This window comes from Effusibacillus sp. SKA8, assembly GCF_058273125.1.
The window spans coordinates 1-115,343 of record NZ_JBZCSF010000005.1; the positions used below are offsets into that span (position 1 = coordinate 1).

Sequence of the window (115,343 nt, forward strand, 5' to 3'; positions counted from 1 at the left end):
CATTGCCGTTCATAAGATTTTCCTCCCGCAACTCCTTGTTTTGGATTTTCTTCGCTGCGACCGTACAGCATATGCCGTAATGTTTGCCGACATTACACTATCTAGTATATGAACTGAAAAAAATATGGAAAGCAGAATTTTACGACAACAATTTGCATTTTTTGATCTCGTCGGATGTTCTTACCTACCGCGGCAAAACGCAATATTTAGCGCCACTGTTGACTTTTTCCGGTTCCGCAAGTAAAAAAGCCCATAAAAAATCTGTCGAACCCTTTCCCATATCGACAAATCCTTAACAGACTTTTCACAAACGGAGTCCAGCTGCCGGAACGCCGAAGCGTTATCGGGAAGCTGGCGCCGTTCCCCCGAAAGACGCCTGGCGGGCCAGGACACTGATACCCGCCCAAGACTTCAGGGATGATATCGTCAGAGATAAGGCCGAATGAAAAAATCCTCTTGCGGAAATTCCCGCAAGAGGATTTCTGCAACTGCAGCCCAACCTCCGCCATCCGGTTGATTAGTTGACTTTTCGCCGGGACTGTCCCCAAAACCGTTCCCGCAAATGGACCTTTTGAATTTTGCCGGACGCGGTTTTCGGCAGGGCATCCACAAACTGCACCGATTTTGGGGCTTTAAAATGGGCCATGCGTTCCCGGCAGAAATTGATAATCTCTTCCTCAGTCGCGCTGTGCCCCGGCCGGAGCACGATGACGGCATGCGGCAGCTCCCCCCATTTTTCGTGCGGCACCGCAATTACGGCCGCCTCCAATACGGCGGGATGTTCATAGATGATCCCTTCTACTTCGATCGAGGAAATGTTTTCGCCGCCGCTGATGATAATGTCCTTTTTGCGGTCGACAATATCGATGTAGCCTTCCGCGTCAACCGTCGCCATATCGCCGGTGTAATACCAGCCGTCACGGATCGCGACGGCCGACTCCTCCGGCTGGTTCCAGTACCCTTTCATCACCACGTTTCCGCGGGCGATCACTTCCCCAATCTGTTTTCCGTCAGGCGCAACGTCCCGCCCCTGGCCATCCACGACGCGCAATTCGATGCCAAGCATCGGAAAGCCGGCTTTCGCTTTGTAGCGGTACCGATCTTCCAATGTGATGCCGTCCATCGTCGATTTCGGATGGGATACGGTTAAAAACGGCGAACATTCCGTCATGCCGTACACCTGGATAAACTCCCAGCCCATTTCCTCTTCCACAATTTTGACAAAAGACGGCGGCGGGGCCGAACCGGCGATTACCACCCGCATGTCGGCGGTTTTTGTATAGGTTTCCCGCTCCGGCGAGTTAATCAACATGTTCAAAACGGTTGGAGCCATGCAGGCGATGGTGACGCCTTCCCGTTCGATCAGCCGGTAGATCATAGCCGGGTCGATTTTCCGCAGGCAGACGTGAGTGCCGCCCATCGCCGTTACGCTAAACGGATTTCCCCACCCGTTCACGTGGAACAGCGGTAGGGTATGCAGCATCACGTCGCGGTCGTTCATCCTCAGATGAAGCATCGAGTTGATCGCATTAAAGTACAGGTTCCGATGCGTGCTCATGACGCCCTTGGGTTTGCCGGTGGTTCCGCTTGTGTACAGGATCGTCGCGACATCGTTTTCGTCCATCCCGGGCAAACCGGCCATTTCAGCCGGCTGGCTTTCCAACAGCGGTTCGTATGCAAGCCACCCCGGGCGTTCCGATGTTGTCAGGTCGGACAGCAACACAAACTGTTCAACAGTCGCCAACTCCTCCCGCACTTCCTCGATCGGGCCGGTCAGCTCCGCATCGGCGCACAGCACCTTCGCTCCGGAGTGGTTCAAAATGTAGAGATAATCGCTCCCGATCAGCCGGGTGTTCAACGGAACCAGAATCGCGCCGATTTGCGTGACTCCGTAAAAAGCTTCCAACATTCTGTGGGTGTTGGGCGACAAATACGCCACCCTGTCCCCCTTGCCGACGCCAAGCTCCCGGAGCGCATTGGCCAATTTGTTGACACGTGCCTGAAAGTCGTTGTAGGTCAGCCGGGACCCGTCCTCGCAGACAATGGCCGTCTTCTTGCCATACAAGGCAACCGCCCGTCGCAAAAAATCGTTGACCAACATCGGAACCAACATGCAAAATCCCCCTTTTCCAAATCAGTGTACTCTCCCACCATTCCGACCGAACGATCAGTCAGTCGGAAACCGCCGAAAAAACCTTGCTTTCTATCAAAAAATATATAACCGTCAAAAGAGTCAGTCAATAAAATCCTCCATTACTCCCCGGCAATCTTTTGTCATTTATTGTCGAAAAATATTCTTTCGAGACGGCGATTTGTTGAAGGAATTTCCGAAGCGGTTATCGAATATATATATTGTCAGATGCGTCTGAATTTTTAAACACTTTCGCCGAACGACCGTTCAGGAGGGGGAAATGTATGCAAATTCAATCGACGAAGAGAAAAATCCAAAAGGGGATCGCCGCCGCGACCCTGTTGGCGGGCATGCTGCTGACCGCCTGCGGCGGAAACACCGCAACGCAGGGAAATACCGGGGGGAATGCGGCAAAAGACGCCAAGCCGATCAAAATCGGGGTGCTGGTGGACAAGACCGGCAAAGGCGCGGACTGGGGCAAGAAACAGGAGATCGCCGCCAACATCGCCGCCGACGAGATCAATGCGGCCGGCGGCATCAACGGGTCGAAGCTGGAACTGGTCTTCAAGGACACCGGCGGCAAAAACGAGTCCGCCGTGAAATTGACCCGCGATCTGGAGCAGGAAAAAGTGGCCGCCATCGCCGGACCCTTTTTCAGCGGGGAATGTGAAGTGGCGTTCCCGGTGGCAAACCAGTTGAAGGTGCCCATCATCTCCGCTTCGTCGGCGAAACCGGGCGTATCCGCCAACAATCGCCCGTGGGCGTTCCGCAACTCGATGACAGACGACAAACTGCTGGACAACGCCATTCCAAAGTTTATCAAACATTTTAACGTTCAAAAAATCGCCATCATCCACGACGAGCAGGACGCCTGGTCCAAGTCGGTGGGAACGACGCTGTTCCCGCAAATCCTCAAGAAAAACAACGTGCAGATCGTCAATGAAAACGATCTCATCACATTCAAGACCGGAACTACCGACTTCAGCGCGGCCGTCACCAAGCTGAAAGCCCTCAATCCGGACGCGATCGCCTTTGGCGGGCTGTACGGGGAAGCGGCGAGCTTTGCCAAGGAAATGGAGCGACAGGGCTTCAAGAAACCGGTGATCGGCGGTGTCGGCATGTATTCCGCCGCCCTTATCCAACAAGGCGGAAAAGCGGTGGAAAACTTCGTCGCCACGGCCGACTGGAACCCCGACAAACCGGACCCGAAAGTAAAAGCGTTCGTTGAGAAGTTCATACCGCTGGCGCAAAAAATCACTCCGGCCGATCCGACCCCCGGACATTTTGAAGCGAATATGTACGAGACCATTCACGTTACGGCCGACATCCTGAAAAAAGCCAACAAGAACGGTTCTTCCGATCTGGCGGACTTGCGCGAGACCGTCAAGCAGGGCTGGACCAGCCTCAAAGGATACCCGGGCATCACCGGAACGTTCGGGATGGATGCGTCGGGCGACGGGGACAAGGAAAACTATCCTTTGATCATCCGAAACGGCAAATACGAAATGCTGAACTGACGACATTGAGGCGAACCATCTTGCTGTCAATCGGGGTGTCCGGTCGGGGCACCCCGTTTTTACCTTCGAAGGGAGGCATCCTATGGAACTGACTCAGCAATTGATCAACGGTCTCATGCTCGGCAGCATGTACGCACTTATCGCGATCGGTTATACCCTCGTGTTTGGGATTCTCAATTTGCTGAACCTCGCCCACGGCGAAGTGTTTATGTTCAGCGGATTTTTTGCCGCGTATGCGATGAATTCGTTCGGGTTCCCGCTGTATCTGGCCCTTCCCGCGTCCATTCTGCTGGCTGCCACGCTTGGCGTTTTGATTGAAAGAATCTGTTTCCGTCCCGTGAAACCACAGTATCATCTGGCTCCGCTGGTCAGCACGATTGCCGCGGGAACGGTGTTGACCAACCTGGCGGTCAAACTGGGCGGATCGGAACCGCAAGTGTTTCGCGCCACCCTCCAATTCCCCGACTGGAAAGTGGGCGGCCTTTTGATCAGCAGCACCCAGCTTTTGATTCTCGGCATTGCGTTGGCCCTGATGGTCGCCATCGCCTATCTGTTGGAGCGCACCCGCACGGGCCGCGCGATGCGGACGCTGTCCGAAAACCCGCTGGCGGCCAAACTGCTCGGCGTCAACGTCAACCGGATCGTGCTCGCGACCTTTGCCATCTCCGCCCTGCTGGCGGGAGTGGCCGGCGTATTGATCGGGCTCCGCTTTGAAAAAATCAGCCCTTTTATTGGCACGACCATGGGGCTAAAAGGGTTGGCCGTGATGGTCATCGGCGGTCTGGGCAACGTATACGGGGCGATGCTCGGGGGAATTTTGATCGGCCTGCTGGAAGTCCTCGTCGTGGCGCTTCCCTTCGGAACCGCCCCGTTCATGGACGCGGTCGTCTGGGGATTTTTGGTATTTGTGCTGCTCCTCAAGCCCTCCGGGCTGTTCGGAGCGAGAATTCAGGCGGAAAGGGTGTGAGGGTATGGAAACGGTTCTCATCTTCGCCGGCATCCATATCATCCTGGCGTTAAGCCTCTACATCACCCTGTCCACCGGCCAAATCTCCCTCGGCCACGGCGCTTTTATGGCGGTCGGCGCCTATGTGGCGGGGATCTTCACCACAAAAATGGGGACTCCGCTGATCGCCGCCCTGGTCATCGGAGCGGTGGCAGCAGCCGTCGTGGGGCTCTTGATCGGCTTTCCCGCCCTGCGGGTCCGCGGCATCTATCTGGCGATCGGAACGCTCGGCCTTGGCGAAGTCCTGCAAGTAATCCTGCAAAATATCGAGTATATCGGAGCAGCTTCCGGAATGGGCGGCATGCATGGCACCACCCTCCTCATGGTGTGGGTTGCCGTGACGCTTTGTCTCCTCTTCTGCCACAGGCTGAACCGCTCCCGGCTCGGGGCGGCGTTCAAAGCGGTTCAGCAGGATGAAGTCGCCGCTCTCAGCATGGGCATCAACAACACCTACATGAAACTGCTCGCCTTTACGATCAGCGCCGCAATGGCAGGCATCGGCGGCGGCCTGTACGCCCATTACATGTTTTTTATCGATCCCCACGCATTCGGGTTCCATATGTCCTTGCTGATTTTGTTCTTCGTGATCTTTGGCGGTGTGGAAACGTTCTGGGGAGCGGCTCTCGGCGCCCTGATCCTGACGGTGCTGCCCGAATTGATCCGCCCCCTGGCCGACTGGCGCATGATTGTCTATGGGGCGATGATTATCGTCATGATGATGATCCGCCCGCAAGGTCTGCTTTCAGCCGCAACGGTCGCAAAAATCGGAAAATGGATGTCGTTTCGGCGAAAAGTCACTTCCGCCCCCGCCGCCATCGGCCTGAGTGAATTGAGAGGAGGCGAAGCGAGTGTTAACGATTGAAGGAATCAGCAAACGGTTTGGCGGATTGCAGGTGATCAAGGACCTCAACCTGACCGTCCGGGAGGGGACGATTACGGGCGTGATCGGCCCGAACGGCGCGGGAAAAACGACCTTGTTCAACATGATCACCGGCATCTATCCCGTCGACCGAGGCAGAATCTCATTCCGGGGACGGACCGTCTCCGGTCTCCCGCCGGTCGAGATTGTAAGGCTTGGGATCGGCCGGACGTTTCAAAACATCCGTTTGTTTCCCCACATGTCGGTTCGGGAAAACATCCGCATCGCGCAATGCGCTCAACTGCGTGTCGGAATAGCCAGTTTATGGCCTTTCTTTCAAAGGGAGAAAGAAAAAGAGCTAGCCGCGGAAATCGCATGTCTGCTTGCGCTGCTGGGGTTGGATGACAAAGCGGACATCCCCGCTTCCGCCCTGTCTTACGGCGATCAGCGCCGCCTCGAAATCGCGCGGGCGATGGCGACAGGCGCCAAGTTTCTGCTGCTGGACGAACCGGCGGCCGGCATGAACCCGGAAGAAAGCCGCAGGCTCTCGGAAACCCTGGTTCACCTCAAACAGCAAGGCTACACGTTTCTGTTGATCGAACACGACATGTCGGTGATTATGGAGATTTGCGATCATATCGCCGTCCTCAACTTCGGGGAAAAAATCGCGGAAGGAAGCCCCGCCGAGATTCAAGACCACCCAGCCGTGCTCGAGGCTTACCTCGGAAAGGAGGAGTCCGCTTGACGGTTTTGTCCGTGCGGAATCTGCATGTCAATTACGGCCAGATTGCGGCGTTAAAAGGCGTCGATCTGGAAGTGAAGCAAGGAGAAATCGTAACGATCATCGGCGCGAACGGCGCGGGAAAATCAACGCTTTTGAAAACGCTCTCCGGCCTTCTGCAGCCGCGGCTGGGCGACATTTTCTACGAAGGCATGCCGATTTCAAACATGAAGCCGCACCAGCGGGTGGAAAAACATCTGATCCACGTGCCGGAAGGCCGTGCCATCGTAAACCGGCTGACTGTTGAAGAGAATCTGCTGATGGGAGCTTACCATGAAAAAGACCGTAAGCGGCTGGAAGAGGGTTTGCAACGTTCCTACGAGCTGTTTCCGATCCTGGCGGAAAAGCGCAAACTGCCCGCCGGCACCCTGTCCGGCGGACAACAGCAAATGCTCGCCATCGCCCGTGGCATGATGGCGCGCCCGAAAATTCTCATGCTCGACGAACCCTCGCTCGGACTGGCTCCGATCGTGATTCAAGAAATTTTTGCGATCATTCGCAGGCTCAATCAGGAAGGTATCACGATCCTGCTTGTCGAACAAAACGCCAAGAAAGCTTTGTCCATCGCAGACCGCGGATATGTGATGGAAATCGGACGGATCACGCTGACAGGCTCCGGACGGGAGCTTCTGAACAGCCCGGCTGTCATCGCAGCCTATCTTGGCGGCCATAAAGCGGGGTAGTCTTCTGCCAGAAAAAAGGGGGTTTGCAGATGAGCACGCAACAATTAAACGAGGCGATCCAAAAGCACATCCGGCCCGACACGTTCCCGGTCGGCATCAGAATCGTGAAAAACTCCGCGGATCTGCCACCGAGAGCGAAGCGACCGAAAAAAGACCTGGGAGTCGGGATCACGATCTGTCAGGCCGTCAGCTTTGCCCGCCGTTACGGATGGACGATCGCGATGAACGGCGAAGACCTGTCCTGTCCCATCGCGCAAGTCGCCTTCGGTTACGAACCCGAACTGCCCTACTATACGGAAGGCAACCTGGTCTGCGGCATGTATACGGAAACCCTGGAAGCGGGAGCCTTGACCGAACAGGATGTGCCGAAGCTTTCACTGGAAGAAAGCGGATATTACGTGGCGTTTCCACTGGACCGCGCACCCTTTGATCCGGATGTCGTGGTGGTTTACGGCAATTCGGCGCAAGTGATGCGGCTGACAGCCGGCATGCTGTACAAAAGGGGCGGCTCCATCCCGTCGACCTTCTCCAGCCGCGCCGACTGCGCGGACATCGCAATCAAACCGCTGCAGACCGGACAACCGCAGGTGATCCTCCCCTGCTACGGGGACCGCTTGTTCGCCCAGACGCAGGACACCGAAATGGCGTTCAGCTTCCTGTTCTCCGACGCGGACGAATTGATTTACGGATTGGAGGGTACCCACAAAGGCGGCGTGCGCTACCCGATCCCGGCATTCCTGCGGTATGAAGCTGAATTCCCAAAGACCTACCAGCAACTGACGCAACTGTTTGGGGAAGCGAAGACGGTTGATTCGAAGTAACTCGAAAAGAAAGCCGCCTCTTTTTTTAAGGGGCGGCTTTTCCGCTATAACAAAAAAACGGCGCATCGTTCTCGGAAATCGGAACGAAACACCGTCTGTCAATCACTCCACATGAGCATTCATGCATCGCTCGCATTCGTACAACACTGTTCCACTCTGTTCATTCATCTCGGTTCCGCACGCCGTGCATTCCGCCGTCATCCGGTTGGAACCGGTCTGCTGCTGGTACGTCCACCCGTAAAATTCCGCAATCGACATCGCCGCCTCCTCCTTTTGACTGGTTTTCTGTTCTTGTTGACTTTATTGTACTATAACAGTATGCAATTGTAAACATCTGTGTTACTACATTTTATTTTTTCAAGCTGTAACTCTGACACGCGCAAATTAAGAAAGCATCTTTCAGACCCTTTAAAGGCTCGAAAGATGCTTGTTTCCCGCCGTTTTGCCCGACATAAGCCGGCAAAGTGGGCTTCGTCCAAAGAACAGGCCGTCCGGGCTCATTTTTGCCCATTGGATATTGTTGGGTTCTCTCAGAACCGTAGACAAAAGCAAGCTAGGATTGTTTCGCCTCAAACAAAAGCCAGCAAGGTAAGTCTTCGAACAGGAAAAAAGGGTTGGGAGCCGATCCCACCCCTGTGATTCCAGTCACTTGCCCGCTTTACCGGGTCTAAGCCTCCAACCTCACTACAGTCCGCCCGCGAACTTCACCTTTCAAAATCTTGCCGACTGTATCAGGAAGTTCCTCAAGCGAGATCTCATACCCGATTTGATCCAACAGGTTCGCCGGTTTCAGATCGCTCGCCAGGCGTTCCCACAGCTTCTTCCGGACATCCATCGGGCAGTACACGGAATCGATTCCCAACAGATTGACTCCACGCAGGATGAACGGAAATACTGTGGTAACGAGATCAGATCCGCCTGTCAGCCCGCTGACTGCCACCGAACCGCCGTACTTCGTGGTGCTGAGCAGATAAGCCAGCGTTTTGCCGCCAACCGGATCGACGGCACCCGCCCAACGCTCTTTTTGCAAAGGACGGCTTGTATCTGTCACCTCGTCGCGGCCAAGGATTTCTTTCGCCCCCAGCGTATGTAAGTACTCGTGCTCCGCTCTTTTGCCGGTGCTTGCCACGACGTGATACCCAAGCTTCGACAGCATTGAGACTGCGGTGCTGCCGACTCCTCCCGTGGCGCCCGTTACGATCACCGGCCCCCGGTCCGGCCGCAAACCGTTTTCTTCCAGACGCTGAATCGACAATGCCGCCGTGAAACCCGCGGTCCCGATCGCCATCGCTTCTTTCAGACTCAGCCCCTGCGGCAGAGGAACAACCCAACTTGCAGGTACACACGCATACTCGCTAAATCCTCCAAAATGGGACACTCCCAACTCGTAACCGGTGACGATCACCTCATCCCCCTCGCGAAAACGGGGATTGCGCGATTCAGCGACAGTTCCCGCCAGATCGATGCCGGGGACAAACGGATAGGACTTGACGATGCGGCCGTTTGGAATGCAAGCGAGCCCGTCTTTATAATTGACGCTCGAATACGCCACCCGGATGGTAATCTCTCCTTCCGGCAGATCCTGCAGCGTCAACTCTTTGACGTCCAAAGAAAAAGAATCTTCTGTCTTATCAACCACCAATGCGCGAAACCGTGTGTCCACAACCGAACCCTCCCTAGTTTTGATGCAACCCCTGCATCCCCATTCTACCAAAAGAAAAAGTTCCCGTCAGTTTCACGGGAACTTTTTGCTTGTTTGACCGAATTTCATTTATTTCGCCAGTTGACGGAGCACTTTTTGCAGAATACCGCCGTTGCGGTAGTAATCGATATCGACCACGCTGTCGAGGCGAACGATCACATCGAATTCGAACGAGCTTCCATCCGGACGCGTTGCGCGGACTTTTGCCTTCTGGCCCGGCTGGATTCCGTCGTTCAGGCCCACGATGTCGAACGTTTCCTGACCCGTGATGCCAAGCGACTTCCAGCTTGTGCCTTCCGTGAACTGCAGCGGCAATACGCCCATGCCCACCAGGTTGCTGCGGTGAATCCGCTCGAAGCTTTCCGCGATGACCGCTTTGACTCCCAACAGGAACGTACCTTTCGCCGCCCAGTCGCGGGAGCTTCCGGTTCCGTATTCCTTGCCGGCGATGACCACGAGCGGGATGTTTTGCTCCTGGTAGAGCATCGAAGCGTCGTAAACGGACATCACTTCGCCCGTCGGCAGGTAGGTCGTTACGCCACCTTCCGTACCCGGAGCGACTTGGTTGCGGATGCGGATGTTCGCGAACGTTCCGCGCATCATCACTTCATGGTTGCCGCGGCGGGAACCGTAAGAGTTGAAGTCGACCGGAGCCACTCCACGCTCTTGCAGGTAGCGTCCTGCCGGGCTGTCCGGCTTGATGCTGCCCGCCGGCGAAATATGGTCGGTGGTGACGGAATCGCCCAGCAGCAGGAGTGTTTTTGCGCCTTTGATTTCTTGGATCGCGTTGAAGTCTTCGCTGAGATCCTTGAAGAAGGTCGGCTCCTGAATGTAGGTGGAATTCGGATCCCAATTGTAAAGCGTTCCAGTCGGAGCGTCGATTTGGTTCCAGACCTCGTTGCCGGTGAATACGTTTTCGTAGCGTTTGCGGAACAGTTCGGGACGTACCGCTTTGTTGATCGCTTCTTTGATTTCTTCGGAAGACGGCCAGATGTCTTTCAAGAAGACCGGCTCGTTGTTGTTTCCGTAGCCGACCGGCTCGGTTGTCAGATCAATGTCGACGGTTCCGGCCAGTGCGTACGCGACGACAAGCGGCGGCGAAGCCAGATAGTTCGCTTTCACCTGCGGATGAATCCGCCCTTCAAAGTTGCGGTTACCGGACAATACGGCCGCAACCGTCAGGTCGTTGTCGGCGATCGCTTTGCTGATTTCATCGGGCAGCGGACCAGAGTTTCCGATACAGGTCGCGCAACCGTAACCGGCAACGTGGAAACCGACCGCTTCCAGCGCATCCATCAGGCCGGCTTCGATCAGGTAGTCAGTGACGACGCGGGAACCCGGTGTCAAGCTGCTTTTTACGTAAGCTGGCTTCTTGAGGCCTTTTTCGACCGCTTTTTTCGCAAGCAGACCCGCTGCGATTAACACGCTCGGGTTGGAGGTGTTGGTGCAGCTTGTGATGGCGGTGATGACAACCGCGCCGTTGCGCAGCGTCGAAGTCTCGCCGTTCGGATGCTGAACTTTCACTTCTTTCTTCAGATCTTCCTCGGATAGCCCAAAACCGCCTTTTTCAATCGGGGTGCGAACCGCTTGGTTAAAGCCTTCTTTCATCGCGGTCAGCTCAATGCGGTCCTGCGGACGCTTCGGACCGGCCAGAGAAGGCACGACAGTCGACAGGTCGAGTTCCACCACATCGGAGAACACAGGATCCGGCGTGTCGTCTGTGCGGAACATGCCTTGCGCTTTGTAATAAGCTTCGACAAGCGCAATTTGCTCTTCGCTGCGGCCCGTCAGACGCAGGTAGTTGAGGGTTTCTTCGTCAACCGGGAAGAAGCCCATCGTTGCGCCGTATTCAGGCGCCATGTTGGCGACGGTGGCACGGTCGGCAAGGCTCATCTTGCTGACGCCGGGTCCGAAGAACTCGACAAATTTGCCGACAACGCCTTTTTTGCGCAGAATGTTCGTGACAGTCAAAGCGAGGTCGGTAGCGGTTGCTCCTTCCGCCAGGGTTCCGGTCAGTTTAAATCCGACAACTTCCGGAGTCACAAAATAAAGGGGTTGTCCCAACATCCCCGCTTCCGCTTCGATACCGCCGACACCCCAACCGACAACGCCAAGGCCGTTGATCATGGTGGTGTGAGAGTCGGTGCCTACAAGCGAATCGGGGAATACATAGGTTTCTCCATCCACTTCGCTGGTCATCGCGACCGATGCGAGGTATTCGAGGTTCACCTGGTGCACGATCCCGGTAGCCGGAGGAACGGCGCGGAAGTTGTTGAACGCGGTTTGTGCCCAGCGCAGGAAACGATAACGTTCCTGGTTGCGTTCGAACTCCAGTTGCATGTTTTTATCCAGCGCGTCTTTGGTGCCGGAATAGTCAACCATGACAGAGTGGTCGATCACGAGATCGACAGGCACCAGCGGATTGATCTTCTCAGGGTCTTTCCCCATGCGCTGCATCGCCGAACGCATCGCCGCAAGGTCAACAACCGCCGGAACACCGGTGAAGTCTTGCAGTACGATGCGAGCCATTTTGAACGGGATCTCCTGATTGAGATCGCGTTCTTCTGTCCAGTTGGCGATTTTCTTCACATGCTCTTCCGTGATGGCGACGCCGTCAAATTGGCGGACAGCCGCTTCCAGCAGAACTTTGATCGAAAACGGCAGTTTCGATACGGGGCCCAGTTTGTTCTCTTCAAGGGCAGGCAAAGAATAGTAGGTGTAGGTTTTGCCGCTGACTTGCAATTGGCGACGGGCAGAAAATTTGTCTTGGTTTGCCATAGAATGACCTCCTCCGCAATGCAACAAATTTGTTTCATCTGTTAAAACAACGTTTCATTAAATGATCCATTTGTATTATAGATTATTTTTTCCCATATTACGATAGCCTTTTTTAAAAAAAAATAAGACCCGTGCGCAACATCCCCGGATCGCCCGGCGATCCACAGCGATGACAAGCGGTCTTACAACAGCAAATCGGTCCAGATTTTAATTGTGGTCCCCAAGATCAGCACCGCCAAAATCGCATGCAAAACCTTTGCATTCGTCCGTTTGCTGATTTTGGCACCGAGCGGGGCCGCAATGACGCTTGCGATCACAATCAGGAGAGACGGCCAGAACAGAACGTCTCCGGAAACGATTTTCCCGATGCCGGAACCGACAGCGGAGAGAAAAGTGATCGCCAGAGAAGAGGCAATCGCGATGCGCGTAGGGACTTTTAAGATTTGAAGCATGACCGGAACCAACAGAAAAGCCCCGCCCGCTCCCACGATCCCGGAAGCAATCCCTACAAGCAAGGCGGCGACAACCGCGACCGTCCGGTTAAACTGCACTTGTTCCAACGGAATGTCATCGTCCGCTTGTGTCGGGATCAACATCATGGCAGTCGCAATGGTGGCCAGAATCGCATACACAAGATTTATGGCCATTCCCGATAAGAACCGCCCGCCGTAGCCTCCGGTAAAACTTCCCGCCATAACCGAGATCCCCATGTAGGCAACCAGTTTATGATGGATCAGTTTCTCCTTCCGGAGGGCCAAAACGCCAGACAGCGTTGCAAAGAATACCTGCATGGCCATCATCCCCGAAACTTGATGGGCTGTATAAGAAGCGACCCGAAGCGCTGACGGCACATACAAAAGCAGAGGATAATTAATGACTGCGCCGCCGATCCCCAACATCCCGGAGATCAACGAACCGGTAAACCCGATCCACAGCAGAGTGAGGATTAACTCCGGACTCATTCGCCTTCCCCCTCCAATACCAGCTGTATCGAGATTCTAACGATCATATGTCAAACATTTTCCGAACGGCAAAACCGCACCGACCGGGGCGGTTTCCCGTGCGTATTCGATTCCCGGGCCGCTAAGTGCCAAACTGCCAGCAACTCAGGCTGAGCGATCCGTACTGGAATTCGCGATACAGCAGGGATGCACTGCGGCTGTCGTCAGCGGCGCCCATGGCGATCAACAGCGGAACGAAATGCTCGCTGCGCGGCACCGCTTCAAGACCGTGGGGCGCTTTGTTTTCATAGTCGAACAACTCTTCCAGATCCCATCGCTCCAGCCGCTCTTTGATCCAGTCGTCGAAACGGACCGCCCAGTCGGCCGCTTCCGTGCCGTCCCAAGCCAGCCTGCGCAGATTGTGGACCGTGCCACCGCTGCCAAGGATCAGCACATTTTGCCGCCGCAGTTGGCCAAGAGCTTTCCCAATCCGGTATTGTTCGGCCGGCGGCAGCGCGGGATTTACGGATAAAGCGACAACGGGGATATCGGCAGCAGGATAAAGCAATTTGAGGATCACCCATGCGCCGTGATCGAGCCCTCTGGTGGAATCGATGTCGCAGCGGATTCCTTGTTCGGCGAACAGTTCCCGGACTTCCCCGACAATTTGCCCGTCCCCTTTCGCCGGATAACGGATTTGGTACAACTCGGGCGGAAACCCGTAAAAATCGTAAATCGTTTCATAATCCGCAGCGCCGCTCACCTGTTGGACCTCATGTTCCCAATGGGCGGAAAACACCGCCACCGCCCGGGGCCGGGGAAGCTGTCCGGCGAGCCGGTGCAGGAACCTGGTGTAGCCGTTTTGTTCAATCGCAAGCGTGGGAGCCCCATGGGCAATAAAAAAAGATGGAATCATTTCGGCGCCTCCTTGCCACACAGGTTTTTCCAATTCCGCAACAAGATGTAGAAAGGGATGGAGAGATTGATGGAGAACGACTTCATAAAAAGCTCAATAGAGATCGTACCGCTGATCCTGCAACACGGGGATCCTTTTGCGGATTTCGTCCACTTTCGCGAGATCGATTGCAATGTGGTAAATCCGCTCGGCGGAGTCGCCTTCGAGCAGGATCTCCCCCCAGGGGTCCACAACCAGCGAGTTGCCTGGGAATGCGGTATCGCGGCTGGTGCCGCAGCGGTTGACGGCAATCATGTAGGACTGATTTTCGATCGCTCTCGCGATCACGAGGGTTCTCCAGTGATCGAGCCGCGCCGTGGGCCATTGGGCGGTGTTGAGCAAAACTTTGGCGCCCAAACTTACGAGTTTTCGAAACAGCAGCGGGAATCGGAGATCGTAACAGATCATGGTGCCAACGGTGGTGCCGCGATAATCGAACAGCCCGAAAGAATTGCCGGCCGTCAGATACCGGTCTTCATCCATCAAGCGGAAAAGATGGATTTTGTCGTACCGGAGCACTTCCCTCCCGGTTTCGTCAAATACAAGCATGGTGTTTGTCACGTCGCCTGTTTTGGAATCTTTGTAAAGAACGCTTCCGCCGACAATCGTCACGTTATGTTCTTGGGCGAACGAGGAAAAGATCTCCCGCGTTCTCCGGCCGTCAACATCGGCAATCTCATCCGCCCGCTCCAGGGCATACCCGGTGTTCCACATTTCCGGAAAAATGATGATATCCGGTTTTTGGGCCACCGCCTGTTCCAAAAACCGCTGCACTTTTTGATAATTCAGTTCCGGTTCGCCGATTTGGACATCCATTTGCACAAGCGCCAGTTTCATATCAAACCCCCTCCGTCGGCCAACACTCTTTGTCAGTCAAAGTTTATGTTTCTTTCTCCGAATACTCGCATAACGACCGCCAGAGCGCCGACTGCCTTGGGAAATCCGGCATAGAGAGCGCAATGCAAAACGATTTCCAGAATTTCCCGCGGTGTCAGGCCGACGTTTAACGCGGCGTGGACATGAAACGGGAGCTGACCTTCCGCCCCTTGCGTGATCAGGGAAGAGAGGGTCAACAGTTCCCGCTGTTTCAAATCCAGCGCAGGCCGGGAATAGATATCCCCAAACCCGAATTCGACGATCGCGTTGTACAAATCGGGGAAAACCCGCCGAACCTCCTCCAAAGCGGCAATGCCTTCTTGACCGACCATTTTCGCGATCGTTTCCAGACCTTTTTCATGGCGTTCGCTGCTCATTGCACATCCCTCCTCATTCACAAAAAACGGGCCACGAACAGGATCGTAGGCCCATTCTTTCAAAGCCCCAAAACTTTCGCCGCTGAACAGTCGGATTTTAAAATGCCTACAATTTAAATGTTACCATATCTTCCATCCGACTTGATAGTCACATTTTAATTCGGCACCAAACGGACTTTTAGCGAGAAGTCGCGCCTCGGGGTGATAAAACATAAGACGGGAATTGCAGACTGCGCCATTGTTGCGGGAATAGCCTGAATGCAGAGGTTCCTCACAAAAACCTGCGCTGCGGCTTCTTCCCGTCAAAGGTGAACAGCACGAGCCGGTTTTCCAGGACGGTTTCCAAATGGACCGGGCGGCCCCACAAGCGGTAGACGTAGGGGAGCGTTTTTTCCAGATATTTGACGTCGAGTTCCACCCCTTCATACTCATGCCGGATATAGAGTTCCCCGTTGCGAAGATAATCCCCGTCCTGCACCAATAGCACCGGGAACCCGCCGTTCACGCGGGATGCGCACAGCTGATCCCGTACCTTTTCCCAGTCCTTCTCGACGATCTTCCACTCGTTCCCGACTTTCTGGTACAGGTAGAGATCCATTTCTTCAACCAGTTCCTTTGTCAGGTAGTTCCGAAGGAAAGAAATGTCCGATTCGATTTCGCGCACCTCAAACATTTTGTCCCGCCCCTGCCCGGGTTTCCGGCCCCCACGCTCCCGTTCTTCCTTCGTCGGATTGTTCCATCGCTTTTCGATGTCTTCCCATAGTTTGAGCCCGACATGATAAGGGTTGAGGCTGGTACGGGAAGGCAGGATCACCCCGGCGTTCATCCGGGCGAATTCGATCGTCTCGTCTTCCGTCAAGTCCATCTCCCGCATGATCCGTAAATGCCAATAGGTCGCCCAGCCTTCGTTCATGATTTTCGTTTCCAGTTGCGGCCAGAAATACAGCATTTCATCGCGGATCATCGACAGGATGTCGCGCTGCCAGTCGGTCAGAACCTTGCTGTGCTCCATGATGAACAAGACGAGGTCTTTCTCCGGCCGGGGGGGTATTTTTTGCACCACCGTCGCCGACTCCTTGGGTTTCCCCTTTTGCTCCCGGGAGTCCAGTTTCCACAAATCTTCGTAAGGGGATTCCGGTTCGTGTTTCGGCTCTTCAACTTTGATTTCGCGCGGCCGTTTCCTTGCCGCGTAAGAAGGGTCGATATGCTCCTGGATGGCGAGTGCCGCATCCAACAACTCTTCCACTGCCTCTTTGCCGTACTGGATTTCGTAGGCCCGGATACGGTCGGCGGACACGGCCATACTCTCCACCATGTACCGGGAGGTATGGGCGAACCGGGCGTTGTTTTTGAAAAAATCGCAGTGTGCCAACACATGTGCCGACACCAGCTTGTTCTGGATCAACGTGTTGCCGTCGAGCAAAAACGCGTAACACGGATCCGAATTGATCACCAGTTCGTAAATCCGGCTCAGACCGAAATCGTACTGCATTTTCATCCGGTGAAAGGCTTTGCCGAAACTCCAATGGGAAAAGCGGGTCGGCATCCCATACGCGCCAAACGTGTAAATGATATCCGCCGGACAGATCTCAAACCGCATTTCATAAAAATCAAGCCCGTATGACCGGGCGATGTCCATCATCTGTTCGATTGACTTCTCCAGTTCGCGAATTTCCTGCCGATTCATGCCGGGACCCCCAAAATATTCTCGAAAGGTTGCTCGCACATTCTAAGAAACGAGCTGCGCGTCGCGCGCAAAGAAGGTTGTCAGCGCTTTGTAGACTTCGCTCTTTTCGCGAATCACGACCGCTTTGAACTTCGGATCGTGAATGTGCTTAAAAGCGTTCATCAGAGTGCTCGAACGGTTGTACTGGTTGACTTCGCCATACCCGAAAATGTTGCACAGCGCAATCAGTTCGCGGATGATGCGCACGCATTTTTCGTTGTCGGACGACAGATTGTCGCCGTCGGAAAAATGGAACGGGTACACATTGTAGCGGTCCGGATGGTATCGTTTGTTGACGAGATCCAACGCCAGTTGATAGGCCGACGAACAGATCGTTCCCCCGCTCTCCCCTTTTGTAAAAAATTCGTCTTCCGTGACAATCTTGGCCTCCGTATGGTGGGCGATGAACTGGATGTCCACGTGTTCGTACTTGGTGCGCAGAAACCGGACCATCCAGAAAAAGAAGCTGCGTGCAATATACTTCTCAAACGATCCCATCGAACCCGAGGTGTCCATCATTGCCAGAACAACCGCATTGCTCCGCGGAATCCGAACGTCTTCCCACGTTTTGTAACGCAAATCGTCGGGACTGATCCCGTGAAGGCCGGGCTTTCCCTGGAGAGCGTTGCGTTTCAGGGTTTCCATGATGGTGCGCTTTTTGTCGATGTTGCCCGTTAAGCCTTTTTTCCGGATATCGTTAAACCGAATGTTGGTGACGGTGATTTCGTCCTGTGCCTTCTGCCGCAAATTCGGCAGCTCCAGGTTCTCGAACAGGATATTCTGCAGTTCTTCGACGGTGACCTCCGCTTCGTAGTAATCGATGCCGGGTTGGTCGCCGGCGCCTTCGCCTTGCCCGGACGCCTGCCTCGGATCTCCGTCGCGCCCGAGGACATCGCCTTCTTTTGACGATCCGTCCCCCTGTCCGGCATGCTGTTGTTTGTTATGGTTAAACCGGAAACGGTACTCATCCAGGGAACGGATGGGGACTTTCAATATCTGTTTACCATCTGATAGAATGATGCTTTCTTCGCTGATCAAATCGGCGAGATTCTTCTTGATGGCTTCCCGAACTTTCTCCTGGTGACGCAGTTGGTCCTGATAGCCTTTGCGATGGAGAGACCAATCCTCCCGCGAAAGGGTAAAACTTGGCCTTGTCATACGCGTTCCCTCCTTCCGTTCGATGCGTTTGACATGCGGCTTGCAACACGCGCGATGCGTGTGACCTTATTACCCTATTCTATTCAGCATGCCGCCAACTCGTCCCTCAAATTCCGTCCGGTTACAGGAAACCCCAACAAAGTGAACCACTTTGCTGGGGACCTCCAAAAAGAACCCCACTCTGATCCGTTACCGGTTGAGCAAGCTTCCTGTGTACCGCAAAAGTTCGTTGGCGCAAACGGGGCAGTAGCCGTGCTCCTCGATCAAACGCTTGGTGACCTCATTGATTTTCTTGAGTTGCGTCGCATCCGGCGTCTTCGTCGATGTCGTGATCTTGACCACATCTTTCAGATCGGCGAACAGTTTGCGCTCGATCGCTTCCCGCAGGCGTTCATGCGAGTTGTAATCGAATTTTTTGCCTCTGCGTGCATAGGTGGAAATCCGGATCAAAATCTCTTCGCGGAACGCTTTTTTGGCGTTTTCGGAAATGCCGATCTGTTCCTCGATCGACCGCATCAATTTTTCGTCCGGATCGATTTCTTCACCGGTGATGGGGTCTTTGATCTTCTGCCAGTTGCAGTAAGCCTCCACGTTGTCAAGATAGTTTTCCAACAGCGTCTTGGCCGATTCCTCGTAGGAATAGACAAACGCTTTCTGCACCTCTTTTTTCGCTTCGTCGTCATATTCCTTGCGGGCGATGGAAATAAAGTTCAGCAGCCGCTCGCGGTCTTCTTTGGTGATCGACGGATGCTGGTCCAACCCTTCCTTGATGGCCCGCAGCACATCGAGAGCGTTGATGCAGGACGTATCCCTGCGGATCAAAGCGCTGGAGATGCGGTTGATCACATAGCGGGGGTCGATGCCACTCATGCCCTCGTCGGGCGCTTCCACGCGCAGTTCCTGCACGTCTTTTTCCTTGAATCCTTCCACCGAGCTCCCGTCGTACAGGTACATCTTTTTGACGAGATCCATCCCCTGCTTTTTCGACTCTTTCAAGCGCGTCAGAATCGAGAAAATCGCGGCTGTCCGCAGGGCGTGCGGAGCGATGTGCACATGATTCAGGTCGCTTTGTTTGACGAGCTTTTCGTAGATCTTCACTTCATCCGAAACGCGCAGGTTGTAGGGGATCGGCATGACGATCATGCGCGACTGCAGCGCCTCGTTTTTTTTGTTGGCGATAAACGCTTTGTACTCGGTTTCGTTGGTATGGGCGATGATCATTTCATCGGCGGAAATCAAGGCAAACCGGCCCGCTTTAAAATTGCCCTCCTGCGTCAGCGACAGCAGATGCCAGAGAAACTTCTCATCGCATTTCAGCATCTCCTGAAACTCCATCAATCCCCGATTGGCTTTGTTCAACTCGCCGTCAAACCGGTACGCGCGGGGGTCCGATTCCGACCCGTAAATCGAGATCGTCGAGAAGTCGATGCTTCCCGTCAAGTCCGCAATGTCCTGGGATTTGGGGTCAGACGGGGAAAACGTGCCGATGCCGACCCGTTCGTCCTCCGAAAAGAGGATTCGTTCCACAAGCACGTCTTCCACCCGGTTGTGGTAATCGTTTTGCAGCCGCATCCGGCAGGACGGACACAGGTTCCCTTCGATCCGGACGCCGAGCTCCTTTTCGAATTCGGGGCGCAATTCAGACGGAATCAAATGGAGCGGTTCTTCATGCATCGGACATCCCTTGATGGCATACACCGCTCCTTCAGGCGTACGGGTATATTGTTCCAGCCCCCGTTTCAGCAGGGTCACGATCGTCGATTTTCCGCCGCTGACAGGCCCCATCAGCAGCAGGATCCTTTTCCGAACGTCCAAGCGGCGTGCCGCCGAGTGAAAATATTCCTCCACAAGCCTTTCCAGAGCGGCATCCAGTCCAAAAATCTCTTTCTCGAAAAAACGGTAATGTTTGCGCCCCTGTTCGTCTGTGTCTATTCCCGCCGCTTCAATCATATGGTATATACGGGAATGTGCGGTTTCAGCGATTTTCGGGTTGTTCCTGACAAGTTCCAGATAATCGACAAACGTCCCTTCCCAGGCAAGTTGTTGCTCTTGAGCCCTGTACGTTTGCAACCGGTTTAGAATGTCCATTCTCACTCCCCCTAACAAATTCCCCGCAAGCGGTGATAAAGAAATCCCACGAAATCAATCCTTTCGTGGGGACCCGAAACCCGTCGGACCCGATGCTTGATTGGGGACCCGATAAAACCGGGAAATGCGCCCCGGGATCGTCTCGTTTTTTATTCAATATATCGAGTGAAAACCGTTCGTATAACTATTTGTATGCAAGTCTCACTTGTCCGTTTCCTCGGGAGGGGGGATTTTCTGACGTTTGCGAATATTGGACAAATGTGGTAGGGTGAGACTGATAGCGACAGATAGGTGTGGTGAGACGGTTTGCGCAGGGATAAAACCAGCCTGATTTTTCAGGCGGCAATCGACGTATTTTCGGAGCGCGGGTTTGACAGGGCGACAGTGGACGACATTGCGGCCCGCGCCAACGTGGCAAAAGGGACGATCTATTATCACTTCAAAAGCAAAGAGGATCTGTTTGTGTTTCTTGTCGAAGAAGGAATCGAGTTGCTGCGAAAATCGGTGAACGAACAGGTTCGCCCCGACATGAAGGGAAAGGAAAAACTGGAGACGGCGCTCCGCCAGCAGATTCGCTTCTTCGGGCAATACAGCGATTTTTGCATCATCCTGCTGCGGGAGGCCTGGGGAGGGGAGCAGCGGCAAAAAGAGTTCCGCAAAATGCTGAGCGGATATACGAAACTCCTTGAGCAGTTCATTGTGCAGGCGATGGAGGAAGGCGATTTCGTGCGGACCGATTCCGAATCGGCCGCCTGGACCGTGTTTGGCGGGACTTCGATTGCGTCTCTCCACTTGTTGTTAAGCAAGCGGGAATATAAAGCAGACGAGCTGTCCGGTCAGGTAACGGCGATTTTGCTGGAAGGCCTGCAGGCGAAATGAAGTTTAGTGTGCCCAAGAGCATATTGAACGGCTGGCTGCCCGGTCGGACAAAAAAATCCCTGGCGCAAGGCCAGGCATAAAAAGGGGAAATGTTACTTCCGTTTCATTCTACCCAAAATTTGTGGAATAATTATGAAAAAACTTCTTTACCATCAGGTATGCGAACCGGTCAGTCCCGCACGACCACTTTCGTTTTCACCGGGATGTTGTCATAGATCCATTTTGCATCGGGAATGGTGAGTCGGAAGCAACCGTGGGACGCTTTTTGCCCCAGCTTCTTCGCTTCCTCTTCAATCACCTGCTGATTTTTGTCCATGGCAACGCTATGGAAAAGAAATTCTCCGTGATTTTTCCAGGACACCCAATACTTTGCTCCCTGTTGGTACTGCGGCGCAAAGAACCATTCGCCCCGCTCCGGCTCGACATAAAAAGTCCCCCTCGGCGTCGACGTCCCCGGCTCCGTATCAAGCCCGGACGATGTGACCATCGTGTAAATCGTCTGATCCTCCTTCTTAATGTAGATTCGCTGTTCCTTGATCGACACGTCGATCCAGATCGGATCTCCTTTCTGGATTTTCGGGTAGTCCCCGCCGGACGGTTTTGTCCAGTCCAAAGGCATGACAGGCACTCCGGCCCCATTTTGGGCCGTACCTGAAGCTTCCTGATTTGTGGCGAACGGTTCTCCCGGTTTCTGATTGCCGGTTGACGATGCGGGAGAAGCAGCCTGTGCGGACGAAGCCGGATTCATTTGTACGGGCCCTTCCGCTTTTTGCCCACACCCGGCAATGCCCACGGCCAGTGTGAGAAATGTTATAGAGGTGATGGCTTGTACCGGTCGTTTCATACCAAAAGCTCCTTAAAACATGGATGTTTTACTCCGCTGTTGCGGCGGCCACAGATGGCCTGGTGCCGGATCCGCCGCACGGATGCGGCGGTTGTATCCGACGACGCATGGACGACGACGCTCTTAGCGGAGTTTCCTTAAATATAGCTTTTTCAAAAGGAGCTCGTCCAGTGATGAAAGACCGATTATAACACGATCCCCCGTTCTCTCAGGTTGGTTTCCAGTGCGGTTCGCATATTTTCAAGGGCTTGCAGCGCTCCTGGAAGATCTCCCTTTGCCTTGTAAAGTTCGCCAAGCAGTGAATAGGAGTCAGCCAGGTCGCGGGGCAGATTGATTTGCGAGAAAAAATCGACCGACTTGCGGGCGGCTTCCATCGCTTCCTCGATTTGCCCCTGTTCTTTGGCGGTCTTTGCCCAAGTTCGATAAAAAGCGGCCCGCTGTGCGTCGTCCGCCGCTTTCTCCAAAGCGAGTTGACAATGATGTTTGGCCAGGTCCAATTTCCGCTCTTTCAAATAGGTGGTGGACAAGGCGCCGTGAACGGAAGCCACAATCTCGCCAAAACCGAATTTTTCGCATTCCGCCAGGCATTCCTGCAGAATTGCAACCGCCTCCGCAGTCTGTCCCGCTTCCGCCTTTAATGCCGCAGAGGTTTCCCGAATCTGAATCGACAGCTTCAGGTTGTTCAGGCTTTTGTTGATGCTTAACGCATGCTCGGCAAAATCGGACGCTTTCTCATACTCTCCCATTTCCCGGTACAAACGGCTCAGATTGAGGTAAACGCCGGCGATGCCTTTCAAATCGGACGAGCCGGACAAGAGGGTCATCGCTTTTTCATAAGCGGCTTTCGCCGCTGCCAACTCCCCGAGGTAGTGATGCAAATCGCCAAGATCCCGCAGCAGCTCCGCCCATTCATGCGGGTTCGGGTGATCCGCCTCTTCCAACAAGTGGTTTGCGCGGTTCCAATGGTAGACAGCCAACGGATAGTTGTGGCGCTCCCGTTCAATACGCCCCAGTTCTTTCAGAATTTGTACCATCGCGGATGTATCGCGCTTCGCCAAGGCCTGGGAGAAAATTTCTTCCAGCAGACGGGACGCTTCTTCCAACCGTCCCACACTGCGGTAGCATATGGCCAAATCGCGTTGGATTTCCTGCTGGTGCATCGGCAGCGATTGCCCGTCGGCCAATTGTTCCAGAATCGGAATCGCCTGTCCCGGTTCCCCCGCTTCCAGTAGCGCTTTCGCGAAGCGAACGGAGCTGATTTTCTCGCTTTGCAGCTGCATATCCGTCAAAAAATATTCGATCGGCGTTTCCAACTGGTCGGAAATCCATTTCAGCAACCGGTGGGACGGATTCGCTTTGTCGGCCTCGATCTGCGAGATCATGCTGGGCGTCACTTTTCCGCCACCCAGGTCGCCTTGGGTGAGCCCCTTTTGCAAACGGAGCTCGCGGATTTTTTGTCCGAGTGTTTTGGTCATCAAGATCCCCGCTTTCATAAACTGAACTTTATTTGGCAGTATTAACGGGGTTAATTGATTTTATACAGCTTGACTCCCAAACAAAAAAGCTTGCATTGACGCCGCTATTCCGGTTGTTTCAACAGCGTGTCTTTGCGCAGTTCACTGCAGCCGCAGTCTTCCTGCACCGGAGTTTCCCGCATCGCTTCGAGTAGTATCCTGCCGATCGCCTTCGATTCGGAATAAAAAATCTCTTTCAACTCGGTGTGCTCCCAGTCTTTGACGACCCCTTCGGCGTAATTGACGACCAGATCGAGCCGCGCGTAGCAGGCTCCAATCTCGCGGGCCAGATAGACTTCCGGACACATGCTTTGTCCGACGACGTCGGCGCCGGCGATTTTCAACGCCTGGACTTCCGCCACCGATTCAAAGTGCCGCCCGTCTGTGTTCGCATAAATCGCCCGGTCGAACACGCGCCCAAGCTTTCCATTTTCCGCCACCCGCACCAACCGCCGCCGCCCGTGCGGACAAGTCGGTTGCCGCATGATCAGGAGATACGGCCCGCCAAGACTCACATCGACCCGCATCGAGTGATCGATATAATCTGTCGGGACAACGATGTCACGGGGCCGTAGGAGATGGTTGATCGCTCCCACTCCACCTTCCGCGTAAATCTTTTTCACTCCGGCCTGCTGCAGGACCCAAAACAGTTGCTGGGAAGCAACGCCACGGGTGACGACGTTGGGCCGCCACCCGTGCATTTTCAGAGTCAGAACCTCTTTATCCCCCAGGCGAAACAGTTTAAAAACGGGACTTGTCCCGTAAGGTGTTTCAAATTCCAGGCCGTCCGCCAGCACTTCGCAATCTTCCAGTTCCAGGTCCTCCGGGAACCGGATCGAAAACGTGCCGGATCCGCCTATGATCGCATAGGGGGTTTGCGGTATTTCTTTCACTGCCATGACCGTCTCTCCCGTTATTTTAAATTCGGAAATTCCAGTTGCCGCAGCGCTTCGTACACGACGATCGCCACCGCGTTGGACAAGTTTAACGACCGGGCCCCTTCGATGAGCGGAATCCGGATGCAGGTGTCGAGATTCGCCTGAATCAGATCGTCCGGCAGGCCCTTCGTCTCTTTGCCAAAGACAAAAAAGTCATCCTTCCGGTATGTAAAATCGGTGTACCGTTTTCTGCCTTTTGTCGACGCGTAAAAAAAGCGCCCCTGCGGGTACTTGGCCTGCAGTTCCGCAAAACTGTCATGATAATGCAATTCAAGCAAATGCCAATAATCAAGCCCCGCCCGCTTCAATTGCCGGTCATCCGTCGAGAAGCCGAGCGGACGGACAAGATGCAGAGTAATCCCTGTGGCGGCGCATGTCCGCGAGATATTTCCCGTATTGGCCGGAATTTCGGGTTCAACAAGTACGATGTGCATAGTCCGGACCTCCTTTTCCAAGAGTACCGAATCCCGGAAAAGGATGCAAGATAAAGAAAAATACCCCCTCGGATCTAATTGCCCGAAAGAAATTTATCCGTTTCGCTCAACAATTGGTCGCGGTGTTTTTCGTACAGCACCCAGTGCGTCGCGTCCCGGATGACAACTTCTTTTTTGTTTGCGGTCCCGGTCAATTTGTTCAGAAAACCGGATTCGGCAAAAAAATCTCCGTCGCCGCGAATAACAAGCACGGGCACCTGAATCCTGGCGGCATCGTAAATAGGCTTGTTGCTCCAGATATAGTACAAGTCAACAAGCGGTCCCATCGGACGGCGAACCGCTTCCATAGCCTCATTGGACACGAGATCCCGGCAGTTGAGCATCAAATGCCAATGATGCATCCCCTTGTCGAAATCGATGATCTGATACGCGGGCATGTTGGGGTTGATCTGTCCCGGTTTGTCTTTCGCTACGCGTCTTAAAGAAAGCACAGTTCACTTTGGAACTGTGCGCAGCATTTCATTTTCCCATTGTTCAATCCCGGGGGTAAAGTAAAGAAGGCGCTGTTTCTTGTATTGTTTTACGGAATAAAGCACATCCCGGTCCGTGATGCCGGTCTCTTTCCCGATCCCTTTTAAAATCTCCTCGCATTCCTCCCGGCTTCTTGCATGCACCATCGTAAAGATGTTATAGGGCCAGTCGCCATAAACGGGCCTTAAATAGCAATGGGTTACCGCCTTAAAAGAGGCCATCAGCGTTCCGGTCTCTTCAGCTTTTTCCGCCGGTACGCTCCATACGCCCATGCCATTTGCGACAAATCCCGCTTTGCGATGGTGCAACACAGCGGCAAAGCGGCGCATCCGGCCCGTCTGTCGAAGGCGTTCCGCCGTTTCCAGCAGTTCGTCGACCGTCACGCCCGCTTGCTGCGCCAACCGGTCAAACGGCCTGGATTCTACACTCAAATCCTTTTGCAGTTCCCGAATGACGCGAATGTCGCACTCGGTAAGCTCCTTTTCGCCGGAGCGCCTGTTTTTTTCGCTGTAGACTGGCACTTCTTTCGTCAGGTCCACCGGCTTTTCCATATCGAAGAAAACGCCGATTTTAAACATTTTGAGCGTGGGAAGCGGCAAAACGGACTCCACGCCGGGCGCCTTTTCCCCGATCAATTCGATTGTCTTTTTGAGACCCAGTTTGCTGTCAGGGGGCACGGCGATCGTGAACCACAGGTTATAATCGTGATTCCGTACATAGTTGTGCGTGATCCCGGGATGTGTGTTAATCAGACGGGCGGCCTCGTCCAGAGATTCCGGCCTGACTTTTGCCGCCACCAAACTGGACGAATATCCCAGCGAAATCGTGTCAAATATGGCCGAGATCTGGCGAATGATCCCTCCTTTCATCCGCCGTATCCGGCGCAAAACCTCATCTTCACCGAGGCCCAGTTGGCGGGCAACCGCCTGATAGGGCCGTTCCACCAGCGGTATATTTCTTTGCAGAATGTTGAGCAGTTGTTTGTCTACAAAATCCAAAGTTTCTGCAAGCATCGGGCTTCCCCCTGTTTCACGGCAATCTGCTTACCGGCTGATCACTTCAAAGATTTCCGTTACGCCGTCCGCAAGAGGTGCTCTGTGCGGACGATGGACCTTCGCGTGTTCCAGGCTTTCCACCCAGTTTTTGTGATCCTCTTCCGATTCCCATTCCGTCATGAGAACGTATTCCGGAATCTCTCCGGTGACGGACTTCAACAGTCTGAAGGAGACGAAACCCCGCGCCTGATCCACCAATTTCGGACGTTGCAGGAAACTTTTTTCAAAAACGGACGCCCGTTCTTTCGGTACCCGGATGCGAAAAGTTGCAACGATCATCCGCCCGTCCCCCCAGGTTCATTGATGTGAAAGTCGCCCGTCAGGCTGATTTCCTCGTCCGTCAAGTAGCAGCGGGGATCGGGCGCCCACAAATCGTTGTAATAAGCATCGGCTCTCGCTCTGGAATTTCCGCCGCACACGGAAAGCCATCTGCAGCGGCTGCAGCGGCCGGTCACGTGGGCTTCGGGATAGCTCAGCCGGGCGAACAGTTCCGACTCCGCCAAAATCCCGGCAAGGGGCTGCTCTTTGACGTTGCCGAAACTGTACTGCGGCAAAAACATGCTCGGATGAACGTTTCCCGCGTGGTCAATGCTGACGAGTTTCGGTCCGCCGTCGCCCATCTTTACGACCCTGCCTGCATCCTTCGCAAACAGCAAACGATAGGCTTCCGGCGCCCAAGCGGGGTTGTCGCGTGCGATTTTGAAGTAAAAATACGGAGCGTCGCAATAATTGCCGGCGGTCAAAACCTGAAAATGAGGGTGTGTTTTTGCAAGCTGTTTCGTTTTTTCGTAGATATAATCAAGCGCTTTTTTGGTTTGTTCAAAGGGCAGGTCTTCGCCGGACAGGTCTTTTCCCCGACCGGAGTAAATCAAATGGAAAATATTGATGCGACTGACTCCTTCCGCGATCGCCAAATCGAATATTTTCGGCAAATCGCCGATCGTGTGCCTGGTCATGGTGAAACGCAAGCCTACCGGCATTCCCTCGGCCACAAGATTGCGAATTCCCTTTAACGCGTTGTCAAAGGCGGTTTTGCCGCCCCGGAAAAAATTGTCCGTCTCGCCAATCCCGTCCAGACTGACACCGACGTACCTGAATCCGGCGGCTTTTGCTTCCCGTGCTTTTTCGGCGGAAAACAGCGTGCCGTTTGAACTGATCACCGGCCGGATTCCCTTCCGGTTGGCGTACTCACCAAGCGCAAACAAATCTTTCCGCAATAGCGGCTCGCCGCCGGAAAACACCAGCACCGGGATTCCCATTTCCGCCAGATGATCGATCAAATCCCTGGCCTGTTGATGCGTAAGTTCTCCGGACAGCGGTTCCTTGACCGCCCCGTAGTAGCAATGCATGCAAGCAAGATTGCATTGACCGGTTGTATTCCATTCCACCAGCGGAACCAGGTCAGGTTTTCCGGCGGGATGGGGTTTGCGTGCCTTCCGGTTCGCAGCGGTTTCGTATTTCAGTTCGGGGGGTCTGTTATCGATTCCAGCCACCAATCTCGTCACGTCGATCATAAGAGGTACCCCCTGTAACTGAAAAAGTTGCCCGACGGTTTGACACCCACATTTTCAATCGTGGTCCGGATGAAAACTCCGTCCGGATCGCGGTCGTACAAAGCCCGGATGTCAAGTGCAGTCACTGTGCCTTCCCCCATGCCGGCGACAAAACACTTTGCCCCGTCATGGGTCACCTGCGGATGCATCGGCTTATTGCCGACCGCAATGCGGCGGACCGCCTTTCGGGTTTTCGTATCCACTATCGTGACAAAATCGGTTTTATAAGCGTCGACAATGACATAGCGGCCGTCTTTCGTCGCATCGACAAACCCTTGCGGCGTGCCGATATCGATCATGGCGAGCAAGGCTTGTTCCACCGGTTTCCCGCTTTCCCTTCCCGCGAGTAGTTTCCCCACATCGATCACAGCCAACGTGTTTTCCTTGCGGGAAGGGATGAAGCACTGGACGGAACCGTCGGTCAGTACAAATTTACCGCCGTGGGGGTTGAATCCGCACGGGACGTTTCCAATCACACGGTTGCCGAGTGTGTCGATGAAAGTCGCGTACCGTTCAGCCGCATTGTTAACCTGAAGGACTTGCAGTTCTTTGCTGTACACGAGATCGTGCGGTTCCCTGCCTGTCGGAATCTCCTGTTTGACCGTAAAAGGGGGGCGGCATTCGATCCTCGCGATTTTATGTTCGCCGGTAACCGCCACCCAGAGATCGTTTTTGGCATCCACAACAAGCCCGCCGCATTTTCCGAGAGGGACTTCTGCGATCCGTTTCAGTTGCGGGGTCTCTCCCCACCCGGTGTCGAACACTGTGATGCCGGCCATTTTTTTGCCGGGCAACTCCCCGTAACTCCCTGCAAACAGGTATCTCCCGTCCCGGCTTAACGCGACGCCGACGCTTCCTTTCGGCAAGCCCCTTTCCGTATAAACCGTCTCAAGTGTTTCCATGTCCACCACTTCCATTGAGGAACTGGCGATAAACGACAAGTAAGCCCAGCGCCCATTGGGATGAAAAGTCGCTTTATGCGGATAATCTCCCGTTCCGACCCGCTTGATCAAGGTTTCCCGTGTTGTATCGATCACGGCAAAGCCGGTATCGCCGGCGTTTTTGACAAACATCAGGGGGCCGACCCGGCCTGCAACGGTGATGGCAGATCTGGACATCTCTCATGACCTCCGGTTTCACATTCCCTTGCCGCCATGTAATTTTTAAACGCCCGGCTCTTCCAGTCGGACACCGACGTTAAAGATGCCGGTCGGCGTTTCGGTTCCGGTGATGGTGGTGATTTCCTCCAGCGTTTTTGCATCGTATACCTTGACGGCTTTGCCTTCCCACAGGGAAACATAAACTGCGGAGCCGTCGCGGTTGAATTCCGGGTGAACCGAGACGGGTCCCGCTTTGATGATTCCGTCTTTTGCGGCGCCTTTCGTCACCGGTTCCAAAGTGTCCTTGTCAAAAACCACAACATCCTCCCGGTTGTCGGAACCGTCTTTCCCTTTAAACACAACGTCTGCCCAGACGTATTGACTGTTCGGATGCGAGCGGATAAACAAGCCGGGACCCGGGGTCTTGATTTCTTTTACAACCTTCCAAGTCTTTGTATCCCAGATCGTAATCACGCCGTCGCCGATAGACGGGGTTGCGGCAAGCCAGCGTCCGTCTTTGGTTTTCCAGATTGCGCCGGGACCCGGATGCGGTTTTTCTCCCGTCGGAATCTTGGCCGTCAGCTTGCCCTCCGTGATGTCGATGACGGCAACATGGTTGTCCGCTTGGGAAGCGATCATGAAATATTTGCCGTCTTCCGTCTCGAACCCATCGTGCAGGATGCGTCCCACATTGGGAATGTCCGCCACAATCGGGAACGTGTTATTTCCGTTCTTATCGGTTGCCGACCAGTCGATCAGCCAAACGTGTCCGGCTTCTTTCAACGCGGCGACAAAGTACGGCTTTGCCGGCGTATCGAGCAGCGCCGCCGCCCTGGAATTCACCATATTTCCGTCCGGATCGACCCCGTAAGTCGGAATTACTTTGGCGGGTTCCAAAGTATCCGCGTTTAAAATCATGATACTCCCCGGCAAATAATTGCTTACAGCCACCCATTTGCCGTCGTCCGAAACCGCCACACCGCGGGAATCAAGGCCTACCCGCACTTTGCGAACGACTTTCAGGCTGTACAAATCGTCTTTGTATAACCATCCGTCCCGGCCGATCCCGTACATGTAGCGGGGGTTTTTCGGGTTAAAGCTGACGGTGTGCGTTCTGTAGGAAGCGGGGATGTGACCGATCGCCTTGTGGTTTTTGCCGTCCATGACAAAATATTTTTGGGTTTCGCGCTCCATGGCGACCATCAGTTCTTTCGGATCGACATCGTATTTCTCCGGTTTTTCGGGCAGGGTTTTTTCATCGTTTTCGACCGTCAGGCTTTTCTTGGCGTCTTCAAGGGTCCACTTCACTCCCGAATTGTCGACGGGAGCCTTGAGGTATTCCGCCAGTGAACTGATTATCTCCGGGCTTAATTGGTTTTTGTAACCTATCATGGAGGTTCCTGGCCGGCCGTCGCTAATGGTTTTGATCAGGTCCTCTTTGGAGAGTTTTTCCAGCTTGTCAGGGGTCAAGGCCGGCCCCAAAGCGCCTTGACGGGTCGGGCCGTGACAACCGCTGCACGTGTCCATAAAGACTTTTGCCACTTGCTGTTCGACAGACCCGCTGCCATTGGCTGCCGGCTGCGGTTTCGGACTGGATGACGGAACTGACGCGGAATTCGTGCATCCACCCAAAAGGGCGACCGCTGTCAGAAGCGACACAGCCAGCAGACACGCTTTTTTCTTCCGAAAAAAGGCCATCTCGCATTCTCCTTTCCCGTATTGAATTTTTTGGACCTTCCCGTTTTCCTGATGGGCGGCGATTGTTTTTCTGCGGACTTCACCTCCTTGTCTTGGCTGGAAATCGATTTTTTGAAAACAATTGCTGGAGATCAATCGGCGTTTCCTGGACGTGTTTGAGAAAGATTGCCAGTTCTACCTCCTTTTTATGACAGGGGCAAGATCAGCACTGTGACAAAATTCACTGGATTGGAAACGTTCATAAAGCTGCCACTTCGTTTGGATTGACAGACATTTTGCGAATCGATCCCATTTCCAAATAAATAAATTCTTATTTTTCTTCGTTTTCAAAAAAATAACGGGGCAACCGTCTAATCCGGTGCCCCGCAAAGTGAGGATATTTTTAATTGCGCCTCCCGCACGCCTTGCAGCTTCCGCCGCCATCGCTTTCTGTCTGTTTGTGGACTTTTTCCATCGCTTCGGCAAACGACAGCACGGCCCCGCCAAAGCCCCTGACAAATCCTTCCGCATAGTCCTTTCTTTCAAAGATGAGAACCTGCGGTTGACAACAATGGATATCGACTTTTGTGTCCATGACAAACCACGCCAGTGGCGCGCTGACGGTTGTGTGAGAAAAGAAATCGTAACAAATCGCCTGGATCACCCGGTCCTTCAACTGCCGGTGACGCAGCAGGCCGCAATGGCCGCAGCAGGCGCACTCGACCCTGTTGTTGGGCAGGATCAGCCGGTACGCCAGTCTGTCATCGATTTTGCGATAACAAAATACGCACACATTGCTGTCCGCCCCGTTTACAGGCTCCTTCCGCACAAGAGCGATTCCGCCAAAAGTCTTCATCACAATCCCTTTTTCCACCAATGGCCTGATATCCCGATGGATGGTCATCTCCGATACACCGAGCAATTCGCTCAGTTCGGAAATTTTCAGGTTGTGCCGGGACTGAATCAACTCTTTTATTCTTTCCTGCCGTTCCTGGGGAAGCATATTTTTTCACCCGTCCGTTATTTTCGGCGCATTGCGGCAAACCGCAATCACTCCACCCGATGACAGTTTATATTTTTTCCGCCGCAGGTTCAATAGTTTCCGCCGCCTGTGTTTTCGCCGCCTGATAGGGTTTAAGATAGGCATCCCGCACCTCGTGCCGGAGCCAGCCCATAGCCCCCGCCACCAGGATCAACAACGCCAAGGCGCCGCGCAGCAGGGATACCGATTCCTTTTTCTTGTACAGGTACAGGGTGACGATCAGCCCGATCGCCAGCAAAAGCGCAACAGACAGCAGAACAGTCTGCAAAGCGGACCCTCCCAGGAATCCCTGCCGCACCTGCCCCTTTAAGCTGAAAAACAGAATCGGCCCGGCAACAACCTGCAAAGTGGTAAAAAGAAACGCCACCTGTTTCCCGAAATCGATCAGCATTCTCGAATCTTCGGCATTGTGATCCGCCCGTTTGCTCCGTCTGTTCCCCAACAATACCAGATATAACCCCATGATTGCCAGAGTGGCAAACAGAAAATGCAGATACCTTTGCCATACGGTGGGATAATGGAAGGAGGCGGCAAAAATGCTTTGCCCTTCCACCCAGAGTTCAGGCTGCAGCATCGCGGAGATATTGGTCAGAAACACCAGGGGAACGTAGAGCAAAAGCAGTGTCCCGCTCACGCCAAAAAACAGGTGCAATCCTTTTTTCCCCATCCAGCGATCCCAAGTAAATTTATAGACATAAAGCAGCAGGAACGCGATTGTGATAATCACAATCAGCATCAGCCACGCTTTCCCCACCAGGATCGTGGACACGTAGAAAAATCTTGTATAGATTACGCTTACAATCAACAGGGGCGCCACCCCGAGAACAACAGCCAGACTTTTGTGGGTGGAGGTCTGTACGGACAATTCCCTGGCCAGACGATCATACTGTTCTTTCCCCGTCCGCATTCCCCGCCACTCGTTGAAAACAGCCAATATTCCGCCGGCCACGGTCAAATTGACAAATACAATATGCAGGATGAAACTGACAACGAGCAGAACTTTAAAAAATCCAACATCGCCCGGAATGGCAAGCTCCAACTCCCCGGGAACCGGTATCGACTGCGCTGTTATCACGTTCAATCACTTCCCCTCTCCTGCCAGTTCGCCTTGTGAACCTTTTGACGCTTTTGCAAGGTATTCGGCCAATGCTTTGCGCTCTTCATCCGTACCGGCAAAAGGCGGCATGAAATAACGCGCGTCATGAAGGTTTTTGATATAACTGTCCAACTGTTCCGCGTTCCAGTTTTGAATCCGGTTGGCAAAAGCCCGTTTGCTTCTCCATCCGTCAATGGTGTGGCAAGCCGTACACTGCGCTTTAAACAGAGCTTTCCCCGCCTCGTCCATGTTTTCGGCCGTCACTTCCTTTACGCCCAGCCATTTGGAGTTGGCCAGAAACCCTTCTTTTTGGAATTGTTCCACTTGATTGACCCGGATTCCGTTTGCATACATGTAATCGTAAATTACATACGGTTTGCGGATCGTTTCCCGCACCATTTCAAATTCTCCGATCAGTCCGATTGAAACGAACGCCACGAGAGCGCTTGCCACAAACGGGATTTTTTGCGGCCGGCTAACCAGCCAGATCGCCATGATCAGCATGATGACAAGAGCCGAGAAATTGATGACCTGGAACCAGAGTTCTTTGCCCTGCAGACCGGAAGCCCAGACAATGAGGTTCAACGCTTTTTCCGGCAGGTTCGACACATACCAGGCGCCAAACGGCAGCATAAAGCAAATCGAAACGAGCATCCACTTGCCGAAATCTTTCAAAACGGCGGATTTTACAGATTCATCCACGGCAAATTTTTTGATGAACGGAGTAAACAACGCTACCGCCAGTGCAATTGCCACAAAGGTACGGAACAAGAGCGACGGCAGCCACGTCGGATTTGCCACTGCATCCCAGAAGGAACGGGTTTCAATCCATTGTCCGGGCGTCAACATGGCGGCCAATACGGCCGTGATGATGGCCATCGTCAACCAAGAGGCGACCGACAAGGCAATCCCTGTCCGGATATGCCATATTTTCTTGCGCCCCGTCCATTTGTCCCATGTATAAAAATACAGCAACAACAAAGACACTTCCGTGACAAACACGATCCATTCCGTAAACCAGGCCCAGAAAAAGACGCGAAGCAGCGACCCGATCGCATAGGGCTGGATCACAGTGGTCGAAAACCAGATCCCCACCCCTGTCAACGCTCCGGCAGTAGTGGTGATGATTAAAATCCACTTGCTCATTTTGCGGGCAACCTGATCCAAGCCCGGTTTATTGCGTTTCCAGCCTTTGTATTCCAATGCTACCATCAGGACCGATCCGCCGATGGCAAATGCATGGTTGATTACCACATGAAGTATGGCAATGATTGCAACCACGGTTCCCGAACCCAGCCAGGGGAATTCCACGCTTGGAAATTCCATAAGTTTCTCCTCCTATTCCGTTACTCTTGTTGCGGATAGAATCGATTTTTCCACTCACTCCAACTGGTTATTGGGCCATCAAGAACCCCCACCTCCCGAATGATGGATTTTGATTGAATATAACAAACAAAAACACCAAATACACCTTTATGATAAACGAATTCTTGCAAATTCAATGTTACAAATTAACGATTTGGATTTTACAAATCGCTGAAATTAAAGTTGCAAATTCCTGATCGCTCCGTTGCAAGCCGGTGACAACGGTGTGGCAAAATATTGAACAAAACGATAAAAATCGACAAAAAAGGAGCCGTTTTAAACGGCCCCTCACCTGAACCGGAGTTTACCTCCACCAGATTCTGTCTCCCCTTTTTTGCTGCTGTACCATCGTTCCGAGTTGTTCCGCCACGTCCATGACGAGTTCGATCTCTTCATTCCGAAAAAAACGGGTATATCGACAGCCGACCAGCAAGACTCCCATAACCTCGTTATGATTCATAACGGGAACGGCAACGACCGATTTTAAACTTTCCGACAAGACAATCGGGTCTTTCTGCAGGTCTTCCCCCGTTTGGGGCGAAAAGAAATCCAATACCACCGGCCGCCCGGAATCCACCACCCGGCCGGCAATCCCTTCGCCCAAGCGCAAGACAATCCGCTTATGCCGGTTGTTCAAATTGCCGGAAACATATTTCCAGCGAATCAGAGGTTCGCCGCATCCGACTAAAGCCAAGGCGCAGTAGTCGGCGATAATCAAACGCCTGAGTTCGCTCAGGCTCACCTCGATATTTACATGCAGAGCTTCCATCGGTTATGCCCCCATGCCGGTCAAGTGCTTGAACCCAAAAGATGCAAAAAGGCCTACCGAAATTGGAGGATGACGGGTAAGCCTTTTTGCGGTGTATATTCAAAAAACCACACACGCTCACTATATCAGGGAAGCCGGCAGCAGGGAATGCCCCATCCGGGCTATTTTGGATTTTATTTTTTCTGAATCCACCCCTGTTCGTACGCATAGCTTGTCAGTTGAACGCGGTTCTCCAGGTGAAGCTTTTGCATGATGTTTTTCAAATGGTTTTTCACGGTGTTTTCCGAAATATTGAGTCCTTCCGCAATTTCCCGGTTCGTATGTCCCGTGGCCACCCACTCTAAGATTTCCTGTTCGCGGGCGGACAGCGGGGTCTTTTTCTGGACGGCGCGTTCCCGCTGGCTGAATTCGTTCAGCAGGCGCACCGCCAATTCCCGCGACATCGGCGCCTCATCGACAGCCACCGCTTTCAGGTAGTCGATCCAGGCGGAGGGGTCGAGGTTTTTCAGCAAATACCCCTGCGCGCCTTTTTTCAACGCTTCAAACAAGTCGGCAATGTCGTCCGAAACTGTGATCATCACAATCTTGACATACGGGTACCGCTCTTTGATCAACTTTGTCGCTTCCAGTCCGTTCATGACCGGCATGTTAATGTCCATCAAAATCAGATCCGGCATCAATTGTTCCGTCAGTTCGTACGCCTGCAGCCCGTTCTGCGCTTCCCCGACGATCTCGAATTCCGGATCGCTGTCTACAATTTCGCGGATTCCCTCTCTGGCATGCGTGTGATCATCCGCGATCAACACCCGAAAAGGCCCTTTCATCGGCGATTCTCCTTCCTGATTGTAATCCGTGTCAACCCGCCGCTCCGCTCAATTTGGAAATGCCAGCCCATTTCTTCCGCGCGTTCCCGCATCATGCGAAGACCAAACCGGTCGGGATGGCGAAAAGGGTCCCCGTCAAATCCCCGGCCGTTGTCTTCCACCGTCAGACGCCAGCCGTTTTTTTCCGGAACCAAACGGATGCTTACATGCTGCGCCTGCGCGTGTTTGCGGACGTTCATCAGAGCTTCCCGCAGACAGGCGAAGATCTCGATTTTATCCTTCGGGGACAGCGCCTTTTCCTCCAGTTCCCACCACGACGAGACCTTTACGCCGGTATCCTTCTCAAACTCGGAGAGCAACCCCTTCACCGTTTCGCTCCAAGCGGAGGAAGCCGCCGGCGAAGGAGGATAGCGCAAATTGGAAATCGCCTGCCTCACGTCGTCGTGAACGCGCCGGATCGTCTCCTTCAGCCCTTGGAAACTCTCGTTTTTTAAAGCGGGGTTTTCTCCTTCCATTTTGTGCATTTTGACCGACAGCAAAAAAAGGGACTGCGCGATTCCGTCATGCAGTTGACGGGCGATTCTCTCCCTTTCCAGCAGGATTGCCTTGTCGGCCCGCTCCCGGTTGAGTTCCTCTTGCATCGTTTCCATCCGCGCAAACAATCTCATCGTCAGCAATAAAGTAACGGCCAACACAACGAAAGCCGACAAATAGTTGCCCGCCTCCATCGACAGATACGGATACAAATATTCATGCCGGATAAATTCCCACAATTCGATCGTCAACATCGGGACAATGATGATCAACCACTTGATCTGCCTGTAGGACATGCCTTCACCCCCCTTTGTCTACTCCTATCATAGCCCATAGTTTCACGCGAAAAATAGCCCCGGAGACAAAAATGGCCCTTGTGGGCCATTCAAAAAAACCTATAATCCCGATACATTTATTTATATTATCGTGCGACAAATATAAACCACCACGCACTCAAAAGGAGGACACTTCCGTGGAACTGAAAAAAACAGCAGCCGTACTTCTGACTGCCGGATCGTTATTGGTCTTTGCCGGCACCGCCAGCGCGCACGTCACCATCTGGCCGAAAGAAACGAAAGCGGACTCTTATGAACGATATACCGTTCGTGTGCCCGTTGAAAAAGAAATCAATACGACCAAAGTCCGTTTGGAATTCCCAGCGGGCGTTAAAGTCGGAAACGTGCTTCCCGTACCCGGCTGGAACTACGAATTTGAAAAAGATGCGGACGGCCGCTTGAAAGCGATTACCTGGATCGCAACCAACGGCGGCATTCGGCCAAACGAATTTATCGAATTCGGCCTTTCCGCCAAAAATCCGAAAGATCCCGGCACGCTTGTCTGGAAAGCTTACCAGACCTATACGGACGGTTCGGTCGTGGAATGGACGGGCGATCCTCAATCCAACACCCCGGCTCCCGTCATTACGGTGAAAGAGGCCTCCAGCGCCGACACCGGCAACAACCACAACCACGGGCAAGACGAAAAGAAAGAAACCACGGCGGAACCCAAGAAAGTAGCAAACTCTCCCGCCGCCAACAATACATGGTCCCTGATCCTCTCCGGAGCGGCTTTGTTGCTGGCTTTGATCAGTCTGTTTCGGAAGAAAGCGCAATAAACCAGCTAAGACAGATGGATCTCGCCCCGTAAATAGGGCGAGATCCACTTCCCTTCTATCCGGTCGAACCGATCTTCGTCGCCGCTTCATACCGGCCGAAGGTTTTTCCGGCTTTGATCATCGCTTCCACCACTTCGAATTTTACGTCATAGGGAATTTCCGGTCCCTGGGCAGACAAAATGTAACCGTAACCGTCGGCCGCTTTTTCGATCGCTTTCTTCACTTCCAGTTGGGCTTTCAACGGACTCCAGTAAAGCATCTCGATGTTGTTGAAGTTCCCCATCAGCGCAATCTTTCCGCTGGCAATCTGCTTACACGCCTTCAGGTCGTCCTTGTAATCAAGGATCGCCACCAGCGCGCCTGACGTGGCAATCAGATCCAGGATGCCCTGGGCGCTGCCGACCGCTTCATAGACCACCGGCACCGGGATTTCCTTGACGGTTTCCTTGATGATGGGAAGCGCGAATCGCTCAAACAAACTGCGGGTGATCACCGTCTGCGAGGCCATGCCGTCCGCCAACACGATAATGTCCGCCCCGGCGTTGACCTGCTGCCTCGCCCAGTTAACCGCATACCGCTTGCATTTTTGCAACAGGAGATCCAGATACTTGGCGCGGATGTCCGGGTCATCCAGCAGGAGGCTCATCCATTTGCCGGTGCCCATCAGCATGCTCGGCAGGCTGAAAGGGGCGATCACGGCACCGATCACCGGGGTATGGCTGCCCACTTGCTTGGCAAGCTCCGAAATCGCCTTTAACGTCTCCCTCGTTTCTTTCGAATCGGTTGGATCGGGAACCTGAATCTCCGGAATCTGGTCAAACCGGGTGATAACCATCTTCGACAAAGTGGGGGAACCGTTCTCGTAATAAGTCAACGGACTTCCCCACGGCACCAGATCCTCCACAACGTGCGGAACGCCCACTACAGCGTCGTGCTGCCACATTTCGAGCAGCCGCAATTGCCCCTCCGCCAGCAGATGTCCGTCTTGTTGATATTCAGGCAAACGCCGCTTCAAAACGATCGATCCCTGCATCAAAGCGACCGGGATGATCGGGACGCGGTCGACGGGTTGGAACGTAACCGCTTTCACCACACGCTCTTTGGAATTCATTGCGCTCCCGCCTTTCCGAGAATCCCCAACATTTCTTTCGCCACTTTAATTGCCTCGACCCCGTTGCCCGCCATCGCGTCCGCTTTGACTTCTTCCACCAGACGCGGCTCGAAGTTAAACGGCGCTCCGCCAACCAGGATCTTCACGTGCCGCAATCCGTTTTGGTCGAGCAACTCCCGCAATTTTTCGATCTCCCTGGCCGTATGAATAATCAGCGCCGAGACGCAGACCAACTGGGCCTTCTCCTTTTTCACCGCGTCGACAAAAGTCTGGTTCGGCACGGATAGACCGAGGTCGATCACGTCGAATCCCGCCATTTTTAAAAATGTGGCGACGATTTTCCGACCGAGGGCGTGATAATCGCCAAAGGCGTTTCCGATCACGATTTTGCCGAGGCTTTCCTTTTCCCCTGCATCGGAAATGGCGGGCAGCAGAAGATTGAGACTTTCTTCGATAATTCTCCCGTTCAGATAGATTTCGCTCAACGGCACGTCCCGCTCGATCTGCTCCTTGCCGATTTTTTCGACAGTGCGTTCCAGCACGTTTCGCAGGAGATAGGCCGGGTCCTCCCCCTGTTGCAGCGCGTCTTCCAAAATTCCGATACATTGGGCCACGTTTTCGTTTTTAAAGCTTTCGTAAAATTCGCCGTACCAATTCCGGGCGGTTCTTCTGTCGTAAATCTCCCTCGCACCATTCGCCTCCCCGATTTCGGCGAGCGTCGCTTCGATTTCCTTTGCCTGTTGCAGCAGCGTTTTCTTGATGTTGGAATAGGAAATCCGGTTGTATTCCACCATTATGTACGCTTTTTCGATCAACTGAAACACTTCGTGAAAAACGTCGTCAAACGTGATCGATTCGTTGACGATCGTTTGCAGTTCCTTGTTCATGGAGTCGAAACCGCTGCGGACGTTTGTCAGCTCGGACACGGACTCATCGAGAATCCGTTGGTTTTCGTTCAGAACCGACACCATTTCCTGCGACTGGTTCATGATCTTTTGGGTGGTTCCCGTCATGTCCTTCGTCGACAGGCCCGTCACGTCGGACAATTTCTGGACTTCGCCGGCAACGACTTTAAAAGCGGCTCCCTGCGCCCCCAAACGGGCCGCTTCGATATTGGCGTTGATGGCCAGGATCTTCGTTTTTCCCGATACGCTTTCCAGCAGTTTAAACGCTTTTTCCAGTTCGGACGCGATCGTTTGGTTTTCCCTATTGATGTCGTTCATCCGCTGGGTTGCCAAATGCGACGAATCCTGAACCTTCGAAATCTTGTCCATACTTTTGAAGAAAAGCTCCACTTGCTGTTCGATCTGCTGTTTGGTCTGTTCGGCGATCAATGTGACATAATTATCTTTCGACGTATAAGACAGATAGATTTGCTTCGCTTTTTTCAGGTAGTCGGACAAAGCGTACGACGATGTCTCCAAATCTTCGCAATAGTTCACTTGCGACCAGATGATCCGCAACTGATTCTCTAATTTCTTGCGGATTCCGCCCAAAAGTTCGCCTGCCGCTCCCGGCACGCTGGTTACTGCAGCCCCCATACGCTACACCCCTTCCCGGACTTGCCTGCAACGGTGCAAGCATCCGTCCGAGTCAAACTGACACGATTCGCGTTATAGTTTCTATTATATTGATTTTCTTCTCAAAATCACGTAATTTTTATTATAATTTTCAGAGTTTTATAGGTGACATATGGGGGCAAAGGCCTGGTTGTTAAAATACATCGTGAATATGGAAAAATCTGTATTTTGTTTTCTCCGTCCATGCGTAACTGTCCTTGTAATCCCAATAGCGGCGGTGGCTTGCCACCGTATGGGCATCAACGAGCGGCATGCCGTTCCGGTCGTAATCGACGACGAACGTATTGTGCTGCCACCTGCCATCCCCGTCCCAGTCGTAACAGATCACATCTCCGACCATCAGTTGCTCAGGGCGGGAAACGGCCGTCGCACGGCCCGCCCCCTCCAGATACCACCGCAAAGCGTGGGCGACCGCCCAACTGTGGCTCCAGACCGCTTTTCCTCCAAGGTTTCGGTACCACCATCCGCGGTCTTTTTTCGGGCTGTACGCCATCGGCATCCCGCCTGCGTACAGACACTGCGAAACGTAATTGGTGCAGTCGACGTCAAACCTCTTGTACTGCGGGTTGTAGCCGTTCCACCACAGTTCGGCATACCGCTGGGCCTGCCGCCGGTCATACTGGATTTGCCGCATGCCGGGCGGTCCGTCAGGCGAACGAAAATCCAGCTGCCCCTTCACCAGATTCCGCTCCTCTTTTTCCCCGATCCGCTCGTACCGCTCAATCTTCCACCCGCCTTCCGCATGGACAAGCGTGACCCGAACCGGTTGCAGCCTCGCCTGGTGTTCCAACTCCTCCCCGTCTTTATAGATCCAGATCAGATGTTCCAGCAGGTCGACGCGAATCTTCCCGCTTCTCTGGGAAACAGAGCTCACGACTTTTAAATTGGTTCGGCTCTTCTCATAATGAACGCCCCGGTCAGCGGCGGAACGGCGCAAGGCCCGGATGTCTTCCAGACATGTTTGCACACCGCCCGGCCAGCTCGCAAATTGCGTGATTTCCTCCCCATCGCCGGACAGCCAGGCCCGATTTTTCGCATCGAAAAATTGCCGGATGACTTGCCGCCACTCTGAGTTCACGAACATGCCCCCCTTCATCGGAATTACCACAACATATGCAACCGCCTGGGGCGGAGTGAACAAAATTGACAAAAAGCCCATTTATCATTTCTCGCCTCTGTGATATGCTATTGTATGAAACAAAGTTTCGCATAATGAAACATGAAAAAAGGGGGTGTGTGTCACGGACAAAGAAAAAGGGACTGTGCGGGCAGTCGAAAGGGCTCTGGACATCCTGCTCTGTTTCTCGGGGACAGAGATGGAACTCGGGCTCAGCGATATCGCCAAAAAGGTGGGACTGCACAAAAGCACGGTGCATCGCTTGTTAGCCTCCCTTGAAAGCAAGGGGTTTATCCGTCGCCACCCGCAAACCGACAAGTACCGGTTGGGTTGGACCATACTCGAACTCGTAAGCAATGTCTACCAGTCCGACGATTTGGCTTCGATTGTCGTGCCCGAAATGACCCGTCTGCGGGACGAAGTGGGGGAGACGATTTCGCTGTACATTCGGATCGGCAAAGAACGGATTCGCACACAAGCGGTGGAAAGCAACCAACCGGTCCGCCGCGTGGCCAATATCGGACAGCGGCTGCCGCTTTATGTGGGCGCATCGGGCAAAGTACTGCTTGCCTGGTCGGATCCGACCATTGTGCAAGACGTGATGAACGATCCGGCATGGCCGAAAGATCTGTCCAAACGGGATTTTCAAGCGGCACTTTCCAAAACCAGGGAAAACGGGTTTGCGGTTTCGATCGAGGAGCGGGAACCCGGAGCGGCCGCCGTTGCGGTTCCGATCTTCGGACGCGACAAACAGATCGTGGCGGCCTTGTCCGTGTCCGGCCCCGTTGACCGTTTTTCCAAGGAAGCGGTGGAACGGTTCGTCCCGGCGGCACAGCGCACCGCCAGGTTGATTAGCAAGATGTTGACAAGGTAGCTGCTTGCCGCCGCGGACCGTGGCGCAAGTTCCATTCGGGAATTGTAAACACTAGCGCGTGTCGGCAATAATCCTTTCTGGCGGGACGTGAACTCTAGGATCTATTCTGAGGTGAAACCAAATGGACAAAAAAACGGTTGTGGTCATGGAAGGCGATCAAACAGGTCAGGAGCTGCTGGAAGAGGCGCTGCGGGTGCTCGAACCGTCCGTGATCGGCTTCGGCATTGATTTTAAACGCTTCGACCTGTCTCTGGAAAATCGCCGGGCCACCAGCAATCGGGTGGTGCATGAAGCGGCAGCCGCCATGAAAGAATCCGGCTTCGGCATCAAAGCGGCGACGATCACACCGGAAGCGCCAGAGGATGTGGGGTCTCCCAACGCCATTTTGCGCAAGGGAATCGACGGTACGGTGATCATTCGCACGGGCCGCCGGATTCCCGGCGTCAACCCGTTACCCGGCATCCACGCCCCGATTTCCGTCGTGCGGATGGCGGTGGACGGCGCGTACGGTGCCAAGGAATGGCGGGAAGGTGAAGGACTTGAGGAGATCGCCTACCGGACGGAAAAAATCTCACGCCGCGTCTGTCGTGGGGTTGCCGAGTTTGCGTTCATTCAAGCACGCAAGATGAAGGCAAAAGTCTTCGGCGGGCCGAAATACACCGTTTCGCCCGTATATGAAGGCATGTTGAAAGAAGAGATGGACCGCGCCGCCGCCAAGAACAAAGATATCCGCTACGAACCTCAGTTGATCGACGCCACATACGCGCTGCTGTTGAACAGCTTCGGCGAACCGCTGGTGATTCCCGCCCTCAACCGCGACGGGGACTGCCTATCCGACCTGGTGCTGCAAATGTTCGGGTCAATCGCCGGGGCCGAATCGCTTTTGATTTCCTTTGACGAAGATTACAAGCCGCGCACGATTATGGTGGAAGCCCCGCACGGAACCGCTCCTTCCCTCTTCGGGAAAAACGTCGCCAACCCGATGGCGATGATTCTTGCAGGCGCTGCGCTGTTGTCCTTCTTCCAAACCGAAGAAGCGGACCGCGCATCCCGCGCGATCTATGAATCCACTCTGGAAGCGATCGTCGACGGGATTCGCACATCCGACCTCGGCGGTTCCACCGGAACCCGGGAATTCACCGACGAAGTCATCCGGCGGGTAAAAACCAAGCTGGAAGTGTGGAGCACGTTGGCACAGTAAGGATACACCCGTCTTAAAAAAATGGACGGATCACTTACGGCACTTGTCCGTGACGACAACCGGCCGACCTGAATTAACTGTAAATGTAGCAAACGACAAGGAGGGAAGCCATGATGGATGGAATCGGAGTATTCGGAGGCTTTACCCGTTGGGCGGTCGTATTCCTGATCATCTTCGTCCTGTTCATTCTCTTGATTCCCGTTACAACCACTGTGTGCAAGACGGTTCCGGTCTATTAGCGTTTCGGCATCTTCGGCAGAGTAAAGGAGGGAGCATCATGTGCGGAGTATTTGGCGGATTTACCCGTTGGGCAGTCGTATTCCTGATTATCTTTGTGCTGTTTATTCTGCTCATTCCTGGAACCTATTGATCGCTGGTGAAAAGGAAGGACCGGAGAAAATTCCGGTCCTCGCTTTTTGTTAAAGCTTTTCATTTCTGTGCCACAAGCTACCACTTTCCAGGCCTGTCATGATTTATATTCAATCGTTTGAAGTGCTTGTCCCAAGTGACGACATCCTCGGGGGGATTCAATTTGGCATGTGCTACGAGATAGGCATCAATGAAATCAACGTTTTTTTCGGCATAATCCCGAAGCGCTTGTTGAACAACCGATTTTTCTTCCGTTTCTACTCCGATACTATTCGTGAATTTAAGCAAAACATCGGAAATATCGCCCGGTTGTGCCTCATAAAAAGATGCCAACACCCAGCAACATTCGGCCACAACAAGTGGAGTTAAGCGCAAAATCAATTCTCCGGCCTCTACTTTTTGAATCATTTCTTCCGCTTCTTCCACTAAAACTTTGGGGTCGCCTATAATAATCCGGATGATCACATTTGTATCGATCCAAAGTTTCCGTACCAATTAATCTTCCTCCCCGTCCTTTAATTCCTTCTCCGCCATATCCCGTTGCACTTCTTTCCGGATTTTATCAACGGGCTGAAACGGTTTATTTGTTTTTAGAACACCAAAGAGTTCCGATAAGCGTTGCTTCTTTACGACTTCAACCTTAATTTCGCCATCTTCATTGACAATGAATGTTACATCGTCCCCCTCTTTGAGACCTAGAATTTTCCGTATTTCAATCGGAATGACGATTTGTCCACGGCTAGATACCCGGCTTGTTGCCTTAATTACCCCATTCGGTTGGTGATCTGCAAAACCCATCGCACTCATCAACATGTCTCCTTCCATTTTTGCGTTCCAAAACATGCTTATTCCCCTTTTGTTCTTATTGTATATTTTATACTTACATTAACATTCAGTCAAATTGATATAAATTTCTTATCTAAATAAAAATCTTATTCTAACCAGATCAGAAACTCACTCCGCTCCGCTCTTTTATGAATCCCCCCATCCTATGCTACAATAGGATCAAAAACTTGCAGGAGGGTTCCATGGAAGTCACGCTTGAAATCATCGTCCGTTCGACGGAAATCGACGTCAACGGACACGTCAACAACGCCAAATATCTCGAATATCTGGAATGGGGCCGGGAAGAATGGTACGAGCAAAACGATCTGCATTATGACCGGCTCCTCGCGATGGGCGTGCAGACCGTAACGGTCAACATCAATATCAATTATCGCAAAGAGTGCCGCCAGGGGGACGTCTTGCTGGTCAAGACCCGCCCGGAGAAGCTGGGACGCACCAGTTTCGTGCTCAAACAGGAAATCTTCAAGAAAAACGGCGAGCTCGCGGCAGACGCCACCGTCACCTCCGTGACGATCGACACGGAATCGCGCAAAAGCCGCCCCGTTCCCGAAGAGCTTGCCAAACTGTTCCCGTCGTAATCGCCGGTTCCATCCAGCCGGATCGCGTTTGAAAATCGCTTGACCGTCTGGGAGAGCGCCGTGTCACTTCTTTCCCCTCTCCGTACAATGTAGTAACAATCCGCTCCGGGGAGGGGTGAACCGATGAAATTTTCCCACTTTGTCAAACTGGGGGGCCATACGTTTAATTTGCTGCAAAACAAAGATTTGCTCGAACTCTTCGGCTTGGTCAAACCAGGAGTTCAGAACTATCTGAAAAAAATGAAAGAACCCCCCGCCCACTCGCAGAAATCGCCGGTCGTCATCCACCACTGGGTTCCCACACATTACCCGGTCCCCATCGACTCGCCTCATTGGACCGGCCATTGGATGCCGCAGCACGGGCACCCGACGTACGGAGCAAGACCGCCATACGGGCTGCCGACCGCGCCCTGGCATCCGGGATCAGCCAAAAAATAAGACCTTCCGCAGCATGCAGACAGGCTTCGGCAAGGTCTTTTTTTGCGTTTCGGCTATTCGGAAGGCGCGTTTTGCGAATAATCTTTCGTATCCGGAGCAAACCATTTCACTCCGATACTCGGGCGTCCCGTTTCATCCGGCGGATTGAGCTGAATCTCGTTTTTCGGCACCGTTTTGCGGTTGATCACGATCGCGGCTTGGGCAGGGTCGTCGACGTAAAAGGTCAATCCGCGAACTTTCTCAATCGTCACCTCTTGTTTGCCGAAAATCGGATCCTGAATGGAGTTGAGAATCACCAGTGTCTTGCCGTTTTTCTTCACCATCTTGTAGTCCACAAACTGCTGCGCGACGCTGTAATTCAACAACCTGGAAGTGCGGGCGACCAGAATTTTGCCGCGTTCGTGATAATCGGCAAGCAATCGGAGCGCTTCCACGTCTTTCGCGTAATAAAACGGAAATTTGGTGGTGGTCCCGCCGAAATGCTGGGCGTAAATACAGTACTGTTTTTTCGCGATCAACTGCTCGAGGCGCTCCTTCGTCAACGCGCGATAGAGCGCACCGTCCGCATTCCAAGCCCAGACGATCTGCCCTTTCGCGACATCATAGGTGTAGCGGTGGAACCCCCAGATTTTTTGCCCGTCCCGCAGTTGAATGGGAAAAATGGGGCTATCCTGCCCGAATTCTTTCTCGCCGACCGAGTTCCACACGAAGCGCACCCCGTTCCGAATCGTGAGATCCGTGTGGTAATAGGGGGATTTCGGATCGTCTCCAGCCTGATAGCGCAGGAAACCAAAGGCGGAATAACCCCCGAAGTTCTGCTTGTTCGCTTCATTTCCGTGATTGATCCAATACTCGGGACGAATGCCGAGCTTTAACAAGTTGTCCCAGGCGGCGATCGCCAACTGCCTGGTAAAGACGACATCATCCTTATTCTTCCGGGAAAAATCGCCAAACGAATGCAATCCGTCAATCCAGCCCGCCTCGAAATAGTGCTTCAGCAGTTTGGCGTTTTTAAACGTCGTGGGATCGAGTCCTTTGTTTAAGGTCATGACCGCTTCCACCGACTCCCCGTCGTAGTCCACCTTCGGATGCTGGTTGTTTGCCATATACACCCACATCGTGTCCCCAACGTCAAGACCCAACCCGGGACCGGCGGGCGTCATTTCTTTGGTGTTCAGGAAACGGTGATATACCGCGAACTCGCGAGGAGTCGTCTCGTCGATGTCGTTGGCGAACGCAAACATCGCTCCGTAAGGATAGGGGAACTTCCGGATGTCCCGGACGCGGTCGGGCGAAAGCAGAAATTCCTCTTTTTGCCAATAGATAATCTTTTGAAACCCAGCGCCCTTTTCATCGTCTCCTGATGCACTGCGATCTTCGGCGTGAACCGTTGCCATTGCCGGCGTCGCCCGGCCGACCGGCAACATGGAGACAGGAGCAAGCAACAACAAGCTTAAAATGATGCCCAAAATACGCAAAACCACACTCAAACGCTCCCAGCCTCCGCATGAAGTTTCAGAAGTATTATAAAATGATTATAACACAACCAAGTCAATCAATGACCCGCACCCCGATCCGCTTTGCCCGTCCGGTACGAAAACTATTTCTCGCGGCTTTCGTGTTCCTCCGCCATACCGGGTTCCGGATCGAAATCCTGGTTGACCCGGGACCAAATTTGCAAATCGTTGATGATGCTTGCCAACGAGTAAATCTCTTCATACAGCCGGCAGATCTTGTCCCAATCTTCTTCCTCCGCCACCCGACGCTGTCTCTCCTCGATCTCCCGCTCCATTTCCTTGATCCGGTCGGGGATTTTCGCTTTGATTTTCTCCCATTCCAAAATCATGTGGTCCCGTTCCTCCGGGCTTAATTCTTCCCATTCCACGTTGAGGTGCGGCAAGCAAATCCCAAGGCGTGCGTCATGTTCGAAACGATACTTCATCGATCCCCCATCCCTGTCCCTTTCTCCCTTTATCCTACACTCCGGTCCCCGACATCGCAATCGAAAATTTGCCGGCCTGGAGCGATTTGTTGCACCCGATCGTGCAGCAAAATCACCATGGCGACCGCCCAAGCCAGCGGCGTGTTCCCGTTGGGACGGTTTGTGCCGCCTATATAAAGTTCCGGGACCTGTCCGTTTTCCGGCAAAATCCGTTCCGTTTTCCGCCAGTATTCCGCTGCTTTGGCATGTTCCCCCAGCACCGAGTAACACAGCCCGAGCCACGGGAACCCAAAACACCATTCCGCTTCCCGGCCTTCGTTGTAATACCGGTCGCCCGGGTAGCGGATACAACCGTACGTTCGTTCCAGCCCGGCCGTTATATTGTCGAGAATGCGGAACGCCATCTCCCGGGTGACCGCCTGATAAGGATAAATCAGCGACAATAGCGCCAGATCCGTTTCTTTCGTGTCACTCTCACGGGGAAGCAATTTTGTGAGCGTCCTTTCGCCATTTTCAATCAGATCCGGCGGGACATCCGCCAGCATGCGGACCGATTTCAGACCCGCCACACAAGCACCGACACTGGAAGCGTGCACTTCAACGTTTTCTTCCCACATCCCGTTGTCCGGCTCCTGCCAGTATTGCAAACACTGGAGATAGCCAACCAATTTTTGCAGGATTCGGCGGTCCGCCGCGTCCCTGAGGACCGGTTTGCCCCGGCGAACCCCTTCCCCGACTCCCCACAGAAACAATCCGATCGCATCGTTTTGGGCATGTCCCCAAGTTTGCGGCAATTCCCGCAGGTCTTTCGAATAACGGGCATGGATATACTCATAGGGTAAAACCGGTTTTTGCCAGGTATGGATGTCAATTTTCCACTCGTAGTGCAGAAACATATCGAACAGGGCGTGATATGCCTTTTCATAGCGGTCGCAACTGGAACAGAGGTAGGGCAATACCGTATATCCGACATCGCGAATCCATACGTATGAGTAGTCGGCGGAGGGACTGGCGATATAAGCGCCGTTTTGCAGCCGCATCGAATCGAGCACCTCATGAAGCGCTTTCATGGAATCTCCTCCTTCCACGACTAGTATCGGCATTTTTTCCGATGGATTACCTTCTTACTTCTTTATACGTTCTCGTCTGAAAAAAGGTCCCGGAAGTGTGCGGAGAAGGCGTCCGGTACGGTTTTGCAATCCGCAGGGAACTTCCTAAGCAGGGAACTTTAAGCAGGGAGTTTCCCTTTGAAATCCATTTGAATTTTATTTAAAATTTAAAGAAGGGCTATTTCTGCACCGGCTTGCAAAACAACCGCCAAAAGACGAGGAGGGGAACCGGATGATTTTTACCGGAAGGAAGGAAAAAGCGGAGGGGAACGGGAAAAGGATTTCCAGCGAGGAAATCAATGAACTAAAGGCGCTCCTGAATGCGGCTATCCAGGGCAATCTGAAAGTGCGAACCAATCTGCCGCAGACACACCCGCTCCACGAACTGGGAACAACTGTCGACCGGTTGTTGGGCAAGTACGAAGAGGTCATTATCAAGCTGACGGAAACCTTGAACCGGATGGTCTCCACCACGATTCACGAAAATATGTTTATCAACCGGGTTTCGGAAGATACCCTTCGGTTAAACCACAGCATGGGACAAGTTGCGGCGGCGACGGAAGAACTCTCGTCAACGATGGCGGAGATCTCCGGAAATACCGCATCGGCCACCGAAAACGCCCAGCAGGCGATCACCGCGGCGCACGAGGGGAAAAACAAAGTGGCGGCTTCCTACAGTACCATTGAAGAAGTCGGGGAAGGCGTACGATTTTTAAACCAACAAGTTCAAAATCTGAACGATAATGTCGGTTCGATTACGCAACTTGTGACGTTAATCAACAGCATTGCAGAACAAACCAACCTTCTGGCCCTGAATGCCGCCATTGAAGCGGCCCGCGCCGGAGAGTACGGAAGGGGATTTGGCGTCGTGGCCGGCGAGGTCCGCAAGCTGGCGGAACACACAAAGGGGGCCGTTCATGAGATTGCAGGCAAGGTGAAGGGCATTCAACAGGATATGGCCACCGCTTTTCGGCAAATCAACCATTTGACGGAACAGATGAACCGTACGCTTGATTTAAGTATCGAAACGAGTCGGGCAATCGAATCGTCCCTGGCCCTGGTGGACAAAACCATTCGGGAAATCAGCGCAATCGCGCCCGCAATCGAGGAACAATCCGCAGTTTTTGAGGAAATCACCGCAACCATAGCGGACATGACGGGCATTACTCATCAAACAGCGGAGGATGTAAAAGGCAGTGCGTCCAATCTGTACCATATCGGAGTGCTGGCGGAAACACTCCGGCAGGAAGTCAGCCGGTTCCACGTCAATTTTATGATTGATCACATCCTTGATTTGGCAAAGACCGATCATTTGCTTTGGCTTTGGCGTCTTCAAAGCATGCTGAACGGATTGGTTACCCTCGACAGCGACTCGGCAGGAAATCATCGAATTTGCCGTCTGGGAAAATGGTATTACAGCGAAGGAATGAAACTGTTCGGTTACAACGACACGTTCCGGCAGATTGAAGAACCGCACAGCAAGATGCACAGAATCTGCAGCGAAGCGATTCGATTTTACAACCAGGGGAATATCGAAAAAGCCAGACAGTTATATGACGAAGTGGAGCGGCAATCCCGAAAAATCATTGCGGGACTGGATCAGTTAAAAGCCTGCAAAACTTCGTGACCGCTACCTGCGAAGAATCGAAAAGCCAGCCACCAACAGGCATGGGCCATTGGTGGCTGCTGTCCTTGTCAATCCCTCTTTTTGTCCGCCTTGTCGTTTTGTTATCCCTTTTGGTAGTAAGCGATTTTGTTCTTGTACGCTTCCGCCAATTCATCCGCTTTGACCCGTGAGCTGCTTTGCGCCACGACCTTGAACAACGCTTTTTCGGAATCGGGCAGAATCAATGCCCATCCGTCCTCCGTAAAAACTTTGATGCCATCGATCAGTTCCAGCGGTTGCCCCCTCATCTCTTCCATCAGACGCCGCATCACCCGCCCCTTCGCCTCGGCCGGGCAGAGGACTTCTTCTGTGCTCATGTGAAATCTCGGCAGTCTTTCCACCACGGAGTGCAAGCTCTGAGCGCTCTTCGCCATATGATCGACAATCGCCGCCAGAGTATAGAACCCGTCAGAATGAACTTGCAGATGATTCTGTTTGTTCACTTCCAGCAAGGAACGGGCAGACGCTCGGGTCCGAACGACCGGTTTTTCCGCTTGGGCCATCATTTCTTCCGCCATCGACGGAGCGGTGACAGGCAGGGCGATTCGGCTTTGCTCTTTTGCGGCGACCAGCGTTTGCAGCAACACCGTTTCCTCTTCCGTCAGCCGATGCCCTTTTTCCGTGCAGATCCGGAACGACTGACCGCTTGCGTCCAACTGTATCCCCAGGTCTGCCTTGTTATCGAAGACGATGTCTTCAAGCGGCATCTCGCCGTTAAATACCGTGATCACCCTGCAGCCGAGCCGCTGCAACAGCAGGTGCATCACCGCGATCGCCAGCGGGCTTTCACAGTGGAAGGCGACTTTTAAACCGCGGGAACGGATCGCGTCCGCATCCACTCTCGCCAGAATCTCACTCACATAAGGCTCGGCAATGTCGGAAACCTGTTCGACAACCCCCAACCCTTTTGTGTCCGGACGCGGAAAATCTTCCTGCAGCAAAGCGTTTTCAATCTTCCGTTCCATTCCCTTGTCGACCGGCAGCCCCTCCCGGTCGAAAAACTGCAGGATGACCCGTTCCTCGCCCAAGCGGCTCGCTTTGCGGATATGAATTCCGCCGTTGCCGTTTGCACGTCGGCATTCGTAACGGGCCATCGGAGTGAGCGCGGTTCCGATGTCTCTCACCCGAACCCCGATTGCAAGAAGGCTGGCGATCACCGCATGTTTCAGAATCCCGCTAAACGGATGTTCGTCACAGCTGACCGACACAACCGCTCCTCGCCGCAGGCAGGAACCGTAAGCGGAAGCGATTTTTCCGGCCCACTCCGGTGTTGCTTCCAGGTTGGGGATGCCGCTGATTCCTTCGGCTCCGAACAGCCTGCGGTCCGCGAACTTCCCCCAGATCAGCGACGATTTCTGAACGGTGCCGGCCCCGACCGCCTTTTGCGGCCAAATTTTGACGCCTTGCCGAACCTCCGCTTGCTCTCCGATCCAACTCTGCTCCCCAATGACGGCATCCTCTTCGACAACCGCTCCTTTTCCAATTTGAACCCCGCTGCAAAGGGTCGCGCCGGACACATTTGCAAAACCCCCGATATAACTGCGATTCCACATGACGGACCGTTCCACGTCCGCTTTGGGGTCGACCCAATTCCATCTGCCCAACACGGAATAAGGGCCGATTTTGGCACCCGCTTCCACTACGGTTCCGTCGCCGACAAACGCCGGCGCCGCAATCTGTGCGCCCTGCCGGATCGTAACGCCTTCCCCTATCCAAACTCCCGGAAAAGCTTCGATCCCGCGGATATTTACGGCAACCGCGCCATCCAGCATGTCGAACTGCGTCTGGCGATATTGAGCGAGAGTTCCAATATCCGACCAGTACCCTTCCGCTACGTATCCGTACAACGGGAGTCCATTGCGAAGCGCCAGCGGAAACAAATCCTTGCTGAAGTCAAACTCCCGTCCTTTGTCAAACAGGTTTAAGATCTCCGGTTCCAATACGTAAATTCCCGTATTGACCGTATCGCTGAAGACCTCGCTCCAGCTCGGTTTCTCCAGGAAGCGAAGGATTCTTCCGTCCTGCCGGGTCATCACCACTCCGTATTCAAGCGGTATTTCAACTTGCGTCAACACCAGAGTCCCGATCGCCCGTTTCGCTTTATGGAACGCAACGGCTTGCGTCAAATCGAAATCGGTCAAACCGTCGCCGCTGATCACCAAAAACGTCTCATCCAGGAACGCTTCCGCATTTTTTACGCTTCCGGCGGTGCCAAGCGGCACCGTTTCTTCAAAGTACTGCAACCGCACCCCAAAGTCCGAGCCGTCCCCAAAATGATCCTTGATCACATGCGGCAAATATTGAACGGTGACCGCAATGTCTGTGATCCCGTGCCGCTTTAACAATTCGATGATATATTCCATGCACGGCCGCCCCAACAGCGGGACCATCGGCTTTGGCAGACGGCACGTCAGCGGGCGCAAACGGGTTCCTTTTCCTCCGGCCATGATCACAGCTTTCATTCCGAACTTCCCCTTTTCCTTTGTACTTTCTTTTGTATTTCTTTCATTCATTGCACTTGTGAAATCATCGCGGCAGCCGGCTCTTGGCCTCCGGGTTTGGCGTCACTTTGCCGGGAATTTGCCCAGCGCTTTCCCGTAGACCGCGATCGTCTGCCGGGCAATCCGGTTCCAATCGTACTTCGCAAGCCCTTCCAATGCCGCCTCCGCCAGCGCGGCGGCGAATTGCGGATCCTGCAGCAGATCTTTCACTTGCAATGCCAGAGAGTGAATGTCACCCGGGTACATTTTTAAACCGTTGCATCGATGTACCACAACATCCGCCAATCCCCCGACATCGGAGACGACAACCGGAGTGCCGGCCGCCATCGCTTCCAGCGCGACAATGCCAAACGGCTCATACAAACTGGGGAAGACCGCAACGTCCGCCATCCGGAACAGGCGGTTACGCTCCTCATCCGGGACAAATCCGGCAAACAGGACCTTGCCGCCGAGACCCAGCCGTTCCGCCAACCCTTCCAGTTCCTTCCGGCAAGGACCGTTTCCGGCGATCACAAACTTGACATCCGGATCTTCGGCCAAAATGGCCGGGGCGGCTTCCAACAACGTGTGAACCCCTTTTTCATGGACAAGACGCCCTACAAACAGCACGATCCTTTCCGATTCCAACGCATACGGCTCTTTGCCGGCAAAACGATGGTTTGCGCACCCCAGCAATGCCGGATCGACGCCGTTGGGCAGCACGTCCAGCTTGTCGGCGGGCAATTGAAAAATCGTCTCGACTTCCCTTTGCATATAAGTGCTGCAGACAATGACCCGCTGCGCCTCGTACGTCAGCCTCCACTCCAAACTGCTGATATAGCGCTGCAGATCGGTGTGAATTCCCTGATTGCGCCCGTGTTCCGTCGCATGGATCGTCGCGACAAGCGGCAAATGATACGATTGCTTGATTGTTTTTGCCGCGTAGCAAACAAGCCAGTCGTGAGCGTGAATCAGGTCGAACGTCAGTCCGGAATCGATCAATGCCCGGCAGGTGTCGATCATCATCAGGTTCAGTTGAAACGCCCAGTGGACAAATTCTCCTCCATCCGGTTTCATCACATGGACGCGGTGCACATGCACCCCTTCCACCACTTCGTCATGCGGGCAGTTGCCGCTTTCGGTCGTTACCACATGCACCTCCCAACCGTTTCGCGCCAAATGGCGGGAAAGATCGTAAACATGCCGGGAAAGTCCGCCCACCGTCAGCGGCGGAAACTCCCACGTGAGCATTAAAACGCGGAACTTCACCGGTTCGCCGGCAACGCGAACCGCCCTGTCCCGGGATTGATACATCTTGTAATCAAGATCGGGAAACAAATTGTCGATCCGCTCAAGGCAGGCGATCGATTGTTCGTCAAGCAGTCCGGATTTCAACATGCGGTACAGCCGGGTAAAGCGGTTGATATGCCATTTGGTCCGCTTCACCGCATAATCCACCATCGTCTTGGCGTCCATGATGAACGCCCAATCGCTGCTTTGCGCCAGCATCAATTCCCGCGCCGCCTGGTTAAGAGCCCGCCGCTCCAGCGGCTGCGGCTCGTCAAAGCGGTTCGCGAGTTCCACCATCCGTTGTTCGGCCGTATGCAAAGCGGGATAAATCCAATCATTCTCCCCCCGCAGCCAGACATCCGCGTAGCCGTGCCGCCCCCAGGACGACATCGGAAGCCGGCATATCTGGTAATCGTCATACAGCCTCAGGTATTCGGAAGGGGTGATGGTTTTGACCGTATCTTGATCAAAATGGATCTTTCTGAGCAGCATGTCGATCCAAATCGGCCCCTCGTACCACCAGTGGCCGAACAATTCCGCATCGTACGGAGCGACAACGATCGGTTTCCGCCCCATGTGCCAGGACCAGTGCTCCACCTGTTGCTGCCGGTTGAACAAAAAATGGCCGGCGTGCAAAGCGGCTTTTTCCCTGGCCCATTCCGGATTGTAGGGCTCCTTGAAATCACCTTTTCCCGTAATCCGGAAGTACTTAATGCCCGTGTTGACCCGTATGCCGGTCGGATGGACATAGGGCTTGACGATGTCGAGATCCAAATCGTACCCGATGTCCCGGTAATATTCCCGGTAATCAAAATCGCCCGGATATCCCTCGTGAGAACTCCATACCTGCTTGGAAGATTCCTCGTCCCGCGCAAACGCCGCCACGCCGCAAGGCGTGAGCACAGGCGACAGAGTGCCGAATACGGGGGCGGGGTCTGCCGTTTCCACGCCATGGGAATCGGTAAAGAAATATTCAATGCCAAATTCCTGCAAAATCTGGTCCAGTTCGGGCGCAAATCCGCATTCCGGCAGCCAAATTCCCCTGGGGCGACGGCCAAAATGCTTTTCATGAAGGTCAATCGCCGTTTTGATCTGGGCACGCTTCGCCTCTTCCGTCAGCACCAGCGGCAAAAACGCGTGGGTCGCAGCAGACGTGACAACTTCCAGCTTGCCAAGCTCCTGCAACTCGGCAAACTCGGAGATCAGATTGCCGCCGCATGCAAGATAAAAATCTCGGATTGCGTTGAATTTCTCCGCATACCCTACGGCCAAGCGGTTGAATGCGTCCGATCCCGCCGTCCGCACAACCTCTTTTTCAGCCAATTCAATCAGGCGCTCCAAATGCTTCAGATAACGCGTCTGCAGCAATTCGTCGGCCAGCATCGACAAAAGGGAGGGAGAGATGGACAGCGTGACGCGAAAATCCACGCGATCCCGAACCAGACCGCGCCATATTTGCAGAAGGGGAATGTACGTCTCCGTAATGGCTTCGAATAACCAGCGTTCCTCCAGAAACTTCTCGCTTTCGGGGTGCCGGACAAACGGCAGATGAGCGTGCAAGACAAGCGCCAAGTATCCTTGTGCCACTACTTGTTCCTCCCTCTTGGCCCGGACAGGGAATATCCGTCAAACTGCACCAGCCATGGGGGATTCGGTTCCAAAGTCCGGAGCGGATCCTTCCGGCCGCCAAAAACCCCGGACGCAAGCGGACGGTCTTCCGTAGCAGGGACAGTTCTCCTTGTGCAATGAGGCTTCCCGAAGCGGACTGACGGTTTGTTTGCCCGGTTGAGCGGCAGCGGCGGCGTCTCCACCATGTTGGAGCGCAAAATCGTAAAAAACTCTCCCTGCAAAGTGACGGTTCCGAAGTCCACCTGATAATGGCGCCCCGATTCCGTGCCGTGGATATACCAATTGTCTGACAGGGGATGGACCGGTATCCGGCGGGTGAAATGGGCGTTGTAACCGTTGAAACGGATGTGGGTGATATCGTACAACTGCAGAAAAAACGGAAGTGACATCCAATCGGCCTGGAAGTGCTCACCGATCAAAGTTTTTCGAAGGTCGGTGACTTCCCAGTACACAAACAGCGTGACAGGTTCTTTTACCATGGCGACCAGTCGGTTGGTCTGCCAGGTTCTTGTCCACGACTCATCAAACAACGACGGATCCTTACATTCACTGCCAAGAATTTCTGTCTGCCTTCCCATATTCCCCTCCCTTAAATAATTCCCTTGTTTTTCAGCTAATCTCTTATTTATGCGGCATCCAAGCCGCATATTCCAAGAAAATCCGCCGAATGCGGGCACCGCACATTGCCTCGGGCCGGCGTTGAGCCGGATCGGTTTGTACGAACCAAAGAACGCAAAAAAGCACGGGTTTCCCCGTGCTGTGCCAGACGATCCGGTGTCTATTCCAGTTCCAAATGCAAATCCTTGCTTTCCAGCAACCGTTCCAACGCCTCATAACTTTGCACCCCGAACGCCCTGCGGTTGCCCCCGACAAAACAGGGAACACCCGTCACGCCGTACTGCGCCGCCAGTTCGGTGTCCGCCAACACTTGCGGTTGATATTTCCGCGTCTCCAACGCTTGCCGGAACGCGACCCGGTCAAGCCCGATCCGTCCCGCAATTTCCACCAGTGTATCGAGATCGTCGATATTCCTGTCCTCTTGAAACTGCGCGCGAAACACCGCATCGTGATATTCGTTGCCTTTGCCGTTTTCGATCGCGAATTTCGCGCCTTCATGCGCTTTTCTCGAATGGCGGGCACTTCGATTCCTTTGTCCTTGATCAACCGATCAAGCAGGACTTTCCCGATCATGCAAAAGGGTCATAGGTAATCGGAGAAAACCGTGATTTTCTTGGTTTCGGCCACACTCGTCACTTCCTTTAAGGTCGATTTGCTCTTCGTACTCTTTCGGCATGCAAAAGGACAATTCGTGCAAAACGAAATCTCGCCGCTCGTTCACAAAATTGTTATATAGTACGATTCCGATACTGTTGACTGAGCGCTCATTCATTATATATAATTTTCAGAAAAAGGGGAGGGAATTTGGGTGGAAACCTTGATCGTAAGCGGTCCGTCGGATGAAACATCGGAGCCCCCGGAAGTAGAAGCTATTGTAGAACAGATCAACGAGTACTATCGGTTTTTGAACCGGTAAATATTGTGTTGTATAATACAGGTGAATAACTATTGACTGGACTATAACACGGCGCGTATAATTAGACACAAGAAATACCAGGGAGGCGCTGGAGATGGAGACCAGAATCACGGACACGCAGACGGAAGAATTCCAGCTGCAAGAAGATACCACGATTCTTGACATGATCAACGATTATTACAGCAGAATGGACGGATAAATCCAGATGAGAAACAGAACTCGCAAGAAACACCAGTGTGCTCAAGACTGATTTTCGGAGAGCACACTGGTTATTTTTTTATGCGGTTACAACCGGTCCCGGCGCCGGTTTTCGAGAAGCCCCACCAGTTCCGCCGGATCGGTTACCGGGTTCTGACAAGCATAATTCTGGCATACATAGGCGGTTGCCTTGCCTTCTTTCGCTGTCTTGCCTGCGGTGAACGGAAAAAGCCCCTTCACTTCGTCTTCCTTGCCCACCGGATTGAGCACCACGACCGCATGTGGCAGGAACGCGGACCGAACGGTTTTAAGCATCGCCTGTGTGTCGGCGGCGCCGGGGTCCCCCGCGATGACAATCTCCTGACTGCCGTAAACGGCAAACTGCAGCGCCATCAGCATATGGGTGAATCCCGGCGGATAGGCCCTGACATTGCCGGAGAACGCTCTGAATTGGCGCTCGGCGATTTTTTCATAGTCCCGATTCCCGGTCAAACGTGCCAACCGCAGCAGATTGAGGGTCATGACCGAGTTGCCGGAGGGAATCGCCCCGTCATAAATTTCTTTCGGCCGGGCAATCAACTGCTCACCGTCGCCACCGTAGAAAAAGAAGCCGCCGTTGTCCGTATCCCAGAACAAACGGATGACATCGTCCGTCAATCCAATGGCGGTCCGGACGTGTTCCAAGTCAAAATCGGCCTCATACAGTTCAAGCAATCCCCAGATGAGGAATGCGTAATCGTCCAAATAAGCGGGGTAGGCCGCTTCCCCTTCCCGGTAGCGGGCCAGCAGGCGTCCGTCTTCCCGCTGCAGTCTGGTCATGACGAACCCGACCGCTTTGCGGGCAGCTTCCAAATACCGGGTATCGTCGAGCACACGGGCTCCTTTTGCCAGCGCCGCGATCATCAAACCGTTCCAAGCCGTCAGGACTTTGTCGTCTTTTCCCGGGTGAACCCTTTTTTCCCGGGTGTCAAACAGTTTCTGCCGAGCCTCTTCCAGGAGCTTCGTCAATTCCTCCCCGTTCAGGCCAAGCTGCTTCGCAACAGCCTGGTGATCGGTGTCGATCAGATTGAGGTGGCTGGTCCCGTCCTCGAAATTCCCTGCTTCCGTCACGCCGTAGTACTTGCAGAAAATCCCGCCGATCCGTTCCCCGAGCGCCGCTTTGATCTCTTCCGGCCGCCAGACGTAAAACTTGCCCTCTTCGCCCTCCGAATCGGCGTCTTCCGCCGAATAAAACCCGCCTTCCGGACTTGTCATGTCGCGCAGGACATAGGTGAACACATCCCGCGCCACATTTTTGAAAAACGGATTTCCCGTCGCCTGGTAGGCCTCGAGATAGGCGTTGGCCAACAGCGCGTTGTCATACAGCATTTTCTCAAAGTGCGGAATCCGCCACATCGGATCGACCGAATACCGGGCAAATCCGAATCCGATATGGTCGTAGATTCCCCCGCGGTACATCGATTCCAGCGTATGTTCCACCATGGACAGCGCCCGGCTGCGGCCCGTTTTTTTCCAATACCGCAGCAGGAACCCGAAATTGTGCGGGGACGGAAACTTCGGAGCGGAACCGAATCCGCCGTATTCGGGGTCATAGCTCCTGACAAAGCGGTTGTAAGCCTCCTCCAGCACTTCTTCCGTCAGTTCGTCGCCTCCGGCGCCTTGAAACCGCGGCTGCAGCGCTTGCGTAATCTGTTCTCCCGCCCGCAGAATCTGCTCCCGTTCCGTTTGCCATTTTTCAACGATCCGGGACAGGATGTCCAGCAGCCCCAGCCGGCCGTACTTGCGTTCTTTCGGGAAATAAGTGCCTGCAAAAAACGGCTTTTTGTCCGGCGTCATGACGATCGTCAGCGGCCATCCCCCGTGCTGCGTCATCTCCTGGCAGACGGTCATGTAGATATGATCCACGTCCGGACGTTCTTCCCGGTCCACCTTGACCGAAACGAAATGTTCGTTGAGATACTTCGCGACTTCCTCGTCTTCAAACGACTCGCGCTCCATAACGTGGCACCAGTGGCAGGTGCTGTAGCCGATGCTGAGGAAGATAGGCTTGTTCTCCTGCTTCGCCTTTGCAAACGCTTCATCCCCCCATGGATACCAGTCGACGGGGTTGTAGGCGTGTTGGAGTAAGTAAGGTGATTTCTCATTTATGAGTCGGTTGGGGATTCTGTCCATATTTGGTGCTTCCATCATATTTCTCCTTCCATAATTTTTCCGTTAGTTTACACGTTCCCGTTAGTATACTCGAAAAGGAAATCCTGTATGAAGAGAGTCGTTCGTTTCGATTGGGATGCGTCCTCAATCTTTCAGATAATCGGGTCTTCGTTGAAACGGAAGATGTAGGCGAGTGCGCCGCTCATCTCGCAAACTTTCAGTCCCCTTGATAATCGGGTCTTCGTTGAAACCGTCTGTAATCTCGTCAATAATTCGCTCTTCCTCGCGCTTTCAGTCCCCTTGATAATCGGGTCTTCGTTGAAACCGTCCGTAAACCAACGCATCGAGGAAACCTTGTGATTCCTTTCAGTCCCCTTGATAATCGGGTCTTCGTTGAAACTGGCAAATGTTTTGTTAGACGCAATCAAGCGATAGGCTTTCAGTCCCCTTGATAATCGGGTCTTCGTTGAAACCCGATCACAGACCGGGTGCAATTATTCCACCCCCCTCTTTCAGTCCCCTTGATAATCGGGTCTTCGTTGAAACGGAAATGTCGCTTGGGGCACGAATCCGGTCGCGGATCTTTCAGTCCCCTTGATAATCGGGTCTTCGTTGAAACACGCAGTACGGTCAGCGCCTCGTCGAAAACTTTATCGACTTTCAGTCCCCTTGATAATCGGGTCTTCGTTGAAACATCGCGCTGAAAGGAAATCACGAAGAAATGTTTTTGGAGCTTTCAGTCCCCTTGATAATCGGGTCTTCGTTGAAACGGCTGGTAGACAAGCTCTTGGAAGGTCTGAAAAACTCTTTCAGTCCCCTTGATAATCGGGTCTTCGTTGAAACAGGGAAAAGCGCGTTCGCCACCTCGATGGTGCCAAACTTTCAGTCCCCTTGATAATCGGGTCTTCGTTGAAACCGCTGGGCATTTGTGCTGATCGCATGAATCTCTCGCCTTTCAGTCCCCTTGATAATCGGGTCTTCGTTGAAACACCGAGGCAGCGTGGTGATCGGGTACAAGAAAACGCCTTTCAGTCCCCTTGATAATCGGGTCTTCGTTGAAACCGTCTGCCGGTCTCGCGTTGAATCGGGCAATCTTCGAGCCTTTCAGTCCCCTTGATAATCGGGTCTTCGTTGAAACAAGATTTGGCCGTAAAAGCCCAGCAGGTGATCGGGGCTTTCAGTCCCCTTGATAATCGGGTCTTCGTTGAAACGGTTTGACCACGAGACCAACTCATTGACGTTTCCGGCTTTCAGTCCCCTTGATAATCGGGTCTTCGTTGAAACTAGCAGACGTAAATTTGGACCTTATGTCCTCGCTTGTCTACTTTCAGTCCCCTTGATAATCGGGTCTTCGTTGAAACCATGCTAATCCCTCCTGGTTGTTATTATGTACAGAACTTTCAGTCCCCTTGATAATCGGGTCTTCGTTGAAACCAGTTTGTAATCTTCTACGGCCTGATTCACATTCTCTTCTTTCAGTCCCCTTGATAATCGGGTCTTCGTTGAAACTTTTGCAGATGATCCCCGCCGCCTGCGTAGAAAGGTGGTCTTTCAGTCCCCTTGATAATCGGGTCTTCGTTGAAACCCACCGTTGATGCTGGTGAGGATCACTATGTAGCCGTCTCTTTCAGTCCCCTTGATAATCGGGTCTTCGTTGAAACCCAATCATGGCAACGCAAATGGTTGGGTCGAAGAAGCTTTCAGTCCCCTTGATAATCGGGTCTTCGTTGAAACTAACTAGTTCCAGGCGAAATTCTTGTGTATTAGAGATCTTTCAGTCCCCTTGATAATCGGGTCTTCGTTGAAACAAGACGCTGCCCAACTATTCCACGACCGCCGCACAATTACTTTCAGTCCCCTTGATAATCGGGTCTTCGTTGAAACAGTAGAAATCAATCTCGCTGATCTTGATCTTGCGACGCCTTTCAGTCCCCTTGATAATCGGGTCTTCGTTGAAACAGGCGGGCCGGATGAATTTGTCGGGCTTAAATTTTTACCTTTCAGTCCCCTTGATAATCGGGTCTTCGTTGAAACCGACCGCAGTGGACATTAAAAAATCCAGTTGCGGTGCGGGTCTGCGCGTTTTCTAATACTGCCAATTCCTGCACTTTTTTCGAGGATTGATTTCTTGCTGAAAAATGGCCGCTATCCTCGAAACCAATAATATCCCATGCCATTAAGGATAGCATTCCCTACTTGCGCATAAGTCATGTTACAAGGGAGCCTAGATTCCATCATCATTTTCACCCATTTTATCATTCAAACCAAGCGCCCACAAATAAGCGTCCAACATCCGTTCGACCGCTTCCGAAACTAGTAATACAAGCGGTGTCATCATCCCTGTCTCGTCCGCTTCACGTAAAGCACTATAGTATTTCGTGCGATCTTCTTGACGAATAATTGCTGGCGGATAGTGCTCCCGCATCAAAATCAGATTCATGAGAAGTCGTGCAGTACGTCCGTTACCGTCCACAAATGGGTGGATATGTACAAACCGGTGATGAAAAGTGGCTGCTCTCTCAATTGGATGCAGTGTTTGTCCTTCACCTTCAAGCCATTCAAGCAAATCCCTCATCAAACCGGGAACCAGCGAATTCATGGGCGGAACATGAGGACTCCCTTGAATGAACACATTAATGTTTCTATAACTCCCTGCGTCCTGATCCCGGATATTTTTTAATATCAACTGATGGATTTGCTTGATCACAAATTCGGTAATTGGAGCATTCTTACTTACAAGGTCTTCCACCAAGCCAATAGCTTCCGCATGATTAATGACTTCAAAATGCTCGCGCAGAGATCGCCCTCCGACAGTAATCCCTTCCAGCACAACTTTGGTTTCCGATAAAGTCAGGGTGTTTCCTTCAATTGCATTGGAATGATAAGTCCACTCCACCAAAAGGCGCTCCTTGAGGTTCTTTACAACAACCTCAGGAAGTGGTCGTTTTAAATCCAACAATTCCTTTTTTTCATCGATACGCTTGAAGTCCATTTTTTCACCTTCTTTCTACCGCTATGATTTCAGGCATCCAATTAAGGTTGGCGCTAAAGCCTGCGGTTAAGGGAGGTCTTAGGGCTTTTAAAAATAGGTTAACTTGATTCGCGTTTAAACCAGGTATAGCCACGGCTTGATGCCATTTGGCGATACGGTAGAAAAACGGATTTCATAACCCGATCCCGTCCAAGACGGGCACCCGTATCATCAAAGGTATTAACACTTTCAAAGGTGGTCTTGGGTCCCATGTCATCAAGATATTGCATGACCACTTGGCTGCTGAATTCACCGCTTTCCCCCAGAAAATAACTGAACGAACTTCCCAGTTGATCAAGAACCTCTTGCGAAATCATCTGCAGAAAGCTTCCTCTTTTGCCAAAATAATTAATGTGCGTCAGCAACCTTCTTAATAGATCAGTTTGCTCCTGCGTTAAGCCCTCGATTCGCATCGCAATCTTGAGATTCCCATCAAAATACACATATTCGCGGAACCCCACCGAAGAAATAAACGCCAGTCCCGTTTTTTTATCTTTTGGCTCCGTGAGAATTTTGATAAAGCTGTTATTTACAATCGCCTGTTCAGGAGGTTCAAACCGGATCTCCAAATCCCGCACCCAGGAAAATATGGACGGAACCTCGATCCCCATTCGAAACGCCGCATCCAATAGAGCCATTTTTACACTGTACATCGTGGGAACAAGGTTGGTCTTCCCTCCGGAACTGGTGGAAGCCGAGGCTCGCAATGAAAAAAGGGACGTGTGCTGATACGTTGTCACCAGCCACATTGGACTATCTCACCTGCTCGATCAGATCCGCCAAAATTTTCGTGAACTCAGACTGGGAGTTAAACTCATAGACTGTAATGGCATCCGGGAATAGTCTGTTCAGATTTGCCTGGATGCCTCGAACTTCCTCACGATATTTTCCTTTTAAAGGACTGACAGTTGGTGCAGGCACGGTTAAACTGGAAGTCGCGACAACACCCTGAAAATTCACGATATGAGGAAACTGCGTATTCCGATGAGCACCAAGCGGCTTTACAAATGTCAGCAGGATACTTTCAAGCAGTGCCTGCACCCGTTTTTTGCGATCTTCATCGGAAATTTGGTACTCACGTTCCACATCGTTAAAACCGACTCTGGACAATTCTGCATTCATGACTAATGCATATTCCCCTGAACTGGCCGGACGATAAAAAATGTTTTGTCCAAGGTTAGCTCCTGACTCGTCTCCCGACCCCTGTCCTCGACTGGTGTCAAACTTTACATGAAAGTAAGATTCGGTTCTCGTTTTTTCCGGAACCCCAACCAGCCAACCAAATTCCACAGTCGACTTCCGGGGGGTGGAACGTCCGCCCTGAGTGATCAAAACACCTTCAAGATCGTCCACAGCACAGTGCTGAAGTACTCTTTTCAACGTATCGCCAATTGCATTTTTGTCTCCAAGAGTCTTGAAAAATTCGGTATCCGCATTGATTCGGTTGGAATTAAACTTCATGCATCCGGCACAAAGGGGAAGTTCTTTGTCCAAAGCCAGGCCATGCAGATGTTCCGCCTGAATATGCTTCAGCATATCCCCGGAAATTGCGTTGACAACGGTTGGTTCCCCATTCTCGTCGACAATATGTACCATTCGGGTCTGTAGTTGGTTTCCTTCCGCCCCTTCGTTATTCAGGGAATGCATATCGAGAGTCAGGAGTCCCGAGATGGAAAGAGATTGAAACGGAATGTTCATACTTCAATTTCCTCCTCTGCATAATCGTGGTCTTCTTGAACCTTTTCATCTTTTGCGGACGCAAAGGCGATTAAAAGCATCGCAATCGTCTCTGTTTCTTTCTGTCCGGGGTAGCGATCCAGCAACTCTCCAAACTGTTCAAGATCCTGTATGGATACACGTTTACGCCTACGCCCCGGCTTGTCCTTGAGTTGTTCTTCCCTGCGAGCGTTCTCATAATTGAATTCATTGACAAATTCTGCAATCACACTCAATAATTCTTCCCGAAACTTTGCCTTCCGTTTGATCTCCTGAAACAGTCCGTACTTGATGTCAAAGATCTGCTGCCCTTTGGACTTTAAGTATTGCTCGCTAACCGTGGCTTGTTTGATCGCCCTTGCAATGTTTCGAAAACCTTGATTATTCAGGACTTCTTTAATAGGTAAACCAGTTTTGGACACTCTAAACAACTCCTCCAAGTTTGTCAGCAGAAAAGAACGGATAGGACGGTTCCCTTCTCTTCGACTCATAACCAGACAGCCGTATCCCCCCAAGAACCTAAGGAATGCAAGCCAATCGGACGCTGAAAGAAAGTCTCTGTAGAGGTGAAGAAGCGCTGCTTCTTCACTTTTATCCTCATCGAGCAGTTGGAGAACCTTTTTGTGTTCCTCAATTATGGTTTTCCATCGGTTAATATCTTTCTCTTCATAGACGGGAAACCAGTTTGGCAACCCCACACTGGATATGTTGGATACCGGTTTTGCCGATCCGAGCGACTTAAAATAACTTGTTTGGATGCAAGAGATTACTTCCCGTGGGGTGACCCCTCGCGGAACCGGGTATTCCCAACCGCTCGCTGTTTTCATGTCCGACTTGCTGGTAAGGAATCCAATCAGATCAAACACCGCAAAGAGATCTGCTTTCCGGGACGTCCAAGCGGATGTTGTCTTCAAGGGTTTCAAGTTTTCCAGATGGAACAGGCTGATATTCGCGGGTACCGGAACACTCATCTTGATATCGTCCCCGATTCCATAACCCCACAACACATATTCGGAACCGATGAACCTCAACCACTCTTCAAACCAGTCAACAAAAGACGCAGGCAGAGAAGCACGCGCGACACTGTCCGGCTTTGGCCGGTTGATTCCTTTTCCGACTGCCGGATTGAAGACCTGAACGGCCGGAACTTTCGGGCTAAACTTGGAATTAACATCTCCTGACAATTGTCCTTGCCCAAGAGCTGTCAGCTTCTTCTTGACACTTTCAGCCAATTCTTCCGGATTTGCGTTCCATATTTCTCCGAAGAGCTTATTCCTGGCGTTAATACCTTGCAAGATGTTCACTTTCTGATAAGCATAGAAAACCCTCGGCGGTTCCGGTATTTCCGACAGATCCTGACCGGCCTTCTTTCGTTTCCTGGCATCCTTTAGTGTGTCTGCCATCGCTTTATATGCAACATAATCGAACGGCCGTGCTCCGGGTGGAGGATATTCTTCCGGTTTTGTCCGAATAAATTCAAACAAGGGGTCTCGCTGCAAACCCGCATAGTCAGCTTCATCCAAATCGATAGGAGTTGACGCTCTGACAGAATAACTGCCTGTCCCCTCAATGACCTCGGTTTCAATCCCTCTGGAGATAGCCCAAATCAGCTTGGACAGTCCTACCGCCGCCAATGCATCCGCGTATGTGCCTGTGCGTTTTTGTATGAAAAATTGGCTGAATTTCGTCACGTGATCCCTCCCTCTTCCCCTGTGGCTTCTTCGTTCCGCTGAGACCTGCGATCCGAAAGGCGCAATCTTCTGACCAGATACCAGTAGAAGGCCAATACATCCTGATTGGCCAACCACCTCACAAGCGATTCAAGGTGACAGGATTCCTTTTGCGGTTTCAAGAACGGCTCATAAGGCAACCCCTCCAGGCTCCGGATGACCGTCTCTTTTGCACCTTTGGCAAACACGATGGGCTCAGACCTCTCGCTGAACGCATGATGATGACGCATAATCGCCAGGAGAATGGGAACCGCTGTCTTTTTGTCACGCAATTCCTTGCCCAGCCATTCCTGCAACGCGACAGCCCCTTCAGCCGCATGACGGGGTCTTTTGTATACTCTTTTACGGCTGGCTTCCCGATCAAGCGAATTGTCTTCATCAAAATCAGTATGAGCGAGGAAATCCTGCTCCGGTTTCCGCTTGATTTCCTGTTGCCAAAGGCGGACCTTTCGCTGGTATTCCACTCCCAGTTTGCCCGTGTCATGCAACGCTGCGGTAAGTTCCGACAGTTCTTCCACTTTGCTCGGACTGAGACGAAAAGCTTCTGCAATGTATTTCGATGCAATTCGATAATTTTCCTTTTCTTTCCTGTGCTCCTCCCGAATTTTTTTTACATGATCCAGATAAGTTTCCCGTCTGTAACTGAAACGTTCATATTCGATTCCGTATCCATCAGATAGATAGCAGGACCACCTGTCCCCTTTTTTTCCAAGAATCAGCCCGACAATCGTATGATACATCGCAATCTCTGGGGACAACACCAAGAGAGTAGCCACCTCTGCTTCTTCAATACGCTTAATGGGACGCCATATAACAACATCATCTAGATCCTGGCTGTCAGGAAAATCCGGAACAAAGACCACTTTCCTTTCTTCCCATTTGTCTTTCTCGATACCCGAATTGTTTTTCAAAAAATAACGCAATGTGCCCCGGCTGACAGAGACCATCTGCGGCTTCTTCCGCAAATCCAATTTTGACGGGTTCGGGTGGAGAATCACGGATATACTGCCAATGCTTCTGACCAAACCGCCCATATCCGCATTGCCGGCAATCAGGGCGTTGGTAATCTCTCTGCTCCTTATAAACAGGTCCCGTATGGTTTCCGTTATTCTCTTCTTGTCGATCGGTTCATGAACCTGGGCAATCCAGTCTTCTTCCATCTCTCGCGTGAGTTCCGTATTCGACGGAATCTTTTGCAAGAGTTCTTCCGTGTTCATCATGATCTGCCAATCATCCTGGTTACCCCTTTTGGAGGCATAGGGAAGGAAGTTGTATTCGTCTCCTTCTTTAACCGAATAAACATAAACTTGCCCTTTTTCACCCGGAAACCTGGCGCATCTTCCAATCCGCTGCAGCAGGGCGTTGGCTGGACACAGGTCGGTCAACAGCACATCAGCAGAAATGTCCAGTCCAGCTTCGACAACCTGTGTGGCGATGAGGATTCCTTTCTGAGTTGAACCCTTGGCAAAAGTTTGAAGCACCCATTTCTCAACTTCCTCACGATGGTCCTGAAACATTCTGGAGTGCAATACTTTCACTTCAAGCTTTTGTTCTCTTTGTAAGAGTATATTTTCTAGTTGGAAAAAAAGCTGTTGTGCTTTATCAACCCTATTGACCACTACAAGGGTTCTTCCGTCCTGATGTCTCTTGATAATTTCTTCTGCAGTCAACGGGGAATCTTGCCAAGAGATATGGCGTGTCCGTTTGGGAAGCAAGTCATGCTCTTCTTTTGTAAGTGATACTGCTTGTCCCTGCATGTGTCGTTCCAAAGTTGCAATGACTGATTGGGGGGCAGTTGCTGTCATAATCAGAAAACGCACATAGGGAGACAGACGTTGCATCATGTCCAAAAATGTGGGCAAAGCCTCCTGATAAGACAGCAAATGAAACTCATCAATGACGATGTAAGACCCGATGATCGCTCCGGGAGGGATGTTGGCGGATGTCTTTGAAGTTCCATAAGGTAAACCAATATAAGCGCTTAACAGTTGGTCAATTGTAGTAAATACAACATCTCCCTCAAAAAAAGGGTCGTTTGGCTGGTTACCCATTTGGATGGTCGGTTTCAAACAAAATTCCTTTTCGATTACCCCCTTCGTCGACTCGTACAGGGAAGAGGCTAGTGTTCTTAAAGGTAGAGCATAGATGAGACGATCAGCAAACTCCAACCCTTTGCGGCGGGCATACAAGAAAGGAAACAGAGCCGTCCATGTCTTGCCGGATCCGGTTGGTGCAGTTAATACTACATTGCGGCCTTTATGCAAGAGAGCCGCGACTCGCAATTGGAAGTCATATGGCTCATTAGGTTCACCATTAGTTTTTTTGGGGAGCAAATCAGAAAAAATTTCCTTCACGATTCCTCTCCTCCCTACAGTTGTCGTCCCCTTGCAACGGGTCACAAAAAAATGATGTCCTAGAACAACCGAAAGTAACTTTCAGTCCCCTTGAAACTCGGGTCTATGTTAGACTCATTTTTGATGATTTATGAAATTAAAAACATCTTTCAGCCAGAAAACTAGTACTAGGTTATAACTTTTGAGCGTTTTGCAGAATTAGCAATTCTACAAAAAGCTAAAAGAAAGAGCCGTTTGTAATGGATAGTGTCGCTTTCGTTCTTTAAAGGGTGACAGTCAAAAGGGCATACCTACAGAATTTTTGATTTTGGATGTTTGTTTCTGGTTTAAGCAGCTTGATTTTTAGTTTTTGCCTTAGCAATGGCTAACCCCGTTGCCAGCAAAACAATCGCATTGAGATACACATGGGTTTTCACTTTCTCAATGCCTCCAACATGCACATCGTTCGCTGTGAGATACTCTTTCAACCGTGAATTGCAACGCTCTACAGCGGTTCGTTCATTGTAAAGAAGTTTCCAATTCGTTGTATCCCGGTGAGGATTGCAAAACCTACGGATATTCTCCTTAACGTTGACCTTCAAGACCATTCCGTAGTTGGAAGGTGAGCACCAAGTAGTGCCGTGCGGACAGTCGACTTTACCGACCGCATGCGGACAACGGAATTTCAACCCATCACCGTGTGCTCCCCAATAGGTCATCTCGTATCCCATGGAACAACGGGGAGTTCCGTTTGAGGAGAAACCGGCTGGCGGTTCCTTCTCATTCCGAAGATTCAGTGGAATGACCGCTTGAGCTTTATGCTTACGAGCGGCTTCATAATTCTTGAGTTGGTCATACCCGGCATCCATGATGAAGTATTTGACCGTTTTGCCTACCTGGGCAACCACTTTGCTCATCAGCGACGGTGCCATATCTCCGTCATTGACATGGGCGGGCGTCACTTCCAATGCGATGGGCAATTCACTTTTCGTGTCCACGGCAAGATGAATTTTATAGCCAAACCAAGTGATCTTATTGCCAAATGAGTCAAATTTGGCACCCCATGAAGCATTTCCGGTGAGTTGACATCGGGATTTCGGCTGTTTTCGTTCAAACGCTCCGATGCCAGCCGCATCGATGGCCGTATGATTCCCGTCAATGATTCCTACCACTCGACACTGTTGAACAAGATCGTTGAACAGTTTTTCTGCGAGTCCTTTTTGAACAATCCGCAGAAACACACGGCTAAGTGTCGAGACAGAGGGGGCTTCCTGATCCAAGCGAAAACCACATTGGTAACGGAATCGTAGGTCAGAAACAAGCCGGTTCCGAAGGGCCGTAAAGGTCGAAATGCCTTCTAGCGGAGCCACCAAGAGGGCCCGTAATATCGCTTCTCGGTTACAACCTTTGGCTCCTCGGGGTGATGGACTTCTCAAATCCTTGGCATAAGGTCGGAGATCTAAAAGTCCGGTGATTTAGGTCGGTTGTAGCCGTCTAATCGGCAAGTAAAAGGAGGCAAACCACCCAACCAACGCCGATATCAGCAGGCCTGACACCGCCTCCGTCATCGCGGGTTCCGGTTTTAGGCAGGCCGAAACACCGGTTTGAGGTCGCTTTTTCTGAAACCGGCATAGTCTTTTCAAGTTTTGGACGATGGCCGTCAGCAGCGCCTGCTCCTGCATGCAGTCCAGCCCGCGGCTCCGTGCGCGATCCAGTCCATGCGCGACTTTGCTTTCGGCAAACACATGCTCGCACCGCGTCCGCAACTTTTGCAGATGACGGTAGGAACCCTGGAGTTGAATGTGTTTGGCTTTGTTTCGGATTTGGATTCCCCGGATTTTGGCCAGCCGTTTGCGTTGTCTCTCCGGATCGTTGGTTTGACGTTTCCAAGTCGGTATCTCTTCCAGTGTCAGGTTGCGAAGCGAAATCAGGGGAACAATCCCTTGCTCAAACAACGCGTGCAGATACTCGGTCGTGCCGTAGGCTTTGTCGGCAGAAAGCGTTCGAATCCGGATTTGCGGATGGGCAAAGCGAATCGCCGCCAGTTGCTGTAAACTCGTCTCGCGCTCAGCCGTCCCGGACGCGATACTCGCTTGCGTGGACAGAATGACGCCGGATTGGACATCTGTCACATGATGCACCAAATACCGCAAATGCGCTTCCTGACCGTTCGACTTTTTGTACAAGCGGGCATCCGGATCCGTCACGCTGCGGTGGGTCTTGTTTGAGAACGTTTTGCCATGAAAGTCTTCCTGTGTCGCCTCGTCTTCCACCCGTTGCTCCTTTCGTGCAGGCGGTGCGGGCGGCTGGCTGTCATCATCGGAATCATGGGTGCCACCATCAGTCTGCTCGTCTTGCCGGGCCATGCGAGCCAGGTAATCCTCAAGCGACTCCACCGGAGCCAGGGCGATTTCTCTCAAGCTGTGGATGGACGCGTTGGCGCGCACTTGGGTGCCGTCGACGCTAGCGTGCACATCGGGTTGGACCAATCCGGCAGCGATGCACTGATCGACGACATGTTTCATCAGCTTCTCAAAAATGCCGTGTTTTCGCCATAATTTCCGGGTCTTGACCAGAGTCGTCCGATCCGGCAAAGTCGGCCGGGATGGATTCGGTCGCAGGACGGATTCGAAGTCCAGTCCGCAAAACCACAAATAGCCCGCATGCATGGGCAGCAGTTGATACAATTCCCGTTCGGAGTGGTTGAACAGGTACGAAAGCAGCATCAATCGAACCATCCGCTCCGGGTCAGCCGCCGGGCGGCCGGTACGTTGTGTGTACAGCGGCGCCACCCAGTCATGGACAACGGAAAAATCAATCGCTTCGTTCAGTTGGCGCAGAATGTGCTTTTGGGGCACGAGTTCATCCATGTCCACAAATTGGAACATCTGAGGCTGGATGGCCGATGACTTACGAGCTTTCATGTTCAATCACTCTTTCGATGGTTTGTTACAGTATCAATTCGGCAAACCCGTGGTAAAAGCCTGCATACGCGGACTTTTTCACCGGACTTCTAAAGCAGCAAAGAATAGGCTTAATCGCTCATGTGACTCAAGTTTTAACCAATCCTCGAAGGAAAATAAGGATTCTTGGAGAATATACAAGTGACTTCCCTCCATGGTGAAAGTGGATGTTTTCGGCACTTTAAACTTTCTCCAATTTGGGGTGAAGTCCTTTTTTATTCCTCTGAAAACCTTGTGTCACAAGGACTTAGAATTATGCAAAACTCTCACTTTTAAAAAGTTGGCATATAAATTAATGGATCATGGGGAGGGGATGTTCCAGATCCCCTCCAGAAAGATTTTACTATTTTTTTACAACAATTATTTGGACCAAAGTCAAGAATGAAAATTTCATTATGTACACCTCCCACTATAATTGATACTGTGGAAGGTCTTCTTTTAGAACTTAAAAATGTTAGTGCATAAACTAACGATAATAAGGGATCTTAAATTGTTCGAACTCTGATTCTGCCGAAGTCAAAAACCGTATTTTTACCCAAATGTACAATTTCCGCTGCCTTCAGCCACGGCAGAAATTCCCATACATTGCCCTCGTATAGCGCCCAACCTACTATCCCGCCCATCTTCATCTTGGAATCCTGACGGCCTGAATAGCGGTCATATTCCACCCACTTGATCTCTTTGCGAACAAGTTGAATATTTTCCGCTTTTGCCAACAATTCTTTAATATTCCAGTCAGGGGTGACACCATGGTGGAACTGGAGAAGTCCAGTCATTCGGCGTAGGATGTTCCGAACAAGCAAAGAGAATTTAGGTTCGCTGGTGTATACACCTTGCGATTTGAGTCGTAACGGAGTGTCAAAAAAAACCATCAGTCTTTCCTGCCTCTCGTCATGGACATTTGCTCGCTCCCATATGTCACTTCCCGTCAAAACAACGGGTGAATGGACGGTCACATTTCCACCATCCAGATATACCGTTCGGTGGAACCCCATTTTCTCGTCCCGGTTATCAATATGCACCACCCGATAAGTCTTCCTTCCCTTGCCGATTCCTTGCTCTCCAAGTTCTTTAAAAGTACTGACGAAGAGTGGAGCATAATGAATGGCTTTGCCAAAAAGGAGTACATTGACCGAAAGCATGTCTCCAGCCTCGTATATTGTTTGCTTGTCGATTGGCACTTCCAAAATATATGGCCGTGGCACCTGTTCATAACTTCCCATAAATACATCATCCTGAGCAGGGCGGGTTTCAAAAATATACGGGTAGGCACAATAAGACAAGGCACTGCATGTTTTACAATCCTGACCGGGATGAATGCAAGAAAGTCTTTTGAAAACATGTCCGAACCCGCCACGAAATGTGGATGCCTTCCAGGCAGGCAATTCCAATCCCTGTTCTCCGGCCTGCAAGGTAAAAGAATACTTTGCAACTCTTAGCTCCTCGAACAAATTTGCTTCCTCCCTGAAATCCCCTTGCAACGGGCCAAATTTTACCTTGGATCAAAGCAGTACCTTCGCATTTCTTCCTTAATTTTAGGCAATGCTGCCAATAATTTTTCCCCAAAGTGCCCTGCCGGCTTTGGATTTTTTCGCCAACCGGCATGGTTGAGATCGTTTCTGTAATCATGCAAAACATGAATGCTATTGAGAAAATCTTTATATTGGCTCAACCGGTCCGCCAATTCCGGACTAACCTCGCTTGCATGTCCGGGTTGCTCCTTTCCCTGCATTCTCTTAATGGCAACCCTGAGTGTGGAATTTACCATTTCCCTTTGTCTAATCTTGTCGATTCCTTCCGCCTCGCAAATGGTAGTGAGAATTAACTCATCCAGAAGAGTATAGGCTTGCTGAACCAAACCGTGGCGTACGCACCATTCCACAGCGGCAAAACCTGATTCGATGACATCCGGTTGAACAAGCGGCCGGATAGCCTCTTCAATTTGCGCTATCAGGTCGCCTAACAGGGCAAATTGGGGGCGCAACTCTGCGGATTTAAGTTTTTCAATGGCAAAAATCACGTTTTGCGCTTCGTCCGATATGGAAGGTCCCCGGTTGGTCTGCAGGGCAGCGGTCAGTCTGTCCAACTTGTCTGAAAGAACCTGCGCTTTTTTTAGATCCGGGGGTGTAGCTCGTTCCGCCAGCGTAATCTCCCTCTTGGTGGAGCGAATCCATTCGCCGAGCGGCTGCCACCGGCCCGCTTTCAGGAAAATATCCACGTTGTTTATCCAATCCTGAAAATCGACAAAAGGGGTCAGATCCAGTACGGGAGCTATTTGTTCGGTTGCGGGAGAGCCTGAATTTGACCTGGCTTCATAGTTGCCATAATAAATCCCGATCACCTGCACATTTTTGGCCACCCTTGCAAAATGCAGCACCAACAAAGTCAGCATCGGCTGGAAACGAAAGGAGTGCGTAATGTCAAACACAACTTGATCGTCTGGCTTTAACAGATCAAACATTTTCCGAAACAACTCCCACAGGGAGTCCTCGCCTTTTGTATCCGGGATGTCTGTTTCATGCACCACCATCTCGCGATTCCGGCGGAATTTTTCCAGTTCTGCGGCCAATCCCGGTGATCCGCCCGAGCGGGTTTCCCAGTTTGCTTTCCGGGCCCCCTCCGTCAGAAAGATGTAAGCGTCCGAAAAGGAAAGGCCGGCCTCTCCGAGAAGTTCCAGCAACGCATATTGAATATAGGGGGTATTTGAGGATACCCTTTCTTGAAGCGTGTATCGGCATGAAGTGTAAGGCCCCGTTCCCAGAAACGATAAAAATTTGATCCCCATACGAATCCCTCTCTTTTTCTCATTTCAGTCTTCCATAGCCGGAACTCGTTTTGCCGCCTATCCCACGGTTGGCCAGAGCTTCCTTCAACAGGGCAAACGCGAGTTTCGTCCACTTTCTTCCGTCCTCATTCTCCACATCACAGCTCACCGCCACAAAGAATCTCCCCCTGACACTCAGGAAAGGAACCGGGGTGGGGTCATCAAAATCAGTGGGGGCCCCTTCTCCCTCATAGTAATCACGGTGATGAACCGTCGTGACATCCAGTTCGAGGGAATTCCCCAATGTTGCAGGGTCTGGATACGCGTCATGAAAGATGATGTGTCCGGCGCATTCCGCGCTTCCAAACAGAACTTGATAATAGACGCCGCCTGGAGCAAAACCGGGGTCTGCGCCCCAAATCTCCTGTGAGTACTGAGCCGCCAGGCCTTTCAGTGCGGAGCCCGGAATGAAGGGAACCCCATACGTGTGGTGCAAATAAATCCCTGTTTCCAACACGGAAGCGGTTCCCAGGCCAATAATCATTCGCCCGTCCACTTCCATCATTTGCGATTCACTGTCCCGCAACCTTTCCTGATAGCGGGAAAATACAGCCGGGTAAAATTCCTTTACGTTGACCAGTGAAGCCCTTGCCTCTTCAAGCAAATTCCTTTTGTGTTCCCCCGATTCCTGATAGCTTTGAAGAAACCTTTGCAGAATCAGTCCGGGATGGGACGCTTTTTGCTTCTCGGTCTGTTGCAATGTACCGATTACGTTACGGCAGGCTTGTTCCAATGTGACTCACCTTCTTTCCCGCATTATTCTCAACTTTGAGAAGCGCTTCTGCGTACCGTTTATACAAATCCGCAGCCAGCTTGGCTTGTCGGGAAATCCACATGTACTCCACCAATTCAGCCTCCCGGACAATCGACCAATTTTCCGGCTCGCCCACCCCCAGTGTTTCGGCCAGATGTTCAAGATACAACCTGTAAGCCGACTGCTTGCCCGCTTTTGATTGATAGAAGGAAATCGCCTGGCAAAGGCCGCAGCCGTGCAACAAGGCCGGGAAGTGAAGGCAAAGGCGGCCGTATTCTTCCGCATTTGCCTCCACCGTTTTTTCCTGAACCTGTTTGACATGCTGATAGATGGTCTGAGCCATCAACTGTTGACTGGAAATCATGATCCTCCGTCCTTCCTTATGCGAATATACACCGAACCTTCCCTTTCCCGACTGTTGTCTTGCCGCCAATCTGTATCTGGAGTTCCTGTTGTCCGAATAAATCCAACAGATTGACAGGGCTGTCCGTTTTTGTAGACACCTGGTCACACCATACGACTCCTGCAAGGATACTTTCCGCAGGCAAATTTTCTTCATACCAGAGCGCCCCCGGCGCAACCGTGCCCGTTTTTTCCTGAATCCTTACTCGGGCGTTCACCTCGGTGGCAAATTCGCAAAGAAAATTAAAAAGATCATCATGAACAACCGCAAACCGTTCCCGGAAGATCTTGTCCCAAGTGGGATCGCCGCCAAAAATGATGTTCGCCAGAAAAGCAGCCCATTTATCCGCTGTCTCATCTTCCTCTGCTTTCAGGTCATACTCTTCCAGAAATACCTTCCCATTGTTGGACAGCTTGCTTTCCTTGGTCTTGACCAGAACGTTTACCGGTGGCTCCGAAGGGTCGGGGAGTTCATCCATTCCGACGGACTGCATGTCTCTTTTTAACCTTTTGAGTACCAATGGTGAGGTAACGTAAGCGTAGGTGCCATAATAACTCCTGACCGGCAACAGCACAATCCGGGCATCGGTAAAAACGATCGCTCCCGCACTCTCATATCCCGTATCCTGCCTGCCAAACGCCAGATGAATCCGTTCTTCGTCCAGACCGTTTTTCCGGAAATGCTGTTTGAGGACCCCTTTTACAGCGGTTCCAGGCACAAGGGGCCATTGTGTCAATTTCTCACGCATAATCGGCAAATCAATAAAGCCTGTCCCTTGCCCCACTCCCACATGGAGGGGAGTAATCGCATGAAGCCAGTACATTTTTGCTGTTTCCGACATTTCTTAGTCCTCCCAATACCCGATTCAGATTCTATCTACAGATTCCAGACGCCCCACAAGGCTGAACCAAAGCCATCGCGTCGATCCTGCTCGTCATCGCTGACCGGTTGCAACCACAAATCCGAAAGGTAAGCGGCCGGGTTCCCTTGAACCACCTCAAAGAAATAGACGCTTCCGGCAGCAACCAACCTCCTCACCGGCTTGGGTCTTTTTCTTTCGAAGCTCCATCCTGAGACCGGCTTCCAGCGGTCAATGCAAGCTCCCCGAAGTCTCAGGCAGAGTCCTTTTCCTCCCGGCGGTTCTCCTTCCAATGTCTTGCTGCAAATCCAACCGGGCAACCACCCATTTTTAAAAAGGGCGGGAGTTGCCAGTACCATACGCACACCAGTAGAATTGGCCAAAGCAGTTTCCAATTTTCCAGAGGGAGCCCAATCCACGTTATTCTCCACCTGAAAATGGGACAATCGACGTTCACCGCCCAAGGGCTGCCAAGTCTCCAAACTGCGGACAAGCGTTTGCACCTCAGGAGTGGGACAGTGGGTTACCCTGACAGCCAACCCCGTTTCCGGCTCTGCCGAAAACACCAGTCCAGAGGTGGCAAACAGGTGCTCATCCTTGGCTGTCATCGTATCATGTTCCATTGCAATTTGAATTCGGGTCTCCTTTACTAGGGGGAACAGGAAGTCCTGTTCATTTTCCCACTGCGTGGTAAACTGGGGAAACAACCCATTCGGTAGCCCGTCTTCCGATAACCAATCGTTCATCTTCGTTATTGACCAGAAAGAAGGAGCCGAAATCGGCTTGACATCTTCTGTGACCTCTATCGGCCATAATTCGGGAATCGGAAGATTGCATCCCATCCCTTCCGGCAAAGGCTTTGGTCGCAGGATCATCTGACCTAAAATACCATCTTTGGTTTCGTAGAACACCACATCTCGAGGGGCGGGAAAGTAAAGGCGGTTCTGTTGCAACGGAAAAGGACCACAGAAAGCGATAGACCTCAAGATTGCCAGATTATCTGAAGAGAAAGGGTTCTGGGAGGACATTCTTTTTCCAATAAGGGTCCGCAACGATCCTGCGGTAACCGATGGGTAAGGCCAATCCAGGCAATAGATCTGATTCCCGCTATCAATCCCAAACGGTCGTCCATCCCTTGCGATCAACATGTCATGAGGAACAATTTTAAGAGTGGTCATTTGCTTGCTTTATCCCCCGCTTCTGTTAGACCGGGAATCTCTTCTTTGGATTGGCGGAAACTATCCGCGAAACGCCCGGCCAACAACAAAGTGTCCGTCAATCTGGACAAATCGGCAAGACTCTCAACTTTCTTTGTCAATTTTTCTAGCGTTTCTTCCTTGAGAGACTCCTGTTTGGGACGCTTCTTCTTGAGTATCCGAAGAATTTCCGCTTGCAGCAAACTGTTCGGAAGCGCTTCCTGAGGCCATCCTTCATAGAAACGGACTAGCCCCCGCAAATCATACGCTGACTTGGAAGATATTCCTTCCATCTGTAGCAAGTACACCAAATGAAGAATCTCCTCATCCAGTCGGTTTTTCCAAAGGGCTTTGACTCGTATGGCATCCCCTGCACGAGTGTGGAAATGAATTGCAAGCCCATCCCGGTCAGGATGTTTGGCCTCCTTTTCAGCTTTGCGAGCATAATCCAGAAGTATGTCAAGTGGTTCCAGATGATGCCCCACTGAAATTCCAACCGAAAGAGTGGGAGGGCTTCCGTCACACAAAGGAAATTCCCTCGTTAATTCACCGAATTTGTCGTGAAGCTCGCGCGCTGCCTGCAAACAATGGTCAATCGGCAAGAATGCCAATACGTCATCTCCGCCACTATACACCAGAACCCCATGGTGCTTGTGGACAATTTCTCCCGCCCTCGCAGCAAACTGTGACAATCTCCGGAAGAAATGCCGATGGCCGTCTATGCTGTCCAGACTTGAAATGACGGCCCCCATACGGTCTCCATCCGCTAAAAGGATTGCAAAGTAAGGGGAAGGTTCCTTGTGCATACTGTGCAATTCTTTTAGTAGAATGTCGATCCTGTTTCTGATCGGTTGCTCAACGGAGTGTTCTTGAGCCAGCACTTCCCAGCGGTTTGGATAAAAAACGGCTCCATCGTAAGCAAACAGTTTGGCGTCTGGAACCTTTAGCAACTTCAACAAGGGATGCTCCGAAAAAATACGTTCCAATTTAGTCAGAATATCCCTCCCCTTTTCGTTTCTTGCAACTCCCCGTAGCCAAGGATCGATTGCCAGTTGGGTTACCGAGGGAAAGCTCCTTTTTCTGGCTAATCGCTTAATGACTCCGATTGCATCCAGGTGCTCACTCTTTTTAATTCCTGTCCTGATTCGCAATTCATGCGACAACGCCCCTGCATTTCTAAGGACAGATTCCCTCGCCCCGTCAAGGGAAGATTTAGGGATTTCAAACCCCTTTGCGGGTTGAAATTCACGAAGTGATTTGCGTCCTGCCAACAACCGCTCGACCTGCAACCGGGACTGCTGGTAACTCTTATCATCCATAGGAACCCAAGCTGCATAAAACTCAATAACATCGCCAATCTGTGAATGCCATACCTCTTGATCAATCGCATCTGATGCCAACGCAAAAGCTTCAGCAGCAAACTCTCCCCATCTGGCCTGAACCGCTTCTTCAGCCTTTCTTGCTACCGTCGTTGCATCTACATCGGATGGGATCACAGCCAGGATTTTGTTAGCCACACTCAAAGAGGAGTCCGGAGCCAGATCCTCGGATCTTTCGGGTGTAGGAAATATGAGATGGATGCCCGGATCAAAGTCATGGAGGGCTTTGGCGGCCGCCTTGCTCAGTTCAGACAAGACCAGAGAACCAAACCAGAGATCGCGGGTTTTTCTGGCAGCGGCAATAAAGTCTTGAACAGGACCTATGGAAAGGGCCAAAAGCTGATTGCTCATCTGTAGCCTCCTTCTTCCGCGTATCGCAAGAAAGCATCCAAAGCGGATGAAGATCCATAGCGCTTTAAAGGGACATTCGGAAATTGGTCAATGTTGACTTCTCTCATCTGTTCAACGCTGATTTTGTCCCCGGGAAATTTCAACTCTACATCCCCGGTGCCTGAAGTGGTTAGTTTCATGATCAGTGAAACGGCTCGGTTAGCGGAAAGAGACAGCGGTTTCAGGATCAGAGGGCTGGCCATTCGCCGCTTACCCTTAGGCAACAATTCGGCCACGCCTTTTTTTAGGGTCCGTTGGAACACGATTGGCATACCGAATTCAGCCCGCGGAAACCATAATTTCTTGGAGTCAGGAGTTTGAGGTCTATTCTTTAACTCCCTCTCCAAATAGCGAATAGCATTGGCTTCCGGCCAGTTGGATTTGCCCGCCCTACCTTGGTTTTGTGTTCTTCCAGGACCTGGACCCTGACGAAATTTTTTAAACAAGAATATAGCATCTTGCCAGGAAGCGATTGGATCTTTTTTCTGGTACTTGACGAAAAGCCGGCTGGGAAGAGTCGGCCATTCACGGGCACCTTCCAAGCAAATTTGATATTTTTGCAGATTGTTCCGGTACCAATCCTGAATTCGGTTCTCCTCACCGGGAGAAAATTTCGAGCAAAACAAAGCACCGCACCCTCTCCGACTTCGGGATCCCACTCCGCCAAAGTTGATCCAGGCCCAAAGAGCCGCTTCCACATCCAATTTGAACGCTTCGGGGAACTCCAATTTCAATTGGAACCGAGTCCCATGAAGAGCGGGTTGCTCCCGGCCGAATGGGAACAATACATATCCCAATTGTCTATAATCAATTCCCGGTTTGACACCCTTGTCCACGATGCAGATGGCAAGGGTAACAGGACTTCTTTGCTCTGTGGTGCCCCAAATTTTTCCTTCTTCCTTCCTCAGCTCATCCGCCGATTGGAACCGGGCTCCTCGCGTGGCTCTCCACCAGAAGCGGAGCTGGCCGCGAACCGACGTCCCACGTATCGGAGTCAGTGAATCAACCTTTCCGGCCTTCACTCCACCCCCGAACATAGGGGTTACTACCTGAATTTCACACTCCAATTTTTCCCTCCCGGAAGGTAATTGTGGCTCCGGCGGTTCATGAAAACTGATAATTGATCGTGTCATAATTGGCCCTCCTTTCAAATTTTCAAAAAGATTTGGATAAATGTATGTACGGAGGTTCTGCACCATACGGATGGATATGTTAACTAGTACCTGAGTAGTCCGAACGTTTGTTAAATCTCAGTTTATGTATCAATTTTATTGTTCATTTTACTTTCGATATAACCCAACCCTATCCATAAATTTTCTTTAAAATTTTCCCACACAATCACTCTCCTATTCCCATATTATAGCAGAAAAGACCCCCCATAGGACAATCCATCTTCATTGGATTCATTGGAGCTTCTTGCGATGTATCCTTTTTTTGTGGTCGATGGTCATGCCGCGAATCGTGTGCACTTCCAAGCCAAAGGATACGTCCAGTCGGCTGTTCACCCGCTCCACCGCCGTTTTCAAGATTTCCGGCTGTCTTTCCTACATCTGGTCGAATAAAGTATGTCCTTCTATGTCCTTCGGTAATATCCGAAGCAGACGTCTTTTTAGGGTAAAAATATTTTGGGCTTACTTCTGAATATCGATCATCAACCTCCGTAAGCCTGTCGGCATATTCCATGCAGCTTTTAACGCCTTCCGCACACTCTAGGCATGAAAAAACCGCCCCTGCTTTTCGCGAAAGGCGGCTTCTACTCAACTAATTCAAAAGTTGAGTTAATCATTTTGAATCAACTGAGTTTAGGTATTTTTTAACCTTCCAGTCCACTTTCCCAATATTTTTTCCCTGATACCAATGTATATCGGGTCTATGTTGAGACTCGAGTGGACGTGGTTGGCGCAAAGAAAGGGGAAAAAGCTTTCAGTCCCCTTGAAAATCGGGTCTATGTTGAGACCAATCTCCGCCGCGCGCCGGGTGAGATACTCGCCGCCTTTCAGTCCCCTTGAAAATCGGGTCTATGTTGAGACGGCGTATAAGGCTTTGGCGCGTGGCGTTTCGTAGTCCTTTCAGTCCCCTTGAAAATCGGGTCTATGTTGAGACTTTGTATTTATGTTTGATCGTGCTATGCTTGGTGGCTTTCAGTCCCCTTGAAAATCGGGTCTATGTTGAGACTGGGCAATCAGGGGAGGAACAAGAATCATTTAATCCCTTTCAGTCCCCTTGAAAATCGGGTCTATGTTGAGACTGATGATGGTTCATATCGCGGGCGTACGATCTATTTCTTTCAGTCCCCTTGAAAATCGGGTCTATGTTGAGACATTTTGGGGGAGTGACAGCCAGACTGCTCTGATACCCTTTCAGTCCCCTTGAAAATCGGGTCTATGTTGAGACGGCGGCGGCCGATCCCCACCCGCAGTACATTCTCGACGCTTTCAGTCCCCTTGAAAATCGGGTCTATGTTGAGACCTTGGAACACTGCCGTCTGGCTGCCGAGTTCGGCGATCTTTCAGTCCCCTTGAAAATCGGGTCTATGTTGAGACACAGCATAACGGCGGGTTTTATATATATTTACTGGTCACCTTTCAGTCCCCTTGAAAATCGGGTCTATGTTGAGACATATCTCGCAGAACAACCGGATGGTACGCTTCGCAACCTTTCAGTCCCCTTGAAAATCGGGTCTATGTTGAGACGCGGAGGCTCCCCTCCCTGATGGCCGAAGTTTGTTGCTCTTTCAGTCCCCTTGAAAATCGGGTCTATGTTGAGACTCGAAAGAGTTGGTCCTCGTATTCTTGGTGTGGACTCTTTCAGTCCCCTTGAAAATCGGGTCTATGTTGAGACAAAACCAAGTACCCAGCGTTCGACGTGACCCTTCGGGCTTTCAGTCCCCTTGAAAATCGGGTCTATGTTGAGACTTTCCGCACGTTATCTTTGGATACAATCGAAATTTCCTTTCAGTCCCCTTGAAAATCGGGTCTATGTTGAGACAGAAATATAGCGGGCTTGGAAAGAGCCACCGTCTGACTTTCAGTCCCCTTGAAAATCGGGTCTATGTTGAGACTTTCTCGCGTTGAGATGACGGACTTCGTATTCAGCTTTCAGTCCCCTTGAAAATCGGGTCTATGTTGAGACTTTGGGCATGAATCTAGGTGCCTACTAATCTTGGACGCTTTCAGTCCCCTTGAAAATCGGGTCTATGTTGAGACTGGGTATTCACTAGTAGACCTGACGTTGAAGCCTTGGCCGGCTTTCAGTCCCCTTGAAAATCGGGTCTATGTTGAGACCGACCGCGATGGGCATCCTAAAATCCAGCTGTGGTGCGGGTTTGGGAAACTTCTTACACAACAAATTTCTGCAATTTTTTCGAGGATTGATTTCTTGTTGAAAAACGGGCCTCATCCTCGAAATAATTCTTATCCCCCTTTCACAAAGATAGTATTCCCCACTCCGAATCAGCCTAAAAAAGCAATTATCAATGATCTACACTTCTCCCTTACATGGATAATATATCATAATTTTGTTAGTGCTTAGAAAAAAAGATCACCTAAATTCATGAAGGCGATCTAATCTTGGGCAACCCGTTGGCTGATCCCCGTCCAAATTCGATACATCCTCTCCAACAACCTTTCCCACGCTTCCAGGTCACAAGGCACTTCAACAAAAGTGCCCTTTACCGTAAGATATAAACCTGACCGGTCTTCGATCCATCCGAGGATCTTCTCCACCTCATGAGCGTACAACTGGACTTTGGGCATATACCGTTGCCAGAGAAACGATTGGCGTTCCTGTATTAGCCCTCTCTGCCTCCATTCCCCCCCCAACATCCGGGTCGCACACGGAACTTCACTGTAAACAGTCTGGGCATTTCGACACTCACGATGAATATCACTCTTGAGATAAACTTCCACCTGAATCCGATGTTACCGCCGGTAACATGGAGGAGTTGCCGTTTCCGTTGTTGAATTAGCAAATGGTGACTTCTGATGAATAAGGCTTGCTTTTGTTCCCAGGCCACTTTTGCAAGTACCCACATACTCTCATCATCACTACCGAATGTCATTACAGTACCTCCTGTATTCACAATCCGTGCAACGGGAACGTGACCATGGTTCAGGGAACGTCTCCTCTACCATCATTCTTCGAATGGCAGACAACGAATCTTTTACGTACTTTCTCATTGGATCGGTGATCTTGATGATATTGTAAGTCTTTGTGGGGATTTGATACACGATTCCTTCGCAAACCGGCACCTGGAAATGCTCTTCCAACAGCATTGCGTAGGCAGCCAATTGATACTTGGCATTCGCAAAAACACCTTTTTCCGTGTGTTTGAACTCTACCGGAAGATACTGGGTAACCCCCTTTTTCTCGTATGCAATAACCAGATCCAGCTTTCCGTATAACCCAAGGGTTTCGCTCTTCAATTGCAGATGAAACAGCCTTTTTCCTTCGGTCAGTCCGTAAGAGCGATATCCCCGCCGCCTCTCAAGTCGGTCCAACTCAACATGTTCTTGGACACCATGCTGCATCTTATAAGTGACCGGCCTGGGGACTGGCATGACGTAGAAATAATAAGGAATGCGGGGACAATACAAATATTGTTTTAAATCGGTCACATTCAATTCAATAGGGTGAATTTGTTGGAGATTGTCACTTGCATGAAACATTTTCGATTTCCCTCGCCTGTTTGAGATCTTTCTCGCACATGGGGTACATTTGGATGTTCCCCGCATCCACACCCAAAATTTTTTTTAGCCGAAAAAATAATTCTTCCATTCGGTTGTACGACAGTTCGCCTTTAAACGCACTGTATTGTACTCGCTGCAGACCGTAATCTTTACAGGCGTTAGCCACTTTTGTCCGCACACGATCATCTTCGACGTCATAAATGACCAATAGTTGCAACGCTTACCAACTCCACACAAACGGTTTGTATTCTCTTCCCTCACGCAAAAAAGTGGCCAAGTGATAGGCTTGCCGTTGGATTACCGTTTTCAACTGATATTTTTTCCCTTCATATCTGTCTTTGCTTTCCAACCGTTCCGTAATCGCCAAAGCAATGGTTCGCCGACTTTCCCGACTCAGCCCCTCCTCCTCCATTTTTGGAGAAAACCCTTTTGTAAAAAGGGACAAAACCGCTCGATCCACGATTGGCTGCCTGAATTCTTCCATGAAATCAAGGACAAAGGACGCTCTGCCCGACCGGTCCACATGCAGAAACCCCGCGCACTCTTCAAGACCGGCAAGCAAAACCGCTTTGCTGATTTCATTCTGCAGACAACCATATCCGTAATTCAGCACCATGTTGACCGGGTCGGAAGCCCCCCGATGATCTCGTCCCGGAAAACCAAGTTCCGGTTTCAGCAGTTTCTTAACCACTTCCCAATACAGGTAAGCCGAACGACCTTCAAGGGACAAAAGAACTCCCCGAATATCATCGATTGCGCTTCCGTCAATCTGACTGAGGTTCTCCAGATTCCTTTCCAAATGCAGGATCGTTTCTTCAAAAAGGGAATGGGTGTCGTTCCCGTTTCTTTTCCTGTTTTTCGCCCAATATTTGATCAAGTTCAGCTGGGCCCTGATTTTGGCACCGACAAAATGCTTGCTGATGATAACACTCCGCTTGTCGTTGTAAGCCTCCAATTGAGCCCGCCGTGTCGCTACGGTTGCTTGCAGGCTTGGGGATACAAGTTTGGCAAACGGGTCTCCTTTGTAGGACAGAAAATGGATAGGAATTCCTTGTTCCGCACAGTACTCAACCACGTCAGACGAAATCGACACGCCGCGGGATGCGATGATCACGTCATCAATATCAAAGAACGGGGTTTCTTGGACAATTTTCCGATCTTGATCCCGGATGACCAATCTCTCGCTGACTTTGCGGATCCCATATCCGTATTGATCCACAATAATCTGCACTTGCTATCACCTCCAGAATTCGGCAATTGTTTCCAGTATTCTCTTGGAACGACACTAATAAACACGTTATAAGACGAACTCATGCTATTTCCCGAGTCTGGATCGAAGTACTTTGGAGCATTCCATCAAACAAGGATATATCTGTGTGAGATTTTAAGACGAAAAAATCGTACGGGATCAGGCTTTATAAACCATCAACACGTACGATTGACTTGCTGTGGACCCGAAAGGATTCTATAAACTCAACATACCCTCCAATGACGACTCTTTATCCGGCTAAAACATGCGCTTGACCGCTGATATGTGTCTGTACCAATATGATCCCGGTTTTAAGGGAAGATACGTGCATTTTCCCGTTCCGCCGCCCATTTGAATCATTTGACCATTTCCCATATAAATGCCAACATGGCCTCCATTGTTAAAGCAAACCAAATCGCCCGCTTGCATTTGGCTTACCGGTACCGGCTCCCCCACCTGTTGGTACTGCTTTCGGCTGGACGTCGTAAACAGATACCCCAGAGCATGGTGATACACATATGCCACGTAGTTTGAACAGTCGAATCCTACCTGTCCCCTGTCTTCGTTATGGCCCCACGCATATTTGACTCCCAGCTTGGATTCTCCGACCCGGCGCAACGCGGCCACTTTATCCGCGCGGCTGGCGTTTATTGGGGCCAGCGGCGTAATTTGGGGGTCCATCCTAACGCCCCTTGGCGGTATCTTAATACCGGTTGCTTGGATTGAACTGGAATGGAGCGCAGAGTTATCCGAAACGGGATCGGCTGTACTTTCCCGATCCGTTTGGGCGGGAGCGGAAAGCAAGGTGGTATCGCCGTTTTTTACCGTAATTTTTTCGGCTCTTGTGTTGGGATGAACATATTGCACAAAATCACGAACCGCATCATTGTCCTTAATGTTTATCACATATTCGTCGCCGGTTCCTTTAACATCAGACTCCGGAATCGGCTTTGCATGCAAAATGATCTCGTTGCCGTTCACATACTCGGTTTTCTCCACCCTGACAAGATTGGAACTTTTTTGAACTTCCTGACTCTGTGTCTTCGGTGACGGCTGCTGTTTCGGTTCTCCCAACCGAACCCCTTGACAACCCGTGACAGTTAGCAAACATAAAAAAACAATGGGCCATTTGCGCATAAACTTCCTCCTTCCACGGATTCTGAATATACGTTGGCCCATTCTTCAAAATTTATGCGCCTCTGCCAAATTCAATCCGCATCGATTCTTCCCTCTGCCCAGTCTTTCACCAACAATTCGAGTAGATGCTCCTGAAAAACCTTTCTTCCCGTCTCTCTCATGGTTGGCAAAAGCCGGTCATCCCACGGAACTTTCATTCGCTCAAGGGCTCTGATCTCCCCCTCGGAGAAAGAAGGGTGGTGGGCTTGGACGGCCGACCGGTAAGTCTTGGCATCAAATCTCCAGGGGACAAACCGGTTTCCGTATCTTTGCAACAACCCCATTGCCATGGCCAATCCCTTCACGTCAAAATCCCCGCTATAATAAATCCGTGACCCTTCATGTGTCATCCTGTCAAGCAGCCTTAGGGCGGCCAAAGATGGCTGACCGCTTGTACAGATGAGGGGAAACGGGAACGAGTTTGCTTGTTTTACCCCGAAATCCACCAATGATCCAAAAATGGACGGGTTCTCCACAACAAACAGTTGCGATACGGAGGGGCAGGCAGTTGCAGCGAGCCGTTCGACAGTCAGCAGCGGCAATGCCACCGCATCTTTCGCATACTCTCCCACTCCCGCAACCCAAACCATCGAACTGACATCATCCAAAACAATCCCCGCCTGTGAATACCGCTCCCGGATGAATTCGGCCTGAGACACACTTTCCATATCGTCCCCGACAAACAGACAGGATTCTTCCGACGGTCCTTCCGATGGAATGAATTCTCCGAGCCGCTCCCCCTCCATGAGCTCCGCACAACGGTTTGGAGACTCCGGATCCTGGGTGTCTTGATTTAGCAAAGCCAGCATGCCCCAATAAAAAACTCTTCCCGACAGGGTCGACCGGTCAAGGCGGTGCGGGTCGCCCACAGTCCGTGCCGCAAAGACAGGTAACCGTTCATTTTGGGCCGGTAACTGTTCCAAAGCTGCTAAAGCATATGTCCAATCCGCGCTGTGACCCGTTTCGCGAAACTCCTTGTAACATTCGAGAAACGCCCTGTACCCAAGCCCGCCTCTTGCACTTAACGTTTCGATCCAGCGCTTCAATTCTTCTTTTTTTGCAAAGCCGGCCGCCCAGCGGCAAAACCGTTCCCATGACCGCCTTTCCGTTTCGCGTTGTTCCTGCCGGGTCATCCACTCCTCTCCGTACAGCAAACGCAAACAGTCCGCCACTGAAAGTCTGAATCTTGTTTCCTGCAGTGCATTGTCCAGTTCCGCAAGACGAAACCGGAATTCGGAACGCCCCAGCATGTTCACCGCAAACAATCCTTCGAGCGCTTCCCGTTCTTCCTCCCGCAAGTCGGAGAGGCGGACCGAACCTGCGACCCGCCCGTAGCTTTCATACTTCTTCCGAACCAGCGGCCACATCCTCTGCAGACCCGGCTGTCTTAAAAAATCCAGACATTCCGTGTAAATGCTCGGTGGTTTCGACATCCGTTTCGCCTCCATCGGAAGCTTTCGCAAAATCTCATCCGTCAAATCGGGCGGCAGCCACTTCTTTGACGGATTCCCAGTCACCGTCCTCCATCAGCCGCCGTTGCACCCCATTCCAGTAGTAAGGGATCAGGGTGACAAAATCGACATCCTGCGGCCGGTAGATTTCGTAGATGGACAAGGAAGGAACCGTGTCATAGCAACCCCAGAGCACTTGACTTGTCATCATGTAATCAAACCTCATTTCGGTCAGCAACTGAAACATGTCCCGCATGTTCTCATCGTCGACGCCGGCAAACGCCTCATCAAGCGTGATGATGCGGGGGGCATCGGGACGGGAATCCTTGTACCGCGAGTCGGTTGCGGCAAAAAGCGGGATGTACATGGCCATCGCCTTTTCGCCGCCGCTCATTACGTTAAAGCGGGAATCGGTCAACTCGCGCCAGGGCTGGCTTCCCTTGCGGTAATACAGGGTGAAAGCGAACCAGCTCCGGTAATCCAGCAGCTCCTGAATCCACTTGCGCAACCCTTCCCCCTCCGCCGCATCCTCCTTCGCCCAGCGGATTCGGGAACGGAAATGCCCTATCATTTGTTCAACCTCTTCCGCAAGCAGCGTATTCGGATTTTTCCTCAGTAACCGGACCAACTTTTCCGTATCCAGTTCCCTTTCGTTGCGTGCGGCTTTCGGTTTCCACTCAAGCGACAGCACCAAGCCGCTCGAGGTCTTCCGGTTCTCCATAAATCGGTTCATCTCCCGAACCCATTGCTCGGCCCGGTTGATCTTGTCCTTGATCGCCCGCCCCACACTGTGAATCAGAATTTGCTCATACAATTCCCGGTCCTTCTCATCGATCAGCAATCGTTGTTCTTCTTCCATGCGCAACAATTCATTCAAAAGCATGCGGGGTGTCCACGGCTGGGCACGATCCCGCAACGACTCGATGAAGATTCGCTCTCCCGTTTCCTCGTAACGCTGTTCCAGTTGATAATCGAGCAAGGCGTTTTTTGCCAAGGCGAACGCTTCCTGCAAATGGTTTAGCAATTGCTCTTTCCGCCGGGTTTCATAGCGGGGACGGAGCATGCTGCGGAGTGCTTGGGCGGTTTTGAGAATCCTGTCCGGTGTGTTAGCCACGACCGACTGCAGCGGGTGGCCCGTTTCAAACTCGATAAGGTTGAGATTCCATTCATACTGCCAACTTTGAATAGACTTCTGCAGTTGTTTTTCGCTCTCTTCGAGTTCCGCCCGTCTTTGCCGCAACCGCTCTTCCCCGGCTCCCAATTCTCCTTTCAACCGGCGCAATTCTCTCCCGCATCGGTCTATGGTTTCTTTCAGGCGGGAACGTTGGTCTTGGAGCTCTTGCAGACGCCGGAACACATCGTACAGTCCCAACTCCTGAACCAATTGGGTCAAAGATTGAACCGCCGCCTGAAACTGTTTTTCCCGCATCTCAAGTTTCTCCAAATGCTCCTGTTCGAAAGCGATCCGGTCCGTTACAGCCTGGAGTTCCTCCTCCAATTGGCGGGCTTCATGCCGGATTCTTCCCAGTACGACCAGCACCGATTTCAGGGTCAAGCCTTGGCGTTCGTAATCTTGCACAATCTCCAAAGCTTCCCGGAAATCTTTTTCCTTTTTCAGACGGGACCATTTGGCCGTTCGCTCCAAAACAACCCGTTGCTGTTCCCGCCACTTGCGGCTTGCATCCTTGTACTTCTCGCTGTACTCCGCTTCGACCTTTTTTGCGTGTTCCCAATCGGCTTTCGCATCCTGCAGCTCTCGGTTTGCCGCCCGCAACTTCTCGTCCGACGGCAATGCAAGCAGTTCCTGCCGCATCTGTTCCGATTGATCCGAGAGGCTCAGGATGATCTCCCTTATCTCGTCCACCTCCCCTTGAACAAGAGCAATCCGTTCTTCCAGGCGTTTCATTTCAGCAAGCCTTGTTTGCCTTCGGGCTTCCGCGCCGATCCATTCGGCCCGTTCCTTGCTTGCGGTTTGTCCGGTCAACGGGCCTAATACGAACCGGCCGGTTTCGGTAATGAAGGCACCGTTTCCTTCGCCTTCCCCAATTTGAATTGTACGCAACGCATCTTCCACCTGTTCGGCGGTCAAACCGCTTCCGACACCGGGAGTCGGCTCGAGATAATCGGCCAGTGTATGTCCCATCCAAACGGGGGCAGGTTTTATCCAAACTTCTTCTTCTTCTTCCAGAACTTCGATCGCTTCCGGTGAAATCCATGCATCCAACAGGCCCGAACGGTGCAGTACGGTTTCCAGAACAGCCCTGGTTCGCTCGTCGACATACGGACGAAATTCGCAGAGAGCATACAGCGGCCCTCCTATGCTGCTTCCCGTTTCCAGCCTGCGCTTTCGGGAACGGATTCTTGCCTCGGCCCGTTCCGGTTCCGGCTCGCGACGGTCGCGCCAAGCTTCCAGTTCCTCACGCAATTGTTCAAGCAATTGTTCTTTCAGATTTAAATCATGTTCTGCCTGCAGCTTTCTGGCTGTAATCGCTGCCTGCGCCTGCTCGGCCGCTGTCTTGCAAGGTTCGACAATTTCCTCGTAAGAAAGTTCAGGATAGCTCTGGAGCCGTTGCAGCACTTTCCGAAATGCGTCTTCCGACACAGGCAGCATTTTAAGTTCCTTGTACCAGACAAGCAAAGCGTCTTCTTGCCGGACGATCGCCTCCCGCAGTTCGTCCTCCTTTGCCCGCAAGAACCGTTCCGCTGCATCCTTCCTTTCGCGTGCCACACTCATGCTTTTCTCCGCTTCGTCCGCCTTCGCCGCCAAATCACGCTCGGTCACGCAAAGTCCGTGAACTTCTTTTAGCTCTTCCCTGCAGGCTGCCACATCCCGTTTCCAGCCGGCCCATAACCTTTCGTCCGCCGATTGGTCTTCAATTCCCCATTGTCTTTCGTAAAAATCGTGATCGGAAAATTCGATCTCCCTTGCCAGGGAATCCATCTCATCCCGCAGGTCCCGCTGCTCTTCCAACTGCTTGGAAAGCTGCTGCCGAACCTCTTTTGCCCGTTCCTCTTTCTTCCGCTTGTCCCGTTCCGCTTCCCGAATCCGTTGACGTGTTCTCCCGATCTCATCCTTCGTCTCGTTCAACCGTTCTTGCATGGTCTGCAATTCAACCTGTTTTTCCATCGCCTCCGAACGGTTTAAGTAGTCAATTTCCGTCTCCGTTTGCAGCAGGTGCAGTTCGGAGGTTTCCAACAAAGATTGGGTCCGCTCCTCTTCCTCTCGCAACCCGTTCCAAATCCGTTCCTGCTCCTTGACCGCTTCCTCTTTTTGTTTCCTGTCCGCTTCATCTTGCAAAACTTTGGAGGATAATTCAAACAGGCGCATTTCGTTATACTGATCGTAAACGGCAACCAGTTTCTCGGCCTCCGTCCGGTGAATCCGCAATTCGTCCAGACGGTCGCCAATCTCATCCATATCCTCCAACACTTCAGAAAGCGGCCGCAAATCTTCTTCGCTTAAAGGAGGCAGCGCGTCATTCAGGATACCGTAAATCGTCGAAGGCTTAAAATCTTTTGACAACTTGGGCGACCGCAGCTGAATCATCAATTCCAGCAAATCCTTATACGCTTCCAAGTCCGTAAAACCAAACAGCAGTTGATTCACCAACTGGCAGTATTCGCCCTGCTCACGGACCACTTTTCCGCCTTCGCCGATCAAAGCTTCCAATTCGGCCCTGTCCAACGGCACTTTCTGGCCATGTTTTTCGAACAAATCAACGTCATACAAAAACAGGTCTTTGCCAATCCGACGTTGGTCGGTAATCGCAAATCCCCAGAATCCCACTTGCGCGGCCCCCCGCCTTGCTCGCAACCCGATTCCCACAGTCAAATATTTGTCCGCTTCGGGTTGGCGAAACTCCAGGTACAAATACCCGATGCGGTCATGGATTCCGCTTTCCGTCTCTCCCAGCAGATAATACTCGATTTTACGGTCCCTTGAGCCGAAGGGGTCGAGCCTGGAGGGACGCTTGTCGCCGTCCAAAACCAACGGCAGGAAACTTTGCATCGTAACCGATTTTCCCGAACCGTTGGCCCCGCGAAAAATCAGCCTTCCATCCGAAAGCTCAAACACTTCATCCGTATAGAACCAAAAGTTGAAAACTCCCGCACGGTTCATCACCCATCTGTTGCCTTCCATTTTATTCCTCGTGCCCCTTCCAGTCGTATGTTCCGTTCCAGCGCAGGAATGCCGGATAAAGCTTTACAGTGTGCATACCCTCTTGCTTGCCCAAGTTCCATTCCCGCAAATGGACAACCAGTTCATCCGCCAGTGAACTGCTGGTTTTCTCCCTGTGGCTTTTGCTCCAGTAATCGCCGTGATACTCTTTCAACCGGCTCAAAATCCCCTCGAAATCAGCCCTTGTCAGCAACAAATTGCCGTGTTCGTCTTTTTCAAAAAAACCGGGTTGCCGATGCAGGATTCGGCGGATCTCTCCAGCCAACAACAGCAGGAGATCCGATTCTCCGGCAAGAGTAGGGAACAGTTGCATCTCGCCCGTCACATCGGTCCAGGTGAACAACAGTCCTTCGCGAAACCGCCGCCCTTCCAGTCCCAACACATTCCGCATCTGCTCAATCAACCAGGATCTTTGGGTCTGGACGTACCGCCTTTCTTCGTCTGACCACTCCCAGTCATACACAACGGGTTCCTGCATCAGTCGGCGAAAAATCTTGTGTCGCCTGGCCTGCACTTCTGAACTTGCCGCGGAATCTCCGGCAGTATACAAGGCAGGGGCCGCAGGGGCAATCAACTCTTCCATGGACCGGTAGGACATAAGATCTTTCGGGAAACGACGCAGCACATATCTTGCCATCGGGGAAGCTTCGTACAAAACGTTGTGGCTGCCTCCTTCCCGTGCCCAATCCGATTCTTCCCCCTCCACGGCAACAAGCGCTTCCAGTTCTCTCAATTTTTTTAACGCGCGGGCCATGGAAAGGCGATGTTCGTAAAGCGTCCAGTCAAGATTCACGTCCAGAGACAACAAATGTTCGCGGATGGTGTCCACCATCTCGGAAAGCAAAAATTGTTCCGCTTCTCCCCGGCCTTCCAAATACCACAAACCATACGTAAATAATGCGTAATCCCGCGGACTGTGAAAAGTTTCAATTCCCATCCAAGGCTGGTAAGAGCCCGGAATCTTCTCCAACTTGGCAAAACTGCGTGTCACAATCAGGGAAAAGCCTGCATGGTCATGAAACCAGTCCCGCAATCTTTCGTAATGATTTTTGACCAACAAGAACAGGTCCGGATCTTTCCGTTTCGTAATCCAGGGCCGGTTCAAGAGTGCCTGTGCCGCCTGCTGGAGTTCCACCCTTAGCCGTTCTTGGTCCCCAGCCGGATTCCTGCGGTTTCTCCTCACTTCCCGCTCACCTCTTTCAATACCATGCGGAAGTCAGGCAAATCCAACACCCCGTCCTCAAAAACCAGCTTTGCACGCCGTCCGTCTTCAGGTTCGAGCAGACGAATTTCCAGCCCGTCCGGTGTCCGGGTCGTGCGTGAACGATTTGCCATACACCGGCCAATCCACCTTAACAGGAACCTGCGTTCCAACAGGGTCAGCCGTTCCAGTTCGCTCATGGAAAATTCTCTCATCCCGATCCATTTCCCGAGAATCGCGTCTTCAGCCGCTTTCTCCGCAAGAAATGCTTGTTTCGCTTTCTCTTGCTGTTCTTTCCGTTCACGGATCGCTTCCGTATCCCCTGTTTTTCTTTGGATCCGACTTCGCGATTTCAATTCCCGAACCATGGGCACCTCATCCCACATCGACAGGTCTGCCGAGTCGGAGGTCCGTTCCCCTTCCCCCTGAAAATGCCGGGTTCTATAAAGACCAAACGTGTAAGCGCCAAGCCGGTGTGCATCTTCCACGTCTCCCAGACTCAGAAACCATTGACCCAGATAGTCCAGCTCCCGTTTGCGACTGATCCCCCACTTGTGCTTTTCTTGAATTGCCAACGCATATTTAAGCATCTTGGCAATACTGTCTTTTGTTGCCCTCTCCAGAAAAATTACGTCGCTCGGCTCACGTTCGTTTCCCGTGAACCAGTGCACGAAGATGGCCCATTCTTCCTGACGGCGGAAAAGCCGTTCCTCATCTGATACCGATTCCTCTAACGACGGCAGTTTGGCCTCATCAGCCACCACCGCATTCACAAACCCCTGCCATACTGCCGGCTCTGTCTCCCGCAAGATCGCCTCCAAATGTCCGCCATAACGTTGCAGTCCGACTACAAAATTGCGCAGATAGTGGGTTAACGTGTCCTTGAACACCAGAAACTGCTCCGTAAGCATCAACTCTTCCGCTCTCCCGGTTTGCAAGCTGGCCAAATAATCGGATGCGTTCTCATGTAACTGGCGAAAGGAGCTTTGCAAATCCCGCCACAATTGGAGGGCTTCCCCTTCCGCCCACCCGGCTGTCTCCCGAATCCGGTTTACATACCCCAATAACCGCTCCAGCAGGGTCGGTTCCAACGAACCTCCGTATCCCTGGATGTTTTCGAGGTTCTCCAACATTCGTTCAATTTCGATCGTGTAAGGGGTCATCTGGTATCGAAATCGCTTGCGCAAGTATTCTTCAATTGTGGTTGCCCTGCCGCCATCATGACGGCTGGTCAGGTTTTTCCACTCGGTCAGCACTTCCAGATCCCTCTGGCACTGTTCCAGAGAATAATCGGTAAGCAGCCCCCAGCTCATGACACCCGCATAGACCTCTTCGGCTTTCAGCCAATATTTCAATTTGCTGTGACTTTCATAGAAAAACCGGAGAATCAATCGGTAGCGGGCCACATTTTCCGCATTCAGATATTTGGTCTCCGGCACAGGTTTCGTCCACAATTCCTTCGTTTGTCGTCGGTTCACCGCACTCATCCTTTGCAAGACAATCGTTTCTATCTCTCTACTATACTGGATTTCCGCCACCTTGTAACACCACCTGCAGTTTTTTCATATATGGTTTCAGGATGGACGAATTTGGAAAAATGTAGACGTGAGGCATTATCCTTTTTGCTCCAAAATAACAAAAGAGAGCGATCTTATGCAGATAACACCCTCTTTCATGCCCGTTTGCACTTATCCCGCATCTTCGTTCACCGCGGATTGTGGATCCAATTCCCGCAGTTTGATCTGCCGTTGATAAACCGATTGGATAATCTGTTTCCGGTCCCGTTCCTTTAGCTCCACAAACTTTAACGCGCAATTCTTTTTGCCGTTGGCGGTGTAAACCCTCTGCACTTGGGCTTTTGTCCGGATCTGGTACATTTGATTGTCCAACTTGAACCGAACAGAAACCCCCACCAAATCCCCCGATTTTACGGGGTATCGGTCCTCAATCTCCACCAGCATGCCGCCTCCCGACAAATTTTTTGTTTGTCCTTCAATCAGAGTCGCCGTTTGGCTTTCCATTTCAACCGTGAGGATTTCAACCGGCAGCGTGAGAGGGACCCGAACGTATTCCCTGCGCTGGTTTCGATGTATGACCGCAGGCGTTTCAATCAGAATCTTCTCTGGTGTTGCCGCTTTCACTTGGCTTTCAAAACCGCAGGGAACCCCGTCGTCAATATCCGTATACGTAATCACGATCCGGGTGCCAGAGGGGGGAATTTTAAAGGAGCGGGTACGGACATCCATAAACAAGTCGACAGCGAGGGAATCTTCATTGATTTCCAGCAACCGGGAATCGCATGTTCCTTTGTAAGGTCCTTCTGGAATGTTCACAAAAAGATATTGTCCCAGATCAGGCAACCGCATCACGAACATCCTCCTCGCAAAAACCTCCCGCTTTCAAAAAGCCGCAAACATCCGTTTAAACTCTACACCTTTTATTATAAACAATCAGCGTAATCAGCGTGTAACATTTTCAACCTGGGAATAATTTGTGGGAACATTTTTTCAGATGATATTTCTGGACTGCCAAAACTATGATAGTATGTACACATACTCATTATAGAAAGGCGGTGCTTGAAGATGGAGCAAGTGTTACAACGGATACTGACAAAGTTGGACGAGATGGACACGGAAATCAAAGACATGAAATCCAGTATGGTTGCCAAGCAGGACCTGGACAGGTTTGCCACCAAGCAGGATCTGGAAGCGATTCATCAAAAACTGGACGCCATCTACGAACAAGTCGCTCACAACACTGAACAAGTGGCGCGGATCGATGAATTGTTCGCCCGAGTGGAAGTAGTCGAGACGGATGTGCGCCTGATCAAAAAAATCGTCGTTTCTCAATAAACGGCCGACTTCCTCGTAATAATCCACTGCCACGATTTTCCCGTTACACATCAAACGCGGCAACCGGCGGGCGCAAAACCAGGCGTCAGCCAAGCAGCCGGCGCCTGATTTCCTGCTTCACCGCTGTTCAACAATCCAGCACGATGTCCTCTTCCGTAATCGTAATCAGCGCTTCCTTGTCCACAACTTCCTGCGTTCGCGCAAGCCGCGCCGACATGCGCAGTTTCATCTGCTCAAAGATCCTTTCGGCCAGTCTGCCGTTGCCAAAATCGGCCTCCGCCGCTGAACATTCCCGGACAAAATACGCCCACAGCTTCTCTTCCGCCGCCTCCGACAAGCGGTAACGGGAACCCTCGGCTTTCCGCTTCACAATCTCCACGAGTTCGCTGGCCGTGTAATCGGGAAAGTGTAACGTGAACCTGACTCTGCTTTTGAGTCCGGGATTCGCGTTAAACAAATCGTCCATTTGTTGGGTGTAACCCGCCAGAATCACGGTAAACAACCCTTTTTTGTCTTCCATTTCTTTGATCAGCGTGGTCAGGGCTTCCAGCCCGAAATCGTCGCGCCCCCTGCCCGCCAGCGCGTAAGCTTCATCGATGAAGAGAACGCCTCCCAGCGCTTCTTTGATCTTTTCCGCCGTTTTGAGCGCCGTTTGCCCTATGAAGCCGGCTACCAGATCTTTGCGGCTCGCTTCCACGAAGTGTCCTTTCGGCAACAGGTCCAGTGCCCGCAGAATTTTCCCCAGCAACCGGGCCACCGTTGTTTTTCCGGTTCCCGGATTGCCTGTAAACGCCATGTGCAGCGTAACGGGTTCGTCCGTCAACCCGAATTTTGCCCGCTGCTTCTCGAGGCGGAGCACATCCACAATCTGCCTCACCAACCGTTTTACCTGTTCCAAACCCACCAATCGATCAAGTTCAGCCAAAACGTTTTCCAAACTTTCTCCCGCCGGTATCCCTTCTTCCAGAAAATCCTCCGCCGTAAGTGTGGTATAAGTGTCTGCGGCCGGGGAACTTTCGGCTGAACGGACAGCGTGCCGAATCTTCGCCTGCTCGATCAGATTGCGAACAGTCCGGGCGTTGCCAAAGGTTTCATCCATTTTTCGCCGCAACGCCTGCTTGATCAATGCGTCCCTGGCATTCCCGGTCAGCACGTAATGGTCCCGCAACGCGATATGGTCCGCGATTTCCCCCAACTCTTCCTCCGTGTAGTCGGGAAATTCGATATGAAACGGGATGCGCTCCCTGAGTCCCGGATTCGCGGACAGCAATTCCCGCATTTCACTTTTGTACCCTGCCAAAATCACCACCAGACGGTGACGGTAATCCTCCAGAATCTTGACCAATCCGTTGATGGCGGTCAGTCCGAAATCCTTGCGGGAGTCTTTTTTATACAGCGCGTACGCTTCATCGACAAACAGGATGCCGCCGACGGCGCGTCTCACGTATTGGTTCAGATTCGCTTCCGTATGCCCCATGTAGGCGCCGACCAAGGTTTGCCGGTCGACTTCGACAACGTGTCCTTTTTCCAACAATCCCAGTTCTTTAAAAATCCTCCCGAGCATACGGGCGACCATGGTTTTGCCCGTTCCCGGATTGCCGAGAAAGGTCATGTGCAAAGTCAGCGGATTGGCGGGGATGCCGAGAATCTCGGCACGCTTTTGTTCGAAAACGGCAAACCGGGCGATATCCCGGATTTGCCGCTTGACAAAATGCAGTCCGGGAAGCCGCTCCAGCGCCTCCAGACCGGATTCCTCCGGCTCTGAGACCTCCTGAATCTTTGCGGATTCCGGAGAATTCGCAAAATCCAGAGTTGCGGACCCTGCAGATTGCATACCCCCTGGCGGCTGTACAAGATTGCCGGAGCCGCCAAAAGACGAGGATTCATCCGCCGCTTCCGGCAAATCGCTCCCGTTTTCGGCGATTGTTGGCCGGAAAAGCGGTATTTCCGACCTTTGGCCCGAATCGCTTGCCGGCCAATCCGTTCCGGCTGTAGGGTCATTCGGATCGCCCATCTGCAGCCGGGCTGCCGGTTGTTCTTGTTGCAACGGGGCAGCGGTTCTCTCCCTCCTGCGTTCCTTTTCATTTGTCAAACCGGTGTTGGTCCACACCCAACGATCTGCTTTACCGGGTCTTTTTCCGGCATGCCGGCGGGAGATATAAAGCGCCGTTGCGGGAAACGGCTTTACAAGAATTTCCCGTACGACAGCCGCCTCTGCCCCCGTGTCGGGCGGATTTGTCCCCGCAAATCGTGGACTCGCGGAAAGGCACAGCAAGTGATCATCGGCTTGCACATATACCGGCACACTCTCCGGCAACTGTGACAAACGCTGGCAAAGAGTTCTGCGCGGCCAGTGATACACGCCCGGTTGGCGGCAGTCGGCGGGAAATTCTTCCGTGCCGATAAAAACGCATCCCTCTTCGACCCGCACCGTGACTGCTGGATCTTGCGACGATGCCGCCGCACGCAGCAGTGTTCCGGCAGCGGAAACGGGAAAGCGGACGGTTTGCACGGGAATCGGGTAGTGATTGGAAAAAGGGACAAGGGCTTCTTTCCGGTTGGCCGGCGCCTCTACGGGATAGTTTGGCACGTGGAAACGTTGCTTGCCGGCTTGAAAGAAAAGTGTGGCGGGCCGACATGTGAGGCTCAGTTCCCCTTGCGCGAAACGGAAAAGATCGTTCATCGGCTCAAGTTTGCCGGCCGACACCCGGCAGCAAACGCCTGAATCCTTTTCCCCGGCGCGGATTGGAATACTGACCTTGTATGAACTGTCGGCGTCTTCGTCAATCAAGGTTAACAACTTTTTGTTCGGGTCTATGTTGAGCAGGATCCTGCGGTCGCGCTCGAGCGAAACAGCTCGCTTGGTGATATCTTGCAAAGCGGAAAGCCAATGTTTGACATCTGCAGCGACTCTTAAAGTTTGCATCAAGCCCTCCTCCCTTCGGCATCCGATTGGTACATCGTATGCCGCAAGAGCATGCATGTGCCCAAAAAAAGCGCCAGCGCGGTTGCTGACGCAAAGAGCGAAAAACGGTCTTCGTTTTCCTGATTGTTTCCCCTGCCTACAAAAGTCCCGTGATGGTGCCGTTTTCGTCAATATCGACCCGCAAAGCGGCAGGTCGTATCGGAAGTCCGGGCATGGTCAAAATCGATCCCGTCAGCGCCACGATAAAGCCGGCGCCCAGCGACGGTTTCAATTCGCGAACCGTAATGGAAAAACCGCTGGGTTTTCCCTTTAATCCGGGATTGTCGGACAGCGAATACTGGGTTTTCGTGACGCAGATCGGCAGTTTATCCCAACCGAGTTCCGTGTAAGAAGCGATTTGTTTTTGCGCCTGCTCCGTAAACTGAACCCCATCCGCCCCATAAACTTCTTTCGCGATGATCTCCACTTTTTGTTCGATAGAAAGGTTCACATCGTACAGGAACCGAAGATCGTTCCGGTTATTGCCGCCTTCGGAGATCTCAACCACTTTGCGTGCCAACTCCTCTCCACCCGCGCCGCCTTTCTCCCAGATTTCGGTCAGCTCATAGGGAATGTTTCGGTCCGCGCAGAGTCTCCCGAATCGCGATAACTCGCGGTCGCTGTCGGTGGGGAAACGATTGAGGGCTACCACATACGGCAATCCGAATTTTTCAACCGTATCGACGTGTTTCGCCAGGTTGGCGAATCCTCTCGTCAAAGCCTCCAAATTTTCTTCGTTCAACCGCTCTTTCGATGCCCCGCCGTGGAGTTTCAAGGCGCGGACGGTGGCTACGATCACAACGGCGGAAGGGCGCAGATTTCCTTTACGGCACTTGATGTGCAGGAATTTTTCGGCTCCGAGATCGGCTCCAAAGCCCGCCTCCGTCACCGCGTAGTCCCCGAATTTCAACGCCATCCGAGTGGCGAGCAGGCTGTTGCAGCCATGGGCGATATTGGCAAACGGCCCCCCGTGGATCAAAGCGGGGGTATTTTCCAAAGTTTGAACGAGGTTTGGGCGAATCGCATCTTTCAACAAAACCGCCATCGCCCCCTCCGCCCCCAAGCCTTTGGCATAAACCGGTTTCTTGTCGCATGTATAAGCGACCAGCATCCGCCCAAGCGATTCTTTTAGGTCCCGCAGGCTGTCCGCCAGGCAAAGAATCGCCATGATTTCGGACGCCACCGTGATGTCAAACCCGTCTTCCCGGGGGACGCCGTTTGCCCTGCCGCCCAACCCGATCACGATTTGCCTCAGACTACGGTCGTTCATGTCCAGTACACGTTTCCATACAATCCGCCGGGGATCAATTCCGAGCGAATTCCCCTGCTGGATATGGTTGTCCAACAGTGCGGCAAGCAAATTGTGCGCCGCCGTTACGGCATGAAAATCTCCCGTAAAGTGCAGACCCGTAAAGTGCAGATTGATGTCTTCCATCGGCACGACTTGCGCGTATCCCCCGCCTGCGGCTCCGCCTTTCAGGCCGAATACGGGACCCATCGAAGGTTCCCGCAGCGCCAGCACCGTTTTTTTGCCGATTCGGTTCAACGCTTGTGCCAACCCGACGCTGACCGTGGTTTTCCCTTCGCCCGCAACCGTCGGATTTCTGGCGGTGACAAGGATCAGACGGCCGTCCGGCCGCGTTTCGAGCCGTTTGAGGACTGCCAAATCGATTTTCGCTTTGTATCTGCCATACCCTTCCCATTCGTCTTCTGTCAGCCCCAGCGCGGCGGCAATTTCAGAAATCGGCTTCATCTTGGCTGACTGGGCGATCTCGATGTCAGATGGAACATTCGTGGTGATTGTCACGGGGATCCCCTTATTGTGTATACTTGATGTCCAATTTTATTGTATTTTTTCTGCCGGAAAAAGGGGCATGCAAGCAAAACGGCAAAATTTTTTGCGACACTGAGTTTCCGCAAAAAAACCCCTCGAAATCCGAGAGGCTTTCTTTTTATGACCATACGCTTTTTTTAATGAGCATGCGCCGCCACCTGCTTGACTTCCGCACAGCGGGCAGGTTTCGGGAAAATCTTGTCCGGATTGCACAGGTTCTCCGGGTTGAAGACGCGCATGATGGCAACTTGCGCGTCAAGTTCCTCCTGCGTAAAGATTTTGTGCATGTCTTGCTGTTTCTCGATGCCGATGCCGTGTTCGCCGGTGATGCTGCCTCCGACGTCCGCGCATACCTGTAGCACCTCAGAACCGACTTTCACCGCCAACTCCGTTTCCCCCGGCACACGGGAGTCAAACAGAATCAGCGGATGCAGATTGCCGTCTCCCGCGTGAAACACGTTGGCGATCCGAAGTCCGGAGCGGGCGCTGATCTCGGAGATCCGCTGCAGCACTTCCGGCAAGCGGCTACGCGGGATCACCCCGTCCTGTACGATATAGTCGGGAGAGATTTTGCCCATCGCGCCAAAAGCGGTTTTCCGGTTGGACCACCAGAGGGTGCGTTCCTTGTCGTTTTGCGCCACACGAACTTCGCGCACATTGTATTTTTTGCAGATTTCCACGATCTGCTTGGCCATGTCTTCCATGCCGGCCGTCAGACCGTCGAGCTCAATGATCAGGACGGCCGCCAGATCTTTCGGGTACCCGACCGGATAGGTTCCCGCTTCGACGCCCTCGATCGCGATGCGGTCCATCATTTCCAAAGCGCCCGGAATAATGCCCTCCGCTATAATCGCAGACACCGTTTGGCTCGCGTCGTCCACCGAGTCATAGAGCGCGAGCACCGTTTTGACGCCTTGCGGTTTTTTCAGAATCCGCACAAACACTTTCGTGACGATTCCCGTCGTCCCTTCCGATCCCACCACCAAACCGGTCAGATCGTAGCCCGGCATGTCGGGCACCATGCCGCCGACGGTAATCACCTCGCCGTCCGGCAGGACCATTTCCAAACCGAGCACGTGGTTGCTTGTCACGCCGTATTTGAGACAGTGCGGTCCTCCCGCGTTTTCCGCGACGTTGCCGCCGATGGTGCAAGACATGCCGCTTGAAGGATCCGGTGCGTAGTAGTATCCTTCGTGCGAAATCGCATTGGTCAGTTTCAGGTTGACGTGACCCGGTTCGACCACCGCCGTCCGGTTCCTGAAGTCCACCTCCAGCAAGCGGTTCATCTTGACGAGACTGATCAGCACTTCGCCGCCGATCGGGATCGCTCCACCGGACAATCCGGTGCCCGCCCCGCGCGGAATAAACGGGATTCGCTCCCGGTGCAGCAATTTCACGACAGCGGCCACTTGTTCCGTGTTCCTGGGGAAAACAACGGCACGCGGACGCCCTTTGACGATTGTGAAGCCGTCACAATCGTAAGCCAGGAGTTCGTCCGGTTTGTAAATGACCCCTTGTGGGCCGACTATCTTTTGCAGTTCCGCAACCAGTTGTTCCTGATTCATGCGCTTTCCCCCCTCTGGGCAAGCTGCCCTGCCTGATTTTGGTCCTGTACAGCCGCCGGGGCCGAATTCCGTTCCGCCTGGTACGCCTTGTCAAGCAATGTGACCGTATGGACGACTTCCATGTCGGCTCCCGTGCGGTGAACGCCAGCGGCGATCTGCATCATGCAGCCGGGATTGCCCATTACGATATGGGAGACACCGTCCGGCACATCGGCCATTTTTCTGTCCAGCAGCGGGCTCGCAATCTCCGGATGCGTGAGGTTGTAAATTCCGGCGGAACCGCAGCAGCGATCCGAATCCCGCATCTCGATCAGTTCCACGCCCGGGATCGAACGCAAAATCTCCCGCGGTTCCGTTCTGATTTTCTGGGCATGCGCCAGATGACAAGCGTCGTGGTACGTGATTTTCACGTCGACTCTGCCTTTCGGCACTTCATAGCCGACTTCCACAAGGAATTCCGAGATGTCCCGGACCTTGGCGGCAAATTCCTTTGCCTTGTCGAGATAATCCTTGTCGGAATGGAGCAGTTCCGGATATTCTTTCACCGCCGCTCCGCAGCCCGCCGCGTTCATGATGATGTAATCGACGCCTGCCGCAAGGAACGTGTCGATATTCCTGCGGGCCATTTCCTTCGCCGTTTCCCTCTCGCCCGCGTGAACCTGCAGCGCGCCGCAGCATCCCTGCCCCTGCGGAATCACCACGTCAAAACCGTTTCTTGCCAGTACCCGCGCCGTAGCCATGTTAATATCGGCAAACAGAACATCCATTACGCAGCCGAGAACGAGTCCGACGGTGCCCCGTTTTTGCCCGATGGCAGGAACCAGCGCCGGCAGCGCTTCCCGTGAGGTTTGCGCCGGCACTTCCGGCAGCACCGCTTCCATCTCCCGCAGGTGCTTCGGGAACAGTTTGAGGAGGCCGGTGCCGCGAGCCAATTTTTGCAGCCCGGATTTTTGATAAAAACGGGTGAGTTTCCCGATGGTCCGCAAGCGGTTGGGATTGGGGAAAATCTGTTTCAGGAACGCGTTGCTGATCATCCCCTTGAGTCCGGTTAACGGCTGTGCTTGCCGTATCTGTCCGCGTGCTTCTTCGATCAAAGCTCCGACCTGCACCCCTGACGGGCACGCGGTTTCGCAAGCGCGGCAATCCAGGCAGCGAAAGACCGGATCGACAAACGATTCGTTGAGATCCAAACGTCCTTCCGCAACCGCTTTGATCAGATAGACGCGCCCCCGCGGCGACTGCGCTTCAATCCCCAGTTCCTGATAGGTGGGACAAGCCTGCAAACACAGGCCGCAGTGCACGCATACGGAGAACTTGTCGGGATCCGGCGGATCCGGCCATTTGTAATTCGAATTTGGATTTTGCGTCAAGGATACGTCCAGTTTGCAATCGTTCATCTCAGATCCCTCCCACGTAGCGTCCAGGATTCATAATACCGGCGGGATCAATCGTTTGTTTGATGCCTTTCATCAGGGACAATCCGCCGCGAATGGCGCCCCATACACCCAAATCTTTTTTCAAACCGGGTTCCGCGTACTCGACGACCAGGTACCCGCCGCTGGTTTCCGCCAATTGCCGCAAAACGGAAGCCGTTTCGTGCAAGGCCTGCGAATTGTCGGATTGCAGCCGGAGGCGCAGTGTCCCGACACCAAGGCTTACCGCGTATTCCAGCTTGACATCGCGGGCGGAAGCCTCTTTTTCATATCGGTCAAGCAGCGCATCCATCTGCGAGATGGGAAAACCGGCACGGACGGTGAGGGAACCGGGCGGCGTAATTCTCCAGTGTTTTCGATAATCCGACCAGAATTTGTCCGTGTCGTCATTCACAAGCGTAAGCAAACGGATACCGGCTCCCGCTTCGGCGGCAAACTGCCGGATTCGATCCGCCTGGTACCTGGCGGCGCTTTCCACTTCGTCGCAGCCGATCGCCAAACGGTACGGTTCGGCGGCCCGATCCCGCGAGCGGATCAGTTCCAGGGCGCTGGGCACGCATTCGGAAGCAAGCACGCTTGCTGCCAGGTCGATCAACTCTGTCGGGTTGCCGCTTTCGGCTATCACCAGTTCACGGTGTTTCGGGTAAGGCCTCAGCTTCAGCGTGACTTCCGTGATAAACGCCAAAGTGCCGTAGGAACCGACAAACAGCTTGTTCATGTCATATCCCGCCACGTTTTTTACGACTTTTCCGCCGCAGCGGATGACCTGGCCGTTGGGATACACCACCCGCATGCCGATCACAATATCCCGCCACGAGCCGTATAACACGCGTTCCGGCCCGTTTGCCGTCGTCGCCACCAGACCGCCGATCGTCGATTCGGCCGTCACGGGAGGAGTGACGGGAACGAACTGCCCTTTTTGTTGAAGATGTTTCTGCACCTCGGAAAAAGGGGTTCCGGCCCGAACCGTCATCGTCAGATCCCCCACCGAATGCTCCACAATCCCCGTCAATCTTCTGGCGGATACAAGAAGATCGGCTGCGCGTGGCGTTTCCCCGATGTGCAGCTGTTGTCCGTTGCCTGCCGGAATGACCGACAACCGGCGCTCATTGGCATATTTGAGAACCGCCGCCACCTCTTCTTCGCTTCCCGGTTCAACCAGCAAAAGATCTGCGCCGGGCAGCCCCAACTTATCTTTGATCGGTTCCGGACATTCCGAAACCGCTTGCACCCCGACCAAGTTTTGCAAATCCGAACGAAGCGTCAAAACGTCTTTGCCTGTCATTCGCAAGCCCGTCCCCCTTTTTGTCTGTTAAAGCGCTTTCAAAACCCGGTGAATGGTGATTGGAGAAGTGATACGATCACCAGATGAGTTCCGTTTGAAGACAATTATAAATAATACAGAGAATTATGACTAGACATATTTTTGGGCCTCCTCGACACAATCAAATCCGGGAATTGCCGCAACAAGCGGAAAAAATTCCAGCAAAAACGGCAACTTTGAAAAGCGGGCTACTTTGTTGTTGTTTTTCACAAACTTTTTCGCTAATACTGGGGTAATGGGAAAAGTTGTTCGTTTTGTCACAAGGGAGGAATTTCAATGGGTACATTGCTTGCAAACGCCTTGCCGCAGCGCAAGCTGCTATGGATCGCGGGGCTTGGCTGGCTGTTTGACGCGATGGATGTCGGGATCATGTCGTTTGTGATCGCGGCTTTGACAAAAGCTTGGCACCTTTCGCCGCAGCAGGCCGGCTGGCTTGGCAGCATCAATTCCATCGGCATGGCGGCCGGCGCTTTGCTTGCCGGCGTCTTGGCGGATCGTTTCGGACGCAAGCCGATTTTTATCTTCACATTGCTTCTGTTCAGCGTGGCCAGCGGACTTTCCGCATTTGCCACGACATTTGCCGTCCTCGCTTTTCTTCGCTTCTTTATCGGCCTCGGGCTTGGCGGCGAACTGCCGGTCGCTTCCACGCTGATCTCCGAAAGCGTTCCGGTCAACGAGCGGGGACGGGTCGTCGTCCTGTTGGAGAGTTTCTGGGCGGGCGGTTGGTTGTTGGCTGCAATCGTTTCCTATTATGTAATCCCCGCGCTCGGTTGGCAGTCCGCTTTGCTGATCGGGGCCGTGCCGGCCCTTTATGCGGTCTACCTGCGCTGGAATCTGCCGGATTCCCCCCGTCTGCAGGCGCCCGCAGTCCGCGAACGCCGTTCGGTGCTGCAAAATATCGCGTCGGTCTGGTCGCGTGAATATGTGCGTCCCACCTTGATGCTGTGGATTCTTTGGTTCTGCGTGGTCTTCTCTTACTACGGAGTGTTCCTGTGGCTGCCGAATGTGATGGTTTTAAAAGGATTTACTCTGATCAAGAGTTTTCAATATGTATTGATCATGACGCTCGCGCAACTGCCGGGTTACTTTAGCGCGGCCTGGCTGATCGAACGGATGGGACGGAAGTTCGTTCTCGTCACTTACCTGACCCTGACTGCGGTAAGCGCATTCTTCTTCGGCTATGCGGACACAAAAACCGGTCTGATGATATCCGGCATCTTCCTGTCGTTCTTCAATCTCGGCGCATGGGGTGCGCTTTACGCCTACACTCCCGAACAATACCCGACGGCTTTCCGCGGCACGGGTGCCGGCATGGCGGCGTCGTTCGGCCGGATCGGCGGAATTTTGGGGCCTTTGATGGTCGGGTACCTCGTGGCGGCACAGGTCCCTTTTTCCACCGTCTTTGCCATTTTCTTCGCGGTGACGATCACCGGGGCGCTTGCCGTTTTGGTACTGGGCCGCGAAACACGGGCGATGGATCTGGTGGATTAGTTGAAACCGAAAGCCCGTTCACTCGCGAGACATTTTAACCCGAGACATCTGGTTTTCCCTTTAAGTCTCGCCTTAATCGGCTGGTTCGCATACGCGAGACGGGAAGACCTGGCGGCCGTACCGACTTATTTGAAACGCGTCGAAACCGATTCGCTCATTGTCCTGACCGCCCTCGAGCTCCTGTTTGTCGCCCTCGCGGCACAGTCGAACCGCCTTGTCTACAGGTCTTTGGGTGTGCACCATTCATTGTTTGGGCAGTTGCAGCTGCTGTTGGCGGCAGGCGCGATCGAACGGCTGCTTCCCAGCGGCGGGGCAGCCGGCATGAGTTCGTTTATCTGGCTGGCAAACGGACGCGGGATTGCGGTGTCCGACTCGATCAACATGACGGCGACCACATTCGTCTTGGGATACATCCAAATCGTGCCGTTGCTGTTGATTCCCCTTTTTACCGCGCGTTCAGCCGCGCTTCCGGCCGGGAATCCGCAACTGTTGGCCGGTGTTGCCGCCGGCTGTATTGCGGTCGTCATCATCCTGGCCGCCTTGACCGGATCGGAACGGTTGATTCAACGGCTTCAAAATCAGCCATGGCTTAAGCGGTATCCAAGCGTTGTCGCGGGAATTGTTTCCGTTCACCGTCATGTTCGCCGAACTTGGCAAAATCGCAGGGAATTGATTGTCCCCCTTCTGTTGTTATGGGCGTTGTATCCGATTCGGATCGCCATGTTGTGGACCTGTTTTGCGGCATTTCATGCCCACGCGCCTTTGTCGCTGATCTGGACAGGCTACAGTGTGACGATTCTCGTCTCGTTTCTGACGTTCCTCCCGACGACGCTGGGCATATTCGAACTGACGATGGTCGGTACGTTCACCCTCTTGGGAGTCGGCGCGGAGCTGGCGACAGCCGTTGCTCTGCTGTATCGGGCGTTTACCTACTGGCTGCCGATTCCCCTCGGACTGCTGTCTTGGTGGAACTTGCGAAGGAGGTCGGTGTCTTGAACGCGGAAGTTGAGGTTATCAGCAAAGCCAACAGCTTGCAAAAAGACGCGAAAGTCGGTCTCGCCCTGGCGGGCGGCGGCGTATCAGGGGCTGCTTCGATTGGGGTCATTCAGGCGTTGGAAGAGGCGGGAATCACCGTCAGCCATCTTGCAGGGACCAGTTCCGGCGCGATGGTTGCGGCACTTTACGCATACGGATATTCCGTCGAGGACATGCAGCGGGTGATGCCGCGTTTCACCAAGAAGCATCTCGATTACGACTGGAAAGCGATCCTCGCCAAGATCCTGCTGCGCCGGCCGTTGTTGGACGGATGGATTAAAGGCTCCCGCCTGCAGTCCCTGCTCGAGGAATTAACCGGTGCCAGAGACTTATCCGCCTTTCGCATTCCTTGCGGGATTGTAGCGACAAACCTGCGGAACGGGCAACCGGTCGTATTCTCGAAAAAACCGGTTCCCGGGTTTGTGACAGAGTCGGAGATCACCATCGCGCAAGCGGTTGTGGCGAGCTGTTCCATCCCCGTGATTTTTCAGCCGGTGCGTTGGAAAGGCTATATCCTGTCCGACGGCGGCGTGGCCATGAACTGCCCCGTGCGGGTAGTTCGGGCATTGGGGGCGGAGCGGGTGATTGCCGTTGACACGGTGACCGCTTTTGCCAATGACGATGTCGGAGAATTGCGATCCGGCTTGTCAATTTTCACGCATGTAATCAATCTCAATCTGCGAAACCAGATGGCGCTTGAACATAAACACGCCGATCTGTCTCTTCATCCGCATGTCGGCTATGTCGGCGCTCTCGACTTTCACAAGGTGGAACAGTGTGCGGAAGCCGGGTACCGCTGCGCAAAAGAAAAGATGGACGAGATCCGGGCCGCTTTGAATCCGGGTTAGCCGCTTGGCGGGCAATCCCGGAGCAGGCTCAAACCGGTTCGCGTATCCGCTTCAAATCCTCGTAATAAGATTTCAGATCGACGTAAAAATGGTAAAGCGACGCTCTTGTAATGAACTCCAAACGGGTTTTGGGGAGTTCCATCTCATCAAACGATCGGTCCAAATGACAAATCGCCCGGTCCACCAGCCGGGAGTGAAGCTTTTTGCCGCGAAACACCCGGGACTGGACCCGCAAAACGACATCCAGAAACCGTTGGATGCGCGGGACCGGTTCCACCCAAATCCCCACTTTGTCCAACGATTTGTTGAGATTCAAGATATGGTTTGCCAAACGGTCCATCTGTTCAAGAGTCCGAATGGCCTGTTGCGCTTCTCTCCCTCTCCGGTTATAAATCCACTGGTCTTCAAAAATCAGTTCCGCGTAATGACGTGCCTCTTCGATATACTTGCGCACGTCGCGAACCTGTTTCGTGAATTCTTCTTGCGACAGTCCCTGGTCGAGATGGCTCAGATTTTCGTACATCAAGTATATCAAACCCCGCAGCATGCCTTCCGACCGCTGGATCAATTCCTCAAGCCGTTGTTCGTAACGGGGAATTGCCACCAGATTGACGATGATCGAACAGGCAACACCGATCAGCACAATGGAGATCTGTTTCAATGCGTGGACGAAAAACTCTCCCTGAAATGTGGAAAAGGAGTTCAGCGCCGTCACAAGCGACATCAGGATCGTGTCCCGCCAGCCCAGGCGCAGATGCACCGCAAACAGAACATACACAACCAATGCGACGATCAGCGGGTGTGTGCCGAATTGCAATGCCGCCAAGTTTCCGCCCAGGGTTCCCACTACCGCGGAAGCAACTTGATATTTGGCCAGCCCGAACGAGCGGGCCAGCGATTTCTGCGTTGCCAGTACCGCAACGATTGCCGCATACGCATAACCCGGAAAGTGCAGAAAAGACGCCAGATACAAAGCGAGTCCGGCGGCGATAGACGTTTTGACCACACGCGCTCCAAAGAATAACTTTAACGATTGTATCATCTTATCACCCAGCGGTCACTTTGCAAACACTTTTACCAGGATCGGAATCGACAGCAGGACCATCGCAAGCCGAACAGTATGAATCACCATCACATCGATCGTTTTCACGCCTTCGATCGTTTGGGCGGCGGCCACCACATCGGCCAGGCCGCCCGGCACTGCGCTGAACAAGGCGGTCAACAGGTCCCATCCCATGATTTTTGCGACAAGCAGTCCCACCGCCACACTTGCCAACAAATAAGTTCCGGCAATAATCAACGCCGGCAGCCATACCGCCTTCAGGTCGGTCAGCATTCCTCTGGTAATAGACAATCCCAAAGCCGACCCCAGGACGATCTGGACGGCAACCGTCACCCCGGCGGGCATTTTTCCAAGCGTTCCTCCAAGCGTCCCGTAAAACAGGTTAAAAAGCGCCACCGTCCCCAGCGATCCGATCATCGCTCCCGCCGGAATCCTCAGTTTGTAACCCGTCAGGCCGCCCGCCGCTCCAATGGCTAAAGTGATAAACATTTTTGTCAAATCCATTTCCGTCACCTCATCTCACTTCATGCTACCAGTGTAGCAGATCTTTCCCGTTCAGACCCGCCATTTCACGCAAATCCCCGGAATCGTTTTTTGAAAACATTCCGGGGATTGGTTTCATTCCATATGACCCATTTGACGGTTTAAATTTTCATACTGCATGTGCAAATCCCGCAGGGCGGCAACCAGCGCGTTTTGCGCCTTGCCTTGATAGTGGCGCTGCACCAGCGCGATCGGTTCGTCAATTCCATCCCGCAGACTGCAGCCACGAAGCAAAGCTCCGATGAAGTTTCTGCCATGCTCCGTTGCAAGCGTGCAGGACGCCTGCAAGATCACTCCGTATTTGCTGTCGATCTCCGCCGTGATCGTCAAGGAATCGAAGACGCTCTTGGCGGCCATACCCTGTGGAAGTTTCGCGTGTCCCGCGATAAAAACAGACTTTCCCGTGAACAAGTTCCCCACCGCTTTCTGATTGGCATGTCTGTTTCCATCGTACTCCGGCGGAAAAAACGATGTCAATTACAAGATCTCCCGAAGATCTTCCACGCCCTGTTCTCCTCCGAACGGCCATGCGGGCAGCATCCGGCGCAGCGGCTTATCCACACGGTAACCGAGGGCGTATTCCGCTTGCATGATGGTGTGAATCTCCCGCGTCCCTTCATAAATCACCGGCGCTTTCGAGTTTCGCAGATACCGTTCAACCGGGTATTCGTTGGAGTATCCGTATGCGCCGTGGATCTGGACCGCGTCGTTTGCCGCGTTAAACGCCGCGTCGCAGGCAATCCATTTGGCAAGAGACGTTTCCCGTGTATTGCGCAATCCTTGATTTTTCATCCATCCCGCGCGGTACACCAGCAGACGGGACGTCTCCAGACCTGCCACCATGTTCGCGATCATCTGCTGGACCAATTGGTGTTGGCCAATTTTCTTGCCGAATGTTTCCCGTTCGTGGCAGTATTTGAGGCTGGCTTCCAGACAGGCGTTGATCAACCCGCAAGCGCCCGCCGCAACCGTAAAGCGTCCGTTGTCAAGCGCCGACATCGCGATTTTGAAACCTTCTCCCTCTTCTCCCAGCCGGTTCTCGGCGGGAACCCGGACATCTTCCAGGAACACCTCGCCGGTGTTGCCCGCGCGGATCCCCAGCTTGCCTTTGATCGCCTTTGTCGTCACTCCGGGAAAGGTGCGTTCCACAATGAAACAACTGATCCCTCTATGCTTTTTGCTCTTGTCGGTATAGGCGAAAATCAGGAAATGGTCCGCCACGTCGCACAAGGAAATCCATGTCTTCGACCCGTTCAGGATGTAAGAATCCCCGTCCCTCACCGCAGTCGTCGCCATCGCCGCCACATCGGACCCGGCTCCCGGTTCCGTCAACCCGAACGCCCCGATTTTCTCGCCGCGGGCTTGGGGTTTCAGGTACTTTTCTTTTTGGAATTCGTTGCCCCACTGCAGGATCGTCATGCTGTTCAGGCCGGTGTGCACCGACACCGCCGTGCGGAACGCCGTGTCTCCCCGTTCCAGTTCGTCGCAAACAATGGCCAGAGTGTTATAGTCCATCCCGCTGCCTCCGTATTGTTCCGGAATGCAAACTCCCATCAGTTCCAATTCCGCAAGCCGTTTCAAGATCCCCGTTTCAAAATGCCCTTTCGCATCCCACTCTTGTATATACGGCATGATCTCCTTGTCGACAAAACTGCGGACCAGTTTGCGGACCGCTTCCTGCTCGTTTGACAATGCAAAATTCATCATTCGGATCAACCTCTCCCCGTAAAAAATTGGATTCAACAATTTGGATTCGATGATGTTTAGATGATGTTGCGCGACGCCCAATCGTGGATTTCCGCTTCCCCGTATCCATACTCCTGCAAAATTTCTTTTGTATGCTCTCCCGCCAGCGGTGGATGCCGCCGAAATTCCACCTTGCTGCGCGACAGTTTCAGCGGACTGCCGACAAGTTGAATCCTGCCAACCGTCGGATGGGGGATCTCCACCTTCATTTCTCTTGCGTCCACATGCGGGTCGGCGAACAACTGCCGCATGTCGTTGATCGGGCCGTTTGGAATCCCGGCGGCATTTAGTTTCTCCTGCCATTCTTTGCCCGTTCTGCGAGCAAACTCTGTTTGCAGAATCTCGACAAGACACTCCCGGTTGGCCAATCGTGCGGCATTGGTTAGAAAACGAGGGTCCTCCGCCAATTCGGGTCTTTCCAGCACATCGCACAATTTTTGAAACTGGCGGTCGTTTCCCACGGCGACAACCATCTCCCCGTCACGGGTCCGGAACGTCTGGTACGGCACGATATTCGGGTGTTGATTGCCGTAACGTCCGGGGATTTGCCCGGAAATCAAATAATTGCTGGCGACATTGGCGAGCAGCGAGATTTGGGAATCCAACAGCGAGATGTCGATCGCCTGTCCTTCCCCGGAACGTTCCCGCTCCTGCAAAGCGGCAAGGATTCCGATCGCGGAGTAGAGTCCTGTCGCGATATCGGCAATCGCGACCCCGACCTTTGTCGGACCGGATTCCTCACTGCCGGTGATGCTCATCATGCCACCCATCGCCTGCACAATATAGTCATAGCCCGGCAAATCCTTGTAAGGCCCGTACTGTCCGAAGCCGCTGATCGAACAATACACCAGGCGCGGATTCAGCGCGTGAAGATCATGGAAGCCGAGACCCCATTTTTCCATCGTGCCGGTTTTGAAGTTTTGGATGATCACGTCCGCCGTCTTGACCATGGTTCGCAAAATGTCCCTGGCTTCCGGCTCTTTCAGGTTCAGTGTCATCGCCCGTTTGTTGCGATTGGCGCTCAGATAATACGCGCTTTGATCCCCCGCAAACGGCGGCCCCCATTCCCGGGTTTCGTCACTGCCGCCCGGTCCCTCAATCTTAATGACGTCCGCGCCCAAGTCGCCCAAAATCATCGTACAGAAGGGGCCGGCCAGCACGCGGGTCAGATCGATCACCTTCAAACCTTCCAGCGCTTTCATTGATTCACCTCCTGCTGGGCAAAAGAATTGCCAGTCAACCGCAAGGCAACGATTGCGGTTCAACTGGCTTGTCACCCGTGTCCGGCTTCCCGGCAAGGAAGTCCAACGGATGCAACAGTTTGCAACCCGTCATTTTGTTGAAAACCACTATTTCCTTTTTTGCGACGTTTGGGCCATGCCGGGGGACAGCAGAAACACGGCCGCCGTGCCCAAAATCAGAATTGTAGACACGGCCGCAATCGTCGGGTCGACTTGTGTCCGCATGTTTTCCCACATCACAATCGGCAGGGTTTTGGTTTTGGCGCCGGCAATAAAGATGCTGACAACCACTTCATCCAGGGATGTAATAAAAGCGAACAAAGCGCTTGCGACCACTGAAGAACGAATCAACGGCAGCGTCACTTTGAAAAATGCGCCGACAGGGGTAGAACCGAGGCTTAAAGCCGCCAGTTCCAGGTTGCCGTCGATCCCTTTCAAACCGGCCAGAATCGTCACAAAAACAATCGGAATGGCCAAGATCGAGTGGGCCAAGACAAGACCCGCCAAAGTATTTGTCAGCTTGTAAACGGAAAACGAGTGATACGTCGCAATCCCGACAATGATAACCGGAATCACCATCGGGGCAACCATCAGGTTCATAAACAGTTTTTTTCCGGGAAACTCCAGTTTATGAGCGGCCAGTGCTCCCATCGTTCCCAATACCGTGGACAGAACAGCCGTACACGCCGCAACCGCAAGGCTGCGTCCCAATCCCTCCGTCCATTGCTCATTCTCAACAAAACTGTGATACCACTTTAGCGAATAACTCTCGGGAGGAAAATGGAAGGCCACCTCCGAACTGAAGGACAACGGCACCATCACGATGATGGGAGCGATCATTGCAATCAGAATGGTTCCAACCAATAACCGGAGCCACATCGCTACTTATCCCCCTTCAAGACCGGCGAAAATCTGGACACCCAATACGCCAGAAGCAGCAGCAGGAACGTAGCCCCCAACAAAACCAGCGAAAGAGCGGCAGCCAGGTGCCAATTTAAAGTCATTTGAATGTTTTCCTGAATCAGCTTGGAGATCATCATGTGATTTTGACCCCCCAGCAAAGCGGGGGTTATAAAATACCCCAGAGCCAACACAAACACAATCAGTGAGCCGGACACCACCCCTGGCAAAGACAACGGAAGAAAGATCTGCAGGAACGCTTTCCACGGACGGGCCCCGAGTCCCTGGGCCGCCTGCACCAAACGCGGATCGATTCCTTCCATGACTGAATACAGGCTTAAAATCATGTACGGCAGCAAGATATGGGTCATGCCAACGGTCACTCCGACCGAATTATAAAGCAGCTTCACCGGCTTTTCGATCAGTCCCGCATTCATCAGGAACCCGTTAATGATGCCATGATCCTGCAGGATCACGGTCCAGGTGAACGTGCGCACAAGCAGGCTGATCCACAGGGTCGTCATCACCGTCCCCAGAATGATTTTCTTCCATCCGGGCGATTCGAGGACATACACCAGATAGGCCACCGGATAGGCGATCAACAACGTGCATACGGTGACAGCAAACGCCGTTTTCAAAGTGATCCAAAGCACTTTCAGGTAAAGCGTACCGGTGAGGATTTCCCGCAGATATTCCAACGTAAATCCCGATTGATTATAGACACTCAACTTGAGAACACTGGCCAGCGAGTAATAGAGTAAAAAGATCACATAAAGGAGCGGGACGATCAACAACAGCCACTTGAATCCCGGAAGCTTTAAAAAGTTACGCAGAGGGGACACCAACGGAACCGGTGGAGCTTCCGACTTGACTTTCTGCATAGCCTAACCCCCCGTATGTGCTTACAGAACGAACGGTCTGCAGCCTTCGGCCCGACGTTCACTTATTGCAGCATCCACTTGTTGAATTGTTCATTGACTTTGTCAAAGTTGTCCGCCCAGTATTTTACGTCGATGAGGATTTTGTTTTGGCTGTTTGAATCCGACTGCCCCAATCGTTTTTTCACATCGTCAGGCAGCAAGTCCCACGCTTTCTTGTTGGTCGGGGCGTAATCAATCAGCTTGGAATATTCGGCCTGCGGTTCCGGCTTTGAGACATAGGCGATAAATTTTTGGGCCAACTCCTTATGCGGAGCTCCT

The 115,343-nt window shown here is 52.5% G+C and carries 94 protein-coding genes, 3 pseudogenes and 2 CRISPR repeat arrays (1 of these 99 running past the window's edge); of the genes and pseudogenes, 18 read left to right on the forward strand and 79 right to left on the reverse strand.

All coding sequences use genetic code 11. The annotated features are described in order from the left end of the window. Nucleotides 1-517 precede the first annotated feature (517 nt). On the reverse strand, nt 518-2,113 hold the full coding sequence (locus AC4ED1_RS05665) for a long-chain-fatty-acid--CoA ligase (protein WP_490936561.1): 1,596 nt from the start codon (nt 2,111-2,113) through the stop codon (nt 518-520). Between the two features lie 302 nt (nt 2,114-2,415). On the opposite strand from AC4ED1_RS05665, the gene AC4ED1_RS05670 reads away from it, so the two are divergent. The 6 genes from AC4ED1_RS05670 to AC4ED1_RS05695 all read left to right on the forward strand — a co-directional run bounded on the left by AC4ED1_RS05670 (nt 2,416) and on the right by AC4ED1_RS05695 (nt 7,798). Continuing rightward, nucleotides 2,416-3,648, forward strand: a complete 1,233-nt coding sequence (locus AC4ED1_RS05670) for an ABC transporter substrate-binding protein (RefSeq protein ID WP_490936563.1) — start codon at nt 2,416-2,418, stop codon at nt 3,646-3,648. An 82-nt stretch (nt 3,649-3,730) separates the two neighbouring features. After that, a complete protein-coding gene (locus AC4ED1_RS05675; RefSeq protein WP_490936565.1) occupies nt 3,731-4,615 on the forward strand; it encodes a branched-chain amino acid ABC transporter permease in 885 nt (294 codons plus the stop codon). 4 nt (nt 4,616-4,619) lie between these two features. Further along, on the forward strand, nt 4,620-5,516 hold the full coding sequence (locus AC4ED1_RS05680) for a branched-chain amino acid ABC transporter permease (RefSeq protein WP_490936567.1): 897 nt from the start codon (nt 4,620-4,622) through the stop codon (nt 5,514-5,516). Then, a complete protein-coding gene (locus AC4ED1_RS05685; RefSeq protein WP_490936569.1) occupies nt 5,503-6,258 on the forward strand; it encodes an ABC transporter ATP-binding protein in 756 nt (251 codons plus the stop codon). The genes AC4ED1_RS05680 and AC4ED1_RS05685 overlap by 14 nt, the downstream gene beginning before the upstream one ends. Next, nucleotides 6,255-6,977: an ABC transporter ATP-binding protein gene (locus tag AC4ED1_RS05690; protein ID WP_490936571.1), complete on the forward strand. Its 723-nt coding sequence runs from the start codon at nt 6,255-6,257 to the stop codon at nt 6,975-6,977. Before AC4ED1_RS05685 ends, AC4ED1_RS05690 begins: the two co-directional genes overlap by 4 nt. A 29-nt stretch (nt 6,978-7,006) precedes the next feature. Beyond that, entirely contained in the window at nt 7,007-7,798 is a 792-nt protein-coding gene (locus tag AC4ED1_RS05695; protein ID WP_490936572.1) for a DUF169 domain-containing protein, read from the forward strand. Nucleotides 7,799-7,900: 102 nt separating this feature from the next. Here AC4ED1_RS05695 and AC4ED1_RS05700 read toward each other — a convergent pair whose 3' ends face one another. The 10 genes from AC4ED1_RS05700 to AC4ED1_RS05745 form a co-directional block, all read right to left on the reverse strand. Next, nucleotides 7,901-8,056, reverse strand: a complete 156-nt coding sequence (locus AC4ED1_RS05700) for a hypothetical protein (RefSeq protein WP_490936574.1) — start codon at nt 8,054-8,056, stop codon at nt 7,901-7,903. 409 nt (nt 8,057-8,465) lie between these two features. Further along, entirely contained in the window at nt 8,466-9,461 is a 996-nt protein-coding gene (locus tag AC4ED1_RS05705) for an NADPH:quinone oxidoreductase family protein (protein ID WP_490936575.1), read from the reverse strand. A 108-nt stretch (nt 9,462-9,569) separates the two neighbouring features. Continuing rightward, nucleotides 9,570-12,278 carry an aconitate hydratase AcnA gene (gene acnA / locus AC4ED1_RS05710; protein ID WP_490936577.1) on the reverse strand — a complete coding sequence of 903 codons (2,709 nt, stop codon included), beginning with the start codon at nt 12,276-12,278 and terminating at the stop codon, nt 9,570-9,572. Between the two features lie 182 nt (nt 12,279-12,460). Continuing rightward, nucleotides 12,461-13,240: a sulfite exporter TauE/SafE family protein gene (locus AC4ED1_RS05715; RefSeq protein ID WP_490936579.1), complete on the reverse strand. Its 780-nt coding sequence runs from the start codon at nt 13,238-13,240 to the stop codon at nt 12,461-12,463. A gap of 121 nt (nt 13,241-13,361) precedes the next feature. After that, a complete protein-coding gene (locus AC4ED1_RS05720; RefSeq protein WP_490936581.1) occupies nt 13,362-14,135 on the reverse strand; it encodes a dioxygenase family protein in 774 nt (257 codons plus the stop codon). Between the two features lie 93 nt (nt 14,136-14,228). After that, on the reverse strand, nt 14,229-15,011 hold the full coding sequence (locus AC4ED1_RS05725; protein WP_490936583.1) for a carbon-nitrogen family hydrolase: 783 nt from the start codon (nt 15,009-15,011) through the stop codon (nt 14,229-14,231). A gap of 32 nt (nt 15,012-15,043) precedes the next feature. After that, complete coding sequence (locus AC4ED1_RS05730; protein WP_490936585.1) at nt 15,044-15,427, reverse strand: carboxymuconolactone decarboxylase family protein; 384 nt, start codon at nt 15,425-15,427, stop codon at nt 15,044-15,046. Between the two features lie 271 nt (nt 15,428-15,698). Beyond that, nucleotides 15,699-17,114, reverse strand: coding sequence for a SpoVR family protein (locus AC4ED1_RS05735; protein WP_490936587.1), 1,416 nt, complete (start codon nt 17,112-17,114; stop codon nt 15,699-15,701). A 42-nt stretch (nt 17,115-17,156) separates the two neighbouring features. After that, nucleotides 17,157-18,311, reverse strand: coding sequence for a sporulation protein YhbH (gene yhbH / locus AC4ED1_RS05740; protein WP_490936589.1), 1,155 nt, complete (start codon nt 18,309-18,311; stop codon nt 17,157-17,159). Between the two features lie 189 nt (nt 18,312-18,500). Next, a complete protein-coding gene (locus AC4ED1_RS05745) occupies nt 18,501-20,399 on the reverse strand; it encodes a PrkA family serine protein kinase (protein ID WP_490936591.1) in 1,899 nt (632 codons plus the stop codon). Nucleotides 20,400-20,705: 306 nt separating this feature from the next. Here AC4ED1_RS05745 and AC4ED1_RS05750 point away from each other — a divergent pair, with 306 nt between their 5' ends. Further along, nucleotides 20,706-21,278 carry a TetR/AcrR family transcriptional regulator gene (locus tag AC4ED1_RS05750; RefSeq protein ID WP_490936593.1) on the forward strand — a complete coding sequence of 191 codons (573 nt, stop codon included), beginning with the start codon at nt 20,706-20,708 and terminating at the stop codon, nt 21,276-21,278. Between the two features lie 169 nt (nt 21,279-21,447). On the opposite strand, the gene AC4ED1_RS05755 is transcribed toward AC4ED1_RS05750, so the two are convergent. The 16 genes from AC4ED1_RS05755 to AC4ED1_RS05830 all read right to left on the reverse strand — a co-directional run bounded on the left by AC4ED1_RS05755 (nt 21,448) and on the right by AC4ED1_RS05830 (nt 36,850). Beyond that, the gene (locus AC4ED1_RS05755; RefSeq protein ID WP_490936595.1) at nt 21,448-22,122 is read right to left on the reverse strand and encodes a L,D-transpeptidase; all 675 of its coding nucleotides are present in this window, start codon (nt 22,120-22,122) and stop codon (nt 21,448-21,450) included. Between the two features lie 185 nt (nt 22,123-22,307). Further along, nucleotides 22,308-23,597 (reverse strand): helix-turn-helix domain-containing protein, encoded by a 1,290-nt coding sequence (locus AC4ED1_RS05760; protein WP_490936597.1) that lies wholly within the window; start codon nt 23,595-23,597, stop codon nt 22,308-22,310. Nucleotides 23,598-23,701: 104 nt separating this feature from the next. Further along, on the reverse strand, nt 23,702-24,535 hold the full coding sequence (locus tag AC4ED1_RS05765) for an MTAP family purine nucleoside phosphorylase (RefSeq protein WP_490936599.1): 834 nt from the start codon (nt 24,533-24,535) through the stop codon (nt 23,702-23,704). A gap of 14 nt (nt 24,536-24,549) precedes the next feature. Next, the gene (gene trmL / locus AC4ED1_RS05770) at nt 24,550-25,008 is read right to left on the reverse strand and encodes a tRNA (uridine(34)/cytosine(34)/5-carboxymethylaminomethyluridine(34)-2'-O)-methyltransferase TrmL (RefSeq protein WP_490936601.1); all 459 of its coding nucleotides are present in this window, start codon (nt 25,006-25,008) and stop codon (nt 24,550-24,552) included. 74 nt (nt 25,009-25,082) lie between these two features. Next, nucleotides 25,083-25,499: a hypothetical protein gene (locus AC4ED1_RS05775; protein WP_490936603.1), complete on the reverse strand. Its 417-nt coding sequence runs from the start codon at nt 25,497-25,499 to the stop codon at nt 25,083-25,085. A gap of 3 nt (nt 25,500-25,502) precedes the next feature. Further along, nucleotides 25,503-26,552 carry a siroheme decarboxylase subunit alpha gene (gene ahbA, locus AC4ED1_RS05780; protein WP_490936605.1) on the reverse strand — a complete coding sequence of 350 codons (1,050 nt, stop codon included), beginning with the start codon at nt 26,550-26,552 and terminating at the stop codon, nt 25,503-25,505. A 30-nt stretch (nt 26,553-26,582) separates the two neighbouring features. Then, entirely contained in the window at nt 26,583-26,873 is a 291-nt protein-coding gene (locus tag AC4ED1_RS05785; RefSeq protein ID WP_490936607.1) for an antibiotic biosynthesis monooxygenase family protein, read from the reverse strand. Then, nucleotides 26,870-28,108, reverse strand: a complete 1,239-nt coding sequence (locus tag AC4ED1_RS05790) for a radical SAM protein (RefSeq protein WP_490936609.1) — start codon at nt 28,106-28,108, stop codon at nt 26,870-26,872. Before AC4ED1_RS05790 ends, AC4ED1_RS05785 begins: the two co-directional genes overlap by 4 nt. After that, a complete protein-coding gene (locus AC4ED1_RS05795) occupies nt 28,105-29,265 on the reverse strand; it encodes a hypothetical protein (RefSeq protein WP_490936611.1) in 1,161 nt (386 codons plus the stop codon). The genes AC4ED1_RS05790 and AC4ED1_RS05795 overlap by 4 nt, the downstream gene beginning before the upstream one ends. 45 nt (nt 29,266-29,310) lie before the next feature. Further along, complete coding sequence (locus tag AC4ED1_RS05800; RefSeq protein ID WP_490936613.1) at nt 29,311-30,945, reverse strand: cytochrome D1 domain-containing protein; 1,635 nt, start codon at nt 30,943-30,945, stop codon at nt 29,311-29,313. Between the two features lie 382 nt (nt 30,946-31,327). Beyond that, complete coding sequence (locus AC4ED1_RS05805) at nt 31,328-31,927, reverse strand: DeoR family transcriptional regulator (protein WP_490936615.1); 600 nt, start codon at nt 31,925-31,927, stop codon at nt 31,328-31,330. A gap of 67 nt (nt 31,928-31,994) precedes the next feature. Then, nucleotides 31,995-33,047, reverse strand: a complete 1,053-nt coding sequence (locus AC4ED1_RS05810; protein WP_490936617.1) for a cytochrome ubiquinol oxidase subunit I — start codon at nt 33,045-33,047, stop codon at nt 31,995-31,997. Further along, entirely contained in the window at nt 33,048-34,388 is a 1,341-nt protein-coding gene (locus tag AC4ED1_RS05815) for a c-type cytochrome (protein WP_490936619.1), read from the reverse strand. 343 nt (nt 34,389-34,731) lie between these two features. Beyond that, entirely contained in the window at nt 34,732-35,196 is a 465-nt protein-coding gene (locus tag AC4ED1_RS05820) for a GAF domain-containing protein (protein WP_490936621.1), read from the reverse strand. A gap of 173 nt (nt 35,197-35,369) precedes the next feature. Further along, the gene (locus AC4ED1_RS05825) at nt 35,370-36,020 is read right to left on the reverse strand and encodes a response regulator (RefSeq protein WP_490936623.1); all 651 of its coding nucleotides are present in this window, start codon (nt 36,018-36,020) and stop codon (nt 35,370-35,372) included. Continuing rightward, on the reverse strand, nt 36,017-36,850 hold the full coding sequence (locus AC4ED1_RS05830; RefSeq protein ID WP_490936625.1) for a sensor histidine kinase: 834 nt from the start codon (nt 36,848-36,850) through the stop codon (nt 36,017-36,019). The genes AC4ED1_RS05825 and AC4ED1_RS05830 overlap by 4 nt, the downstream gene beginning before the upstream one ends. A gap of 176 nt (nt 36,851-37,026) precedes the next feature. Here AC4ED1_RS05830 and AC4ED1_RS05835 point away from each other — a divergent pair, with 176 nt between their 5' ends. After that, on the forward strand, nt 37,027-37,668 hold the full coding sequence (locus AC4ED1_RS05835) for a YcnI family copper-binding membrane protein (RefSeq protein WP_490936627.1): 642 nt from the start codon (nt 37,027-37,029) through the stop codon (nt 37,666-37,668). A 55-nt stretch (nt 37,669-37,723) separates the two neighbouring features. On the opposite strand, the gene AC4ED1_RS05840 is transcribed toward AC4ED1_RS05835, so the two are convergent. From AC4ED1_RS05840 to AC4ED1_RS05850, 3 genes are all read right to left on the reverse strand, one after another. Beyond that, nucleotides 37,724-38,779 (reverse strand): uroporphyrinogen decarboxylase family protein, encoded by a 1,056-nt coding sequence (locus AC4ED1_RS05840; RefSeq protein ID WP_490936629.1) that lies wholly within the window; start codon nt 38,777-38,779, stop codon nt 37,724-37,726. Beyond that, nucleotides 38,776-40,320 carry a cobalamin B12-binding domain-containing protein gene (locus AC4ED1_RS05845; RefSeq protein WP_490936631.1) on the reverse strand — a complete coding sequence of 515 codons (1,545 nt, stop codon included), beginning with the start codon at nt 40,318-40,320 and terminating at the stop codon, nt 38,776-38,778. The genes AC4ED1_RS05840 and AC4ED1_RS05845 overlap by 4 nt, the downstream gene beginning before the upstream one ends. A gap of 172 nt (nt 40,321-40,492) precedes the next feature. Then, nucleotides 40,493-41,437 carry an amidase domain-containing protein gene (locus AC4ED1_RS05850; protein WP_490936633.1) on the reverse strand — a complete coding sequence of 315 codons (945 nt, stop codon included), beginning with the start codon at nt 41,435-41,437 and terminating at the stop codon, nt 40,493-40,495. Nucleotides 41,438-41,591: 154 nt separating this feature from the next. Here AC4ED1_RS05850 and AC4ED1_RS05855 point away from each other — a divergent pair, with 154 nt between their 5' ends. The 3 genes from AC4ED1_RS05855 (at nt 41,592) to AC4ED1_RS05865 (ending at nt 43,790) form a co-directional block, all read left to right on the forward strand. Continuing rightward, on the forward strand, nt 41,592-42,350 hold the full coding sequence (locus tag AC4ED1_RS05855) for an IclR family transcriptional regulator (protein ID WP_490936635.1): 759 nt from the start codon (nt 41,592-41,594) through the stop codon (nt 42,348-42,350). 121 nt (nt 42,351-42,471) lie between these two features. Then, the gene (locus AC4ED1_RS05860; protein WP_490936637.1) at nt 42,472-43,551 is read left to right on the forward strand and encodes an isocitrate/isopropylmalate family dehydrogenase; all 1,080 of its coding nucleotides are present in this window, start codon (nt 42,472-42,474) and stop codon (nt 43,549-43,551) included. Between the two features lie 113 nt (nt 43,552-43,664). Beyond that, nucleotides 43,665-43,790, forward strand: coding sequence for a hypothetical protein (locus tag AC4ED1_RS05865; RefSeq protein ID WP_490936639.1), 126 nt, complete (start codon nt 43,665-43,667; stop codon nt 43,788-43,790). A 208-nt stretch (nt 43,791-43,998) separates the two neighbouring features. On the opposite strand, the gene AC4ED1_RS05870 is transcribed toward AC4ED1_RS05865, so the two are convergent. After that, complete coding sequence (locus AC4ED1_RS05870; protein WP_490936641.1) at nt 43,999-44,415, reverse strand: type II toxin-antitoxin system VapC family toxin; 417 nt, start codon at nt 44,413-44,415, stop codon at nt 43,999-44,001. Further along, nucleotides 44,416-44,763, reverse strand: coding sequence for an AbrB/MazE/SpoVT family DNA-binding domain-containing protein (locus AC4ED1_RS05875; RefSeq protein ID WP_490936643.1), 348 nt, complete (start codon nt 44,761-44,763; stop codon nt 44,416-44,418). Between the two features lie 185 nt (nt 44,764-44,948). Here AC4ED1_RS05875 and AC4ED1_RS05880 point away from each other — a divergent pair, with 185 nt between their 5' ends. Together AC4ED1_RS05880 and AC4ED1_RS05885 are read left to right on the forward strand one after the other, a co-directional pair. Then, nucleotides 44,949-45,344: an acyl-CoA thioesterase gene (locus tag AC4ED1_RS05880; RefSeq protein WP_490936645.1), complete on the forward strand. Its 396-nt coding sequence runs from the start codon at nt 44,949-44,951 to the stop codon at nt 45,342-45,344. Nucleotides 45,345-45,467: 123 nt separating this feature from the next. After that, a complete protein-coding gene (locus tag AC4ED1_RS05885) occupies nt 45,468-45,782 on the forward strand; it encodes a hypothetical protein (protein ID WP_490936647.1) in 315 nt (104 codons plus the stop codon). Nucleotides 45,783-45,835: 53 nt separating this feature from the next. On the opposite strand, the gene AC4ED1_RS05890 is transcribed toward AC4ED1_RS05885, so the two are convergent. The 3 genes from AC4ED1_RS05890 to AC4ED1_RS05900 form a co-directional block, all read right to left on the reverse strand. After that, nucleotides 45,836-47,266 (reverse strand): hypothetical protein, encoded by a 1,431-nt coding sequence (locus AC4ED1_RS05890; RefSeq protein ID WP_490936649.1) that lies wholly within the window; start codon nt 47,264-47,266, stop codon nt 45,836-45,838. Nucleotides 47,267-47,382: 116 nt separating this feature from the next. Beyond that, on the reverse strand, nt 47,383-47,724 hold the full coding sequence (locus AC4ED1_RS05895) for a hypothetical protein (RefSeq protein ID WP_490936651.1): 342 nt from the start codon (nt 47,722-47,724) through the stop codon (nt 47,383-47,385). Between the two features lie 29 nt (nt 47,725-47,753). Further along, on the reverse strand, nt 47,754-48,794 hold the full coding sequence (locus AC4ED1_RS05900; RefSeq protein ID WP_490936653.1) for a glycoside hydrolase family 15 protein: 1,041 nt from the start codon (nt 48,792-48,794) through the stop codon (nt 47,754-47,756). A 271-nt stretch (nt 48,795-49,065) separates the two neighbouring features. On the opposite strand from AC4ED1_RS05900, the gene AC4ED1_RS05905 reads away from it, so the two are divergent. Next, nucleotides 49,066-50,460: a methyl-accepting chemotaxis protein gene (locus tag AC4ED1_RS05905; RefSeq protein WP_490936655.1), complete on the forward strand. Its 1,395-nt coding sequence runs from the start codon at nt 49,066-49,068 to the stop codon at nt 50,458-50,460. Nucleotides 50,461-50,561: 101 nt separating this feature from the next. On the opposite strand, the gene AC4ED1_RS05910 is transcribed toward AC4ED1_RS05905, so the two are convergent. From AC4ED1_RS05910 to AC4ED1_RS06060, 31 genes and pseudogenes are all read right to left on the reverse strand, one after another. After that, nucleotides 50,562-52,961 (reverse strand): sugar phosphate nucleotidyltransferase, encoded by a 2,400-nt coding sequence (locus tag AC4ED1_RS05910; protein ID WP_490936657.1) that lies wholly within the window; start codon nt 52,959-52,961, stop codon nt 50,562-50,564. Between the two features lie 102 nt (nt 52,962-53,063). Then, on the reverse strand, nt 53,064-55,856 hold the full coding sequence (locus AC4ED1_RS05915) for a 1,4-alpha-glucan branching protein domain-containing protein (protein ID WP_490936659.1): 2,793 nt from the start codon (nt 55,854-55,856) through the stop codon (nt 53,064-53,066). Further along, complete coding sequence (locus AC4ED1_RS05920; protein ID WP_490936661.1) at nt 55,856-56,476, reverse strand: DUF4912 domain-containing protein; 621 nt, start codon at nt 56,474-56,476, stop codon at nt 55,856-55,858. Before AC4ED1_RS05920 ends, AC4ED1_RS05915 begins: the two co-directional genes overlap by 1 nt. A 200-nt stretch (nt 56,477-56,676) precedes the next feature. Beyond that, nucleotides 56,677-57,024, reverse strand: a pseudogene (locus AC4ED1_RS05925) (DsbA family oxidoreductase); the annotation flags it as partial. 693 nt (nt 57,025-57,717) lie between these two features. Continuing rightward, complete coding sequence (locus tag AC4ED1_RS05930) at nt 57,718-59,817, reverse strand: thioredoxin domain-containing protein (protein ID WP_490936663.1); 2,100 nt, start codon at nt 59,815-59,817, stop codon at nt 57,718-57,720. 178 nt (nt 59,818-59,995) lie between these two features. Next, a CRISPR array of direct repeats spans nt 59,996-61,815; the repeat unit is 37 nt; unit sequence CTTTCAGTCCCCTTGATAATCGGGTCTTCGTTGAAAC. Between the two features lie 190 nt (nt 61,816-62,005). Beyond that, entirely contained in the window at nt 62,006-62,773 is a 768-nt protein-coding gene (locus tag AC4ED1_RS05935) for a Fic family protein (protein ID WP_490936665.1), read from the reverse strand. Nucleotides 62,774-62,871: 98 nt separating this feature from the next. After that, a complete protein-coding gene (locus AC4ED1_RS05940) occupies nt 62,872-63,561 on the reverse strand; it encodes a type I-A CRISPR-associated protein Cas5 (protein ID WP_490936667.1) in 690 nt (229 codons plus the stop codon). A 4-nt stretch (nt 63,562-63,565) separates the two neighbouring features. Next, nucleotides 63,566-64,510 carry a DevR family CRISPR-associated autoregulator gene (locus AC4ED1_RS05945; RefSeq protein WP_490936669.1) on the reverse strand — a complete coding sequence of 315 codons (945 nt, stop codon included), beginning with the start codon at nt 64,508-64,510 and terminating at the stop codon, nt 63,566-63,568. Continuing rightward, nucleotides 64,507-66,219 (reverse strand): hypothetical protein, encoded by a 1,713-nt coding sequence (locus tag AC4ED1_RS05950; protein WP_490936671.1) that lies wholly within the window; start codon nt 66,217-66,219, stop codon nt 64,507-64,509. Before AC4ED1_RS05950 ends, AC4ED1_RS05945 begins: the two co-directional genes overlap by 4 nt. Then, nucleotides 66,216-68,612 (reverse strand): CRISPR-associated helicase Cas3', encoded by a 2,397-nt coding sequence (cas3, locus tag AC4ED1_RS05955; RefSeq protein WP_490936673.1) that lies wholly within the window; start codon nt 68,610-68,612, stop codon nt 66,216-66,218. The genes AC4ED1_RS05950 and cas3 overlap by 4 nt, the downstream gene beginning before the upstream one ends. Before the next feature lie 326 nt (nt 68,613-68,938). Further along, nucleotides 68,939-70,054: pseudogene (locus tag AC4ED1_RS05960) on the reverse strand (transposase); the annotation flags it as partial. A 12-nt stretch (nt 70,055-70,066) separates the two neighbouring features. Continuing rightward, entirely contained in the window at nt 70,067-71,515 is a 1,449-nt protein-coding gene (locus AC4ED1_RS05965) for a transposase (protein ID WP_490936675.1), read from the reverse strand. Between the two features lie 81 nt (nt 71,516-71,596). Continuing rightward, nucleotides 71,597-71,695 (reverse strand): annotated as a pseudogene (locus AC4ED1_RS05970) (transposase); the annotation flags it as partial. 344 nt (nt 71,696-72,039) lie between these two features. Next, nucleotides 72,040-73,005 (reverse strand): CRISPR system precrRNA processing endoribonuclease RAMP protein Cas6, encoded by a 966-nt coding sequence (cas6, locus tag AC4ED1_RS05975; RefSeq protein WP_490936677.1) that lies wholly within the window; start codon nt 73,003-73,005, stop codon nt 72,040-72,042. A 41-nt stretch (nt 73,006-73,046) separates the two neighbouring features. Next, nucleotides 73,047-74,339 (reverse strand): TIGR02221 family CRISPR-associated protein, encoded by a 1,293-nt coding sequence (gene csx2 / locus AC4ED1_RS05980; protein WP_490936679.1) that lies wholly within the window; start codon nt 74,337-74,339, stop codon nt 73,047-73,049. A 19-nt stretch (nt 74,340-74,358) separates the two neighbouring features. Beyond that, nucleotides 74,359-75,111 (reverse strand): type III-B CRISPR module RAMP protein Cmr6, encoded by a 753-nt coding sequence (cmr6, locus tag AC4ED1_RS05985; RefSeq protein ID WP_490936681.1) that lies wholly within the window; start codon nt 75,109-75,111, stop codon nt 74,359-74,361. After that, entirely contained in the window at nt 75,092-75,496 is a 405-nt protein-coding gene (gene cmr5 / locus AC4ED1_RS05990; RefSeq protein WP_490936683.1) for a type III-B CRISPR module-associated protein Cmr5, read from the reverse strand. The genes cmr6 and cmr5 overlap by 20 nt, the downstream gene beginning before the upstream one ends. Nucleotides 75,497-75,512: 16 nt before the next feature. Next, nucleotides 75,513-76,376, reverse strand: coding sequence for a type III-B CRISPR module RAMP protein Cmr4 (gene cmr4, locus AC4ED1_RS05995; protein WP_490936685.1), 864 nt, complete (start codon nt 76,374-76,376; stop codon nt 75,513-75,515). 35 nt (nt 76,377-76,411) lie between these two features. Continuing rightward, complete coding sequence (gene cmr3 / locus AC4ED1_RS06000) at nt 76,412-77,572, reverse strand: type III-B CRISPR module-associated protein Cmr3 (RefSeq protein WP_490936687.1); 1,161 nt, start codon at nt 77,570-77,572, stop codon at nt 76,412-76,414. After that, nucleotides 77,569-79,320 carry a type III-B CRISPR-associated protein Cas10/Cmr2 gene (gene cas10 / locus AC4ED1_RS06005; protein WP_490936689.1) on the reverse strand — a complete coding sequence of 584 codons (1,752 nt, stop codon included), beginning with the start codon at nt 79,318-79,320 and terminating at the stop codon, nt 77,569-77,571. Before cas10 ends, cmr3 begins: the two co-directional genes overlap by 4 nt. Further along, nucleotides 79,317-80,492 carry a type III-B CRISPR module RAMP protein Cmr1 gene (cmr1, locus tag AC4ED1_RS06010; RefSeq protein ID WP_490936691.1) on the reverse strand — a complete coding sequence of 392 codons (1,176 nt, stop codon included), beginning with the start codon at nt 80,490-80,492 and terminating at the stop codon, nt 79,317-79,319. Before cmr1 ends, cas10 begins: the two co-directional genes overlap by 4 nt. Before the next feature lie 205 nt (nt 80,493-80,697). After that, the gene (locus AC4ED1_RS06015; protein ID WP_490936693.1) at nt 80,698-81,042 is read right to left on the reverse strand and encodes a hypothetical protein; all 345 of its coding nucleotides are present in this window, start codon (nt 81,040-81,042) and stop codon (nt 80,698-80,700) included. Between the two features lie 237 nt (nt 81,043-81,279). Continuing rightward, a CRISPR array of direct repeats spans nt 81,280-82,643; the repeat unit is 37 nt; unit sequence CTTTCAGTCCCCTTGAAAATCGGGTCTATGTTGAGAC. A gap of 762 nt (nt 82,644-83,405) precedes the next feature. Continuing rightward, entirely contained in the window at nt 83,406-84,026 is a 621-nt protein-coding gene (cas4, locus tag AC4ED1_RS06020) for a CRISPR-associated protein Cas4 (RefSeq protein ID WP_490936695.1), read from the reverse strand. After that, nucleotides 84,010-84,264 carry a CRISPR-associated endonuclease Cas2 gene (gene cas2 / locus AC4ED1_RS06025; RefSeq protein ID WP_490936697.1) on the reverse strand — a complete coding sequence of 85 codons (255 nt, stop codon included), beginning with the start codon at nt 84,262-84,264 and terminating at the stop codon, nt 84,010-84,012. Before cas2 ends, cas4 begins: the two co-directional genes overlap by 17 nt. Nucleotides 84,265-84,267: 3 nt before the next feature. Next, nucleotides 84,268-85,278 carry a CRISPR-associated endonuclease Cas1 gene (gene cas1, locus AC4ED1_RS06030; protein ID WP_490936699.1) on the reverse strand — a complete coding sequence of 337 codons (1,011 nt, stop codon included), beginning with the start codon at nt 85,276-85,278 and terminating at the stop codon, nt 84,268-84,270. A 276-nt stretch (nt 85,279-85,554) separates the two neighbouring features. Continuing rightward, nucleotides 85,555-86,433 carry a C40 family peptidase gene (locus AC4ED1_RS06035; protein ID WP_490936701.1) on the reverse strand — a complete coding sequence of 293 codons (879 nt, stop codon included), beginning with the start codon at nt 86,431-86,433 and terminating at the stop codon, nt 85,555-85,557. Nucleotides 86,434-86,504: 71 nt separating this feature from the next. After that, nucleotides 86,505-87,905, reverse strand: a complete 1,401-nt coding sequence (locus AC4ED1_RS06040; protein WP_490936703.1) for a TIGR02679 family protein — start codon at nt 87,903-87,905, stop codon at nt 86,505-86,507. 34 nt (nt 87,906-87,939) lie between these two features. Further along, a complete protein-coding gene (locus tag AC4ED1_RS06045) occupies nt 87,940-92,064 on the reverse strand; it encodes a TIGR02680 family protein (RefSeq protein WP_490936705.1) in 4,125 nt (1,374 codons plus the stop codon). 1 nt (nt 92,065) lies between these two features. Continuing rightward, nucleotides 92,066-93,286 (reverse strand): TIGR02678 family protein, encoded by a 1,221-nt coding sequence (locus AC4ED1_RS06050; protein ID WP_490936707.1) that lies wholly within the window; start codon nt 93,284-93,286, stop codon nt 92,066-92,068. Next, nucleotides 93,283-94,782 carry a TIGR02677 family protein gene (locus AC4ED1_RS06055; RefSeq protein ID WP_490936709.1) on the reverse strand — a complete coding sequence of 500 codons (1,500 nt, stop codon included), beginning with the start codon at nt 94,780-94,782 and terminating at the stop codon, nt 93,283-93,285. The genes AC4ED1_RS06050 and AC4ED1_RS06055 overlap by 4 nt, the downstream gene beginning before the upstream one ends. Before the next feature lie 210 nt (nt 94,783-94,992). Further along, a complete protein-coding gene (locus AC4ED1_RS06060; protein ID WP_490936711.1) occupies nt 94,993-95,670 on the reverse strand; it encodes a flagellar brake protein in 678 nt (225 codons plus the stop codon). Between the two features lie 216 nt (nt 95,671-95,886). Between AC4ED1_RS06060 and AC4ED1_RS06065 the strand changes: the two genes are divergently transcribed. After that, nucleotides 95,887-96,156 carry a hypothetical protein gene (locus tag AC4ED1_RS06065; protein ID WP_490936713.1) on the forward strand — a complete coding sequence of 90 codons (270 nt, stop codon included), beginning with the start codon at nt 95,887-95,889 and terminating at the stop codon, nt 96,154-96,156. Nucleotides 96,157-96,283: 127 nt separating this feature from the next. Here AC4ED1_RS06065 and AC4ED1_RS06070 read toward each other — a convergent pair whose 3' ends face one another. The 5 genes from AC4ED1_RS06070 to AC4ED1_RS06090 all read right to left on the reverse strand — a co-directional run bounded on the left by AC4ED1_RS06070 (nt 96,284) and on the right by AC4ED1_RS06090 (nt 105,238). After that, complete coding sequence (locus AC4ED1_RS06070) at nt 96,284-99,082, reverse strand: AAA family ATPase (protein ID WP_490936715.1); 2,799 nt, start codon at nt 99,080-99,082, stop codon at nt 96,284-96,286. Nucleotides 99,083-99,218: 136 nt separating this feature from the next. Beyond that, nucleotides 99,219-100,928, reverse strand: a complete 1,710-nt coding sequence (locus AC4ED1_RS06075) for a formate--tetrahydrofolate ligase (RefSeq protein WP_490936717.1) — start codon at nt 100,926-100,928, stop codon at nt 99,219-99,221. Nucleotides 100,929-101,092: 164 nt separating this feature from the next. After that, a complete protein-coding gene (locus AC4ED1_RS06080) occupies nt 101,093-102,520 on the reverse strand; it encodes an FAD-binding oxidoreductase (RefSeq protein ID WP_490936719.1) in 1,428 nt (475 codons plus the stop codon). Further along, nucleotides 102,517-103,917: a (Fe-S)-binding protein gene (locus tag AC4ED1_RS06085; protein WP_490936721.1), complete on the reverse strand. Its 1,401-nt coding sequence runs from the start codon at nt 103,915-103,917 to the stop codon at nt 102,517-102,519. Before AC4ED1_RS06085 ends, AC4ED1_RS06080 begins: the two co-directional genes overlap by 4 nt. Before the next feature lies 1 nt (nt 103,918). Continuing rightward, the gene (locus AC4ED1_RS06090) at nt 103,919-105,238 is read right to left on the reverse strand and encodes an FAD-binding oxidoreductase (RefSeq protein WP_490936722.1); all 1,320 of its coding nucleotides are present in this window, start codon (nt 105,236-105,238) and stop codon (nt 103,919-103,921) included. Nucleotides 105,239-105,553: 315 nt separating this feature from the next. Here AC4ED1_RS06090 and AC4ED1_RS06095 point away from each other — a divergent pair, with 315 nt between their 5' ends. From AC4ED1_RS06095 to AC4ED1_RS06105, 3 genes are read left to right on the forward strand one after another with little or no spacing between them, the layout of a single operon-like run. After that, nucleotides 105,554-106,768, forward strand: a complete 1,215-nt coding sequence (locus AC4ED1_RS06095) for an MFS transporter (protein WP_490936724.1) — start codon at nt 105,554-105,556, stop codon at nt 106,766-106,768. Further along, nucleotides 106,769-107,764, forward strand: a complete 996-nt coding sequence (locus tag AC4ED1_RS06100; RefSeq protein ID WP_490936726.1) for a lysylphosphatidylglycerol synthase transmembrane domain-containing protein — start codon at nt 106,769-106,771, stop codon at nt 107,762-107,764. Next, the gene (locus tag AC4ED1_RS06105) at nt 107,761-108,651 is read left to right on the forward strand and encodes a patatin-like phospholipase family protein (RefSeq protein ID WP_490936728.1); all 891 of its coding nucleotides are present in this window, start codon (nt 107,761-107,763) and stop codon (nt 108,649-108,651) included. Before AC4ED1_RS06100 ends, AC4ED1_RS06105 begins: the two co-directional genes overlap by 4 nt. A gap of 28 nt (nt 108,652-108,679) precedes the next feature. On the opposite strand, the gene AC4ED1_RS06110 is transcribed toward AC4ED1_RS06105, so the two are convergent. The 8 genes from AC4ED1_RS06110 to AC4ED1_RS06145 form a co-directional block, all read right to left on the reverse strand. Next, a complete protein-coding gene (locus AC4ED1_RS06110) occupies nt 108,680-109,657 on the reverse strand; it encodes an aromatic acid exporter family protein (protein WP_490936730.1) in 978 nt (325 codons plus the stop codon). Between the two features lie 51 nt (nt 109,658-109,708). Next, entirely contained in the window at nt 109,709-110,218 is a 510-nt protein-coding gene (locus AC4ED1_RS06115; protein ID WP_490936732.1) for an AbrB family transcriptional regulator, read from the reverse strand. A gap of 114 nt (nt 110,219-110,332) precedes the next feature. Next, entirely contained in the window at nt 110,333-110,668 is a 336-nt protein-coding gene (locus AC4ED1_RS06120) for a DUF3870 domain-containing protein (RefSeq protein ID WP_490936855.1), read from the reverse strand. 66 nt (nt 110,669-110,734) lie between these two features. After that, a complete protein-coding gene (locus AC4ED1_RS06125; protein WP_490936857.1) occupies nt 110,735-111,961 on the reverse strand; it encodes an acyl-CoA dehydrogenase family protein in 1,227 nt (408 codons plus the stop codon). Between the two features lie 59 nt (nt 111,962-112,020). Next, complete coding sequence (locus AC4ED1_RS06130; protein ID WP_490936734.1) at nt 112,021-113,205, reverse strand: CaiB/BaiF CoA transferase family protein; 1,185 nt, start codon at nt 113,203-113,205, stop codon at nt 112,021-112,023. Between the two features lie 147 nt (nt 113,206-113,352). Beyond that, the gene (locus tag AC4ED1_RS06135; protein ID WP_490936735.1) at nt 113,353-114,123 is read right to left on the reverse strand and encodes an ABC transporter permease; all 771 of its coding nucleotides are present in this window, start codon (nt 114,121-114,123) and stop codon (nt 113,353-113,355) included. A gap of 2 nt (nt 114,124-114,125) precedes the next feature. Beyond that, nucleotides 114,126-115,025 (reverse strand): ABC transporter permease, encoded by a 900-nt coding sequence (locus tag AC4ED1_RS06140; RefSeq protein WP_490936737.1) that lies wholly within the window; start codon nt 115,023-115,025, stop codon nt 114,126-114,128. A 62-nt stretch (nt 115,026-115,087) separates the two neighbouring features. Further along, a protein-coding gene (locus AC4ED1_RS06145) for an ABC transporter substrate-binding protein (RefSeq protein WP_490936739.1) crosses the window boundary here: on the reverse strand, nt 115,088-115,343 show its 3' portion. The gene runs 806 nt beyond the window's last position; the window shows 256 of its 1,062 coding nt (coding positions 807-1,062); the start codon falls outside the window, past its right edge; its stop codon occupies nt 115,088-115,090.

What these genes read in the sequence shown, in the direction of transcription:
- AC4ED1_RS05665 (WP_490936561.1), bottom strand. Translation starts at nt 2,113, where the DNA reads ATGTTGGTTCCGATGTTGGTCAACGATTTTTTGCGACGGGCGGTTGCC.
- AC4ED1_RS05670 (WP_490936563.1), top strand. Translation starts at nt 2,416, where the DNA reads ATGCAAATTCAATCGACGAAGAGAAAAATCCAAAAGGGGATCGCCGCC.
- AC4ED1_RS05675 (WP_490936565.1), top strand. Translation starts at nt 3,731, where the DNA reads ATGGAACTGACTCAGCAATTGATCAACGGTCTCATGCTCGGCAGCATG.
- AC4ED1_RS05680 (WP_490936567.1), top strand. Translation starts at nt 4,620, where the DNA reads ATGGAAACGGTTCTCATCTTCGCCGGCATCCATATCATCCTGGCGTTA.
- AC4ED1_RS05695 (WP_490936572.1), top strand. Translation starts at nt 7,007, where the DNA reads ATGAGCACGCAACAATTAAACGAGGCGATCCAAAAGCACATCCGGCCC.
- AC4ED1_RS05700 (WP_490936574.1), bottom strand. Translation starts at nt 8,056, where the DNA reads ATGTCGATTGCGGAATTTTACGGGTGGACGTACCAGCAGCAGACCGGT.
- acnA (WP_490936577.1), bottom strand. Translation starts at nt 12,278, where the DNA reads ATGGCAAACCAAGACAAATTTTCTGCCCGTCGCCAATTGCAAGTCAGC.
- AC4ED1_RS05715 (WP_490936579.1), bottom strand. Translation starts at nt 13,240, where the DNA reads ATGAGTCCGGAGTTAATCCTCACTCTGCTGTGGATCGGGTTTACCGGT.
- AC4ED1_RS05720 (WP_490936581.1), bottom strand. Translation starts at nt 14,135, where the DNA reads ATGATTCCATCTTTTTTTATTGCCCATGGGGCTCCCACGCTTGCGATT.
- AC4ED1_RS05725 (WP_490936583.1), bottom strand. Translation starts at nt 15,011, where the DNA reads ATGAAACTGGCGCTTGTGCAAATGGATGTCCAAATCGGCGAACCGGAA.
- AC4ED1_RS05730 (WP_490936585.1), bottom strand. Translation starts at nt 15,427, where the DNA reads ATGAGCAGCGAACGCCATGAAAAAGGTCTGGAAACGATCGCGAAAATG.
- AC4ED1_RS05735 (WP_490936587.1), bottom strand. Translation starts at nt 17,114, where the DNA reads ATGAATCGGCAGGAAATTCGCGAACTGGAGAAGTCAATCGAACAGATG.
- yhbH (WP_490936589.1), bottom strand. Translation starts at nt 18,311, where the DNA reads ATGACAAGGCCAAGTTTTACCCTTTCGCGGGAGGATTGGTCTCTCCAT.
- AC4ED1_RS05745 (WP_490936591.1), bottom strand. Translation starts at nt 20,399, where the DNA reads ATGGACATTCTAAACCGGTTGCAAACGTACAGGGCTCAAGAGCAACAA.
- AC4ED1_RS05755 (WP_490936595.1), bottom strand. Translation starts at nt 22,122, where the DNA reads ATGAAACGACCGGTACAAGCCATCACCTCTATAACATTTCTCACACTG.
- AC4ED1_RS05760 (WP_490936597.1), bottom strand. Translation starts at nt 23,597, where the DNA reads ATGACCAAAACACTCGGACAAAAAATCCGCGAGCTCCGTTTGCAAAAG.
- AC4ED1_RS05765 (WP_490936599.1), bottom strand. Translation starts at nt 24,535, where the DNA reads ATGGCAGTGAAAGAAATACCGCAAACCCCCTATGCGATCATAGGCGGA.
- trmL (WP_490936601.1), bottom strand. Translation starts at nt 25,008, where the DNA reads ATGCACATCGTACTTGTTGAACCCGAAATTCCGGCCAATACGGGAAAT.
- ahbA (WP_490936605.1), bottom strand. Translation starts at nt 26,552, where the DNA reads ATGCTTGCAGAAACTTTGGATTTTGTAGACAAACAACTGCTCAACATT.
- AC4ED1_RS05785 (WP_490936607.1), bottom strand. Translation starts at nt 26,873, where the DNA reads ATGATCGTTGCAACTTTTCGCATCCGGGTACCGAAAGAACGGGCGTCC.
- AC4ED1_RS05790 (WP_490936609.1), bottom strand. Translation starts at nt 28,108, where the DNA reads ATGATCGACGTGACGAGATTGGTGGCTGGAATCGATAACAGACCCCCC.
- AC4ED1_RS05795 (WP_490936611.1), bottom strand. Translation starts at nt 29,265, where the DNA reads ATGTCCAGATCTGCCATCACCGTTGCAGGCCGGGTCGGCCCCCTGATG.
- AC4ED1_RS05800 (WP_490936613.1), bottom strand. Translation starts at nt 30,945, where the DNA reads ATGGCCTTTTTTCGGAAGAAAAAAGCGTGTCTGCTGGCTGTGTCGCTT.
- AC4ED1_RS05805 (WP_490936615.1), bottom strand. Translation starts at nt 31,927, where the DNA reads ATGCTTCCCCAGGAACGGCAGGAAAGAATAAAAGAGTTGATTCAGTCC.
- AC4ED1_RS05815 (WP_490936619.1), bottom strand. Translation starts at nt 34,388, where the DNA reads ATGGAATTTCCAAGCGTGGAATTCCCCTGGCTGGGTTCGGGAACCGTG.
- AC4ED1_RS05820 (WP_490936621.1), bottom strand. Translation starts at nt 35,196, where the DNA reads ATGGAAGCTCTGCATGTAAATATCGAGGTGAGCCTGAGCGAACTCAGG.
- AC4ED1_RS05825 (WP_490936623.1), bottom strand. Translation starts at nt 36,020, where the DNA reads ATGAAAGGGCCTTTTCGGGTGTTGATCGCGGATGATCACACGCATGCC.
- AC4ED1_RS05830 (WP_490936625.1), bottom strand. Translation starts at nt 36,850, where the DNA reads ATGTCCTACAGGCAGATCAAGTGGTTGATCATCATTGTCCCGATGTTG.
- AC4ED1_RS05840 (WP_490936629.1), bottom strand. Translation starts at nt 38,779, where the DNA reads ATGAATTCCAAAGAGCGTGTGGTGAAAGCGGTTACGTTCCAACCCGTC.
- AC4ED1_RS05845 (WP_490936631.1), bottom strand. Translation starts at nt 40,320, where the DNA reads ATGGGGGCTGCAGTAACCAGCGTGCCGGGAGCGGCAGGCGAACTTTTG.
- AC4ED1_RS05860 (WP_490936637.1), top strand. Translation starts at nt 42,472, where the DNA reads ATGGACAAAAAAACGGTTGTGGTCATGGAAGGCGATCAAACAGGTCAG.
- AC4ED1_RS05865 (WP_490936639.1), top strand. Translation starts at nt 43,665, where the DNA reads ATGGATGGAATCGGAGTATTCGGAGGCTTTACCCGTTGGGCGGTCGTA.
- AC4ED1_RS05875 (WP_490936643.1), bottom strand. Translation starts at nt 44,763, where the DNA reads ATGTTTTGGAACGCAAAAATGGAAGGAGACATGTTGATGAGTGCGATG.
- AC4ED1_RS05880 (WP_490936645.1), top strand. Translation starts at nt 44,949, where the DNA reads ATGGAAGTCACGCTTGAAATCATCGTCCGTTCGACGGAAATCGACGTC.
- AC4ED1_RS05885 (WP_490936647.1), top strand. Translation starts at nt 45,468, where the DNA reads ATGAAATTTTCCCACTTTGTCAAACTGGGGGGCCATACGTTTAATTTG.
- AC4ED1_RS05895 (WP_490936651.1), bottom strand. Translation starts at nt 47,724, where the DNA reads ATGAAGTATCGTTTCGAACATGACGCACGCCTTGGGATTTGCTTGCCG.
- AC4ED1_RS05900 (WP_490936653.1), bottom strand. Translation starts at nt 48,794, where the DNA reads ATGAAAGCGCTTCATGAGGTGCTCGATTCGATGCGGCTGCAAAACGGC.
- AC4ED1_RS05905 (WP_490936655.1), top strand. Translation starts at nt 49,066, where the DNA reads ATGATTTTTACCGGAAGGAAGGAAAAAGCGGAGGGGAACGGGAAAAGG.
- AC4ED1_RS05910 (WP_490936657.1), bottom strand. Translation starts at nt 52,961, where the DNA reads ATGAAAGCTGTGATCATGGCCGGAGGAAAAGGAACCCGTTTGCGCCCG.
- AC4ED1_RS05920 (WP_490936661.1), bottom strand. Translation starts at nt 56,476, where the DNA reads ATGGGAAGGCAGACAGAAATTCTTGGCAGTGAATGTAAGGATCCGTCG.
- AC4ED1_RS05930 (WP_490936663.1), bottom strand. Translation starts at nt 59,817, where the DNA reads ATGGAAGCACCAAATATGGACAGAATCCCCAACCGACTCATAAATGAG.
- AC4ED1_RS05935 (WP_490936665.1), bottom strand. Translation starts at nt 62,773, where the DNA reads ATGGACTTCAAGCGTATCGATGAAAAAAAGGAATTGTTGGATTTAAAA.
- AC4ED1_RS05940 (WP_490936667.1), bottom strand. Translation starts at nt 63,561, where the DNA reads ATGTGGCTGGTGACAACGTATCAGCACACGTCCCTTTTTTCATTGCGA.
- AC4ED1_RS05945 (WP_490936669.1), bottom strand. Translation starts at nt 64,510, where the DNA reads ATGAACATTCCGTTTCAATCTCTTTCCATCTCGGGACTCCTGACTCTC.
- AC4ED1_RS05965 (WP_490936675.1), bottom strand. Translation starts at nt 71,515, where the DNA reads ATGAAAGCTCGTAAGTCATCGGCCATCCAGCCTCAGATGTTCCAATTT.
- csx2 (WP_490936679.1), bottom strand. Translation starts at nt 74,339, where the DNA reads ATGGGGATCAAATTTTTATCGTTTCTGGGAACGGGGCCTTACACTTCA.
- cmr5 (WP_490936683.1), bottom strand. Translation starts at nt 75,496, where the DNA reads ATGATTTCCAGTCAACAGTTGATGGCTCAGACCATCTATCAGCATGTC.
- cmr4 (WP_490936685.1), bottom strand. Translation starts at nt 76,376, where the DNA reads ATGTCGGAAACAGCAAAAATGTACTGGCTTCATGCGATTACTCCCCTC.
- cmr3 (WP_490936687.1), bottom strand. Translation starts at nt 77,572, where the DNA reads ATGACCACTCTTAAAATTGTTCCTCATGACATGTTGATCGCAAGGGAT.
- cas10 (WP_490936689.1), bottom strand. Translation starts at nt 79,320, where the DNA reads ATGAGCAATCAGCTTTTGGCCCTTTCCATAGGTCCTGTTCAAGACTTT.
- cmr1 (WP_490936691.1), bottom strand. Translation starts at nt 80,492, where the DNA reads ATGACACGATCAATTATCAGTTTTCATGAACCGCCGGAGCCACAATTA.
- AC4ED1_RS06015 (WP_490936693.1), bottom strand. Translation starts at nt 81,042, where the DNA reads ATGGAATATGCCGACAGGCTTACGGAGGTTGATGATCGATATTCAGAA.
- cas4 (WP_490936695.1), bottom strand. Translation starts at nt 84,026, where the DNA reads ATGTTTCATGCAAGTGACAATCTCCAACAAATTCACCCTATTGAATTG.
- AC4ED1_RS06035 (WP_490936701.1), bottom strand. Translation starts at nt 86,433, where the DNA reads ATGCGCAAATGGCCCATTGTTTTTTTATGTTTGCTAACTGTCACGGGT.
- AC4ED1_RS06040 (WP_490936703.1), bottom strand. Translation starts at nt 87,905, where the DNA reads ATGTCGAAACCACCGAGCATTTACACGGAATGTCTGGATTTTTTAAGA.
- AC4ED1_RS06045 (WP_490936705.1), bottom strand. Translation starts at nt 92,064, where the DNA reads ATGGAAGGCAACAGATGGGTGATGAACCGTGCGGGAGTTTTCAACTTT.
- AC4ED1_RS06060 (WP_490936711.1), bottom strand. Translation starts at nt 95,670, where the DNA reads ATGCGGTTGCCTGATCTGGGACAATATCTTTTTGTGAACATTCCAGAA.
- AC4ED1_RS06065 (WP_490936713.1), top strand. Translation starts at nt 95,887, where the DNA reads ATGGAGCAAGTGTTACAACGGATACTGACAAAGTTGGACGAGATGGAC.
- AC4ED1_RS06070 (WP_490936715.1), bottom strand. Translation starts at nt 99,082, where the DNA reads ATGCAAACTTTAAGAGTCGCTGCAGATGTCAAACATTGGCTTTCCGCT.
- AC4ED1_RS06080 (WP_490936719.1), bottom strand. Translation starts at nt 102,520, where the DNA reads ATGAATCAGGAACAACTGGTTGCGGAACTGCAAAAGATAGTCGGCCCA.
- AC4ED1_RS06085 (WP_490936721.1), bottom strand. Translation starts at nt 103,917, where the DNA reads ATGAACGATTGCAAACTGGACGTATCCTTGACGCAAAATCCAAATTCG.
- AC4ED1_RS06090 (WP_490936722.1), bottom strand. Translation starts at nt 105,238, where the DNA reads ATGACAGGCAAAGACGTTTTGACGCTTCGTTCGGATTTGCAAAACTTG.
- AC4ED1_RS06095 (WP_490936724.1), top strand. Translation starts at nt 105,554, where the DNA reads ATGGGTACATTGCTTGCAAACGCCTTGCCGCAGCGCAAGCTGCTATGG.
- AC4ED1_RS06115 (WP_490936732.1), bottom strand. Translation starts at nt 110,218, where the DNA reads ATGGATTTGACAAAAATGTTTATCACTTTAGCCATTGGAGCGGCGGGC.
- AC4ED1_RS06125 (WP_490936857.1), bottom strand. Translation starts at nt 111,961, where the DNA reads ATGAATTTTGCATTGTCAAACGAGCAGGAAGCGGTCCGCAAACTGGTC.
- AC4ED1_RS06130 (WP_490936734.1), bottom strand. Translation starts at nt 113,205, where the DNA reads ATGAAAGCGCTGGAAGGTTTGAAGGTGATCGATCTGACCCGCGTGCTG.
- AC4ED1_RS06135 (WP_490936735.1), bottom strand. Translation starts at nt 114,123, where the DNA reads ATGTGGCTCCGGTTATTGGTTGGAACCATTCTGATTGCAATGATCGCT.
- AC4ED1_RS06140 (WP_490936737.1), bottom strand. Translation starts at nt 115,025, where the DNA reads ATGCAGAAAGTCAAGTCGGAAGCTCCACCGGTTCCGTTGGTGTCCCCT.